103 protein-coding genes and 1 tRNA gene (1 of these 104 running past the window's edge) are annotated in these 114,380 nt (G+C 64.1%); 67 read left to right on the forward strand and 37 right to left on the reverse strand.

Features of this window, described 5'->3' with window-relative positions:
- The first annotated feature begins 386 nt into the window (after positions 1-386).
- From LB568_RS23440 to LB568_RS23450, 3 genes are all read left to right on the forward strand, one after another.
- Complete coding sequence (locus LB568_RS23440; RefSeq protein ID WP_224731347.1) at positions 387-1,256, forward strand: carbohydrate ABC transporter permease; 870 nt, start codon at positions 387-389, stop codon at positions 1,254-1,256.
- Positions 1,253-2,077, forward strand: a complete 825-nt coding sequence (locus LB568_RS23445) for a carbohydrate ABC transporter permease (protein ID WP_224731348.1) — start codon at positions 1,253-1,255, stop codon at positions 2,075-2,077. Before LB568_RS23440 ends, LB568_RS23445 begins: the two co-directional genes overlap by 4 nt.
- Positions 2,078-2,160: 83 nt before the next feature.
- Positions 2,161-3,636 carry a M81 family metallopeptidase gene (locus tag LB568_RS23450; RefSeq protein ID WP_224731349.1) on the forward strand — a complete coding sequence of 492 codons (1,476 nt, stop codon included), beginning with the start codon at positions 2,161-2,163 and terminating at the stop codon, positions 3,634-3,636.
- A gap of 198 nt (positions 3,637-3,834) precedes the next feature.
- Here the strand turns inward: LB568_RS23450 and LB568_RS23455 are convergent, their stop codons facing one another.
- From LB568_RS23455 to LB568_RS23480, 6 genes are all read right to left on the reverse strand, one after another.
- Entirely contained in the window at positions 3,835-5,889 is a 2,055-nt protein-coding gene (locus LB568_RS23455) for a M3 family metallopeptidase (protein WP_013892376.1), read from the reverse strand.
- Positions 5,890-5,993: 104 nt separating this feature from the next.
- Complete coding sequence (locus LB568_RS23460; protein WP_013892377.1) at positions 5,994-6,428, reverse strand: hypothetical protein; 435 nt, start codon at positions 6,426-6,428, stop codon at positions 5,994-5,996.
- Positions 6,425-7,069, reverse strand: a complete 645-nt coding sequence (locus LB568_RS23465) for a carbonic anhydrase (RefSeq protein WP_013892378.1) — start codon at positions 7,067-7,069, stop codon at positions 6,425-6,427. Before LB568_RS23465 ends, LB568_RS23460 begins: the two co-directional genes overlap by 4 nt.
- A gap of 146 nt (positions 7,070-7,215) precedes the next feature.
- Entirely contained in the window at positions 7,216-7,986 is a 771-nt protein-coding gene (locus LB568_RS23470; RefSeq protein WP_224731350.1) for a DUF429 domain-containing protein, read from the reverse strand.
- The gene (gene pdxY, locus LB568_RS23475; protein WP_224731351.1) at positions 7,983-8,867 is read right to left on the reverse strand and encodes a pyridoxal kinase PdxY; all 885 of its coding nucleotides are present in this window, start codon (positions 8,865-8,867) and stop codon (positions 7,983-7,985) included. Before pdxY ends, LB568_RS23470 begins: the two co-directional genes overlap by 4 nt.
- A 14-nt stretch (positions 8,868-8,881) precedes the next feature.
- Entirely contained in the window at positions 8,882-9,133 is a 252-nt protein-coding gene (locus LB568_RS23480; protein WP_013892381.1) for a hypothetical protein, read from the reverse strand.
- Between the two features lie 198 nt (positions 9,134-9,331).
- Here LB568_RS23480 and LB568_RS23485 point away from each other — a divergent pair, with 198 nt between their 5' ends.
- The 6 genes from LB568_RS23485 to ppa all read left to right on the forward strand — a co-directional run bounded on the left by LB568_RS23485 (position 9,332) and on the right by ppa (position 13,944).
- The gene (locus LB568_RS23485; RefSeq protein ID WP_013892382.1) at positions 9,332-9,970 is read left to right on the forward strand and encodes a LemA family protein; all 639 of its coding nucleotides are present in this window, start codon (positions 9,332-9,334) and stop codon (positions 9,968-9,970) included.
- Between the two features lie 169 nt (positions 9,971-10,139).
- The gene (locus LB568_RS23490) at positions 10,140-10,991 is read left to right on the forward strand and encodes a TPM domain-containing protein (protein WP_263497179.1); all 852 of its coding nucleotides are present in this window, start codon (positions 10,140-10,142) and stop codon (positions 10,989-10,991) included.
- 4 nt (positions 10,992-10,995) lie between these two features.
- A complete protein-coding gene (locus tag LB568_RS23495) occupies positions 10,996-11,892 on the forward strand; it encodes a TPM domain-containing protein (protein WP_224731353.1) in 897 nt (298 codons plus the stop codon).
- 4 nt (positions 11,893-11,896) lie between these two features.
- Positions 11,897-12,535, forward strand: coding sequence for a TPM domain-containing protein (locus LB568_RS23500; RefSeq protein WP_224731354.1), 639 nt, complete (start codon positions 11,897-11,899; stop codon positions 12,533-12,535).
- Between the two features lie 166 nt (positions 12,536-12,701).
- The gene (locus tag LB568_RS23505; RefSeq protein ID WP_013892386.1) at positions 12,702-13,208 is read left to right on the forward strand and encodes a GNAT family N-acetyltransferase; all 507 of its coding nucleotides are present in this window, start codon (positions 12,702-12,704) and stop codon (positions 13,206-13,208) included.
- Between the two features lie 202 nt (positions 13,209-13,410).
- On the forward strand, positions 13,411-13,944 hold the full coding sequence (gene ppa, locus LB568_RS23510) for an inorganic diphosphatase (RefSeq protein WP_013892387.1): 534 nt from the start codon (positions 13,411-13,413) through the stop codon (positions 13,942-13,944).
- Between the two features lie 9 nt (positions 13,945-13,953).
- Here ppa and LB568_RS23515 read toward each other — a convergent pair whose 3' ends face one another.
- A complete protein-coding gene (locus LB568_RS23515; RefSeq protein WP_224731355.1) occupies positions 13,954-14,547 on the reverse strand; it encodes a hypothetical protein in 594 nt (197 codons plus the stop codon).
- A gap of 44 nt (positions 14,548-14,591) precedes the next feature.
- Positions 14,592-15,209 carry a TetR/AcrR family transcriptional regulator gene (locus tag LB568_RS23520; RefSeq protein WP_224731356.1) on the reverse strand — a complete coding sequence of 206 codons (618 nt, stop codon included), beginning with the start codon at positions 15,207-15,209 and terminating at the stop codon, positions 14,592-14,594.
- A 74-nt stretch (positions 15,210-15,283) separates the two neighbouring features.
- On the opposite strand from LB568_RS23520, the gene LB568_RS23525 reads away from it, so the two are divergent.
- Both LB568_RS23525 and LB568_RS23530 read left to right on the forward strand, forming a co-directional pair.
- A complete protein-coding gene (locus tag LB568_RS23525) occupies positions 15,284-16,567 on the forward strand; it encodes an MFS transporter (RefSeq protein WP_224731357.1) in 1,284 nt (427 codons plus the stop codon).
- A gap of 175 nt (positions 16,568-16,742) precedes the next feature.
- Positions 16,743-18,317 carry an alkaline phosphatase D family protein gene (locus LB568_RS23530; protein WP_041164538.1) on the forward strand — a complete coding sequence of 525 codons (1,575 nt, stop codon included), beginning with the start codon at positions 16,743-16,745 and terminating at the stop codon, positions 18,315-18,317.
- Positions 18,318-18,331: 14 nt separating this feature from the next.
- Here the strand turns inward: LB568_RS23530 and LB568_RS23535 are convergent, their stop codons facing one another.
- Positions 18,332-18,613, reverse strand: a complete 282-nt coding sequence (locus LB568_RS23535; protein ID WP_224731358.1) for a hypothetical protein — start codon at positions 18,611-18,613, stop codon at positions 18,332-18,334.
- Between the two features lie 196 nt (positions 18,614-18,809).
- On the opposite strand from LB568_RS23535, the gene typA reads away from it, so the two are divergent.
- Positions 18,810-20,639, forward strand: coding sequence for a translational GTPase TypA (typA, locus tag LB568_RS23540; protein ID WP_023766014.1), 1,830 nt, complete (start codon positions 18,810-18,812; stop codon positions 20,637-20,639).
- Between the two features lie 57 nt (positions 20,640-20,696).
- On the opposite strand, the gene LB568_RS23545 is transcribed toward typA, so the two are convergent.
- Positions 20,697-21,323: a DUF1062 domain-containing protein gene (locus LB568_RS23545; protein ID WP_224731359.1), complete on the reverse strand. Its 627-nt coding sequence runs from the start codon at positions 21,321-21,323 to the stop codon at positions 20,697-20,699.
- Between the two features lie 429 nt (positions 21,324-21,752).
- On the opposite strand from LB568_RS23545, the gene LB568_RS23550 reads away from it, so the two are divergent.
- A complete protein-coding gene (locus LB568_RS23550) occupies positions 21,753-22,367 on the forward strand; it encodes a LysE family translocator (RefSeq protein WP_140573001.1) in 615 nt (204 codons plus the stop codon).
- Positions 22,368-22,376: 9 nt separating this feature from the next.
- On the opposite strand, the gene LB568_RS23555 is transcribed toward LB568_RS23550, so the two are convergent.
- Together LB568_RS23555 and LB568_RS23560 are read right to left on the reverse strand one after the other, a co-directional pair.
- Complete coding sequence (locus tag LB568_RS23555; RefSeq protein WP_013892397.1) at positions 22,377-22,703, reverse strand: hypothetical protein; 327 nt, start codon at positions 22,701-22,703, stop codon at positions 22,377-22,379.
- 136 nt (positions 22,704-22,839) lie between these two features.
- Positions 22,840-23,403 (reverse strand): peroxidase-related enzyme, encoded by a 564-nt coding sequence (locus tag LB568_RS23560; RefSeq protein WP_013892398.1) that lies wholly within the window; start codon positions 23,401-23,403, stop codon positions 22,840-22,842.
- Positions 23,404-23,540: 137 nt separating this feature from the next.
- On the opposite strand from LB568_RS23560, the gene LB568_RS23565 reads away from it, so the two are divergent.
- On the forward strand, positions 23,541-28,331 hold the full coding sequence (locus LB568_RS23565; protein ID WP_224731360.1) for an NAD-glutamate dehydrogenase: 4,791 nt from the start codon (positions 23,541-23,543) through the stop codon (positions 28,329-28,331).
- A 400-nt stretch (positions 28,332-28,731) separates the two neighbouring features.
- Positions 28,732-30,108 (forward strand): MFS transporter, encoded by a 1,377-nt coding sequence (locus LB568_RS23570; protein ID WP_224731361.1) that lies wholly within the window; start codon positions 28,732-28,734, stop codon positions 30,106-30,108.
- A gap of 165 nt (positions 30,109-30,273) precedes the next feature.
- Here the strand turns inward: LB568_RS23570 and purH are convergent, their stop codons facing one another.
- A complete protein-coding gene (gene purH / locus LB568_RS23575) occupies positions 30,274-31,890 on the reverse strand; it encodes a bifunctional phosphoribosylaminoimidazolecarboxamide formyltransferase/IMP cyclohydrolase (RefSeq protein ID WP_224731362.1) in 1,617 nt (538 codons plus the stop codon).
- 150 nt (positions 31,891-32,040) lie between these two features.
- Here purH and LB568_RS23580 point away from each other — a divergent pair, with 150 nt between their 5' ends.
- Positions 32,041-32,349: a putative quinol monooxygenase gene (locus tag LB568_RS23580; RefSeq protein ID WP_224731363.1), complete on the forward strand. Its 309-nt coding sequence runs from the start codon at positions 32,041-32,043 to the stop codon at positions 32,347-32,349.
- Positions 32,350-32,374: 25 nt separating this feature from the next.
- Here LB568_RS23580 and LB568_RS23585 read toward each other — a convergent pair whose 3' ends face one another.
- Positions 32,375-34,099 (reverse strand): heparinase II/III family protein, encoded by a 1,725-nt coding sequence (locus tag LB568_RS23585; protein WP_224731364.1) that lies wholly within the window; start codon positions 34,097-34,099, stop codon positions 32,375-32,377.
- A 311-nt stretch (positions 34,100-34,410) separates the two neighbouring features.
- Here LB568_RS23585 and LB568_RS23590 point away from each other — a divergent pair, with 311 nt between their 5' ends.
- Complete coding sequence (locus tag LB568_RS23590) at positions 34,411-35,343, forward strand: phytanoyl-CoA dioxygenase family protein (RefSeq protein ID WP_224731365.1); 933 nt, start codon at positions 34,411-34,413, stop codon at positions 35,341-35,343.
- A gap of 188 nt (positions 35,344-35,531) precedes the next feature.
- On the opposite strand, the gene LB568_RS23595 is transcribed toward LB568_RS23590, so the two are convergent.
- Both LB568_RS23595 and htpX read right to left on the reverse strand, forming a co-directional pair.
- Positions 35,532-36,959, reverse strand: coding sequence for an RsmB/NOP family class I SAM-dependent RNA methyltransferase (locus LB568_RS23595; RefSeq protein WP_224731366.1), 1,428 nt, complete (start codon positions 36,957-36,959; stop codon positions 35,532-35,534).
- The gene (gene htpX, locus LB568_RS23600; protein WP_013892406.1) at positions 36,917-37,936 is read right to left on the reverse strand and encodes a zinc metalloprotease HtpX; all 1,020 of its coding nucleotides are present in this window, start codon (positions 37,934-37,936) and stop codon (positions 36,917-36,919) included. The genes LB568_RS23595 and htpX overlap by 43 nt, the downstream gene beginning before the upstream one ends.
- A gap of 102 nt (positions 37,937-38,038) precedes the next feature.
- On the opposite strand from htpX, the gene LB568_RS23605 reads away from it, so the two are divergent.
- On the forward strand, positions 38,039-38,260 hold the full coding sequence (locus tag LB568_RS23605) for a DUF1674 domain-containing protein (RefSeq protein WP_023777560.1): 222 nt from the start codon (positions 38,039-38,041) through the stop codon (positions 38,258-38,260).
- A gap of 82 nt (positions 38,261-38,342) precedes the next feature.
- On the opposite strand, the gene LB568_RS23610 is transcribed toward LB568_RS23605, so the two are convergent.
- A complete protein-coding gene (locus LB568_RS23610; RefSeq protein WP_224731367.1) occupies positions 38,343-39,008 on the reverse strand; it encodes an HAD-IA family hydrolase in 666 nt (221 codons plus the stop codon).
- A 170-nt stretch (positions 39,009-39,178) separates the two neighbouring features.
- On the opposite strand from LB568_RS23610, the gene LB568_RS23615 reads away from it, so the two are divergent.
- The 3 genes from LB568_RS23615 to LB568_RS23625 all read left to right on the forward strand — a co-directional run bounded on the left by LB568_RS23615 (position 39,179) and on the right by LB568_RS23625 (position 43,465).
- A complete protein-coding gene (locus LB568_RS23615) occupies positions 39,179-40,048 on the forward strand; it encodes a transglutaminase-like domain-containing protein (RefSeq protein WP_140573009.1) in 870 nt (289 codons plus the stop codon).
- A 308-nt stretch (positions 40,049-40,356) separates the two neighbouring features.
- Positions 40,357-41,835 (forward strand): TadE/TadG family type IV pilus assembly protein, encoded by a 1,479-nt coding sequence (locus tag LB568_RS23620; protein ID WP_224731368.1) that lies wholly within the window; start codon positions 40,357-40,359, stop codon positions 41,833-41,835.
- A 361-nt stretch (positions 41,836-42,196) separates the two neighbouring features.
- Positions 42,197-43,465, forward strand: coding sequence for an SAM-dependent methyltransferase (locus tag LB568_RS23625; protein WP_224731369.1), 1,269 nt, complete (start codon positions 42,197-42,199; stop codon positions 43,463-43,465).
- Here the strand turns inward: LB568_RS23625 and LB568_RS23630 are convergent, their stop codons facing one another.
- On the reverse strand, positions 43,466-44,212 hold the full coding sequence (locus tag LB568_RS23630) for an MOSC domain-containing protein (protein ID WP_224731370.1): 747 nt from the start codon (positions 44,210-44,212) through the stop codon (positions 43,466-43,468).
- Positions 44,212-46,167 carry an acetate--CoA ligase gene (acs, locus tag LB568_RS23635; protein WP_224731371.1) on the reverse strand — a complete coding sequence of 652 codons (1,956 nt, stop codon included), beginning with the start codon at positions 46,165-46,167 and terminating at the stop codon, positions 44,212-44,214. Before acs ends, LB568_RS23630 begins: the two co-directional genes overlap by 1 nt.
- Before the next feature lie 314 nt (positions 46,168-46,481).
- Here acs and LB568_RS23640 point away from each other — a divergent pair, with 314 nt between their 5' ends.
- Positions 46,482-46,754, forward strand: coding sequence for an usg protein (locus LB568_RS23640; protein WP_224731372.1), 273 nt, complete (start codon positions 46,482-46,484; stop codon positions 46,752-46,754).
- A 50-nt stretch (positions 46,755-46,804) separates the two neighbouring features.
- Here LB568_RS23640 and LB568_RS23645 read toward each other — a convergent pair whose 3' ends face one another.
- The 3 genes from LB568_RS23645 to LB568_RS23655 form a co-directional block, all read right to left on the reverse strand.
- The gene (locus tag LB568_RS23645; RefSeq protein ID WP_318013298.1) at positions 46,805-47,317 is read right to left on the reverse strand and encodes an SUKH-3 domain-containing protein; all 513 of its coding nucleotides are present in this window, start codon (positions 47,315-47,317) and stop codon (positions 46,805-46,807) included.
- 106 nt (positions 47,318-47,423) lie between these two features.
- Positions 47,424-48,458 (reverse strand): aldo/keto reductase, encoded by a 1,035-nt coding sequence (locus LB568_RS23650; RefSeq protein ID WP_224731373.1) that lies wholly within the window; start codon positions 48,456-48,458, stop codon positions 47,424-47,426.
- Positions 48,459-48,500: 42 nt separating this feature from the next.
- Positions 48,501-49,682, reverse strand: a complete 1,182-nt coding sequence (locus tag LB568_RS23655) for an MFS transporter (protein WP_224731374.1) — start codon at positions 49,680-49,682, stop codon at positions 48,501-48,503.
- Between the two features lie 125 nt (positions 49,683-49,807).
- On the opposite strand from LB568_RS23655, the gene LB568_RS23660 reads away from it, so the two are divergent.
- Positions 49,808-50,710, forward strand: coding sequence for a LysR family transcriptional regulator (locus LB568_RS23660; RefSeq protein WP_224731375.1), 903 nt, complete (start codon positions 49,808-49,810; stop codon positions 50,708-50,710).
- Positions 50,711-50,760: 50 nt separating this feature from the next.
- Here the strand turns inward: LB568_RS23660 and LB568_RS23665 are convergent, their stop codons facing one another.
- The 4 genes from LB568_RS23665 to LB568_RS23680 all read right to left on the reverse strand — a co-directional run bounded on the left by LB568_RS23665 (position 50,761) and on the right by LB568_RS23680 (position 53,354).
- Complete coding sequence (locus tag LB568_RS23665; RefSeq protein WP_224731376.1) at positions 50,761-51,810, reverse strand: aldo/keto reductase; 1,050 nt, start codon at positions 51,808-51,810, stop codon at positions 50,761-50,763.
- A 147-nt stretch (positions 51,811-51,957) separates the two neighbouring features.
- Positions 51,958-52,359 (reverse strand): type II toxin-antitoxin system VapC family toxin, encoded by a 402-nt coding sequence (locus tag LB568_RS23670; protein WP_224731377.1) that lies wholly within the window; start codon positions 52,357-52,359, stop codon positions 51,958-51,960.
- Positions 52,359-52,613 carry a type II toxin-antitoxin system Phd/YefM family antitoxin gene (locus LB568_RS23675; protein ID WP_224731378.1) on the reverse strand — a complete coding sequence of 85 codons (255 nt, stop codon included), beginning with the start codon at positions 52,611-52,613 and terminating at the stop codon, positions 52,359-52,361. Before LB568_RS23675 ends, LB568_RS23670 begins: the two co-directional genes overlap by 1 nt.
- A gap of 78 nt (positions 52,614-52,691) precedes the next feature.
- Positions 52,692-53,354 (reverse strand): YggS family pyridoxal phosphate-dependent enzyme, encoded by a 663-nt coding sequence (locus LB568_RS23680; RefSeq protein ID WP_224731379.1) that lies wholly within the window; start codon positions 53,352-53,354, stop codon positions 52,692-52,694.
- 156 nt (positions 53,355-53,510) lie between these two features.
- On the opposite strand from LB568_RS23680, the gene leuS reads away from it, so the two are divergent.
- The 3 genes from leuS to LB568_RS23695 all read left to right on the forward strand — a co-directional run bounded on the left by leuS (position 53,511) and on the right by LB568_RS23695 (position 59,508).
- Positions 53,511-56,135 (forward strand): leucine--tRNA ligase, encoded by a 2,625-nt coding sequence (gene leuS / locus LB568_RS23685; protein ID WP_224731380.1) that lies wholly within the window; start codon positions 53,511-53,513, stop codon positions 56,133-56,135.
- Complete coding sequence (lptE, locus tag LB568_RS23690) at positions 56,122-56,715, forward strand: LPS assembly lipoprotein LptE (protein WP_224731381.1); 594 nt, start codon at positions 56,122-56,124, stop codon at positions 56,713-56,715. The genes leuS and lptE overlap by 14 nt, the downstream gene beginning before the upstream one ends.
- Before the next feature lie 222 nt (positions 56,716-56,937).
- Complete coding sequence (locus LB568_RS23695; protein WP_224731382.1) at positions 56,938-59,508, forward strand: DNA translocase FtsK; 2,571 nt, start codon at positions 56,938-56,940, stop codon at positions 59,506-59,508.
- A 69-nt stretch (positions 59,509-59,577) separates the two neighbouring features.
- Here the strand turns inward: LB568_RS23695 and fsa are convergent, their stop codons facing one another.
- Positions 59,578-60,234, reverse strand: coding sequence for a fructose-6-phosphate aldolase (fsa, locus tag LB568_RS23700; protein WP_023766039.1), 657 nt, complete (start codon positions 60,232-60,234; stop codon positions 59,578-59,580).
- A gap of 90 nt (positions 60,235-60,324) precedes the next feature.
- Between fsa and LB568_RS23705 the strand changes: the two genes are divergently transcribed.
- The 9 genes from LB568_RS23705 (at position 60,325) to LB568_RS23745 (ending at position 70,082) form a co-directional block, all read left to right on the forward strand.
- Positions 60,325-62,508 (forward strand): primosomal protein N', encoded by a 2,184-nt coding sequence (locus tag LB568_RS23705; protein ID WP_224731383.1) that lies wholly within the window; start codon positions 60,325-60,327, stop codon positions 62,506-62,508.
- A 49-nt stretch (positions 62,509-62,557) separates the two neighbouring features.
- Complete coding sequence (locus LB568_RS23710; protein WP_224731384.1) at positions 62,558-63,253, forward strand: aspartate/glutamate racemase family protein; 696 nt, start codon at positions 62,558-62,560, stop codon at positions 63,251-63,253.
- Positions 63,254-63,349: 96 nt separating this feature from the next.
- Complete coding sequence (locus LB568_RS23715) at positions 63,350-63,745, forward strand: DUF4345 family protein (RefSeq protein WP_013892428.1); 396 nt, start codon at positions 63,350-63,352, stop codon at positions 63,743-63,745.
- Between the two features lie 246 nt (positions 63,746-63,991).
- Positions 63,992-64,552: a F0F1 ATP synthase subunit delta gene (locus LB568_RS23720; protein ID WP_224686977.1), complete on the forward strand. Its 561-nt coding sequence runs from the start codon at positions 63,992-63,994 to the stop codon at positions 64,550-64,552.
- Positions 64,552-66,081, forward strand: a complete 1,530-nt coding sequence (atpA, locus tag LB568_RS23725; protein WP_224731385.1) for a F0F1 ATP synthase subunit alpha — start codon at positions 64,552-64,554, stop codon at positions 66,079-66,081. The genes LB568_RS23720 and atpA overlap by 1 nt, the downstream gene beginning before the upstream one ends.
- 32 nt (positions 66,082-66,113) lie before the next feature.
- On the forward strand, positions 66,114-66,998 hold the full coding sequence (locus LB568_RS23730) for a F0F1 ATP synthase subunit gamma (protein ID WP_013892431.1): 885 nt from the start codon (positions 66,114-66,116) through the stop codon (positions 66,996-66,998).
- A gap of 70 nt (positions 66,999-67,068) precedes the next feature.
- Positions 67,069-68,643, forward strand: coding sequence for a F0F1 ATP synthase subunit beta (gene atpD, locus LB568_RS23735; protein ID WP_224731386.1), 1,575 nt, complete (start codon positions 67,069-67,071; stop codon positions 68,641-68,643).
- Between the two features lie 103 nt (positions 68,644-68,746).
- Positions 68,747-69,154 (forward strand): F0F1 ATP synthase subunit epsilon, encoded by a 408-nt coding sequence (locus tag LB568_RS23740; RefSeq protein WP_013892433.1) that lies wholly within the window; start codon positions 68,747-68,749, stop codon positions 69,152-69,154.
- Between the two features lie 61 nt (positions 69,155-69,215).
- Positions 69,216-70,082: a hypothetical protein gene (locus tag LB568_RS23745; RefSeq protein WP_224731387.1), complete on the forward strand. Its 867-nt coding sequence runs from the start codon at positions 69,216-69,218 to the stop codon at positions 70,080-70,082.
- Between the two features lie 51 nt (positions 70,083-70,133).
- Here LB568_RS23745 and LB568_RS23750 read toward each other — a convergent pair whose 3' ends face one another.
- Positions 70,134-71,663, reverse strand: a complete 1,530-nt coding sequence (locus LB568_RS23750; RefSeq protein WP_224731388.1) for a mannitol dehydrogenase family protein — start codon at positions 71,661-71,663, stop codon at positions 70,134-70,136.
- A 95-nt stretch (positions 71,664-71,758) separates the two neighbouring features.
- Here LB568_RS23750 and uxaC point away from each other — a divergent pair, with 95 nt between their 5' ends.
- Genes uxaC through LB568_RS23790 form a run of 8 tightly spaced genes read left to right on the forward strand, consistent with a single transcriptional unit; the run spans position 71,759 to position 78,911 of the window.
- Positions 71,759-73,219 carry a glucuronate isomerase gene (gene uxaC / locus LB568_RS23755; RefSeq protein WP_263497188.1) on the forward strand — a complete coding sequence of 487 codons (1,461 nt, stop codon included), beginning with the start codon at positions 71,759-71,761 and terminating at the stop codon, positions 73,217-73,219.
- Between the two features lie 32 nt (positions 73,220-73,251).
- Positions 73,252-74,229: a TRAP transporter substrate-binding protein gene (locus LB568_RS23760; protein WP_224731389.1), complete on the forward strand. Its 978-nt coding sequence runs from the start codon at positions 73,252-73,254 to the stop codon at positions 74,227-74,229.
- Positions 74,229-74,816, forward strand: coding sequence for a TRAP transporter small permease (locus LB568_RS23765; RefSeq protein ID WP_224731390.1), 588 nt, complete (start codon positions 74,229-74,231; stop codon positions 74,814-74,816). Before LB568_RS23760 ends, LB568_RS23765 begins: the two co-directional genes overlap by 1 nt.
- Entirely contained in the window at positions 74,817-76,097 is a 1,281-nt protein-coding gene (locus tag LB568_RS23770) for a TRAP transporter large permease (protein ID WP_013892438.1), read from the forward strand.
- A 57-nt stretch (positions 76,098-76,154) separates the two neighbouring features.
- Entirely contained in the window at positions 76,155-76,925 is a 771-nt protein-coding gene (locus tag LB568_RS23775; protein WP_013892439.1) for a FadR/GntR family transcriptional regulator, read from the forward strand.
- Positions 76,926-76,948: 23 nt separating this feature from the next.
- Positions 76,949-77,800, forward strand: a complete 852-nt coding sequence (gene kduI, locus LB568_RS23780) for a 5-dehydro-4-deoxy-D-glucuronate isomerase (protein ID WP_224731391.1) — start codon at positions 76,949-76,951, stop codon at positions 77,798-77,800.
- Positions 77,797-78,561: a 2-dehydro-3-deoxy-D-gluconate 5-dehydrogenase KduD gene (gene kduD / locus LB568_RS23785; RefSeq protein ID WP_224731392.1), complete on the forward strand. Its 765-nt coding sequence runs from the start codon at positions 77,797-77,799 to the stop codon at positions 78,559-78,561. The genes kduI and kduD overlap by 4 nt, the downstream gene beginning before the upstream one ends.
- 14 nt (positions 78,562-78,575) lie before the next feature.
- Positions 78,576-78,911 carry a cupin domain-containing protein gene (locus LB568_RS23790; protein ID WP_013892442.1) on the forward strand — a complete coding sequence of 112 codons (336 nt, stop codon included), beginning with the start codon at positions 78,576-78,578 and terminating at the stop codon, positions 78,909-78,911.
- A 127-nt stretch (positions 78,912-79,038) separates the two neighbouring features.
- Here LB568_RS23790 and LB568_RS23795 read toward each other — a convergent pair whose 3' ends face one another.
- Positions 79,039-79,491, reverse strand: coding sequence for a cupin domain-containing protein (locus LB568_RS23795; RefSeq protein ID WP_224731393.1), 453 nt, complete (start codon positions 79,489-79,491; stop codon positions 79,039-79,041).
- Positions 79,492-79,630: 139 nt separating this feature from the next.
- Here LB568_RS23795 and LB568_RS23800 point away from each other — a divergent pair, with 139 nt between their 5' ends.
- Complete coding sequence (locus LB568_RS23800) at positions 79,631-80,665, forward strand: AraC family transcriptional regulator (RefSeq protein WP_263497190.1); 1,035 nt, start codon at positions 79,631-79,633, stop codon at positions 80,663-80,665.
- A gap of 272 nt (positions 80,666-80,937) precedes the next feature.
- Here LB568_RS23800 and LB568_RS23810 read toward each other — a convergent pair whose 3' ends face one another.
- Together LB568_RS23810 and LB568_RS23815 are read right to left on the reverse strand one after the other, a co-directional pair.
- Positions 80,938-82,359 carry a coniferyl aldehyde dehydrogenase gene (locus tag LB568_RS23810; RefSeq protein WP_013892445.1) on the reverse strand — a complete coding sequence of 474 codons (1,422 nt, stop codon included), beginning with the start codon at positions 82,357-82,359 and terminating at the stop codon, positions 80,938-80,940.
- Between the two features lie 169 nt (positions 82,360-82,528).
- Complete coding sequence (locus LB568_RS23815; protein WP_224731394.1) at positions 82,529-83,440, reverse strand: LysR family transcriptional regulator; 912 nt, start codon at positions 83,438-83,440, stop codon at positions 82,529-82,531.
- A 100-nt stretch (positions 83,441-83,540) separates the two neighbouring features.
- Between LB568_RS23815 and LB568_RS23820 the strand changes: the two genes are divergently transcribed.
- Together LB568_RS23820 and recQ are read left to right on the forward strand one after the other, a co-directional pair.
- On the forward strand, positions 83,541-84,278 hold the full coding sequence (locus tag LB568_RS23820) for an SDR family NAD(P)-dependent oxidoreductase (protein ID WP_013892447.1): 738 nt from the start codon (positions 83,541-83,543) through the stop codon (positions 84,276-84,278).
- A gap of 192 nt (positions 84,279-84,470) precedes the next feature.
- Entirely contained in the window at positions 84,471-86,306 is a 1,836-nt protein-coding gene (recQ, locus tag LB568_RS23825) for a DNA helicase RecQ (RefSeq protein WP_224731395.1), read from the forward strand.
- Between the two features lie 30 nt (positions 86,307-86,336).
- On the opposite strand, the gene LB568_RS23830 is transcribed toward recQ, so the two are convergent.
- Positions 86,337-87,107, reverse strand: a complete 771-nt coding sequence (locus LB568_RS23830; protein ID WP_013892449.1) for an SDR family oxidoreductase — start codon at positions 87,105-87,107, stop codon at positions 86,337-86,339.
- Positions 87,108-87,925: 818 nt separating this feature from the next.
- On the opposite strand from LB568_RS23830, the gene LB568_RS33715 reads away from it, so the two are divergent.
- Both LB568_RS33715 and LB568_RS23840 read left to right on the forward strand, forming a co-directional pair.
- Positions 87,926-90,517, forward strand: coding sequence for an autotransporter domain-containing protein (locus LB568_RS33715; RefSeq protein ID WP_224731396.1), 2,592 nt, complete (start codon positions 87,926-87,928; stop codon positions 90,515-90,517).
- Between the two features lie 167 nt (positions 90,518-90,684).
- The gene (locus LB568_RS23840; RefSeq protein WP_224731397.1) at positions 90,685-91,344 is read left to right on the forward strand and encodes a LysE family translocator; all 660 of its coding nucleotides are present in this window, start codon (positions 90,685-90,687) and stop codon (positions 91,342-91,344) included.
- Between the two features lie 120 nt (positions 91,345-91,464).
- Here LB568_RS23840 and LB568_RS23845 read toward each other — a convergent pair whose 3' ends face one another.
- On the reverse strand, positions 91,465-92,358 hold the full coding sequence (locus LB568_RS23845) for a LysR family transcriptional regulator (protein WP_224731398.1): 894 nt from the start codon (positions 92,356-92,358) through the stop codon (positions 91,465-91,467).
- 153 nt (positions 92,359-92,511) lie between these two features.
- On the opposite strand from LB568_RS23845, the gene LB568_RS23850 reads away from it, so the two are divergent.
- The gene (locus LB568_RS23850; protein ID WP_224731399.1) at positions 92,512-93,156 is read left to right on the forward strand and encodes a hydrolase; all 645 of its coding nucleotides are present in this window, start codon (positions 92,512-92,514) and stop codon (positions 93,154-93,156) included.
- A gap of 170 nt (positions 93,157-93,326) precedes the next feature.
- On the opposite strand, the gene LB568_RS23855 is transcribed toward LB568_RS23850, so the two are convergent.
- Positions 93,327-93,416, reverse strand: a tRNA-Ser gene (locus tag LB568_RS23855).
- A 334-nt stretch (positions 93,417-93,750) separates the two neighbouring features.
- Here LB568_RS23855 and LB568_RS23860 point away from each other — a divergent pair.
- The 3 genes from LB568_RS23860 (at position 93,751) to LB568_RS23870 (ending at position 95,519) form a co-directional block, all read left to right on the forward strand.
- Positions 93,751-94,443: a 50S ribosomal protein L21 gene (locus LB568_RS23860; RefSeq protein WP_224731400.1), complete on the forward strand. Its 693-nt coding sequence runs from the start codon at positions 93,751-93,753 to the stop codon at positions 94,441-94,443.
- A 98-nt stretch (positions 94,444-94,541) separates the two neighbouring features.
- Positions 94,542-94,811, forward strand: a complete 270-nt coding sequence (gene rpmA / locus LB568_RS23865) for a 50S ribosomal protein L27 (RefSeq protein WP_013892455.1) — start codon at positions 94,542-94,544, stop codon at positions 94,809-94,811.
- A 120-nt stretch (positions 94,812-94,931) separates the two neighbouring features.
- Positions 94,932-95,519 carry a GNAT family N-acetyltransferase gene (locus LB568_RS23870; protein WP_013892456.1) on the forward strand — a complete coding sequence of 196 codons (588 nt, stop codon included), beginning with the start codon at positions 94,932-94,934 and terminating at the stop codon, positions 95,517-95,519.
- 181 nt (positions 95,520-95,700) lie between these two features.
- Here the strand turns inward: LB568_RS23870 and LB568_RS23875 are convergent, their stop codons facing one another.
- On the reverse strand, positions 95,701-96,564 hold the full coding sequence (locus tag LB568_RS23875; RefSeq protein ID WP_224731401.1) for an endonuclease/exonuclease/phosphatase family protein: 864 nt from the start codon (positions 96,562-96,564) through the stop codon (positions 95,701-95,703).
- A gap of 128 nt (positions 96,565-96,692) precedes the next feature.
- Between LB568_RS23875 and obgE the strand changes: the two genes are divergently transcribed.
- The 5 genes from obgE to LB568_RS23900 all read left to right on the forward strand — a co-directional run bounded on the left by obgE (position 96,693) and on the right by LB568_RS23900 (position 102,358).
- Positions 96,693-97,724, forward strand: a complete 1,032-nt coding sequence (obgE, locus tag LB568_RS23880; protein ID WP_224731402.1) for a GTPase ObgE — start codon at positions 96,693-96,695, stop codon at positions 97,722-97,724.
- A gap of 3 nt (positions 97,725-97,727) precedes the next feature.
- Complete coding sequence (gene proB, locus LB568_RS23885; protein ID WP_140573031.1) at positions 97,728-98,864, forward strand: glutamate 5-kinase; 1,137 nt, start codon at positions 97,728-97,730, stop codon at positions 98,862-98,864.
- A 3-nt stretch (positions 98,865-98,867) separates the two neighbouring features.
- Positions 98,868-100,154, forward strand: a complete 1,287-nt coding sequence (locus tag LB568_RS23890) for a glutamate-5-semialdehyde dehydrogenase (RefSeq protein ID WP_224731403.1) — start codon at positions 98,868-98,870, stop codon at positions 100,152-100,154.
- Between the two features lie 205 nt (positions 100,155-100,359).
- Positions 100,360-100,992, forward strand: coding sequence for a nicotinate-nucleotide adenylyltransferase (locus LB568_RS23895; RefSeq protein WP_224731404.1), 633 nt, complete (start codon positions 100,360-100,362; stop codon positions 100,990-100,992).
- 67 nt (positions 100,993-101,059) lie between these two features.
- Positions 101,060-102,358 carry an MFS transporter gene (locus LB568_RS23900; protein ID WP_013892462.1) on the forward strand — a complete coding sequence of 433 codons (1,299 nt, stop codon included), beginning with the start codon at positions 101,060-101,062 and terminating at the stop codon, positions 102,356-102,358.
- Here the strand turns inward: LB568_RS23900 and LB568_RS23905 are convergent, their stop codons facing one another.
- Positions 102,359-103,210, reverse strand: a complete 852-nt coding sequence (locus tag LB568_RS23905) for a mechanosensitive ion channel family protein (protein WP_224731405.1) — start codon at positions 103,208-103,210, stop codon at positions 102,359-102,361.
- Between the two features lie 241 nt (positions 103,211-103,451).
- Between LB568_RS23905 and rsfS the strand changes: the two genes are divergently transcribed.
- The 10 genes from rsfS to LB568_RS23955 all read left to right on the forward strand — a co-directional run bounded on the left by rsfS (position 103,452) and on the right by LB568_RS23955 (position 113,033).
- On the forward strand, positions 103,452-103,829 hold the full coding sequence (gene rsfS, locus LB568_RS23910) for a ribosome silencing factor (protein WP_023777607.1): 378 nt from the start codon (positions 103,452-103,454) through the stop codon (positions 103,827-103,829).
- 70 nt (positions 103,830-103,899) lie between these two features.
- The gene (gene rlmH / locus LB568_RS23915; RefSeq protein ID WP_140573037.1) at positions 103,900-104,382 is read left to right on the forward strand and encodes a 23S rRNA (pseudouridine(1915)-N(3))-methyltransferase RlmH; all 483 of its coding nucleotides are present in this window, start codon (positions 103,900-103,902) and stop codon (positions 104,380-104,382) included.
- Between the two features lie 166 nt (positions 104,383-104,548).
- Positions 104,549-105,937, forward strand: a complete 1,389-nt coding sequence (locus LB568_RS23920) for a murein hydrolase activator EnvC family protein (RefSeq protein WP_013892466.1) — start codon at positions 104,549-104,551, stop codon at positions 105,935-105,937.
- 1 nt (position 105,938) lies between these two features.
- Positions 105,939-107,270: a S41 family peptidase gene (locus LB568_RS23925; RefSeq protein ID WP_023777611.1), complete on the forward strand. Its 1,332-nt coding sequence runs from the start codon at positions 105,939-105,941 to the stop codon at positions 107,268-107,270.
- Positions 107,271-107,447: 177 nt separating this feature from the next.
- Entirely contained in the window at positions 107,448-108,629 is a 1,182-nt protein-coding gene (locus LB568_RS23930) for a divergent polysaccharide deacetylase family protein (RefSeq protein WP_224731406.1), read from the forward strand.
- Positions 108,630-108,679: 50 nt separating this feature from the next.
- Complete coding sequence (locus LB568_RS23935) at positions 108,680-109,195, forward strand: RNA pyrophosphohydrolase (RefSeq protein WP_224731407.1); 516 nt, start codon at positions 108,680-108,682, stop codon at positions 109,193-109,195.
- A gap of 76 nt (positions 109,196-109,271) precedes the next feature.
- A complete protein-coding gene (gene alr / locus LB568_RS23940; protein WP_224731408.1) occupies positions 109,272-110,411 on the forward strand; it encodes an alanine racemase in 1,140 nt (379 codons plus the stop codon).
- 270 nt (positions 110,412-110,681) lie between these two features.
- Positions 110,682-111,104 (forward strand): nucleoside diphosphate kinase regulator, encoded by a 423-nt coding sequence (rnk, locus tag LB568_RS23945; RefSeq protein ID WP_224731409.1) that lies wholly within the window; start codon positions 110,682-110,684, stop codon positions 111,102-111,104.
- Between the two features lie 14 nt (positions 111,105-111,118).
- Positions 111,119-111,661 carry a nucleoside-diphosphate kinase gene (locus LB568_RS23950; protein ID WP_224731410.1) on the forward strand — a complete coding sequence of 181 codons (543 nt, stop codon included), beginning with the start codon at positions 111,119-111,121 and terminating at the stop codon, positions 111,659-111,661.
- Positions 111,662-111,713: 52 nt separating this feature from the next.
- Positions 111,714-113,033, forward strand: a complete 1,320-nt coding sequence (locus LB568_RS23955; protein ID WP_224731411.1) for a D-amino acid dehydrogenase — start codon at positions 111,714-111,716, stop codon at positions 113,031-113,033.
- Between the two features lie 11 nt (positions 113,034-113,044).
- On the opposite strand, the gene LB568_RS23960 is transcribed toward LB568_RS23955, so the two are convergent.
- Positions 113,045-114,380: the 3' portion of a phospholipase D-like domain-containing protein gene (locus tag LB568_RS23960; RefSeq protein ID WP_224731412.1), read on the reverse strand. It continues 827 nt past the right edge of the window; only the last 1,336 of its 2,163 coding nucleotides appear in the window; its start codon lies beyond the right edge, outside the window; the stop codon is at positions 113,045-113,047.

Consider the following 114,380-nt stretch of genomic DNA (forward strand, 5'->3'; position numbering starts at 1 on the left):
TCCTTTCCTCTCCCTCCGGAGGGGGGAGAGGTGGCTCGGCGAAGCCGAGACGGAGTGGGGGAACCACCTGGCAACCGCCGCGAACGGATATAGGAAGAGCACCAGGCGCAAGCCTCGCATCGTCTTGCGCCCAAGGGTCGCCCCCCCCCCCCCGCCCCCCCCCCCCCCCCCCCCCGCCCGCCCCCCCCCACCTCTCCCCCGGTCGACGGGGGAGAGGAAGAGCCCTTCCGCAACTGCCGCGGGGGACGGGCAGGCAGATGAGGGCGACGCTTACGGTTGTAAGCAATCCTGAAGCGGTGCCCTGAGAAGAACGAGGCGGGATTAAGTCAATCTGTTAAGCCAGCGCAATTCCAATCTCCACCCGCAACGCGGTACAAAGCCAGCCGATGCAAAATCGCTTCCTGCCCTATCTCCTGACCTTGCCCAGCCTGTTCCTGGCGGCGGTCGTCATCTTCTGGCCGGTCTGGGATTTGATCCAGATCTCGACGCATGACGTCAGCCGCTTTGGCCAGTTGCGCGATTTCTCGGGCCTGACCAATTTTGCCGCGCTCACGGCCGATCCCGATTTCATCGCCGCGCTCTGGCGCACGGGGCTGTGGACCGTGCTGGTGGTTGGCGGGGCGCTGTTGCTGTCGGTTCCGGTGGCGATGATCCTCAATACCGATTTCTATGGCCGCGGCATCGCCCGCGTCATCATCATGCTGCCTTGGGCGGTATCGCTGACCATGACGGCGGTCGTCTGGCGCTGGGCGCTGAGCGGTGAAAGCGGCATGCTGAATTCGGCGCTGATCGGGCTGGGCCTGATCGACCACAACATCCAGTGGCTGGCGCAGGCCGAGACCGCCTTTCCGATGCAGGTGCTGATCGGCATACTGGTGACGGTGCCGTTCACCACGACGATCTTCCTCGGCGGCCTGTCGTCGATCCCCGACGATCTCTACGAGGCGGCGGCGCTGGAAGGGGCGACACCGCTGCAGCAGTTCCGCGAGATCACCTTTCCGCTGTTGAAGCCGTTCATCAACATCGCCATCGTGCTCAACACCATCTATGTCTTCAACTCGTTCCCGATCATCTGGGTGATGACGCAGGGCGGGCCGGCCAATTCGACCGATATCCTGGTCACCCACCTCTACAAGCTCGCCTTCCGCATCGGCAAGCTGGGCGAGGCCTCCGCCGTGTCGCTGGTGATGTTCGCAATATTGCTCATCTTCACCTTGATCTATGTGCGGCTGGCGATGCGGGAGCAGCGCACATGACGAGTAAACTCAAACGCACCGTCATCGCATGGCTGCTGCTGGCGCCCTTGATCGTGGTGACGATCTTTCCCTTCGCGGTGATGTTCCTGACCGCAGTCAAGCCGCGGCAGGAGGTGCTGTCGCCGACATGGTGGCCGAGCGAGTTCCGCTGGTCGAATTTCTCCGACATGTGGGTAGCCACCGGCTTCGGCCAGGCGCTGGCCAATTCGCTCTACGTCTCGGTGATCGCCACGGTCGGCGCCATCCTGATCTCGGTGCCTGCGGCCTATGCCATGTCGCGCTTCCGCTTTGCCGGTTACGGCGCCTTCCGCCAGTTCCTGCTGATCTCGCAGATGATCTCGCCGATCGTACTGGTGCTCGGCCTGTTCCGGCTGATGGCCGCCTGGGGGCTGGTCGAATCGACGACGGCGCTGGGCTTCATCTACATGGCCTTCAACGTCGCCTTCACGGTGTGGATGCTGCAGAGCTATTTCGACACGATCCCGCGCGATCTCGAGGAGGCGGCCTGGATGGAGGGTGCCGGCCGCTGGCTGACGCTGCGCAAAGTGTTCCTGCCGCTCTGCCTGCCGGCAATCGCGGTGACCGCCATCTTCACCTTCATCAACGCCTGGAACGAGTTCGTCGTCGCGCTCACCATGCTGCGCAGCCAGGAAAGCTACACGCTGCCGATCCAGGTGTTCTCGCTGGTCGCAGGCCGCTACACGATCGAGTGGCATCACGTCATGGCCGCCACGCTGCTGGCGACGCTGCCGGTGGCGATCCTGTTCGTCTGGCTGCAGCGCTACCTCGTCCGGGGACTGGCGCTTGGAGCCGTCAAATAGCAATCCCAGCAATTCCAGGAAAAGTGTGCAGCGGTTTTCCGTCCGGAATTGCGAAAAGCAAAAAAGTCTACCCTGGAGCTTTCATGCGCATCTTCACCGCGTCGCTGGCGACGGAAACCAACACCTTTTCGCCGGTGCCGACGGACCGGGCCTCGTTCGAGATGGCCTTCTATGCCGGACCGGGCAAGCATCCGGAGACGCCGACGCTGTGCTCCTCGCCGATCGTCGCCTTGCGCCGGCGCGCGGCCGCCGAGGGACTGACCGTGATCGAAGGCACCGCCACCTGGGCCGAGCCCGGCGGCCTGGTGCAGCGGCAGACCTATGAGGCGCTGCGCGACGAGATTCTGGACCAGTTAAAGGCAGCACTGCCGGTCGATGCGGTCATCCTCGGCCTGCACGGCGCCATGGTGGCGCAAGGCTACGACGATTGTGAAGGCGATCTGCTCGAGCGCGTCCGCGCAATGGTCGGGCCGGATGTGGTGATCGCCTGCGAGTTCGATCCGCACAGCCATCTGACGCCCAAGCGCGTGGCGGCCTCCAGCATCATGGCCTATTTCCTGGAGTTCCCGCACACCGATTTCTACGAACGCGGCGAGCATGTCGTCGAGCTTGGGCTGGCCGCGGCGCGCGGCGAAATCAAGCCGGTCATCTCGACCTTCGACTGCCGCATGATCCAGGTTTTGCCGACCAGCCGCGAGCCGATGCGCTCCTTCGTCGACCGCATCAAGGCGCTGCAGGGCAAGGATGGCGTGCTGTCGGTCTCGGTCATCCACGGCTTCATGGCGGCGGATGTTCCCGAGATGGGCACGCGCATCCTGGTCGTCACCGACAATGACAAGGAAAAGGGCGATGCGCTGGCGGAACGGCTGGGGCGGGAACTCTATGCCATGCGCGAGAAGACGGCGATGACGATGCTTGATACCGCCGACGGCATCGATCGCGCCTTGGCCGTGCGGGCCGAAAGACAGGACAGGCCGGTGGTCATCGCCGATATCTGGGACAATCCCGGTGGCGGCGTTGCCGGCGATGGTACCGTCGTGCTGCGCACCATGCTGGAACGCGGCTTGAAGAACGTTGGCGTGGCGACGATCTGGGACCCGATCGCGGTGACCTTCTGCCAGGCTGCCGGCGAGGGTGCCGTCATCGACCTGCGCTTCGGCGGCAAGGCCGGGCCCTTGGCGGGCGAGCCGATCGACGCGCGCGTCAAGGTGCTGAAGGCGGTTCCGGAGGGATGGCAGAGTTTCGGCCCAAGCCGGGTGACGCTCGGACCGGCCGCACTGGTCCGCATCGAAGGCACCGAGGTCGACATCATCCTCAATACCAACCGCACGCAGACCTTCGAGCCGGACATTTTTTCCAACATCGGTGTCGATCCGATGAGCAAGGACGTGCTGTTGATCAAGTCGACCAACCATTTCTACGCCGGCTTCGAGCCGATCGCCGCCGAGATCATCTATGTCTCGGCGCCGAGTTCGTATCCCAGCAATCCGGCGGTGACCGATTACAGGAAGCTGACGCGGCCGGTGTGGCCAAGGGTGGCGGATCCTTGGAAGGCATAGGGTTCTTCCTTCTCCCCTTGAGGGAGAAGGTGGCCTCGCGAAGCGAGGTCGGATGAGGGGTGTTCCAGCTTGGCGTCATCGCTTGTCCGGCCATGAGGGTGGACCGATCATCGACGCCTCACTCCGCTGGAACACCCCTCATCCGTCTCGGCGCTGCGCGCCGATCCACCTTCTCCCGCAGGGGGAGAAGGGAAGACGCTACACCAGCCCGCGCTTCACCATCATCGCTTCGGGCGACGGCATCTTGCCGCGGAACGCGGTGTAAAGCTCTTCCGGGTCCTTCGAGCCGCCGGCGGCGTAGATGTTCTTCCGCAGCCGCTCGGCGAGCGCCGGGTTGAAGGGATCGCCGGTCTCCTCGAAGGCGGCAAATGCATCGGCGTCGAGCACCTCGGACCACATGTAGGAATAGTAGCCAGCCGAATAGCCGTCGCCCGAAAAGACGTGGCCGAAATGCGGGGTGCGGTGGCGCATCGCTATGGTGTCCGGCATGTCGAGCTTCTCCAACGTTTCGGCTTCGAAACGAAGCGGCTCCGCCGGGGCATCGGGCCGGGCGTGGTAGGCCATGTCCATCAAGGCCGAGGCGGTGAATTCGACGGTGGCGAAGCCGGCGCCGAAGGTGCGCGCGGCCAGCATCTTGTCGAGCAGCGCCTTCGGCATCGGCTTGCCGGTCTTGACATGCAGCGCGTGCTTTTCCAGCACCGCCGGCACCGTCAGCCAATGCTCGTAAAGCTGCGAGGGCAGTTCGACGAAATCGCGGCTGACCGAGGTACCGGCGACCGAAGGCCACGTGACGTCAGTCAGCATGCCGTGCAGCGCATGGCCGAATTCATGGAACAGCGTCTTCGCCTCGTCGACCGACAGCAATGCCGCCTCGCCCGCCGGCGGCTTGGCGAAGTTCATGATGTTGTAGATCACCGGCTTCGAGCCGTGGCCGAGCCGGTAGCCGGACTTCAGCGCGCTCATCCAGGCGCCGGAACGCTTCGAAGGCCGCGCGAAATAGTCGGCAAGGAACAGGCCGCGCTCGCTGCCGTCGGCATTCTTCACCACGAAGATACGCGCGTCGGGATGCCAGGCGGCAATGCCCTTCTTCTCCTCGAAAGTGATGCCGAACAGTCTTGTCGCCACGTCGAAGCAGGCGTCGATGATGCGGTCAAGCTGCAGATAAGGCTTCAGTTCCGCCTCGTCGAAAGCGAACTTTTCGGCGCGCAGCTTCTCTTGGTAGAAGCGCCAGTCCCAGGCGGCGAATTTCTCGTTGCTGCCGGCCTCCGCCGCCAGCCGCTGCAATTCGGTCTGGTCGGCGGCGGCCTTTTCCAGCGCCTTCTTCCAGACAGGGTCGAGCAGCGCGTGCACCGCCTTCGGCGTCTTGGCCATGGTGTCGTCGAGCTTCAGCGCGGCGAAGGAGGCGTAGCCGAGCAGCCCGGCCTTTTCGGAACGCAGCTTCAGCATGTCGCGCACCACGGATGTGTTGTCGGTGGCGCCGCCATTCTGACCACGCATGGTGAAGGCGCGGAAGGCGATCTCACGCAGGTCGCGGCGTTCCGAGAAGGTCGTGAACGGCTCATAGATCGAGCGCGACAGGGTGACGGCGTAGCGGCCCTTCTGGCCGCGCATCTCGGCGGCTTCCGCCATGGCGCTCTTCAGGAAATCCGGCAGGCCGGCAAGGTCGGCCTCGTCGAGGAACAGCGCCCAGTCACGCTCGTCGGCCAGCACGTTCTGGCCGAAAGTCGTGCCGAGCGAGGACAGTTCCTCGCTGATCGCCGCCAGCCGCTTCTTACCCTCGGCGTCGAGCTTGGCGCCGGAGCGGACGAAGCCTTTCCAGGTCTTTTCCAGGACCCGCAGGGTTTCGGCGTCGAGCTTGAGGCTCTCGCGGCGCTGGTAGAGGTCGTCGATGCGGGCAAACAGCCTCTCGTTCATCGAGATCGCCGAGAAGTGCCTGGACATCTTCGGCGAGATGTCGCGCTCCAGTGCCTGGATCGCCTCGTTGGTGTGAGCGCCGGCCCGGCACCAGAAGATCGACGAGACGTGATCGAGCGCCTCGCCGCCGAGTTCCAGCGCGGCAAGCGTGTTCTCGATGGTCGGCGCCTCCTTATTGCCGGCGATCGCTTCGATCTCCGCCTCATGCGCCTTCAGCGCGGCGTCGAAGACCGGGGAAAAATCGCCGTCGCCGATATGGGCAAAATCGGGCAGGCCGAGCGGCCCTTGCCACGCGGTCAGCGGATGGGCGGCGAGATCGACGGTTTTCGTGGAGGGCATGAATGGTCTTTCGCTGGTGGTGGCAAGTGGGGGGTGGCAAGGACGGCTCGGTGTCACCGATGTAGGGCGTGGCGTTCGGGCCCGCAATATGGCAGTCGGCCGCCTCAGAACCCGTCGCAGTTTTCGGCGATCGCCGCTTGTGAGCTGGCGGTGATGCGGTTGTCGGTGACCGCGAAAGTCTCATGCATCAGCATGTCGTTGCCGGGGAAGTCGTAGCAGGCGATGACCGTGGTGACGCCGGCCTCGCTCTTCTCTATCCGGTGGCGGATCGCAGCACCCGCGACCGCGCCCCTCCATTCGTCGATCGAGGCGATGAATTCCTGCTTGTTCTGGACGATGCCGAGGTCGTCGAGCTTGATGCGGACGTCATCGGCCAGCAGGTCGGAGAGTTCGGTGCGGTCGGCGACCAGCAGCGCCGAATACCAGCGGCTGATGATGGCGCGGTCATCGGCGCGGGCGGCCACGATGGCGACCAGCAGCGCGGCGGTAGTGAAAACGACCGACCGGACGTTCACCACTTGCCGCGCCTTGCCGTTCATTCCAGCACCGGCCGCTCGAAATCGCCGGTCTCCTTGTTCATCACCCAGAGTTCGCCGGTCGAAATGTCGAACCAGGCGCCATGCAGCGACAGCCGCCCCTTGCCCTCCAGGATCGACACGCAAGGAAAGGTCCTGAGATTGGCGATGGAATAGCGGACCGAGATGCGCTCGAGTGCCGTCTGACGCTCGGTCGCCGTCATGAAGGTGCTGGAGGAGACGGTCTCGGCGGCGGGCGCGATCAAGCTCATCCACTTGCCGATGAAGTCGCCGGGCGACAGCGGCGCCGAGTTGGGATCGAGCGCGGCGCGGATGCCGCCGCAGCGGCCATGGCCCATGACCACGATGTTTTTGACCTTGAGGCTCTGGACCGCGAATTCGAGCGCGGCCGAAGTCGAATGGAACTCGCCGTCCGGCTCGTAGGGCGGCACCAGATTGCCGACATTGCGCAGCACGAAGAGTTCACCCGGGCCGGCATCGAAGATCGCTTCGGGCGCAGCGCGCGAATCGCAGCAGGCAACGATCATGGTCTCCGGCGCCTGCCCCTCGCGGGCGAGTTCGCGATAGCGCCCGCTCTCGGTGAGGTAGCGGCCGTTCATGAAATTGCGATACCCGGCGAGGAGGTGGTCGGGAAGATGAGGCATGGGCGGCTAAGGCCTTTCCGGGTTGGAGGCGGCAGCTCGTTGCGGTCGAGAAAGGCTCTAACGGTAAAAGCCCGTCGCGAGCAATGCAGAATTATGGAGGCTGACCATAAATGCCATGCGTCAAAGCGGGGCGTCAGCCGATACTGTCACGCCCAGATGGCGACCGGTATGCCAAAACCGTCAACGAGCGGCGGACTGGGAAACGGCCTGGCCTTACCGTTGGCGATGCGGCCGGCGATCAGCATCATCGCGGCGGCATCGAGGAAATCGTCGGCGGCCGCGCCGCGCGGCGGCGCCTGGTCGAGAAAGGCCATGTCATAGCCGTGCCGGCACAGCAACGCCTTGCGTTCGGCCATGCCGGCGGGATTGATGCTACCCTTGATCTTCTTCGGCAGCCGCATCGCCTGGTCGTCGTTCAGGCGGCAGAAGGCGACTTCCGGATGCGATTCGAAGACGCGGCCGCGCAGATCGGGCCGCGCGATCAGCAAGGCGTCGATCTCGCGGATCTTGGAGAAGATGCCAAAGGCCTGAATCGAAACGCCGCGCGGCGGATCGGATGTGGTCCTGGCCACCTCGCTTGCCCTGATATGCGCGGCGTACCAGGCTTCGATCGTGGTGAATTCGCTGGTGTCCGCATAAAGCGCCGATCGGGACGGGATCGAAAAGACGCTGGACTGGCGTGGCCCGAGCAGCGGCCGCACCAGCGCCTCCGGTCCACGCCCGCTTTTGCTGGAAAATTCGGGCAGGCCGATCGGCATGTCGACGGCGACAACGGCGTTGTCGGGATTGGCCGCGAGCAGCGCCGCGAAGCTGGCGAAGACCTCGAGGGAAGGCACCGCGCCCGGCGCGCACCGCACGGCGATCCAGCCGGCCTTGCAGCCGTCTACGCCGACCAGAACGCCCTCGGTCGAGATCACGCCCGGCGGTCCCGCCCCGGATGCATGAGGTGGCGCAGCTGCACCATGGCCATCGGGTGGGACAGGCTCTGCGCGTCGGTTTCGAGCTGCAGCTCGTCGCCGCCGCGTTTTGCGGTGCGCGCGAGTATCTCGTAGACCGCCGCCGTGGTCGACTGCAGAGCCTTGATCGCCGGTTGGCCGGAGAGGATGCGGGCGAGGTAGACAGCCGCCGTCAGGTCGCCCAGCCCGTTCGGCGGCTTGTCGATCAGGCGGTGCTCGGCGAGCAGCGCCTGGCTGCCGTCGAGCAGAAGATTGCCGGTGCTACCGGTCATCATCGACGGCGCCGAGGTGACCAGCATGGTCGACGGCCCGGCATGGAGTGCGGCCGAGATCACCGATTTGAGGTCCGGAAGCGGCGCGCCGGCCATCCATTCCAGCTCGTAGCGGTTGGGGGTGGCGACGTCGGCGATCGGCATCAGCCGGTCGCGCATGGCGGCCGCGGTTGGTTCCGGCACATAGAGGCCGCCCGAATCGCCCATCACCGGATCGCAGATATAGACCGCGTCAGGCGTCCTGGCCTTGACGGCAGCGACCAACGAGGCGACGGCCTCGGCCTGGCCCGCCTCGCCGAGATAGCCCGACAGCACGGCGCCAACCTCGCCCAGCCATGGCGCGCGCTCGAGGTCGGCCATCAGCGCCTTGAACTGGTCGAGCGGCGGCACGATGCGTGTCGCCCGCCCGTGGCCGGGATGCCAGGGCAGGATGACAGTCGGCACCGCCCAGACCGGGAACCCCAGCGTCTCCAAGGCAAAGACGGCGGCGCGGTTGCCGACCGAACCACGGGCGACATGGCTCGAAATGACGATGACCGCGCGCGGCGCGTCGGGTTTTTCGGCGCTCATTGTTTTTTTGATTCCTAGCTGCCCCGGATGAGGAAAAGCACGAGCCAGACCATCAGGCCCAGCGCCAGAAGCAGGCCGAGTATCCTGCCAATGCGCGTACCCCAGACCTCGACCGGGTCCGCGCGGTCGGCGTCGGCGGCGGCGACGTGGTCGCGCACGCCTTTCGCGGTCCGCGCAACCAGCGAGGTGCCGGACGGATCGGTCTCCTGCGCGACGCGCTCGAGGATACGGCGCGATTCGTTGTCGCTGTCCTGTCGTCCGGCCATGATGGTGTCCTGCCTTCCGCCGACCTTATCGTGATCGCCTTGCCAATTACAGCGTCTTGTCAATTACAGGATATTGCCAGTTATTACAGGGTCTTGCGGCCGATGGTAACGTGCCGATAGCCCGTTCCCGCCGAGGCCGTTTTCTTGCGCGCCGATTGTGGTAATGCTTCGCATGCAACTTCTGTCGAGGGACCGATCATGCTTGCCCAGCGCCTTGCCTCACCATCCATGTTCCGCACGCTTCCCGCCTTCCTGATGATGGCTTTCGTGCTGCCGCTGCTTGCCGGCTGCGGTTACAACACCATCCCGACGGCCGAGGAAAACGCCAGGGCGGCTTGGAGCGAGGTGCTGAACCAGTACCAGCGCCGCGCCGACCTCATCCCCAACCTGGTCGAGACGGTCAAGGGCTACGCCTCGCATGAGAAGGACACGCTCGACGCAGTGGTCGAGGCGCGCGCCAAGGCGACGCAGATCACGGTGACGCCGGAAACGCTCAAGGATCCCGAAGCGCTCAAGAAGTTCCAGGATGCCCAGGCCGGGCTGACCAGCGCCCTGTCGCGGCTGATCGCGGTATCGGAAGCCTATCCGGACCTCAAGGCCAACCAGAACTTCCTGGCGCTGCAGGCGCAGCTCGAAGGCACCGAAAACCGCATCGCGGTGTCGCGGCGCGACTACATCCAGGCGGTCAGAGACTACAATCTGACGCTGAAGACCTTCCCGTCGGTGCTGTGGGCGACCTTCTGGTTCCGCGGCAACGAGCCGTTCGCCAATTTCACCGTCGATGAAGACAAGATGCAGGTGCCGAAGGTGGATTTCGGCACGAAGCAGGGTGGGTGAACGATCAATTAATCGGGTCTGGTCCTTGTTGACCTTGAGTTCCGTCACACCCCCCTCTGTCCTGCCGGACATCTCCCCCGCAAGGGGGGAGATCGGCTGGCACTTCGACTTTCGCCAATCTTCGGCGTTTGAAGGTTCGCGCCAACAGCGAAGCTGCCAATCTCCCCCCTTGCGGGGGAGATGGCCGGCAGGCCAGAGGGGGGTGCGAAGAAACGCCAACCTCAATTTTCTTGCCCTAGTTTTCTTCCTTCTCTTGGTCCTTCCGCTAACCGCCTTCGCCGCCGATCTCCCCGCTCTGACCGGCCGAGTGGTCGACAATGCCGGCATCATCGATGCCGCGACCAAGGCGGCGCTGACGCAGAAGCTCGCCGACTTCGAGACCAAGGGCTCCGACCAGATCGTCGTCGCCACGATCCCGAGCCTCGACGGCGAGGAGATCGAACCCTATGCCAACCGGCTGTTCCGTTTCTGGAAGCTCGGCCAGGCAAAGGAAAACAATGGCGTGCTTTTGCTGGTCGCGCCGAACGACCGCAAGATGCGCATCGAGGTCGGCTACGGGCTGGAAGGCACGCTGACCGACCTGCACACCAAGCTGATCATCGAAAACGACATGGTGCCGGCCTTCCGTGCCGGCGACTTCTCCGGCGGTATCAGCAAGGCCGTCGACGACATGGTCATGGTGCTGGAAGGCAATCCGGAGGAGCTGGAAGCGCGGGGAAAACGCAACCAGCAGGCGCCGTTCAATTCCGACGACCTGTTCTTCGCCATTTTCATCAGCATCTGGGCAATCATCTTCTTCGGCAGCATAGCGGCCTCGATCCTGCCGCCGATCTTCGGCCAGAAGCTCGGACCCGGACGCTATCGCTGGCTCGGCATGACCTTCGAGCCCGGCCGGCGATCCTCGAGCGGCGGCTGGTCCTCGGGTAGTTCCGGCGGTGGCTGGTCTTCGGGTGGCGGTGGCGGCGGCTTTTCCGGCGGCGGCGGTTCGTCCGGCGGCGGCGGCTCATCCGGCAGTTGGTGAGCCCATGCCAAGGCTCGCCCTCGCTCTTTCGATATCCGGTCATTTCGCCAAGGGGTTGCGCCTCGCCCTGATGTCCATGGTGGCGCTGCTGTTTGCCTTGGTCAGCGCCTTCGCCGCCGAATTGCCAGCCCTGACCGGGCGGGTGGTCGACAGTGCCGGCATCATCGATGCCGGCACAAAAGCGGCGCTGACCCAGAAGCTCGCCGACTTCGAGACCAAGGGCTCCGACCAGATCGTCGTCGCCACGATCCCCAGCCTCGGCGGCGAGGAGATCGAACCCTATGCCAACCGGCTGTTCCGCTTCTGGAAGCTCGGCCAGGCAAAGGAAAACAACGGCGTGCTTCTGCTGGTCGCGCCGAACGACCGCAAGATGCGCATCGAGGTCGGCTACGGGCTGGAAGGCACGCTAACCGACCTGCACACCAAGCTGATCATCGAAAACGACATGGTGCCGGCCTTCCGCGCCGGCGACTTCTCCGGCGGCATAGCCAAGGCCGTCGACGACATGGTCATGGTGCTCGAAGGCAATCCGGAGGAACTGGAAGCGCGGGGAAAACGCAATCCCGCCGACAGCGGCACATCCATCGACCCGATTGCCGCGGTGTTCCTGATCCTATGGGCGACGATGTTCTTCGGTGGCCTGGCGATGGCATTCCTGCCGCCGATGTTCGGCACAAAACTGTCGCCGGGCGTGTATAGATGGCTGGGCATGACGTTTCGTTATGGCCGGGGCCCGAGCGGATCCTCAGGCACCAGCGGCTGGACAACGGGCTCGTCGGGTGGCGGCTGGTCGTCGGGAAGCTCCGGCGGCGGCTGGTCCTCGGGATCGAGCAGCGGCGGCGGCGGATTTTCGGGCGGTGGTGGCTCGTCCGGTGGTGGCGGTTCTTCAGGAAGCTGGTGAGACAATGGCAGCACGACCGATCAGCCCGCAGGATCATGAGCGCATCGCCGATGCGATCCGCGCCGCGGAAACCAGGACCGACGGCGAGATCTACTGTGTCGTGGCGCATGCCAGCGACGGCTATTTCGCCCCCGCCGCCTTGATGGCGACGCTGTGCATGCTGGTCGTCAGCCTCGCCGTCGCCTATGGGCTGGAGGCCTGGTGGCTCACCATCCGCCTGCCGCATTTCGTCCTCGCCCAGCTTTTGGCGCTGGCCTGCGTGCTGGCCCTGTTGTGGGCGCTGCCCGGCTTGCGCATCCACATGGTGCCACGGCGGCTGCGCTATCAGGCGGCACACGCCAATGCGATCAAGCAGTTCCTCGCCCGCAACGTCCACCGCACCACGGCGCGCACCGGCGTGCTGGTCTTCGTGTCGATCGCCGAGCGCTATGCCGAGGTGGTCGCGGATTCGGGCATCGACGCCAAGGTCGGCCAGCATGTCTGGGACAGCGTCGTGCGCGACTTGACCGCGCATGCCGGCAACGACCGGCTTGCCGACGGTTTCGTCAAGGCGATCGAGCAGGTGGGCGCGGTGCTGGCCGAGCATTTCCCGGTCACGTCAGGCGACACCAACGAGCTTGACGACCATTTGGTCGAAATCTAAGCGTCTGCCGTCGAGATTGCTTTGCCGACCCGGGCCTTGCCGATCCGGCCTGTTTCCGGACGGGTTTTGCGCAACGTCACCTATGCCATGATCGTCTGTGAGAAAGCGGTTGGCGGGCTGCCCGGACTCTTGCAATCGGCCGGTGCGGGTTTATGGTTAACAAATCATGAATACGCTGACGATCGACATCCGGAAGGCAGAGCCGCGCGACGCCGGCGCTATCGCCGAAGTGCATCTGGAAGCCTGGCGCGGCGCCTATTCCGGCATCATTCCGCACCGCACGCTGACATCGATGATCAACCGCCGTGGCGCCGACTGGTGGGCGAATGCGATTCGCCGTGCCGCCACCGTCCTGGTGGTCGAGATCGGCGGCACGATCGCCGGCTACGCGACGATCGGCAAGAACCGGGCCCGGGAACTCAAGCAGCAAGGCGAGATCTACGAACTCTACCTGCGCCCGGAATATCAAGGCATCGGCCTCGGCAGGCGGCTGTTTTCGGCCGCCAAGGCGCGCCTTGCCGACCATGGCCTGAAAGGTATGGTGGTGTGGGCGCTGGAAGACAACCAGAGCGCGCTCGCCTTCTATGCCGGCGCCGGCGGCCGCGACATCGCCGAGGGCGTCGAGATCTTCGAGCAGAAAGCGCTGAAGAAGGTCGCTTTCGTCTGGGAATGACCGCCGAGGGCTGATCGCGGAGAGCGAAGCAGGCTCACGGGATGTATCCAACGCGAAATCACGACGCTGAAACATCTTGTTCCGATGATTGAACGTGTCGGGTGCCATCGCGTCTCGCCCGACGTCGGTCAGCACCATTCGCCGCATTGCGCCATTCTGCGCCGCCCGCTATCTCCTCCCCATCGAGAGAGGGACAAAAGCCATGCGCATCGAAGCCATAGCCAGCGGAAAGAACCCGCCTGAGGACGTCAACGTCATTATCGAGGTGCCGATCGGCGGCGAGCCGATCAAGTACGAGATGGACAAGGAGGCCGGCACCTTGTTCGTCGACCGCTTCCTGCACACCTCGATGCGCTATCCCGGCAATTACGGCTTCGTGCCGCACACGCTGTCGGGCGATGGCGATCCGATCGACGTGCTGGTCTGCAACACGCGCGCGCTGGTGCCGGGCTGCGTCATCAATGTCAGGCCGATCGGCGTGCTGATCATGGAAGACAATGCCGGTCAGGACGAAAAGATCATCGCCGTGCCGTCGCCCAAGCTGACGCTGCGCTACGAGAACGTCACCGAGTATACGCAGTTGCCCGACATCACCCGCCAGCAGGTGCAGCACTTCTTCGAGCACTATAAGGATCTCGAGCCCGGCAAATGGGTCAAGATCGAAGGCTGGCACGATTCCAAATACGCCAAGAAGATGATCATGGACGCGATCGAACGCGCCAAGGCGAGCAAGTAGCGCTTCGGATCAGTTGTCGACCCGGCCGAAGGCCGGCACGTTGCCGATGACGGTGTGCCGGTCCTTGCCGCAGGCGAAGGTTCGCGCCTTCTCGTCGGCGAGTTTACGCGCCTGGTCGTTGGCTTGCGAGTTGCCGGTGGCCAGTACGAGGCCGACGGTGCAGCCGACGCGGGCGTCCATCTGGCCGACCTTGGCGACGAGCAACACTTCGGTCGACTTGTTCTCATCCTCGCCATTGCTGATCGTGCGGCGGTGAATGACCGCGAAAGGTACGGCCTTGTCGCCATTGGTCTCGACGCGCCATTCGATCTTGGCCCCGGACGAATTGAAGGCGGAAAAACTCTCCCAGGCGGATGTCATGTCGCCGCTGGGCGGAAAACCATAAAACAGCGATTCGCGGGCATCGTCATAGGCGATCAGCACGGGGTAGCCGCGGTAGCCCGAACAGGCGAGGTCGGCCCAGTCGCCGTCGCCTTGTTCGGCCTGAGCGTAGGTCACGCAGTCCTTCTTCCAGTCGAGATCGGTATAGGCGCTCGATATGTCACCGGCATGGGCTGTCTGACAGAGGCCGGCGAGGGCAAGCGGGATCAGCAGGTTGCGCATGACGGATATCTCCGTTGGAGCTCGCCACAACGTATCGCCAATCGCTATTTCTTCAAGCTTGCCTCGATCAGCAGGTCGGCATTGCGGGCGACCGACTGCGCCGGTCCACCGAGCCCGAACAACTGGCCGCTGATATAGGCACCCTCGAGCAGCAGCAGCAGTCCGTCGCCCAGCGTGTCGGCATCGCCGGCGCCCATCGCGGCAGCCATGGCGCGCAACCGGCGGCGCAGTTCCTGCTTGTTGTCTTCGCTCACCATTCGCGCCGGATGGCCGTGCTCGGGGTATTCGACCGCTGCGTTGGTCATGCCGCAGCCGCGGTAATCGGGTCTTTGCGTGCGCTTTCCGACGCGGGTCAGGAAAGCCTTGATCTGCGCGCGCGGATCGCCGGGATGGGCGTCGACAGCCTCATCGAAGCGCTCCCAGAATTCGAGGTCGTATTGCCGCAGGTACGAGGCGGCCAACTCGTCCTTGGAGGGGAAGCTGCGATAGAGGCTGGGCTTGGTGACGCCGGCACGCTTGACGATCTCGTCGACGCCGATCGCCCTTATGCCGCGCCGGTAGAACAGGTCATAAGCGACGTCGAGGATCTTCTTGGCGGCCTTCGGCGGGGCCGATGCATGACCATCGCTGATGGTCAGTTCAATATTTTTGTCGGTTGGCATCATGGGACTCGATTGACAGTGTTACCGATCGGTACGTATACATGTTCCCACCCTGCAACGTACCGGTCAGTAACATGATAGCTCAATCCCGCCCATTTGGCCAGCACTACGCCTTCGTCGTGGTCGGCATCATCTTCCTCTGCCTGCTGATCGCCGCCGGCCTGCGTTCGGCTCCCGCCGTCATGATGCTGCCGCTCGAAAACAGCTTCGGCTGGCGGCGCGACGTCATCTCGCTGGCCGCCGGTGTCGGCATCCTGCTCTATGGCCTGACTGGTCCGTTCGCCGCCGCGCTGATGGAGCGGATCGGACTGCGCCGCACGCTGATCGCCTCGCTGGTGATCATGTCGGGGTCGACCGCGCTCAGCCTTTTGATGACCAAGCCCTGGCACCTCTTCATCACCTGGGGCGTGTTCTCCGGCATCGGCTCAGGCGCCGTAGCCAGCGTGCTCGGCGCCACCATCGTCAACCGCTGGTTCAAGACCAATCGCGGACTGGTCATGGGCTTGATGTCGGCCTCCAGCGCCACCGGCCTCCTGGTGTTCCTGCCGCTGCTTGCCTCGCTTGCGCAAACGGGCGGCTGGAAGCCGGTCGCCATCGCGGTCGCGGTCGCCACGGCCTGCCTGCTGCCGCTGGTCTGGTTGCTGGTGCCGGAGCGTCCGGCCTCGATCGGCATGGTGCGTTATGGCGCCGAGGCCGATGACGTGCCGCCGACATCGCCGGCATCGCAAGGCAATTTCCTGGCGCACACGCTCAACACGCTGCGCCGCGCCGCCGGCACGCGGGTGTTCTGGTATCTGTTCGCCACCTTCTTCGTCTGTGGCTTCACCACCAACGGGCTGGTCGGCACGCATTTGATCGCGTTCTGCGGCGACATGGGCATCGGTGAGGTGCAGGCGGCCGGCCTGCTGTCGATGATGGGCATTTTCGACCTGATCGGCACGACGCTGTCCGGCTGGCTTACCGACCGTTTCGACCCGCGCAAGCTGCTTGGCGTCTATTATGCCATCCGTGGCCTGTCGCTGATCTACCTGCCTTATTCCGGCTTCTCGGCGACCAGCCTGATCATCTTCGCGGTGCTCTATGGCCTCGACTGGATCGCCACCGTGCCACCGACGCTCAGGCTCGCCAACGAGGCGTTCGGCGACCGCAGCGGACCGATCGTGTTCGGCTGGATCGTCGCCGGCCACCAGGTGGGAGCTGCCACGGCGGCCGCCTTCGGCGGCACCATGCGCGAACTGCAGGGCAATTACGAACTGGCCTTCCTGATCGCCGGAATGACGGCCATCGCCGCCGCCTGCATCTCGCTGCTGATCAATACCAGCCGGCCGGCCTTCGATCCCGAACCGCAAGCGGCATAGGCGCGGCCCTCCCTTCTCCCCTTTTGGGCCCGTTGCCTTATTGATCTCTGGGCGTGAGAGGAGACGGAAAGGGCAGCCCTGTTCATTGTTATCAAACGTTCATGATTTCGAGATGCGCCTGAAACATTGAGGCTGGAGCTTGGTGGCAACGTTCAACGCCATCCAGGAGACAGCCATGAACAAGCTCTCGATGACTCGCCGCGCTTTTGTCACCTCCGCCAGCGCCGCTGGTCTGGTCGGCGTTTCCAGCCTGGCGCTGCCCTATTATTCTCGCGCCAACCAGCGCCCGGCCTTCACCCATGGCGTCCAGTCGGGGGATGTCGACGCCACCAGCGGCATGGTGTGGACGCGCACGGATCGCCCGTCGCGTGTCATGTTCGAAGTGTCGTCGACCGAGAATTTCGCCAACGCGATCCGGCTGGCGCCGCTCGATACGTCGCCGGCCAGCGATTATACGGTCAGACGCCTGCTCACCGATCTCGCTTCCGATCAGGACATCTTCTACCGCATGACGGCAGCCGACCTCGCTGACATCAACGCCGTCTCCGAGCCGATCGTCGGCCGCTTCCGCACCGCGCCGGCCTCGAAGCGCGACATCAAGTTCGCTTGGTCGGGCGACACCGCCGGCCAGGGCTGGGGCATCGACGAGACCGGCATGAAGACCTACGCCACGATCGGCAAGCATACGCCCGATTTCTTCCTGCATTCGGGCGACACCATCTATGCCGACGGCGCGATGAAGGACGAGGTCGACCTGCCCGGCGGCGGCAAGTGGAAGAACGTCGTGCTAGTCGATGGCAAGCGCAAGGTCGCCGAGACGCTGGACGAATACCGCGACCAGTGGAAATACAACATGATGGACAGACACGTCCTGGGTCTCAGCGCCATCTGCCCGACCTTTTATCAGTGGGACGACCACGAGGTGCTGAACAACTGGTCGGATTCGAAAAATCTGAGCGCCGACGATCGCTACACGGAAAAATCCATCCATGTGCTGGCGGCCCGCGCGGCCCGAGCCTTCCATGAGATGACGACGATCCGTTACGAGCCGTCGGAGCCCGGCCGCGTCTACCGCAAGATAGCCTACGGGCCGCTGCTCGACGTGTTCTTCCTCGACATGCGCTCCTATCGCGGCCCCAACGGTCCGGACATGCAGGATGAGATGACACCGCAATCGCGCATGCTGGGCGAACAGCAGACGAAATGGCTGAAGCGGGAGCTAGCCAACTCCAAGGCGACATGGAAGATCATCGCCGCAGACATGCCGCTCGGCCTCGTCGTCTGGGACGATGGCGTCAAAAAGGCAGGCGCGGAGGCTGTCAGCAATGGTGACAACGGTCTGCCAAAGGGACGCGAGCTGGAGATCGCCGACCTGCTGCGCTACATCAAGAATGCCGGCATCAGCAACACCGTCTGGCTCACCGCCGACGTGCACTACACAGCCGCGCATTACTACAATCCCGAGAAGGCGCAGTTCCAGGACTTCAGTCCATTCTGGGAATTCGTCTCCGGCCCCATCCATGCCGGAACCTTCGGCCCGAACGATTTCGACATGACCTTCGGTCCGGAGCTGAAGTTCATCAAGGCGCCGACAGCCGAGCAGGGGCAGAACCTGCCGCCGTCAGCCGGCCTGCAATTCTTTGGCCTTGTCGACATTTCCGGTGCCACCGAGCAGATGACCGTGCGGCTGATGGATCGCGACGACAACGAACTCTACAAGATCACGCTCGACCCGGTACGGTCGGCGTAAAGACCTGACGGTCGTCAGTCCGGGTAGCAGACCATTGGAATGTTCGGCCAGACGGCGCTGTCGCAGTTGGCTGCGTCCTGGCGCTGCTTGAAGGCGGCGCTGACTGGGCCGGTCACCATCGGATCGACGCCGTCGGGGGCGTCGGCGAAAGCCTGCTGGGCCGAAGGCGCATCGATCGGCAGGGCCGGCCGTGCTTCCTTCAGCGTGGCGGCCGACTGCGCGGCGTTGGCCGCCAGCAGAACGGCAAAGGCCGCGGAGGCGATAAGCGGCCAAAATCGGTTGAGTTTATCGGTCATGACGTTCGAACTGCCCGGGCCCTGAATGGTTCCCGCCTTGGTTAACAAAATCATTTCACACGCAGATGCTTAAGATTTGATGAGTATTTGGTGTTGCGCTTCCCCTTTCGCAACTGCGAAAAACCCTGTATGAGCCGCGCAACCGAAAGAGGCAGCGCCTTTGGCCTGCTGCCTGCAACGCTTCCGAGATCAGAACATGAAACTCCGTAATATCGCGATCATCGCGCACGTCGACCATGGAAAGACCACCCTGGTCGACCAGCTTTTGAAGCAGTCCGGCTCGTTCCGCGACAACCAGCGCGTCGCCGAACGCGCCATGGATTCCAACGACCTCGAAAAGGAACGCGGCATCACCATCCTGGCCAAGGCGACTTCGGTCGACTGGAAGGATACGCGCATCAACATCGTCGACACGCCCGGACACGCCGATTTCGGCGGTGAGGTCGAGCGCATCCTGTCGATGGTGGATTCGGCCATCGTGCTGGTCGACGCCGCCGAGGGCCCGATGCCGCAGACCAAGTTCGTGGTCGGCAAGGCGCTGAAGGTCGGCTTGAAGCCGATCGTCGTCATCAACAAGATCGACCGGCCGGACGCCCGCCATGTCGAGGTCGTCAACGAGGTGTTCGATCTGTTCGCGGCCCTCGACGCCACCGACGAGCAGCTCGACTTCCCGATCCTCTATGGTTCGGGCCGCGACGGCTGGGTCTCGGAAAATCCGGAAGGCCCCAAGGACCAGCAGCTTGCGCCGCTGTTCGATCTCGTGATCAAACATGTGCCGGCGCCGACCGTTCATCCCGGACCGTTCCGCATGATCGGCACCATCCTGGAAGCCAATCCCTTCCTTGGCCGCATCATCACCGGCCGCATCGAGAGCGGCACGCTGAAGTCGAACCAGGCGGTCAAAGTGCTGCACAATGACGGCACGCAGATCGAGACCGGCCGCATCTCCAAGATCCTTGCCTTCCGTGGCCTCGAGCGCCAGCCGATCGAAGAAGCGCAGGCGGGCGACATCGTCGCCATCGCCGGCCTGTCCAAGGGCACCGTCGCCGACACGTTCTGCGACCTGGCGGTGACCGAGGCGCTGCATGCGCAGCCGATCGATCCGCCGACCGTGACCATGTCCTTCCTGGTCAACGACAGCCCGCTCGCCGGCACCGAAGGCGACAAGGTGACCAGCCGCGTCATCCGCGACCGCCTGCTGCGCGAGGCCGAAGGCAATGTCGCGCTGAAGATCGAGGAATCGCCCGACAAGGATTCGTTCTTCGTCTCCGGCCGCGGCGAATTGCAGCTCGCCGTGCTGATCGAGACGATGCGCCGCGAAGGCTTTGAAATCGCCGTGTCGCGCCCGCGCGTCGTCATGCAGAAGGGCGAGAACGGCGAATTGCTGGAGCCGGTCGAGGAAGTCGTCATCGACGTCGACGAGGAACATGCCGGCGTCGTCGTGCAGAAGATGTCGGAGCGCAAGGCCGAGATGGTCGAGCTGCGCCCGTCCGGCGGCAACCGCCAGCGCATCGTCTTCCACGCGCCGACGCGCGGTCTGATCGGCTACCAGTCGGAACTTTTGACCGACACGCGCGGCACCGCCGTGATGAACCGTCTGTTCCATGCCTATGAGCCCTACAAGGGCGAACTGCCGGGCCGCACCAACGGCGTGCTGATCTCCAACGAGCAGGGCGAGTCCGTGGCCTACGCGATGTGGAACCTCGAAGACCGCGGCCCGATGGTCATCGATCCGGGCGTCAAGGTCTATCAGGGCATGATCATCGGTATCCACTCCAGGGACAACGACCTCGAAGTCAACGTTCTGAAGGGCAAGAAGCTGACCAACATCCGCGCCGCCGGCAAGGACGAGGCGGTCAAGCTCACCCCGCCGATCCGCATGACGCTGGAACGCGCGCTGGCCTGGATCCAGGATGACGAGCTGGTCGAAGTGACGCCGAAGACCATTCGTCTGCGCAAGCTCTATCTCGACCCGAACGAGCGCAAGCGCTTCGAGAAGTCGGCTAAGGCGGTCGGCGCGGCGTAATCTTCTGATTCCTTGTATAAAAGGGGCGGAGCACCAGGTGCTCCGCCCCTTTTTCATTCAACCGCCGGCTGCCGAGATGATGGCTTCGCGGTCGGGTTCACCTGCCAGATCGACCAGCACGATCGTCCCCTCGTGAGCCGCTCTGCGCAGGGCTTTGGCCCCGTCCGGCCTTACGGCCAGCAATCGCCTTTCTTCCAGGGTCTGAAGCCGCGACCGCGAGATACCGAGTTCGTTGGCAAGCAAGCGGTCGAGGCGGAGCGATATCGGCATTTCCAGCCCAAGCCTGAGTTCCAGCGCTGTCGCGCTTTCGCTTGTCTCCCCAACCAGATGCCTTTGCACGGCGACATCGGGAAACTCCTCGACACGTCCTACCTGATTGCGCAGAGCGGAGACGTTGAAGGCATGGCGCCGGACCAGCCCCGGATCATTGCTTTCGAGCGCCTGCAGCAGTGCCGGGTCGATGTCGCGGCGGTTGCAGCGTTCGAAAATTCCGAAGTTCCAGGAATTTTCGCAAACGACGCAGCGATAGATCAGCCATGCGTCGATGCGCTTGCCGTTGGCGTTGACGCGGAATTTTTCGCTGCAGCGATACGCCTTCACGCCGCCGCAGCGATTGCAGTTGACCAGGGGTCGAGGAGCGATTGCGGGCGCGATCGCCCAGTGGATACGCACAGTGCCGGACATGCCGATAAGCCCTTCCCGTCGGGAAGTTCATCAGGTCGGCAATCTCGAGATGCCCATGCGGGCGCGGCGTGGCGGTAGGCTGCGGAGATTGTGAAGTCAGGTGTCGGCGGCGGAAAGCGCGCGGCAGCGGTTCAGCAGTGCCAAACCGGTCTCGAACCGCCGCCAGAGGAACACATGAAAATGAAAACAGGCATCGCGAATGCGGCGCCATGCAGGTGTGTCGGGGGAGTTGACGAGACCGGCGGTTACGTAGGCAAAGTGAAGCTCAGAAATTGTTTCGCGGCGGTTCTTCTAGCCGCGGGACGCGGAAACGGCAAGGGATCGCGAGCATGGAGGCCCGGGCTGCCGACCAAAGTGACTACCTTGTCTTTGCCAATGCTGCTGTTGCTGGCTAGTGTGGCAGTCAAACCTCAATCCGAGATCCCTGCCATGCATCTCACCTCGCTGCTCATTTTCGCCGCTGCCCTGTTTGTCGCTGCCGGTTCACCGGGCCCCTCGATCGCGGCTCTGGTCGCGCGGGTCATCTCGAAGGGCTTTCGCGACGTGTTCCCGTTCCTGCTCGCCATGTGGATCGGCGAGGGCATCTGGCTGTCGCTGGCGGTGTTCGGGCTGGCCGTGGTGGCGCAGACCTTTCACTTCGCCTTTGTCGTGGTGAAATGGGTCGGCGTAGCCTATCTCGCCTACCTCGCCTGGAAGATGTGGACCGCACCTGTTGACGCCAGGGAAGGCGAGATGCCGCGCGAGGATTCTCCGGTGAAACTGTTCTTCGCCGGCATGGCGGTGACGCTCGGCAACCCCAAGATCATGATGTTCTACCTGGCGCTGCTGCCGACCATCATCGACCTGGCCTCGGTCAGCATCGTCGGCTGGGTCGAGCTGACGGCGACCATGGCCGTGGTGCTCATCGCCATCGATCTCGCCTGGGTGCTCGCCGCCTCGCAGGCGCGCAAGCTGCTGAAGAGCAAGCGCGCCATGAAGATCGCCAACCGCGTCAGCGCCACGACGATGGCCGGTGCTGCCGCGGCCATCGCGGCGCGGTCCTGAACCGGCGCGTCAACCCATCATATTGAGGATCGGCGCGATCTCGACGTTGCAGTTCGGCTCCATCAGGATCGGACAATCCTTGGCCTTGCTGGTGGCGTCGTCGATGTCTTTCGCCTCGATGATCGAATAGCCGCCGGTCGGGTTGCTGCCGCCATTGTTCTCGACCTTGCCGCCGGGCAGGACGGTTTTCGACATGCCAACCGGATTGCCACGATCGACCACAGCCGAGCCAAGTTTTCCGAACCAGCCCGTCCAGCTGTCCGTCAACGCCTTTAGATCGGCCTCGGTCGCCGGCATCTTGCCGGAACCGTGATAGACGTAGAGAAACTTCGCCATGTTCTCCTCCCTTCATCCGCGGCATCGAACCGGCATGCGGTCACGCCGCGCGCCGATCATCGGACCAAACGGGCAAACAATCAACGAAGATGAGGGATAGCTGATATAAGGCGGGCAGGATTCCGGCCGCCGCGCCTCACCTTGCCATGGCGTGGTATTCGTCGTTCGGCCGCATGTCGATCGCCGCCGCCACGCGGTTCGACATGTTGAAGAAGGCAGCGGTCGAGGCGATGTCCCAGATGTCGCGGTCGGTGAAGCCGGCCTGACGCAGCGCGGCCCGATCGGCCTCGACGATCTTGGCCGGCTCTTCGGTCAGCTTGACGGCGAATTCGAGCATTGCGGTCTGCTTGGGCGAAAGATCGGCGGCGCGGAAATTCATCACCATCATCTCGCCGAGCGCCGGGTCGCCGGACAACTGGCGCACCGCCGCGCCGTGCGCGGTCAGACAGTAGTAGCAGTGGTTGATGGAGGAGACGGCGACCGCGATCATCTCGCGCTCCAGCTTCGACAGGCCAGACTCGCCCAGCATCAGATCGTTGTACATGTCGGTGAAGGCGCGCAGTTTCTTGTCGTCGAAAGCGTAGGCCTTGAGCACGTTGGGAACGAGGCCGAGCTTCTCCTCGCATTTGGCGAAATAGGCTCTTGTCGGCTCGCTCAACTCTTCGGGAGCCAGATCAAGCGCCGAAATTTTGCCGTTCATTGGTCATCTCTCCACCCTGGATGATGGCTTGCCGCCGAATTCCGACAATTCTTGGCAAGCCGTCAAACCTTTGTCGCCAAACAGCGGTCATCTGCTACCATAGTCTCAAAAGCATGCGACGGGAGGCAAGAAGCATCATGGCCAGCGTGAAAACCGCAGCTAAGTCGAAGAAGAAGCCAACAGCGGCGGCGAAAACGGAGGAAAGGCCAGCCAGGCTTGCCGATTATTTGCTCGCCCGAGCGCCGGCCGAAGACATCGCGGCCTATGAAGTGGCCGACCTCGAACGCGCCGCCGACCTCGCCGGTCAGGCGGTCGCCGGGCACAAGAAGGGTGAGTGCGTCGTCGCCGTCGAAGCCGATTCGGGTGTGTTCCGCGACGGCCGGCCGGTCACGGTGATCACCGTCGTCAACGACAACATGCCGTTCCTGTTCGATTCCATCCTCGGCGAGGTCACAGAAACCGCCGGCGAGCCGAGCCTGGTCACCCACCCGGTCATCACCGTTCGCCACGGCAAGGGCGGAGTGGAAGAGATCCTCGGCGATGGCAATTTCGCCAAGGACGACGGCAGCCACGATCGGCTGAGCGTCATCCACGTTCATATTCCGCGGCTGACGGCGGAGGCTGCGAACGGCTTGACCGAGCGGCTGCGCAAGATGCTCGGCCAGGTCCACGCCGCCGTCAACGACTGGAGGCCGATGCTGGCCCGGCTCGACCAGGCGATCTCGGAATTCCGCTATTCGGCTGTGCCGCTCGACAAGAAGAGCGTCGCCGAGGCGATAGCTTTCCTGGAGTGGCTGCGCGACGACAATTTCACCTTCCTCGGCATGCGCGAATTCAAATACACCGGCGGCGAGGAAAGCGGCACGCTGGAGCGCGCCGACAAGGCCGGCCTCGGCATCCTGACGGATCCCGACGTGCTGGTGCTCAGGCGCGGCACCGAAGCGGTGACGACGACACCGGAAATCCGCGCCTTCCTGCACGGGCCGGAGCCGCTGATCGTTACCAAGGCCAATGCCAAGTCGCTGGTGCACCGCCGCATCTATCTCGATTACATCGGCATCAAGACCTACACCGCCAAGGGTGCGTTGGCGGGCGAACTGCGCATCGTCGGCCTGTTCACCTCGACCGCCTACACGCGCTCGGTGATGAAGATCCCCTATCTCAGGTCCAAGGCCGAAACCATCATCGCAAAGTCCGGCTTCGACCGCCACGATCATTCCGGCAAGGCACTGATCAACGTGCTGGAGAGCTATCCGCGCGACGAACTGTTCCAGGTGCCGGTGCCGATCCTGAGAAAACACGCCGCGGCCATTCTCGGCCTGGTCGAGCGGCCACGGGTGCGGGCGCTGGTGCGTGCCGACCAGTTCGACCGCTTCGTCTCGATCCTCGTCTTCGTGCCGCGCGACCGCTACGACAGTGTCGTGCGCGAGAAGATCGGCGCCTATCTGAAAACCGTTTTCGAGGGCCGGCTGTCGGCCTATTACCCGGCCTTTCCCGAAGGCGGGCTGGCGCGCGTCCATTTCATCATCGGCCGTTCCGGCGGCAAGACGCCGAAAGTCGACCAGGCGACGATCGAGGCGGCGATCCGAGACATCGTGCGCACCTGGGAGGATGCCCTTTCCGACGCGGCGGATGCCCATGGCGGCGACCAGGCGCTGAAGGCGATCGCCGCGAGGCTGCCGGAGAGCTATCGCGATTCGTTCAGCGCGGCGGAGGCATTGGTCGATGCCGGGCGCATCGCCAAGATCGGCGCCGACAATCCGATCGCCATCGACTACTACCGCCATGCCGAGCAGAAGCCGCATCAGGCGGCGCTGAAGATTTTTCACCATGCCAGCCCGGTGGCGCTGTCGCGTCGGGTTCCGCTGCTGGAAAACATCGGCTTTCGCGTCATCAGCGAGCGCACCTTCGAGGTTGGTGACGTGCAGTCCGGCCGGGTCTTCATCCACGACATGGAGTTGGAGAACAGCTATGGCAAGCCGATCGACCTCGGCGATGGCGGCGCGCTGTTCGAGGACGCGTTCCTGTCGGTCTGGCGCGGCGATGTCGACAATGACGGCTATAACTGCCTTGCCCAGACCGCCGGCCTGTGGTCCGGCGAAATCACCATCCTGCGCGCCTATGGCCGCTATCTGCAGCAGGTCGGCATTCCACAAAGCCAGGACTTCATCGCCGCGGCACTGAACCGCTATCCCGACATCGCGCGCGGCCTGCATGCGCTGTTCATCGCCCGGCTTGGCCCGACCGCCGATGGCGAAGGCGTGGTGGCAGCCAAGCATCTCAAGGCCAAGATCAAGGATGCGCTCGAAGATGTGCCCAACATCGATGACGACACCATCATCCGCCGCTACCTCAATCTGATCGAGGCCTCGCTGCGCACCAATCATTTCGTTGCCGATACGAAGGAGAAAGGCCAGTCGCTGGCGATCAAGCTCGACTCGCAAGCGGTGGAAGGGCTGCCGGCGCCACGGCCGTGGCGGGAGATCTTCGTCTACGGTTCCGAGGTCGAGGGCCTGCATCTGCGCTTCGGCCCGGTGGCGCGCGGCGGCCTGCGCTGGTCTGACCGCGCCCAGGACTACCGCACCGAGGTGCTCGGCTTGGTCAAGGCGCAACAGGTCAAGAACGCGGTCATCGTGCCGGTCGGCGCCAAGGGCGGCTTCTATCCGAAAAAGCTGCCGATGAGCGCCGGGCGCGACGCGATCTTCGAGGCCGGCACATCGGCCTACAAGAATTTCGTCTCCAGCCTTTTGTCGATCACCGACAATATCGGGCTGGACGGCGTCATTCCACCGGCCGGCGTCGTCAGGCGCGATCAGGACGATCCGTACTTCGTCGTCGCCGCCGACAAGGGCACGGCGACCTTCTCCGACACCGCCAACGCGATCTCCGAGAAGCACGGCTTCTGGCTCGATGACGCCTTCGCCAGCGGCGGCTCGGCCGGCTACGACCACAAGAAGATGGGCATCACCGCCAAAGGCGCCTGGGAAGCGGTCAAGCGGCATTTCCGCGAGATCAACCGCGACATCCAGACGTCGCCCTTCACGGTTGTCGGTGTCGGCGACATGTCCGGCGACGTGTTCGGCAACGGCATGCTGCTATCGCCGAAGACAAGGCTGATCGCCGCCTTCGACCATCGCGACATCTTGATCGATCCGGACCCGGACATGGCGGCCTCGATGGCCGAGCGCGAGCGCATGTTCGCTCTCGCTCGCTCATCCTGGCAGGACTACGACAAGAGCAAGCTTTCGGAAGGCGGCATCATCGTCTCGCGCAACCAGAAGTCGATCACCTTGCCGGCGGCATCGGCGGCGGCGATCGGCTTGGCCAAGACGACCGCCACGCCGGTCGAGATCATGACCGCTATCCTCAAGGCGCCGGTCGATCTGTTGTGGTTCGGCGGCATCGGCACCTATCTGCGGGCATCGACTGAAACCAACGCCGAGGTCGGCGACCGTGCCAACGATGCCGTCCGCATCACGGCACTTGACGTTCGCGCCAAGGTGATCGGCGAGGGCGCCAATCTCGGTGTCACGCAGCGGGCGCGCATCGAGTTCGGCATGAATGGCGGCCGCTGCAATTCCGACGCCATCGACAATTCGGGCGGCGTCAACTGTTCCGACGTCGAGGTCAACATCAAGATCGCGTTGGCGTCGGCCATGCGCAAAGGATCGCTGACGCGCCCGGCGCGCAACAAGCTGCTGGCCGAGATGACCGGCGAGGTCGGCTCGCTGGTGCTGTCGAACAACTACCAGCAGACGCTGGCGCTTTCGATCGCGCGCAAGCGCGGGCTCGCCGACATCGCGCATCAGGCCCGGTTCATGACCGCGCTCGAGGCCCGCGGCCTGCTCGACCGTGCCGTCGAGACGCTGCCGTCGCCGGCAGCACTTGCCGAGCGCGAGGCACGCGGCGAGCCGCTGACCCGGGCAGAGCTCGGCGTGCTGCTCGCCTACGCCAAGATCGTGCTGTTTTCCGACATCGTCGCCAGCGACGTGCCTGATGATGCGCATTTCGACCGCGACCTGATGGGCTATTTCCCGGACCGGATGAGCAAGAAATACGCCGCCGAGATCCATGGCCATAGGCTGCGCCGCGAGATCATTGCCCGTGTCGTCGCCAACGACCTCGTCAATCGCGGCGGCCCGTCCTTCGTCAACCGGCTGCAGGAAGCCACAGGCCGCACCGCCGCCGACGTGGTGTGCACCTTCGCGGTGGTGCGCGACGGCTTTGCGCTGCCGGCGCTCTATCGCGAGATCGACGCACTCGACAGCCAGATCGACGGCCAGGTGCAGCTCGATCTCTACCAGATGGTCAGCCGGCTGATCTATGTGACCAGCGGCTGGTATCTGAAGAACGATGCCGGCACGGCGCCGCTCGGTCAGCGCATCGCCGAGCTGCAGGAAGCGCGCAAGGCGCTGGAGCCGAAACTCGTTTCGCTGCTGCCGGCCTTTTCACGCGAGCGGATCGAGGAGAAGCGGCACGGGCTGTTCAAGGCCGGCGCGCCGGAACGGCTGGCCGGGCAGTTGGCGCTGAGCGAGGTGGCGGAATTGATCCCCGACATCGCCCTGACGGCGCGCACCGCCGGTGCCGACATCGTCGCCGCGGCCAAGGCTTTCTTCGCCGTCAGCGACGCTTTCCGCATCCCGCGCGTCGAGGACGCCGCGCGCTCGATCACGCCTTCGGACTATTATGACCAACTCGCACTGTCCCGTGCCACCGACACGATCGGCGCGTCGCGACGCGGCATCGCGGTGGCCGCGCTCACCGGCCATGCCGATACGGCGGATCCGGTGGCGGCCTGGCTGGAAGCCGGCGGCGAGCGGGTGGCACGCATCCGCGAGCGGCTGCAGGCGCTGACCGAAGGCGGCGACATCACCGTGTCGCGGCTGTCGGTGGCATCGGGACTGATGAGCGATCTGACGGGGATGTGAGGTCGATAGCGTGCATAGCAGCTTGGCGCATGCATTGTTATGCCGCGCTGGTCGACCCCCACTCCGTCTCGGCTTCGCCGAGCCACCTCTCCCCCGATCGACGGGGCAGAGGAAAGGCGCCAAGCTCTTTGCCGTCAACGCGCGTCCAGCAACGCTCCTTTCCTTTCCCTCCGGAGGGGGAAAGGTGGCGCTGCGAAGCAGCGACGGATTGGGGGAACCACGTGGCAATCAAGCCTCGGCCGATCAGTCACGCTAATCACACAAGATGTGCGCATAGCGTAGCTTTCGCGGGGGTACGGAACCCAGGAGCAATGAACGGCAGCTGGACGCTTGTCATTTGCGCGGTCATGAAAAACATGCAGACATGGCGCCCGACACGGGCGCGGCCGGGGGAATCATCATGGCGGTAGAAACAGTGCAGCGTGCATCCGGACGCGGCATCTGGGGATGGATGTTCTTCGACTGGGCGGCGCAGCCGTTCTTCACGGTCGTCACCACCTTCATCTTCGGTCCCTATTTCGTTTCGCGCATGGCTGGCGATCCCAATACCGGCCAAGCCGTCTGGGGCTACGGCATCGCCGCCGCCGGGCTGGTCATCGCGGTGCTGTCGCCGATCCTCGGCTCGATCGCCGACCAGACTGGGCCGCGCAAGCCGTGGATCGCCTTCTTCGCCGCGATCAAGATCACCAGCCTTATCCTGCTGTGGTTCGCGGCGCCCGGCTCGAACCTGTTCCTGGTCGTGGCGCTGTTCTCGCTGGCTTCCGTGGCTGCCGAGTTCTCCACCGTGTTCAACGATTCCATGATGCCGCGGCTGGTGCCGAAGAGCGAGATCGGCCGCATCTCCAACGTCGCCTGGGGCCTCGGCTATCTCGGCGGCATGATCGCGCTGATCTTCGTCGTCACCTGCCTGGCCGGTTCGCCGGAGACCGGCAAGACGATCATCGGCATCGACCCGCTGTTCGGGCTCGACCCGAAGCTCGGCGAAGACGCCAGGGCCACCGGGCCGCTATCGGCCGGCTGGTATTTCCTGTTCATCCTGCCGATGTTCTTCTTCACGCCGGACGCCATCAAGGGCATCCCGATCGGGCCCGCGGTGCGCGAAGGCCTGTCGGAGCTGAAATCGACCCTGGCCGAGGTGCGCAAGCGCGGCGGCATCTTCCGCTTCCTCGTCGCCCGCATGATCTACCAGGACGGCGTCAACGCCCTGCTGGCGCTCGGCGGCACGTTCGCGGCAGGCATGTTCCACTGGTCGATCACCGAGATCGGCATGTTCGGCATCATCCTCAACGTGGTCGCCATCTTCGGCTGCTGGGTCGCCGCACGGCTGGACACCGCGCTCGGCTCAAAGGCCGTGGTGATGATTGCGCTGGTCATGCTGTCGGTCGCCACCATCGGCGTCGTCTCGACCGGCCCGGGCTTCACGCTGCTCGGCCTGATCCAGCTGCCGACCACCGATTCCGGCGGGCTGTTCGGCACGGCGGCGGAGAAGGCCTACATCCTGTACGGCCTGCTCATCGGACTGGCTTTCGGTCCTGTGCAGGCGTCGTCACGTTCCTACATGGCGCGCAGCGTCACGGCCGCCGAATCCGGCCGCTATTTCGGCATCTACGCGCTGGCCGGCCGCGCGACCAGTTTCCTGGCGCCGTTCCTGGTGGCGACGATCACCGCGGTGAGCGACTCGGCCCGGCTCGGCATGGCGGTGATCATCCTGTTCCTGGCTATAGGCATGGCGATCCTGCTCAGGACGCCTTATCCGGCGGATCGGCCGGTGGAATAGCGCCTCTTCCTTCTCCCCTTGCGGGAGAAGGTGGCCGAGCGAAGCGAGGTCGGATGAGGGGTGCTCCAGCTTGGCAACAGCGGCACTCCGTCACGCACCCCTCAACCGTCTCGGCGCTGCGCGCCGATCCACCTTCTCCCGCAAGGGGAGAAGGAAAAAGGTGCTTCAGTGCCTGAAATGCCTGACGCCCGTAAACACCATGGCGATGCCATGCTTATCGGCGGCGGCGATGACGTCGTCGTCGCGCATCGAGCCGCCGGGCTGGATCACCGCTGTGGCGCCGGCCTCGATGGCTGACAGCAAACCGTCGGCGAAGGGGAAGAAGGCGTCGGAGGCGACGACCGAGCCCTTGGTCAGTGGCTCCGCCATGCCGGCCGCTTCCGCCGCGTCGAGTGCCTTGCGGGCGGCGATGCGCGAGGAATCGACGCGGCTCATCTGGCCGGCGCCGATGCCGACGGTGGCGCCGTCCTTGGCGTAGACGATGGCATTCGACTTGACGTGCTTGGCTACGCGGAAGGCGAATTTGAGGTCGGCCATTTCGGCCGGGGTCGGCGCGCGCTTCGTCACCACCTTCAGCTCGAGCTCGTCGACCACGGCATTGTCGCGGCCCTGGACCAGCATGCCGCCGGCGACGGACTTGACCGTCGTGCCAGGCGAGCGCGGGTCGGGCAGGCCGCCGGTGACCAGCAGGCGCAGGTTTTTTTTGGCCGCGACGATCGCCGCCGCCTCGTCGGTCGCGCCGGGCGCGATGATCACCTCGGTGAAGGTCTTCACGATCTCCTCGGCCGCCTCGGCGTCGAGAGTGCGGTTGACGGCGACGATGCCGCCGAAGGCCGAGACCGGGTCGCAGGCCAGCGCCTTGGCGTAGGCGGCTTTCAGCGAGGTGCCCTCGGCCACGCCGCACGGATTGGCATGCTTGATGATCGCCACGGCGGCGGAGTGGCCGGGGTCGAATTCGCCAGCCAGTTCGAAGGCGGCGTCGGTGTCGTTGATGTTGTTGTAGGACAGCTGCTTGCCCTGCAACTGGCGCGCCGTGGCGACGCCCGGCCGTTTGTCGCCCGAGAGATAGAAGCCGGCGCCCTGGTGCGGGTTTTCGCCATAGCGCATCACCTCGGCCAGTCTGCCGCCGAAGGCGCGCCAGGCCGGATGCTCGATGTCGAGCGCTTCCGCGAACCAGCCGGAGATCGCCGCGTCGTAGCTGGCGGTGCGGGCGAAGGCCTTGGCGGCCAGCTTCTTGCGGAAATCCAGCGACAGCGAGCCGATGTTCATCTCCAGCGCATTCAGCACCGAGGCATAGTCTCCGGGATCGGTGACGATGGCGACGTAGGCATGGTTCTTCGCCGAGGCGCGGATCATCGCCGGGCCGCCGATGTCGATGTTCTCGACGATCGCGGCATAATCGGCGCCGGAGCGGCGCACTTCCTCGAACGGATAGAGATTGGAGACGACGAGATCGATCGGCTCGATGCCATATTTATGCATCGCCGCCGAATGTTCGGGGTCGTCGCGCACGCCAAGCAGCGCGCCATGCACGGATGGATGCAGCGTCTTGACGCGGCCATCCATGATCTCGGGAAAGCCGGTGAGCTCGGAAACGTCGCGCACCGTCATGCCGGCCTCGGCGATTGCCTTGGCGGTGCCGCCGGTCGAGACCAGTTCGACGCCGGCCGCGGCCAATGCCCTGGCGAAGTCGATCAGGCCGGTCTTGTCGAAAACGGAGAGCAGGGCACGGCGGACGGGAACGAGGTCCGGTGCGGGAATGTTCTTGGCGGCGACGGCCATGGGCTGGCGGCCTTTCACGGCTGGTGTGATGGATGCCCGCGCCGTAGCATATGAGGCCCGGAAATCAAGCGCCGCGCGTCATTCGACGGCTTCATATGCAATTTGGCGGCATCCAGTATAAGCTCATCTGCTCGCGATGGAGGAAAACCTATGGCATTCGTGCGTATTGGCCAGTTCAGGGCGTTGCCGGACACGACGGAGCAGTTGCGGGCCGTCTACGAGGCCGAGGCGATCCCCGCCATCCGCGCCGCCGACGGCAATATCAGCGCCGTGCTGCTGCAGCAGCACCAGGCGCGCGACACGTTCATGGCAATCACCGTTTGGAGCACGGCCGAGGATGCCGAGCGCTATGACCGAAGCGGCGAGGCGGCGGCGATGGTCGACAAGATCCGCTTCGCCTTCGCCGGCCGGCCATCGCTCAGCACCTATCAGGCCTTCGGTATCCCGCAGCAGGCTTGAGCGAGCCGACTGGTTTGGCGGCGGTTCAGTTGTTTTCCGGGTAGCCGGCGATGCTGGTGCGCGTCAGCTGCCAATGGACTTCGGACACGTCCGACGCCTTGAAGGCAAGCACGATCTGGCGGTTGCGGCGCGGGCCGCCAAGGCCGGCGAAATAGATCGATTCCTCGACCTCCGGCACCACTTCGGCCGAGGTGAACACCCAGGTGTCGGCCTGGTCGGCGGTCAGCACCAGGCGGTCATGCTCGTCCTGCAAAAGGTTGATGTCTGGATGGACATGGAAGCGCACGGTGACGAAGTCGCGGCCATTGTTGCGGATCGCGGCATTGCCGGGCCGCTGGAACCGGTCCCTGCCGGCGAGCACATTGCCGTTCGAGGACAGCTTCAGGTCGCGCTCATGCAGGAAGCCGAAGCGCTGGAGATAGCCGTCATGACGGGCGATGAAGCCGTGAACGCCCTTCTGGTCGGTGCGCTTGCACTGGACATGCTGCGGGCCGCCGATCAAGGGCGAACCCAGCTGGTCGTTGACCCGCAGCGAATGGGTGAACCGCGCCGACGAGGTGTCGTTGATGGTGGCGGTCGAGTGCGCGGCGGTGGCGCGGGCCAGCGGCCGGAACTCGGCAGCGCCATAGGTGTCGATGCCGGCGTTGACGATGTAATGCTGGCGGCCCGACGACAGCTCGAAGGCAAGACAGCCGGCGTGGGCCGCGTTGGATACGTCGACCGGCGGCGGCAGGCCGGTATCGGCTATGACGGTGGTACCGCCCATCGACAGCCGCTCATAGCCCGAATGCGGCGCGTGCAGCAGCGGAGCTCCGGCGGTGTCGTCGTGGCGCAGGATGGTGGCGATGCGGTCGTGGATCGTGGCGCCCATGCCGTTGAAGCGGGCCAGGCTGCCGTCCTGGTGGCGGAAGAAGCGCAGCGCCGGCAGCATGCGGTCGATGGCGCCGATCAGCGCTTGCGGCGGCGCCTCCGCCTGGTTGGCGTAGGTCTGTCGCAGCGGCAAAAGGTCGGCGAGGATTTCCAGCACCGTCATCGGATTGCGTGAGATATGGCCGCCGTCGGCGAGGATCTGGCGGTTGAGTTCCTCGGCCAGCTTGCGGGTGGCGCCGCGCAGCGCCGAAGCCGGTGCCGGCAGGGAAAGCGCCGCGAAGGCCAGCGCGATGCGGGCCCGCAGCCGGTCCTTGCCGTCAGGCATTTCGCGGGCCATCGACCTCAGGTAGCGGATCTGGACGGCCAGCGATTTCAGGAAGGCGCGATAGAACGGAAACTCCGCGCCTTGCAGCACCACGGAAGAATGCTGCAGCCAGGCGATGATGCGCTTGGCCGTGATGCCAGGCTCCCAGGCGATGCCGGAAATATGGCTGCCATGCATGGTGATCCAGTCGGAAACCAGAGCGCGGGCATTGGCGGCGGCAAGCTCGGTGCCGGCTGCACGCATATGGCGAAGCCAGCGAAAGCCATGCAGCGTCTTTTGCCAGCCGTGATTTGGAACATTGATCTGGAAGGGTGACTTGCCGCCAGTCTCGACCAGATGCCCCGACAAGGGATAGCGGCCGTAATAGATCTCGAGCGCGATCTGCGGGTCGGCGAGGCGCAAGTCCGGCGGCGCGATCAGCACGCGTTCGGGCGTGCGCCCGGAATAGCGCCAGCGATAGACTGGCCCGGCGCGCAAGCGCCGGCGCGTCTTGCGCCAGAACTCCTTCGCGACAAGCGTCCAAAGACGCGTCGTGTTGCTGGCAACCAGTGCCAAAAGCCCTCCTGAACGTCCTCTACCCCGGTGCAAGTTTATATGATTCAAGAACTTATGCGAAGGCCGATTTCGCCTGATCGAGCCACTTCACGCGGCCGTGGCCGGGTCGTCCCTAAAAAAGTCACGTCTTTTCCGGGTCATACACCCGGTTCATGCCGCGACTTGTGTCCTCTTGTGGCGGTGGCGATTGGCACAAGGCATAGTGCCGGCTGGTCATGAGCGAAAGGGTCCGGGTCGGTTTTCCACCCATGGGAAGAGTTGAGATACCAAGCTATTGTTCTGCCAAGGTCGAAGCCATCCAGGTGATTGAAATGTCGATATCAGCCGGCGAACAGGCATTGCGGGGGGCCCCGCCGGTTGCCTTGACAGCCAACGGCAAGGTGCTGTCAATGATGCCGAACAGGCTGGGCTATCTTTCCCCGACGGACCCTTCCGTCGGCGTCGAGGCCATTCGCCGCCTTTTTGGAACGCAAGGCTATGTCTGGCTGAAAGGGCTCTTGCCGCGCAGTGAGGTGATCGAGTTTCGCGGCTGGGTGCTTTCCCATCTTGCCGATAGCGGACTTTTGAAGCCGGCGACCAACCCTTCGCTCGGTATCGCTTCCGACGGTGCCATCGATCACCAACTCGCCAATCGCCGCTTGATGTCGGTGGTCCGTTCGACAGCCTATGAGGGCTTTTGCGCGCAGCCGCGCCTATCGCGCCTGATGGACACTTTCACGGGCGGGTTATCCTACCTGCACAAGCGAAAGATCATGCGCTTCACCTTGCCCGGCACCGCCACCGCGACGCCCGCGCACTACGACCTCGTCTATCTGCGCGGCGGCACAAGCCGCGTGGTGACGGCCTGGATACCGATCGGCGATGCCTCGATCGACATGGGAGGTCTCATCTACCTGGAGGGATCGCATGCCATCGGCGCTACCCTTGAGGCACAATTCGCCAAGGAAAATGCCGATCTCGGTCCCGAGGAACGCATCAGCGCCTACAACCGCAATATGACAGAGGGTGGCTGGGTGTCGAAGGACCTGCCTCACATGGCGGAACGGTTCGATACAAGGTGGCTGATGGCGGATTTCGAGGCGGGCGACATCGTCCTTCACTCGCCCTACATGATCCATGCCTCCACGACCAACCAGAGCAAAAAAGGGCTGATCCGGCTGTCGACCGATATCCGTTACCAGAATGTCGACGACGAAATCGATGCTCGTTGGAGCAACCACTGGAGTCTGGACGACATGCTTTAGGGTGTGTTGATATTCAGGTGAGACCGGCCTGCAAATGGCAGCTTCCTGCGCTTCCGGTGCTCACGTACGAAAAGTACGCTCCGCTCCGGTTCTCGGAAGCCACCATTTTCGACTCGGTCTGACCTGAATCTCAGCACACCCTAAATTAGGCGATATTCAGGGTGATGCCGGCCTGACCTGAACGCGCCCTAAACTGCCCGGCGCATGCGCGCGGCGAAGAAGCCGTCCAGACCCGAGCGCTCCGGCGCTCCGAGATCGAGATCAGCGGGCGTGGTGCGCAAAGTGCCTTGCGCCGTCAAGAACGAATCGATGCCGGCAATCTCGCCCTGATGCAGGGGATCGTCGGCGACTGTCGGCGTCGCCTTGAGGAACGCGCGATGGAGGTTCTCGCCTTCGATCGGGTCGAGCGAACAATTGGAAAAGACGATCCGTCCGCCCGGCCTGACCAGGGTGACGGCGCGGGCCAGCAGTCTGCCTTGCAGGTCGGCGAGTTTTTCGACATCGGCCGCCGTCTTGGTCCAGGGCACGTCGGGATGCCGGCGCACCGTGCCGGTCGACGAGCAGGGCGCATCGAGGAGCACGGCGTCGAACAGCTCCGCCGGCTCGTATTTAATGAGGTCGGCCTGGACGATGTCCGCGGCAAGGCCGAGGCGGTCGAGATTCTGCGCCAGCCGGGCCAGCCGGTTCTTCGAGGTGTCGACAGCGGTGACCCTGGCTCCGGCCAGGATCAACTGCGCGGTCTTGCCGCCGGGCGCCGCGCAGAGATCGGCGACGCGCAGCCCCCTGACATCGCCGAACAGCCGGGCGGGAAAGCTGGCCGCCGCATCCTGCACCCACCAGGCGCCCTCCGCGAAGCCGGGCAGTTCGACAACGGGGCCGGCAAGATTTTCCACTCGAACCGTTCCGGTCGGCAGCACGATGCCGCCGAGCTTTTCGGCCCACAGCTCGGGATCGGCCTTGACCGTGAAGTCGACCGGCGCCTCGTGCCGGTGGGCGGCGAGAATTTGCTTCGTCTTGTCGGCGCCATAGGCGGCCTTCAGCCGGTCGGAGAACCATTTTGGCGCTTCGTCGGTAGCGGCAAGGGCGGCGGGCAATTCCGTTTCCTTGGCGCGCGCCAGGGTGCGCAGCACGCCGTTGACCAGGCCGGAGAAGCGCTGCGTACGCGGGTCGGATTTGGCGTGGGTCACCGCCAGGTCGACAGCGGCGCTGTCGGGAATATCGAGGAACAGGATCTGCGCGGCCGCCACATGCAGGATGTGGGACAAAGCGGTGGCGTTGGGCGGCAGCGGCTTTTCCAGGCGCCGCGCCAGCAATCCCGTAATGGTCATGCGATAGCGCAGCGCGGTGACCAGGATGGCGCGCACCAGGCCACGGTCGCGCGGATCGAGCGCCTTGTATTGCGGATGGCCGTTCTCGTGGTCGGTCAGGCCGTCGAGCGGCGTCCTGGCATCGATGACGGCGGCAAGCAGCCGCGCAGCCGCCTTGCGGGCAGCGAGACCGGCGACGAATTCGCCGCCGTCCTTGTGTTCCTGCTCGCCTGAAACCGTGCGTCGAGGTCCTCTGTCCGCCACGCTCACGACCACCGGCCCTTGGGCCCGGTCGGGTTGCGACCCCATGGATTGGAGTTCGGCTTGGCGGGTTCGGCGGACTGTTCCGGTGCGGCCGGCTTGCCCCACGGTCCGGCCGATTGCGGTTCGTCGGCCTGCGGCGGCGCCGGCGCCCTGCGTTCCGCCGTCCGGGGGGCACTGTCGCCCATCCGCCGCGCCATTTCCTGCAGGGCAGCGATGCGGTTCTCGGTGGCCGGGTGGGTGGAGAACAGACTGTCCATGCGCTCGCCGTGTAGGGGATTGATGATGAAGAGATGCGCCATTGCCGGATTGCGCTCGGCATCGGGGTTGGGAATGCGTTCGGCGCCACGGGCGATCTTGTCAAGCGCCGATGCCAGCCACAGCGGGTGTCCACAGATTTCGGCGCCGCGCCGGTCGGCCTCGTATTCGCGGGTGCGGCTGACCGCCATCTGCACGATCATCGCGGCGAAGGGCGCCACAATCATCGCCGCCAGCACGCCGACAAAGCCGAACGGGTTGTTGTCGCGGTTGCCGCCGAGGAAGAAGGCGAAGTTGCCGAGCATCGAGATGGCGCCGGCAAAGGTGGCGACGATGGTCATGGTCAGCGTGTCGCGATGCTGGACGTGGGCGAGTTCGTGCGCCATGACGGCTGCGACTTCCTCATGGGTCAGCCGCTGCAGCAAGCCGGTGGAGGCGGCGACCGCGGCGTTCTGCGGATTGCGGCCGGTGGCGAAGGCGTTCGGCTGGGGACTGTCGATCAGATAGGTCTTGGGCATCGGCAGGCCGGCCTGCTGGGCCAGCGCCTGGACGATGGCGTAATATTCCGGCGCGTTCTTCTCGTCGACCTCGACGGCATGGTTCATCGACAGCACCATCTTGTCGGCGTTCCAGTAGCTGAACAAATTGGTGCCGGCGGCGATCACCAGCGCGATCATCATGCCGCCCGACCCGCCGATCAGGAAGCCGACGCCCATGAACAGCGCCGTCATCGCGGCAAGAAGCATGGCGGTGCGAATGGTGTTCATCGGCTGCTCCTGTCCAGATCGCGAAAGGGGGTCGATAGTCCTGAGCTCATCGCTATATGATGGGAAACGCCTGTCCCCGTTTCAATCCGCTGGAAATATCGCATGAACGACGAACCCAGTAAAACGCCGGCCGAAACCGATGGCGACACGCCGCCAAAAGAGCTGACGCCAGCCGCCCGCCGTGCCCTCGCGGAAGCCGAGGCACGGCGCGCCGAATATCGCGAGAAGGAGGCTGCCCTGCCGAAGGAAATCGGCGGCCGTGGCGGCAAGGAACCCGGCCGCTACGGCGACTGGGAAGTCAAAGGCCTGACCAGCGATTTTTAGGGTATGTTGAGATTCAGGTGAGACCGGCCACTATTTTCGACTCGGTCTGACCTGAATCCCGACACACCCGATAGCGCCACCTCTAGGCGGCGATGCGTTGGGCCTCAAGCGCCAGCCAGCCACGCTCGTCGACGGTGATGCCGACGGCGTCGTAGCCTGCGATGGCGGCATGCTGCGTCGACATGGGGTGCTGATGCGTGGCGCTGATCACCATGACCGACGCTTGTGCGGCCTCGGCCGCCCTGATGCCGGCCGGGGCATCCTCGAACACCAGGCAGTCGCGCGCGTCGACGCCGAGCCGTCTTGCGCCGAGCTGGAAGCAATCGGGCGCCGGCTTGCCTCGGGAAACGTCCTCCGCCGCCACGAGAACGGCGGGGACCGGAATGCCGGCAACCTTCATGCGTGCAAGCGCCAACGAGCGTGGCGCTGAGGTCACGATCGCCCAGCTCTCGGGGGGCAGCGCCTCGAGAAACGTCACGGCGCCGGCGATCGGCATAATGCCGTCCAGATCGTCGGCCTCGGCTTTCAGCAACAGGTCGGCCTCATGCGCCGGATCGACGCCTGGGAGGGCAAGGCCGGTGATGGTCTCTATCGCCCGCACACCGTGGATCGTCGGCAGGAAGGCGGCGACGTCGAGGCAATGGCGGCGTGCCCAATCGCTCCACACCCGCTCCGCCGAGGCGATGGAGTTGATGAGCGTGCCGTCCATATCGAAGAGGAAGGCGGCGAATTTTCTGCCTGCAAACATGATTTTCCTTGAAGTCCGGGGGAGCGTGTCGAGGGAGGGCGCAACCGTAACGTCAAGGCGCCGACATGGGAAGGCGCGAGGGTGTCTTTTCGGACGGGCCAGGGAACCACGGCTCCCCTCTGGCGTTTCAACGACACTGCTTTCCATGACCGTTGAAGGGGGGACCTGCGATGCTGATCCGGCTCGGCTATGAAATCGCCATTGAATGCGCCGAGGCCACTCCGGTGATTTCGCTGCTCGAGATCCACAAGGACAGGCAGGCCGACATCAAGCGGCAGACGCGCGTCCTGACATCGCCATCCGTGCCGACCAGGCTCTACCATGACATGCACGGCAATGCCTGCCGCCGCTTCACCGCGCCTGCCGGAGGCTTTCGCATCCTCTACGACGCGGTGGTCGCGGACAGCGGAGAGCCGGATGAGGTCAACACGCTGGCCAGGGAACTGCCGGTGGCCGAATTGCCCGACGAGGTGCTCGTTTATCTCCTCGGCAGCCGCTATTGCGAGACCGATCATCTCAGCAATCTCGCCTGGCAGCTGTTCGGTCATCTTCCATCCGGCTGGGCGCGGGTGCAGGCGATCGTCGACTATGTCCACAATCGCCTGTCGTTCGGCTACGGCTATGCGCGTTCGACCCGCACGGCGGCACAAGCGCATGAGGAACGGGTGGGCGTCTGCCGCGACTTCGCGCATCTGGCGATCACGCTCTGCCGCTGCATGAACATCCCGGCGCGTTATGTGAACGGCTATCTCGGCGACATCGGCGTGCCGATCGATCCGGCGCCGATGGATTTCTCGGCCTGGATGGAAGTGTTCCTGGACGGCAAATGGTACACGTTCGACCCGCGCCATAACCGGCCCAGGACCGGCCGCGTCGTCATCGCGCGCGGCCGCGACGCCATCGACGTGCCGCTGCTGCACAGCTTCGGCCCGCACCGGCTCAGCCTGTTCAAAGTATGGACCTATGAACAGGAAGGCAGGCTGTTCAATCCGCCCTACCACGGCATCGACAAGACGGTCAGCGCACGGATGCTGGCCTAGTCCCTCACCATTTCGGTTTTGCAGCTGGGGACAACTGGTCCGCTTCGGCACACAAGCGCTGTGCCGCAACAGGACGTCGCCGGATGTGCCGCGATCCCTGGGCCCAACATGGTAAGCGCCTCGTAAATGAAATCGCGGTGGCGGTTTTGCATTTACCGGTCATTCACCCTGACGCATACCAAAGTTCAACAAAAACAATGCGGTAGTTGCGAGCCGCTCGCTCTCGGAGCGTCACGGCGTCATCCGGCTGGAATCCTGCATTGCCTTTTGCGCGGCGACGAGGCCGAGGCAAGCGGAGGCTGTTGGAGATGCGGAATTACGGGGGTCTTGTTCACGCGGTCGGCGGGTTCGCCAGAGATCGCGGTGGAAATTTCGCGGTCCTGTTCGGCTTTGCTGCCTCGGTCTTGGCGCTGGCCGCCGGCTTTTCTGTCAACATCTCGCAGCTCTACAATGCCAAATCGAGCCTGCAAGGCGTGGTTGACGCCGCTGTAACATCGACGGCACGCGACCTGACCACCGGGGTCATCAAGGAGGCCGATGCCGACAATTCGGTGAAGGCCTTTCTCGTGGCCAACAGCGCGGCGGGCATCCTGCAGCCGGACCAGGTGGTGCTCGACAAGCTGATCGTCGACAAGACGGCTAAAACCGTGCAAGCAAATGTGCATGTCGATGTCGCCCTCTATTTTCCGCTGTTCGGCATCGGCGACATGCAGCGCGTCGCCGCTTCCACCACCGCGCTCTATTCGGACAAGACGGTCGAGGTGGCTATGATGCTCGACATCACAGGATCGATGGCCAAGCGGGGCAACGTCGACAAGATCGGCGATCTGAGAGCAGCCGCGAGAAACGCCGTTCAGACCATGCTCCAGAATCAGGATCCCAAGAGGCCCCGTATCCGCGTCGCGATTGTGCCTTACGCGTCTGGCGTGAACGCCGGCAAGCTAGCGGAAAACGTCTATGCCGAGACGCAAGGGAGCTCGGAGCTGCCACCTGTCGCAGGCAGTTCGCTTCTTGTCGCCAAGACGGGCAAAGCCTTGCTGCCGTCCTTCAGCGACTACATCTCCATTGTTGGCGCGGCGATGCCACATCCGGATAATTGCACCACAGAGCGCAAGAACAAGAATGGCGATGCGGATCTGAGCGCCGACGGCCCGGACACGGTTCGCACGGACAGGAACGGCAAGAAATATTATGCCCTGGTCAACCGGGACGATCATCTCGATGGCGGGGGAATGAACAGGTGCCCTGATGCGGAAGTGATCCCGCTGACCGCGGATTCCGACGCATTGCTCGATTCGATCGACGATTTCCGGGCCGCTGGTTATACGGCCGGCGCGATCGCCATTCAGTGGACCTATTATATGCTGTCGCCGCAATGGCGCACCGCGATCAAGAATGCCGGTCTCGGCAACGGCGCATCGGATGCCGATGCGAAGAAGATTGCCAAGGTTGCTATCCTGATGACCGATGGCCAGTTCAATACCGCCTTCGCCGGGGCTGGGGGGAGCTACAACGGCCAGGGCGACCTTGCGCGCGGCAACGCCGAAGCGCTGTGCGGCAACATGAAAAATGACGGCATTGAGATTTTCACCATCGGCTTCGATCTGAACGACAAGGACATGTCGGCAACCGAGCGGGACCAGGCAAAGGCGGTGCTGAAGGGCTGTTCGTCGAAAGACGCCTCCGCCGCCGAGAGACATTACTTCGAGGCGTCTACCGGAGCAGAATTGGACGCCGCCTTTCAAGAAATCATCCGCAACACCGAAAAGGTCGCACTGACCCAGTAATCCGCCCAAAAAGGAAAAGGCCGCCGCTTCTGAGAAGCCGGCGGCCTTCCGTGTTTCCGTCCATGGCGCGGCCTGTGGCGGCGACCCAAGGGGTCACCCACCGCGCATCTCGCGCCTTAACGGGAAGACTGCTTCCCGAAAGTGCAATCCTGCGAGGCCACGTTCTGGAAAACGAAATCACTCGACATCGGATCACCTCCTTTCGATTTGTTGAACACATGGACATGATGGGGTGCGTTGCAGCAAATGACAAGGTGCCTCGCTGAAAAAGGCACCTGCCGGAACCGCGGAGCATTTCAGGGCGCTTGCGATCCCCGCGTCAAATAGACAAGATCGCGTCATCGAGCCGCAGGGAGGGAGCATGGACGCTACCGAGAAAGCCGCGCGCGTCGTTCGAACGGTGATCGAAACGCTGAAGCCCGGTTTTGCCGTCAGGCTGTGGACCGGCGAGCGGATCGGCCCCGCAGGCGGGCCGGTGCTCACCGTCAACGACCAGGACATCGTCTGGCAGGTTGTGAGGCGACCGTCTTTGTCGACGCTGATCGAGATGTGGATTTCCAAGACCATAGACATCGAAGACGGGACGCTGTTCGATTTCTACGCCCTGCCGTCGCAAGGCAAGCTGCGGACCAAGCTCAAGTCGCTGCCGAAGCTGGCGATCCTGCGCGACCTGCCTTCCGTGCTTTTGTCACGCAAGCAGATGAGCGCGCGGACCGATCTGTCCGGGCGCAATCCCTATGTCAGCGGTTCGAGCCAGGAAGCGATCCAGCATCACTACGACATTTCGAATGCCTTCTACCGGCTCTTCCTCGACGAGCGCATGGTCTACAGCTGCGGTTACTTCAAGGATTTCGCCAACGGCATCGACCAGGCGCAGGCCGACAAACTCGACCACATCTGCCGCAAGCTCCGGCTGAAACCGGGCGAAAGGCTGCTCGACATCGGCTGTGGCTGGGGCGCCATGCTGATCCATGCCGCGAAGAATTACGGCGTCGTCGGCCACGGCGTCTCGCTGTCGCAGGCCCAGACCGATCTTGCCCGCGAGCGCATCCGCGCCGAGGGTCTGGAGGACCGCATCACCATCGAGATCAAATCCTATGCCGAGCTCACCGGCTCTTTCGACAAGATATCGTCGATCGGCATGTTCGAGCATCTGGGTATCGCCAACCACGCCGCCTACTTTTCCACCGTCCACCGGCTGCTGAAGCCGGGCGGCATCTATCTGCATCACGCCATCACCAGGCGCAGCAAGGGCGACATGAAGAAGACCCTGCGCAAGGGACCGGAATACAAGGCATTGCTCAAATACATTTTCCCCGGCGGTGAACTCGACACGATCGGCATGACAACCGGCAATCTGGAGGCGCACGGTTTTCTCGTCTACGATGTCGAGAATTTGCGCGAGCATTATGCCCGCACCTGCAGGCTGTGGGCCGAGCGGCTGCAGGCTCGCTTCGACGAGGCGGTTGCCGAGGTCGGCGAGGCCAAGGCGCGGCTGTGGCTGCTTTATCTGACTGGCTGTTCGATCACCTTCGAGCGCGCCTCGGCGCAGATCTTCCAGACCGTCGTCACCAAGCGCGCACGCGGCCCGAGCGGCCTGCCGCCGACGCGGGCCGATCTTTATCGTTGACTACACGAACCGCATCTCGTCGCCGAGCTTGATGCTAGCTGGCTTGTCGACCGTGCAATAGACGCCGAGATTATGCGCGTTGTGGCGGACCAGGTTGCGCAGGATGCCGGGGTCGTTGTCGAAGCCGTCCTGGGCGATGATGGTGAAGCCGCAGCGGCGGCATGGTTCGGAGATGGTCAGCAGGAGATCGCCGATCGCCAGCTTGCGGCCGATCCATTCCGTCTCCGGAAACGAACCTTCGATCGCCGCCATGTCGACGACGATATTGGGGCGGAAGCGGCGCGGGTCGGCGGCGCCTTCCGGATGCAGCGTCTTCAGGCGCGCCAGCGAAGCCGTGGTCAGAAGATGGATCGGCGCCTTGCGGTAGCGCTCCGCCGTCAATGGGCCGGAATAGCCCGGCGCATTCTCCTGGCGGAACGGCCGGATCGAGGCTTCGAAGCCGAGATAGGCCGATACCGCGCGGTCGCTCTCGACGCCGGGAGCAGACAGCCATTCGCCGCCGGGGACGGCGACCTCAAGCTGGCGAGCGAGGTTCAACCGGGTGCGGATCAACGGCACCTTGTGCCACTTCTCGGCGCGGTCCGGCCGGGCGATCTCGTTGTCGGATGCATCGACCAGGCCGAACATGCGGTCGCCCTCGATGCTTTCGAGTGCAACGGAGATCGCCTCCAGGCGTTCGCCGGCGAGCGAGCTCGCTGGATAGCGCCAGAGTTCGCTGACAGTGCCGAGCAAGGCCGCGTCCCGCATCAGCCCTTCTTGTTCTGCCGGTTGGCAACCAGATCGTCGACCACGGCTGGATCGGCGAGTGTCGAGGTATCGCCAAGGGCGGCAAAATCGTCCTCGGCGATCTTGCGCAGGATGCGGCGCATGATCTTGCCGGAACGCGTCTTGGGCAGGCCCGGCGCGAACTGGATCTTGTCGGGCGAGGCGATGGCGCCGATCTCCTTGCGGACATGGGCGACGAGTTCCTTGCGCAGGTCTTCGGTCGGTTCGGCACCCTTCATCAAGGTGACGTAGCTGTAGATGCCCTGGCCCTTGATGTCGTGCGGGTAGCCGACGACAGCGGCCTCGGAGACCTTCTCATGGCTGACCAGCGCCGATTCGACTTCGGCCGTGCCCATGCGATGGCCGGAGACGTTGATGACATCGTCGACGCGGCCGGTGATCCAGTAGTAGCCGTCGGCGTCGCGGCGGCAGCCGTCACCGGTGAAGTACTTGCCCTTGTAGGCGGAAAAATAGGTCTGCACGAAACGATCGTGATCGCCATAGACGGTGCGCATCTGGCCCGGCCAGGAATCGGTGATGCAGAGATTGCCGTCGGCCGCCCCTTCCAGCACCTTGCCTTCGCCGTCGACCAACTGCGGTTTGATGCCGAAGAAGGGGCGCGTCGCCGAACCCGCCTTGAGATCGGTGGCGCCGGGCAGCGGCGTGATCAGGATGCCGCCGGTCTCGGTCTGCCACCAGGTGTCGACGATCGGCACTTTGCCGTTGCCGACGACGTTGAAATACCACTCCCAGGCTTCCGGGTTGATCGGCTCGCCGACCGATCCCAGCACGCGCAGCGACTTGCGCGAGGTCTTCTTCACAGGGTCGTTGCCGGCGCCCATCAGCGCGCGCAATGCGGTCGGCGCGGTGTAGAAGATGTTGACCTTGTGCTTGTCGATGACTTCCCAGAAGCGCGACTGCGACGGATAATTCGGCACGCCCTCGAACATCAGCGTGGTGGCGCCGTTGGCGAGCGGGCCATAGACGATGTAGCTGTGGCCGGTCACCCAGCCGACATCGGCGGTGCACCAGTAGATGTCGCCGTCATGATAGTCGAAGACATATTGGTGCGTCATCGAGACATAGACGAGATAGCCGGCGGTGGTGTGCAGCACACCCTTCGGCTTGCCGGTCGAGCCCGAGGTGTAGAGGATGAACAGCGGATCCTCGGCCTTCATCTTCTCCGGCTTGCACTCGGCCTTCACCGTCGCGATTTCGTCGTGGTACCAGACGTCGCGGCCCGGAGCCCAGCCGATCTTGCCGCCGGTGCGGCGCACGACCACCACTTTTTCGACTTTGGTGCCGGCCTTGGCTGCGATCTCGATCGCCTTGTCGGTGTTCTCCTTCAGCGGGATCGGCTTGCCGCCGCGCAGGCCCTCGTCGGCGGTGATGACGAAAGTCGACTTGCAGTCGTCGATACGGCCTGCCAGCGCGTCCGGCGAAAAGCCGCCGAAGACGATCGAATGGATGGCGCCGATACGCGTGCAGGCCAGCATCGCATAGGCGGCCTCCGGGATCATCGGCATGTAGATGGTGACGCGGTCGCCCTTCTTGACGCCGTGCTTCTTCATCACATTGGCGAGCCGGCAGACATGCTCGTAAAGCTCGTTGTAGGTGATCTTCTTGTCGTCGTAGGGGTTGTCGCCTTCCCAGATGATGGCGGTCTGGTTGCCGCGCTTCTTGAGATGGCGATCGATGCAATTGTAGGAAACGTTGGTCAGCCCGTCCTCGAACCACTTGATCGAGACCTTGCCGTCGAAGGAGGTGTTCTTGACCTTGCTGTAGGGCTTGAACCAGTCGATGCGCTTGCCGTGCTTGCCCCAGAACTTGTCCGGGTTCTTGATGCTGTCGGCATACCATTTCAGGTAGGTATCATTGTCGATCAGCGCATTCTTCTTCCACGCCGGCTGGACGCGATGGACATGAACCTCGGACATTCCTGACTTTCCTCCCGAACCAATCGCCGGCTTGAAATGCCGGCGGGATCGCGGTGACACGACCGCGAATTCGGCGGCATTATTACCAGTTCCGCCGTTACGGCAATATTAGACGTTGGATTCGCGCGGCGGGATGCCGCAGGCGGGCTTTGGAGAGCTGTCAGCACTCGGTCGAGCGCGCTGCTAACTGCATGTTTTCGCGTGCTAAAGCCGGTTTCGATGAAGAAAAAATCAATAGACGGTTAATCAACGGCGCGCACAATCAGCCTTGGGAGGACAGGAGAATCAACAAGGGACCGCCCAGGGGGACCGCAATGCGCGATCATGCCGAAATGGACCTGATGCTCAAAGGCTATGGCCTGACCACGGCCAAGATTCTGTACCACTTTCCCGATCACCCGCATCTGCTGCAGAGCTTTATCTGGCAGGACTACGACATCGCGCCGAAGTTTCCGGTGCTGATCAAATTCATCGAGTTCTGGAAAGCCAAGCTCGACGGGCCGCTGCACTCGATCAGCTACACGCACCAGAAACTGATCGGGCCGAACGAGTGGCGCAAGGTGGATGGCGAGTTCGTGCTGCACTAGGGCCGAAACTCAATCAGCCGGCCGAGAGAAAGGCGCGATCGGAGGTCGCTCTATCCCGTCATCAGCTTCTCGATGCTCAGGATTTGAGGGTCTCCACGCAGAAGTACCTCGCCATACCATGACACTTTGTCATGTGAAGGCAGAAGAAGGGGTGACGCCTTCAGGCCTAGCAGGGCGCGCTCCATTGCTTCGCCAAAGTTGCGGCCCATAAAGCCTATGCCCGGCATCTCCGGGGACACAACAAACACCCGGCCCTCGCCATCGACATACAGGCTTTCGTGACTGTTGTGAGCGCTGGCAAAGCAAGCCAGCTCTGTTTGAAGCAGGGCTCCAATTTCGGAAATTTCTTCGTAGCCTTCGTCTGGAGGCCACCAAAAGCTGACATCGCTCCGGGCGCATTCTATCCCGGGACCGAGCTCGCCGACCTTGAGGCCATGGAACTCGCTAAGAATGGCAGCCACCGGATGACTTGCCGGGACCGTTGGAGGCAAGTGCACCCTGCGCCCGGGAAACCATCCGGCTGCGGCAAAGATCGGCAAAACAGCAGGCGGCAGAGTCATCATTGTGCAATTATGAGCGGTGGTTATAACGTCCGCAACGGGTAAGCAGCGGACGTTCGTCGTGGACAAATAGCCTGTTGTCTCGTCGTCAGTCTCCCGGCGACCTTTTTTACACCGCCGGCGGGTTGAGCCGGGCGAATCCTTCCTGGCGGCGATAGGGGAAATACGGATAGGGCGCGGTGACTTCGCTGGCGGCGTCGAGCTTTTTCATCTGCTCCGGTGTCAGCGTCCAGCCGACGGCGCCGAGGTTCTGGCGCAATTGCTCTTCGTTGCGGGCGCCGATGATGACCGATGACACGGTCGGGCGCTGCAGCAGCCAGTTGATGGCGATCTGCGGCACGGTCTTGCCGGTTTCCTGCGCCACTGCGTCTAGCGCGTCCATCACCCGATAGAGATGCTCGTCCTCGACCGGCGGACCGAAGCTCGCGGTGTCGTGCAGCCGGCTCGTTTCCGGCAGAGGCTGGCCACGGCGGATCTTGCCGGTCAGGCGGCCCCAGCCAAGCGGGCTCCACACCAGCGCGCCGACGCCCTGGTCGAGGCCGAGCGGCATCAGCTCCCATTCATAGTCGCGCCCGAGAAGCGAATAGTAGACCTGGTGCGCGACATAACGCGGGTAGCCATGCTTGTCCGCTTCCCCCAGCGACTTCATCACTTGCCAGCCGGAGAAGTTGGAGACCCCGACATAACGCAGCTTGCCGGCGCCCACGAGCGCGTCCAGCGTCGACAAAACCTCGTCGATCGGCGTGCCGGCATCGAAGGCATGCAACTGCAACAGGTCGATGTAGTCGGTGCCGAGACGTTTGAGCGCGACATCCACTGCCTTGATCAGCCGAGAACGCGACGAGCCGTAGTCGGCCGGTCCCTCGCCCATCGGCAGCGAGGTCTTGGTCGAGATCAGCACGGCGTCGCGGCGGCCTTTTATGGCTTCGCCGAGCACCTCCTCCGAGGCGCCGTTCGAATAGACGTCGGCGGTGTCGAACAGATTGACGCCGGCCTCGAGGCAGATGTCGACCAGCCGCCGCGCTTCCCTGGCGTCGCTGTTGCCCCAGGCACCGAACAGCGGGCCGGAGCCGCCAAAGGTTCCCGCGCCGAATGAAAGTGCGGGCACTTTCAGGCCCGATGCGCCGAGAGGTCGATAGTCCATTTTTCTGCTCCTGATGATATCGAAAACGGATTGCGGACGAACTTACGAGTTGGCGCAGACAGGCGTGCCGAGCGAGGCGCTGCGGTCGAGGCGCAGCGCCAGCCCGGCGACGCCAAGGGCCGCGACCGGCAGCAGGGCGGCGACCCAGGTGAGCGCGCCAAGGCCGAGGCCGTGGGCGATGACCGCGCCGCCAAGCCATGCACCGCCGGCATTGCCGAGATTGAAGGCGGCGATGTTGAAGGACGAGGCGAGGCTCTGGCCGGCGCCTTGGGCCTTTTCCAGCACCCACATTTGCAGCGGCGCCACGGTGGCAAAGGCGGCGGCACCGAGCAGGCCGACATAGATCACGGCCATCACCTGGCTGTGGATGGCGAAGCTCATGGTTGCCAGCACCAAAGCGAGCACGACGAGGCTGCCGAGCACGGACGGCACCAGCCAGCGGTCGGCGACCTTGCCGCCGGCGAGATTGCCGGCGATGAGACCGCCGCCGAAGACGAGCAGGATCGGCGATACCGCCGCTTCCTTGAAGCCCGAGAGCTCGGTCAACAGCGGCGCGATGTAGGTGAAGACGGCGAAGACGCCGGCATAGCCAAGCACGGTGGTGGCGAGGCCGAGCAGGACGGGCGTGCGGCGCAGCACGGCGAGATCGGTGCGCAGGTCGCTCTTCTCGGGCGCCGCCTGGCTGCGCGGCACCAGGGCCAGGATGACGGCGAAGGCGGCGAGGCCGACCGCAGTCACCGCCCAGAAGGTCGCGCGCCAGCCGAAGGCCTGGCCGAGCCAGGTGCCGAAGGGCACGCCGAGGATGTTGGCGATGGTCAGGCCGGTGAACATCAAGGCGATCGCCGAAGCCTTCCTGTTGGGTGCGACAAGGCCGGTGGCGACCACCGAGCCGACGCCGAAGAAAGTGCCGTGGGCAAAGGCGGTGATGACGCGGGCGCCCATCAGCGTCCAGTAGTCGGGCGCCAGCGCACAGGCGAGATTGCCAAGCGTGAAGATCGCCATCAGCGCCAGAAGCACTGTCTTGCGCGGCCAGTTGCCGGTGGCGATGGTCAGCAGCGGGGCGCCGATGACGACGCCCAGCGCATAGCCCGAAATGAGCTGGCCGGCGGCGGAGATCGAGACGCCAAGGTCTTTGCTGACATCGAGCAGCAGACCCATGATGACGAATTCGGTGACGCCGATGCCGAAGGCACCGGCGGCGAGGGCGTAGAGAGCAAGAGGCATGGTGGTTCCCACTTCGGCGATGACGAGCGCCCTGTCCAAACCCGCGCCCGACCCGGAAGATCGTGTTGCCGTGCATTGTGAACCAGACTTGCTCCAGGCATACTTTCTGTGAAATAGATTCACAGATGGCCAGACCTGACATCAACCGCTCCGGCGAGATCGAAGTCTTCGTGCGCGTCGTCGAGGCGGGCAGCTTTTCGGCGGCGGCGCGCGCCTTGCGCATGACGCCATCGGCGGTCAGCAAGCTGATCGCCCGGCTGGAGGCCAGGCTCGGCGCCCGACTGGTCAGCCGCTCGACGCGCAAGCTGCAACTGACGCCGGAAGGCAGCGCGTTCTACGAGAGCGGGCTGCGCATCCTGGCCGACATGGCGGCGGCCGAGCGCGAGGCGGCGGCGGGTGCGGCGCCGCGCGGGCGGCTGCGGGTCAACACATACGTACCCTTCGGCGTGCACCGGCTGGTCCCGCTCCTGCCGCGCTTCCTCGAACGCTACCCCGAAATATCGGTCGACCTGGTGCTGACCGACAGCGTCATCGATTTGATGGCGGAGCGTGCCGATGTCGCGATCCGGGCCGGGCAGCTCGGCGAGTCACGGCTGGTGGCGCGCAAGCTAGGCCAAAGCCCGATGGTGGTGGTTGCCGCCCCGTCCTATCTTGGCGCGCTTGGGACGCCGCGCCTGCCTGCCGAACTCGATCGTCACAATCGGCTTGCCTTCGGCTTCGCCCGGTACAGCGACGGCTGGCCGTTCGCGGACGATACGTCCTTCACGGTTCCGGTCAGCGGCAATGCGATGGTCAGCGATGGCGAAGCGATGCGGCTGATGACGATTGCGGGTGCGGGCATTGCCCGGCTGGCGCGCTGGCATGTCGAGCCCGATATTGCCGCCGGCCGGCTAATGCCGCTGCTGGAAGACTTCAACCCTGGCGATGTCGAACCGACACATGCCGTCTATGTCGGCCACGGCAAGCATCTGCCGGCCAGAGTGCGGGCTTTTCTCGATTTTCTGGTCGAGACCGTGCGGATGGCCTGAAGTGATACCCGGGAGCCGTCCGACTCCCGGGATAGCCTTCGTCGGCCGCGTTATGCTTTGGGCGTGAACGGCGCCGGCCGGCGGCCGGCCGCCTGGCGTTCGACCATCCAGCCGGGATATTCCGCCGGCAGCGCGCTGACCTCGTCGAGACGGGCGAGATCGTCGGTGTCGAGCTTCACTTCAGTCGCGGCAAGGTTCTGTTCTAGCTGCTCCATGCGGCTGGCGCCGATGATGACGCTCATCACGAAAGGCTTGGCCAGGACATAGCCGAGCGCCACTGTGGCAACGCTGACATCATGTTTCCTGGCAACTTCGCGCATGACGGCGACGGCCGCCCAGGCGCGGTCCTCGTTGACCGGCGGGAAGTTGAAGGACGCACGGTGGCCCTCGCCATTGCCGGGCGCGCCGGGGCCGTATTTGCCGGACAGCAGGCCACCGGCCATCGGCGACCACACCATCAGGCCGAGCTTCTCCTCGTTGATCAGCGGCACGATCTCGCGTTCGAGTTCGCGGCCGGCGATCGAGTAATAGGACTGGATGGTCTCGAAACGGGCAAAACCCTTGCGGTCGGCAATGCCGAGCGCCTTGGCGATGCGCCATGCTTGCCAGTTGGAGACGCCGACATAACGGACCTTGCCGCTGGCAACCAGATCATCGAGTGCCCGCAGTGTCTCATCGATCGGCGTCACCGCGTCGGTGCCGTGCAGCTGATAGAGATCGATGTGGTCGAGCTGCAGCCGTTCGAGGCTGGCATCGACCGAATCCATGATGTGGCCGCGCGAGGAGCCACGCTGGTTCGGGCCGTCGCCCATGGCGCCATGCACCTTGGTGGCGATGACGACGTCCGAACGTTTGACGCCGAGGTCCCTAAGCGACTGGCCGAGCAGGCGCTCGGATTGACCGAAGGAGTAGACATCGGCCGTGTCGAAGAAATTGACGCCGGCGGCGATCGAGCGGCCGACGATCTCGTTGACGCCCTTCTGGTCGAGGCTGGCGATCAGGCCCCATTGGGCGTTTTCGCCGGCGGCGCCGAAGGTCATGGTGCCGAGGCACAGTTCGGAGACAAACATCCCCGTATTTCCAAGCTGATTGTAACGCATGGCAAAGGCTCCAGGAGAATTGTGACGACACTAATCAAATAGGAACGGTACGTTTCGTTTCCACTGTTGGCGTAACGACCGCTTGAGATTGGCCCAATGCGCGTGAGCGTAGGTAGATGGAACGCCTCGAAAAGCAGACGAACGAGCTTAGACGTCCCAGGGATTAAGCACCGTCACGCCTGTATCATCAAAATCGGCGGCGTTGCGCGTCACCAGAATGAGATCATGGACAAGCGCGGTCGCCGCGATAAGCGTGTCCGCGCTGCCTCTTGTGCGGCCGGCCGTGATACGGCCCCAAGCCAACGCGACATCTTCCGTGACGGCAAGAATACGGTCGGTATTGTCCCGCCGAAGCTCCCGCAGCCACAGATCGAGGCGTGTTGCCTTCTCGGAGTCGACCTTGCGCAGCTTGATGATCCCACGCTCGATCTCTCCAAGCGTAATGACGCTGAGATTGACTGATGTCGGATCCACCGATGCCAGCCATTCAGTCGGCCTGGGCAACCGCCTCTGCACATCCGAAACGATGTTCGTGTCGAGCAGATACATCAGAGATCGACATCCCGGATCATCGTCTTCGGGCGACGGTTGACCTCTTCGGCGAAACCATCATCCCAAACGGGGCCGGTCAAAAGGTACTCCGCCAGCGACTTTTTCTTTCCAGCCAGACGGTCGTAGTCCTCGGCGGAGAGCACCACTGCGGCACGCTCGCCGCGCAACGTCACCGTCTGCGGTCCCTCGCTTCGCGCACGCTGAACCACCTTGGAAAAATTGTTCTTCGCGTCCTGAAGGTGCCAGTTCATGAAATGCTCCTAGCTAGCTTGGCTAGATATAGCATTTGCATGGTGAGGCAGCAAGGAATGTGCTGGTGCCGTGCGGGACTAACGACTGCCGAAGATCGCTGAACCGACCCGGACGCTGGTGGCGCCGAAAGCGATCGCCGTCTCGTAGTCGCCGGACATGCCCATCGAGAGTTTGGCGACGCCGGCTTCCTTGCCGAGCTTTTCCAGCAAAGCGAAGTGCGGGCCGGGGTTCTCGTCGGCCGGCGGGATGCACATCAGGCCTTCGATGGCTAGGCCGTGGACGTCGCGGCAGCGGGCGACGAAGGCGACCGCCTCGCGCGGCTCGATGCCGGCCTTCTGCGGTTCCGAGCCGGTGTTGACCTGGACGTAGAGCTTTGGCGCGCGGCCTTGCCGGGCGATCTCCCTGGCGAGTTCGGCGGCGATCTTTTCACGGTCGACCGTCTCGATGACATCGAACAGCGCGACGGCCTCCCTGGCCTTGTTCGACTGCAGCGGGCCGATCAGGTGCAGCTCGATGTCCGGGAAAGCGCCTTTCAGCGCCGGCCACTTGCCTTGCGCCTCCTGCACGCGATTCTCACCGAAGACGCGCTGGCCGGCCTCGATGACCGGGCTGATGTCGGCGGCCTCGAAGGTCTTGGAGACGGCGACCAGCGTCACCGCACCGGCTTCGCGGCTAGCCTCGCTCTCGGTCGCGGCAATCTTCGCCTTGACCGCAAAAAAACGCTGAACGGCGTCGCCCATCTGCAAATCCTGCTGTTTTGGCCCGCGTTTTTGACCGACGCGATGCCCATATGGTTGACGGGTTTGCCAAACCATGGTGAACACCCGGACCACATTCCCTGAACTGCCGAGCTTGTCGCCCGCAGTCCGTGCATGCTTTTAAGTGAAAAACGTCCCATGGCAACCGAACGATACAATCCGCGCGCATCAGAACCCAAATGGCAGAAGGCCTGGGCTGCCAAGAAGCTTTTCGAAGCGCACAATGACGATCCGCGCCCGAAATACTACGTGCTGGAGATGTTCCCCTATCCGTCTGGGCGCATCCATATCGGCCACACCCGCAACTACACGATGGGCGACGTAGTGGCGCGTTACAAGCGGGCCAAGGGCTTCAACGTGCTGCATCCGATGGGCTGGGACGCCTTCGGCATGCCGGCCGAGAACGCGGCAATGCAGAACAAGGTCCATCCCAAGGAATGGACCTACCAGAACATCGCCACCATGCGCGAGCAGCTCAAGGTCATGGGCCTGTCGCTGGACTGGGCGCGCGAATTCGCCACCTGCGACGTCGACTATTATCACCGCCAGCAGATGCTGTTCCTCGACTTTGTCGAGAAGGGCCTGGTGACGCGCAAATCCTCCAAGGTCAACTGGGATCCGGAGGACATGACCGTGCTCGCCAACGAGCAGGTCATCGACGGGCGCGGCTGGCGCTCGGGCGCGCTGGTCGAACAGCGTGAGCTGACGCAATGGTTCTTCAAGATCACCGACTTCGCCCAGGACCTGCTGGATTCGCTGGACGGGCTCGACGAGTGGCCCGAGAAAGTGAAGCTGATGCAGCAGAACTGGATCGGCCGCTCGGAAGGCCTGCTGATCCGCTGGCCTTTGGCCTCCGACATTGCCGGCGAACACGAGCTGGAAGTCTACACGACGCGGCCCGACACCATCTTCGGCGCTTCCTTCATGGCCATCGCCGCCGATCATCCGCTGGCCAAAAAGGCGGCCGAGACCAATCCGGCACTGGCGAAGTTCATCGACGAGGTCCGCCATATGGGCACGTCGGTGGCGGCGCTGGAGACGGCCGAGAAAAAGGGTTTCGACACCGGCATCCGCGTCGTCCACCCGTTCGACGACAGCTGGACGCTGCCTGTCTACGTGGCCAATTTCGTGCTGATGGAATACGGCACCGGCGCCATCTTCGGCTGCCCGGCGCATGACCAGCGCGACCTCGACTTCGCCAACAAATATGGCCTGCCGGTGGTGCCGGTGGTGATGCCGGAAGGCGAGAATCAGGCGACCTTCCAGATCGTCGACGTGGCCTATGGCGACGATGGCGCGATGATCAATTCGCGCTTCCTCGACGGCATGAAGCCGGGCCAGGCCTTCGACGAGGTGGCGAAGCTCCTGGAGCAGAAGACGATCGGCAACCGGCCAATGGCCGAACGCAAGGTGAATTTCCGCCTGCGCGACTGGGGCATTTCGCGCCAGCGCTACTGGGGCTGCCCGATCCCGATGATCCATTGCGAGGATTGCGGCGTGGTGCCGGTGCCGAAGGCGGACCTGCCGGTCAAGCTGCCCGACGACGTCGATTTCGACCGGCCGGGCAATCCGCTCGATCGTCATCCAACCTGGCGGCATGTGAAGTGCCCGCGATGCGGCAAGGACGCGCGGCGCGAAACCGACACGATGGACACGTTCGTCGATTCGTCGTGGTATTTCGCTCGCTTCACCGCGCCCTGGGCCCACGAGCCGACCGATCCCAAGGCGGCGAACGAATGGCTGCCGGTCGACCAGTATATCGGCGGCATCGAGCACGCGATCCTGCACCTGCTCTATTCGCGTTTCTTCACCCGCGCCATGCGCGAGGCCGGCCATGTCGATCTGGCCGAGCCGTTCAAGGGTCTGTTCACGCAAGGCATGGTGGTGCACGAAACCTATCGCGTCGGGTCGGCATCGAACGGCCGCTGGCTGGCGCCGACCGAGGTGCGGCTGGAGGAAGCCGACGGCAAGCGCCGCGCCATCGAGATCGCCACCGGCGAGGACGCGACGATCGGCCCGCTCGAGAAGATGTCGAAGTCGAAGAAGAACACGGTCAGTCCGGAGGACATCACCGACGGCTACGGCGCCGATACGGCGCGCTGGTTCATGCTGTCGGATTCACCGCCCGAGCGCGATGTCGAATGGACCGACGATGGCGCCGCCGGCGCGCATCGCTTCATGCAGCGCATCTGGCGGCTGGTATCGACGGCAGCCGAAACGCTGGCAGGCGTCAAGCCGGCGGCGGCCGACAATGGTGAGGCCGGAGCGGTTTCCAAGGCCGCGCACAAGATCCTCAAGGCGGTCGGCGAGGACATCGAGAAGCTCGCCTTCAACCGCGCCATTGCCCGCATCTATGAACTGGCCAATGTGCTGACCGCGCCGCTCAACGACGTGGCGGAAGGCAAGGCCGATCCGGCGATGCAAGGCGCCTGTCGCCAGGCGGTGGAGATCCTGGTGCACCTGATCGCGCCTGTGATGCCGCATTTGTCCGAGGAGTGCTGGGAGGCGCTGGGCGGCACCGATCTGGTTGCCGAACGGCCGTGGCCGGTCTTCGATCCGGCGCTGGTCGTCGACAATGAGGTCACCTATCCGGTGCAGGTCAACGGCAAGAAACGTGGGGATTTGACAATTGCCCGCGACGCGGACCAAGGTGCGGTCGAAAAAGCTGTGCTCGCTCTCGACTTCGTGCAGAAAGCGCTCGAAGGTAAGGCCCCGCGCAAGGTGATCATCGTGCCGCAGAGGATCGTCAATGTCGTTGCCTGACCTTGAGTTGCCTAACCCCGAAAAGACAGAGCTGAGCCGCCTGCTGCGGCGCATCGCGCTTGCCGGCCTTGTCGGCTCGCTCGCACTGGTCTCGGCCTGCCAGGTGCGGCCGCTCTATTCGAACGCGCCGCTGTCCACGGGCTCGACCGCAAATGCCGAGCTGGCGTCGATTGCCGTCAAGCCGGTCAACACACGCTATGCCCAGCAGGTGCGCAACAATCTGATCTTCGGATTTGGGCGCGGCGCCGGCGAACCGGCCTCGCCGCTTTATTCGCTTGGTCTCAGCGTGACCGAAGCCGTCGATTCGGCCGCGCTGGTGCAGGTCCAGACCGATCAGGACGAGCCGACCGCCGGTTCGGTGACGCTGACCGCCAGCTATACGCTGACCGATGCGAAAACCGGCGCCGTCATCACGGTCGGCAAGCGGGCGATCACCTCGTCCTTCGACAGGCCGCGGCAGGAATTTGCCTCGTATCGGGCGCAGATCGACGCTGAAAACCGCGCCGCGCGCGAGCTGGCCGAAGCCCTGCAATTGTCCATCGCCCAGGATCTGGTCCGGCACGGCAAGACGGCTGGCTAACGCCGTTTTTCGTTTCACGCAAAAGCCGAGCCAAGGACGGGCAAAACGCGCCGGCCTCCGGGCCGCCAGCGGCATGTGAATTTTGATCTTCGACGCGCCTCGCGTCGGCCAGGGTCCGGTTTTATTTTCAGCTTTTCCATCGCCCCGGCGCTGCCGACGGGAAGCAACTGTTAACCACTCGCTCCCTATTGCTCAGCAGACGTTTCAGAGTGAGTCTTGAGCATGGAATCCAGGCGTTTTCTCCGGGTCAATTCATTGAAGGCAGCTTCGCCCGATGACCCCGGGGTAAAGCGTTTCAACACCATGAGCGACAAGGCGGACGGCCGGCAGCTCGGTGCGGCCGGAGCCGGTGATTTCGTCGATCTTGGCGGCAACGAAAGCCCAGCCTGGCAAGACTATTTCTTCCTGGCGCCCAATGTGCGGTTTACCCGCACGCCGGACTATGAAGCCAAGACGCGCCATCCGCAGCGCGACCAGATTGCCGCCGAGCAAAGCGAACCGCCGGTCCCACCGGCGCAGCAAGCAAGCGCACGGCCCGCCGCGGCCCCGCCATCCCATGCAGCCACGTCTTCACCATTGCTGAAGAGCCGGAACCCCGTCTTGGACGCCGTCCGCTCGACTGCCGGCAACAGGGGCGCGGTGCTGCAGAGGCCGGCGGGTTCGGCCCCGACATCCGTTACGCCAAGGCATGCTGGCGAACCGGCACGGACCGCTGCGCCTGCGGGGTCAAGGATCGTCGCAACATCACGCGCATCCGCGCCGACCCAGGGGACGGCGGCGCCGGTCAAAACCACTGGCCGCGAAAGAGTGCGTTGGCCCTATCTGTCGGATCACGCCTTTTTCGAGGTCATGGCGCCCTACATGGTCGAGGCTCCGTCGCCGGTGCCGCAAGCCGTCCCGGCGCCGCGCCCGGCCGGGCCGGTCGTCGCCAAACCGGCCGACAGCCACGCCGCGCCCACGGCGGATCCCACCTCGCTGTTCCGCGTCATCGAATGCCTTCCGGGCCTGCAAGCTCCGCCCGCCTCGCCGGACGTCCGTCCGGCCAATTCGAACGAGGCCGAGATCCAGCCGGTGGCGAGCGGCGCGCCGCGACAGGCCCGGACGGCGGCCGCAACTTCCGCCGTCGCGCGCAATGCCGTTCCGGTCCAGGTCGCGCAAAGCCTGGAGGAGACCGTGCAGGCTCCGGCCGGGCGCGCCTCTTCGCCGCTGCCCAAGGTCGGCAAGATCGTGCCGTCCACGACCGGCGAGGCATACGAACTTCCCTCCGAAGAGTTGCTGCAGCAGCCGCCGGAAGGGCAGGGCTTCTACATGTCGCAGGAGCGGCTCGAGCAGAATGCCGATCTCCTGGAAAGCGTGCTGGAGGATTTCGGCGTGCGCGGCGAGATCATCCACGTTCGCCCTGGTCCGGTCGTGACACTCTATGAGTTCGAGCCGGCGCCGGGCGTCAAATCGTCTCGCGTCATCGGTCTCGCCGACGATATCGCCCGTTCCATGTCGGCGATTTCGGCGCGCGTCGCCGTGGTGCCCGGCCGCAACGTCATCGGCATCGAGCTTCCGAACGAGACCCGCGAGACCGTCTATTTCCGCGAGCTGATCGAATCGCAGGGTTTTCGCAAGACCAGCTGCAAGCTGGCGCTTTGCCTCGGCAAGACGATAGGCGGCGAGCCCGTCATCGCCGAATTGGCGAAGATGCCGCATCTGCTCGTTGCCGGCACCACCGGCTCCGGCAAGTCGGTCGCCATCAACACCATGATCCTGTCGCTGCTCTACCGGCTGAAGCCGGAAGAATGCCGGCTGATCATGGTCGATCCCAAGATGCTCGAACTCTCCGTTTATGACGGCATCCCGCATCTTCTGACCCCCGTCGTCACGGACCCCAAGAAGGCCGTCACCGCGCTCAAATGGGCGGTGCGCGAGATGGAGGACCGCTATCGCAAGATGGCGCGGCTCGGCGTGCGCAACATCGACGGCTACAACGAGCGCGCCGCCCAGGCCCGCGACAAGGGTGAGGCGGTCGTCATGACCGTTCAGGCCGGCTTCGAAAAGGGCACCGGCGAGCCGCTCTTCGAGCAGCAGGAAATCGACCTCGCGCCGATGCCCTATATCGTCGTCATCGTCGACGAGATGGCCGACCTGATGATGGTCGCCGGCAAGGAGATCGAAGGCGCGATCCAGCGCCTGGCACAGATGGCGCGCGCGGCCGGCATCCATCTGATCATGGCGACGCAACGCCCCTCGGTCGATGTCATCACCGGCACGATCAAGGCCAACTTCCCGACCCGGATTTCCTTCCAGGTCACGTCCAAGATCGACAGCCGCACCATCCTGGGCGAGCAGGGCGCCGAGCAGCTGCTTGGCCAGGGCGACATGCTGCACATGATGGGCGGCGGGCGCATTTCGCGCGTGCACGGCCCCTTTGTCTCCGACGCGGAGGTCGAGCATGTCGTGGCGCATCTGAAGGCGCAGGGCCGCCCCGAATATCTGGAAACCGTGACGGCCGACGAGGATGAAGAGGAAGACGAAGGCGACCAGGGAGCCGTCTTCGACAAGGGATCCGTTGCGGCCGAGGACGGCGATTCCAGTTATGACGAGGCGGTCAAGGTGGTGTTGCGCGACAAGAAATGTTCGACGTCCTACATCCAGCGCCGCCTCGGCATCGGCTACAACCGCGCCGCCTCACTGGTCGAGCGCATGGAGAAGGAAGGGCTGGTCGGCGCACCCAACCATGTCGGCAAGCGCGAGATCATCATGGGTCGGCGCCCGCCGGCAACCGCCGCCGACGACGCTGACTGATCGGGAGGTCTACGAAGGTCAATAAAAAAGGCCGGTTGCCCGGCCTTTTGGTATCGGATATCGGATCGCTCAGCCGATCTTCTGGCCGGTCTTGGCCCAGTCGGCGAGGAAGGCGGCGAGGCCTTTGTCGGTCAGCGGATGGTTGACCAGCGCCTTCAGCGTGGCCGGCGGCGCGGTGACGACATCGGCCCCAATCAGGGCCGCCTGCTTGACGTGGTTCACCGTGCGCACCGAAGCGGTCAGGATCTCGGTCTGGAAATCGTAATTGTCGTAGATCTGACGGATCTCCTGGATCACCTCCATGCCGTCCGAGCCGGTGTCGTCGATGCGGCCGACGAAGGGCGAGATGAAGGAAGCGCCGGCCTTGGCGGCGAGCAGCGCCTGGTTGGCCGAGAAGCACAGCGTGACATTGACCATGCGGTTCATTTCGGTGCGGATCGTCTTGCAGGCCTTCAGCCCATCGAGCGTCAACGGCACCTTGATGGTGACATTCGGCGCGATTTTGGCCAGCACCTCGGCCTCGGCCATCATGTTCTTGTACTCGGTGGCCACGACTTCGGCCGAAACAGGGCCTTCGACGATGTCGCAGATCTGCTTGGTGACCTCGGAGATCTTGCCGCCCGATTTCAGGATCAGCGAGGGGTTGGTGGTGACGCCATCGAGCAGCCCCAGATCGATCAGCTCACGGATTTCCTTGATGTCGGCGGTGTCGGCAAAAAATTTCATGGCGGTCTCCTGAAGATTTCGGCGTGCTGGGGAAGGCACGTTCAGCGTTGCCCTTTGATCTAGACCAAAGTCGGGGCAAGGTCACGCCTCATGATCGAAGATTCGCCCTTTGTCGCAGCCGCGCCGGTGCTGGTGCCGATGCCTGCAGAACGCCCCTACACCTATGCCGTGCCCGCAGGCATGCACGTCGTGCCGGGCTCGATCGTGCGCGTGCCGCTCGGGCCGCGCCAGGTCGCCGGCATCGTCTGGGATGGCGTGGTCGAGAATATCGACGCGAAAAAGCTGCGTCCCATCGAGCAGGTCTTCGACTGCCCGCCGATCGACCGTTCGATGCGCCGCTTTGTCGACTGGGTGGCGCAGTACACGCTGTCGGCGCCGGGCATGGTGGCGCGCATGCTGCTCCGGGCGCCGGAAGCCTTCGACCCGGAACCGTGGATCGAGGGGCTGCAGCGCACGCTTCTCGCGCCCGACCGGATGACGAGCGCCAGGGAGCGGGTGCTGGAGGTGGCCGAAGGCGGCCTTGCCTGGACGCGCTCCGGCCTCGCCCATGCCGCCGGCGTGTCGTCGACGGTGATCGAGGGACTGAAGGCGCAAGGCGTGTTCGAGACGGTGATGATCCCACCGCGGCCGGTGGTGGCCGCGCCTGATTCCCTGTATGCCGTACCGGAGCTGATGCCGGACCAGAATGACGCGGCATCGATGCTGCGCGCCAATGTCGCGGCCGGCACCTTCAACGTCGCGCTGCTCGACGGTGTCACCGGGTCGGGCAAGACCGAGGTTTATTTCGAGGCGGTGGCGGCCGCCCTCGACCAGGGCAAGCAGGTGCTGATCCTGCTGCCGGAAATCGCGCTGACCCACGCTTTCCTCGAACGCTTCCAGCAGCGCTTCGGCGCCAAGCCCGGCGAATGGCATTCCGACCTGCCGCCAAGGATGCGCGAAAAGGTCTGGCGGCAAGTGGCTGAGGGCACTGTGCGCGTCGTCGCCGGCGCGCGCTCGGCGCTGTTCCTGCCGTTCAAGGAGCTCGGCCTGATCGTTGTCGACGAAGAGCACGACCCCGCCTACAAGCAGGAAGACCGCGTTTTCTATAACGCCCGCGACATGGCGGTCGTGCGCGGCCACATCGGGGGTTTCCCAGTCATGCTGGCGTCGGCGACGCCATCGGTCGAGAGCCGAGTCAATGCGAGCCAAGGCAAATACAACAGAGCCATTCTCTCGGCTCGTTTCGCCGAGGCGGCGCTGCCGCAGCTGAAGTCGATCGACATGCGGCGCGCGCCGCCGGCGCGTGGCGGCTTCCTGTCGCCGGTGCTGCTCGACCATATGCGCCAGACGCTGGAGAGGAGGGAACAATCGCTCTTGTTCCTCAACCGGCGCGGCTATGCGCCGCTGACGCTGTGCCGGGTCTGCGGCCATCGCTTCGGCTGCCCGGTCTGCTCGGCCTGGCTGGTCGAGCATCGCTTTCGCGGCCAGCTGGTCTGCCACCATTGCGGGCACAATGAGCGCCGCCCGGAAGCCTGCCCGGAATGCGGCACGCTCGATCACCTGGTCGCCTGCGGGCCGGGCGTCGAGCGCATCGCCGAGGAGGTGGTCGCGCATTTCCCCGACGCGCGCACCATTGTTTTGTCATCGGACCTGATGGGCGGCGTGCGGCGTCTGCGGCTGGAACTGGAGGCGATCGCCGATGGCGAGGCCGACATCGTCATCGGCACGCAGCTTGTCGCCAAAGGCCACAATTTTCCCAATATGACGCTGGTCGGCGTCGTCGACGCCGATCTCGGCCTTGCCAATGGCGATCCGCGTGCCGCCGAGCGCACCTTCCAGCTGCTCAGCCAAGTGACCGGCCGCGCCGGCCGCACCGGCAAGAAGAGCCTTGGCCTGTTGCAGACCTTTCAGCCCGACCATCCGGTGATGCGGGCGATCGTTTCCGGCGACGCCGAGGCGTTTTACGAGCGCGAGATCGCCGAGCGTGAGCGCGCGGCGCTGCCGCCCTTCGGCCGGCTCGCCGGCGTCATCGTCAGCGCAGTGACGCGGGCCGAGGCCGAGGGCCATGCACGCGGCCTGCGCCGCGCCGCGCCCGAGTCCTCCGATCTGTTTGTGCTCGGGCCAGCCGAGGCGCCGCTGTCCCTGCTTGGCGGCCGCCACCGTTTCCGCTTGCTGATCCAGGGCGAGCGGCGTGCCGACATGCAAGGTTTTATCAGGGCCATGCTGGCCAACGGGCCGAAGCAGCGCGGCTCGGTGCGGGTGCAGGTCGATATCGACCCGCAGAGTTTTTTGTAAGGTCGCGCTTTCAGCGGTAGGCTGTCCCCAGCGAAAAATGGAAGATCACATGAAAACCCTTGGCCTGCTCGGCGGCATGAGCTGGGAATCGACCGCCATCTACTATCGCTTGCTCAACGAGATCGTGCGCGAGCGTCTTGGCGGGCTGCATTCGGCGAAACTGCTGCTGTGGTCGTTCGACTTCGCCGAGATCGCCGAGCGCCAGCATCACGGCGACTGGGAGGGCGCCGGCGTGCTTCTCGTCGAGGCGGCGCGCAAGCTGGAGGCAGGCGGCGCTGAAGGGCTGCTCCTGTGCACCAACACCATGCACAAACTGGCCGGCCAGGTGCAGGCCTCGGTGTCGATCCCGCTGATCCACATCGCCGACGCCACGGCGGTCGCGATCAAACGCGCGGGGATGCAGCGCCCGGCGCTGCTGGCGACGCGCTTCACCATGGAGCAGGATTTCTACAAGGGCCGGCTCGCCGACAAATACGGCTTGCAACCGATAGTGCCCGATGCGGCCGGGCGCGACATGATCCATCGCGTCATCTATGACGAGCTCTGCCAGGGTATCGTCACAGATGCCTCGAAGGCGGCCTATATCGCAGAGACCGAGCGCCTGCGCCGCGAAGAGGCCGCCGACAGCCTGATCATGGGCTGCACCGAGATCACCATGCTGATCGGGCAGCAGGATTTCGACATTCCGGTCTTCGACACGACGCGCATCCACGCCGAGGCGGCGGTCGAGTTCGCGCTCGATTGATGCGCTTTTTCTAAAGTTCAGGGAGCCATCTGGCGTGGCGTTTTTCCTCCGCTAGAATGCGCCACGATTTCAAAACAGGCATTTCGAGGGGACAAGATGGATTTTGCGCTTCCATGGCCGACGAGCCAGGGCGAATGGCTGGCCTGGTCGAGCGCCGTCGTCACCGTGCTGCTCGGCCTTCTGTTTTTCCTGGCGCCGGGCGTGGCCTTCCGTGTCCTGCGCCTGCAGGTCAAACCGGAGAAGGCAGCGGCGATCGCCGAGGGACGCGGCAGGATGTCGGGCTTCTATCTCGGCGTCGGCCTGTGCTGCATCCTGCTGGCGCAGCCGCTGGTTTACATGGCGCTCGGCTTCTCCTGGCTGTTCACCGCCTTCGGCCGCCTGCTGTCGATGATGTCGGATGGCGCCAACACGCCTTTCAATTGGGTTTCCATTGTGGTGGAATTGGCCTTGGCCGCATTGCCGCTCGCCTTTGCCTTCGGCTTTGTGCCCTGAATCCTTAGCTATTCCGGGGCGCGAGGCGGGACTCTTTCGCCAGATGCGACAATAGTGCCTGAAAACCATGCGGAACGACGCATTGCGGTCTTAAAATGCCTGTGCTAGACGGCAATCGACTTTCGGCCGGGGATAGCGGAAGCCGCGCCTCCGTGCTTGGAAAAATGCAGTAAGGTCAAAGATTTAGCCAGAGTTTTTGCTCGCGCCAACAATCTGCGGCCTGTCAGACAAGAGAAAAGACGGTCCGTGGCTCAATCGTCATCGCCAATCTCAGGTGTCGCAGAACGCTACGCGGGTTCGCTGTTCGAACTCGCGCTGCAGGCAAATTCCGTGGCCAAGGTCGAAGCCGACCTCAACAGTTTCGAGGCGATGCTCGCGGGCAGCGCCGACCTGACCCGGCTGATCAACAGCCCGGTGTTCTCCAGCGAGGACCAGGCCAAGGCTATCGCGGCAATCGCCGACAAGGCCGGGATTACCGGCCTCACCGGCAATTTCCTGCGCGTCGTGGCCCGCAACCGGCGCCTGTTCGCGGTACCCGGCATGATTAGGGCATTCCGCCAGATCGCCGCCGAACATCGTGGCGAGACCGCCGCCGAAGTGACGTCGGCTCATGAGCTGACCGCGGCCCAGCAGACCGAACTCAAGGCGGCGCTGAAGAGCGTTGCCGGCAAGGATGTGGCCATTTCCGTCACCGTCGATCCGTCGCTGCTCGGCGGGCTGGTGGTCAAGATGGGCTCGCGCCAGATCGACACGTCGCTCAAAACCAAACTCAATTCGCTCAAGCTTGCACTGAAAGAGGTCGGCTGATGGACATCCGCGCCGCGGAAATTTCCGCAATTCTGAAAGACCAGATCAAGAATTTCGGCAAGGAGGCCGAGGTCTCCGAAGTTGGACAGGTGCTGTCCGTCGGTGACGGTATCGCCCGCGTCTATGGCCTCGACAATGTCCAGGCCGGTGAAATGGTCGAATTCCCCGGCGGCATCCGCGGCATGGCGCTCAACCTCGAAGCCGACAATGTCGGCGTCGTCATCTTCGGCGCCGACCGTGACATCAAGGAAGGCGATACCGTCAAGCGCACCGGCGCCATCGTCGACGTTCCGGTGGGTCCCGGTCTGCTCGGCCGCGTCGTCGACGCGCTCGGCAACCCGATCGACGGCAAGGGTCCGATCAAGGCGGTCGAGCGCAAGCGCGTCGACGTCAAGGCGCCCGGCATCATCCCGCGCAAGTCGGTGCATGAGCCGATGTCGACCGGCCTCAAGGCCATCGATGCGCTGATCCCTGTCGGCCGCGGCCAGCGCGAGCTGGTCATCGGCGACCGTCAGACCGGCAAGACCGCCATCATCCTCGACACGATGCTCAACCAGAAGTCGGTGCACGACAACGGCCCCGAGAAGGAAAAGCTCTACTGCGTCTACGTCGCCGTCGGCCAGAAGCGCTCGACCGTCGCGCAGTTCGTCAAGGTGCTGGAAGAGCGCGGCGCGCTCGAATACTCGATCATCGTCGCCGCCACCGCGTCCGATCCGGCGCCGATGCAGTTCCTGGCGCCGTTCGCCGGCTGCACCATGGGCGAATATTTCCGCGACAACGGCATGCATGCGCTGATCAGCTACGACGATCTGTCGAAGCAGGCCGTCGCCTATCGCCAGATGTCGCTGCTGCTGCGCCGCCCGCCGGGCCGCGAAGCCTATCCGGGCGACGTCTTCTACCTGCACTCGCGCCTGCTCGAGCGCGCCGCGAAGCTCAACGACGATCTGGGCAATGGCTCGCTGACGGCGTTGCCGGTCATCGAAACGCAGGCCAACGACGTGTCGGCCTACATCCCGACCAATGTGATCTCGATCACCGACGGCCAGATCTTCCTCGAAACCAACCTGTTCTTCCAGGGCATCCGCCCGGCCGTCAATGTCGGCCTGTCGGTGTCGCGCGTCGGTTCGTCGGCGCAGATCAAGGCGATGAAGCAGGTTGCCGGCTCGATCAAGGGCGAGCTCGCGCAGTACCGCGAAATGGCGGCCTTCGCGCAGTTCGGTTCCGATCTCGACGCCGCCACGCAGCGCATGCTCAACCGCGGATCGCGCCTGACCGAACTCCTGAAGCAGCCGCAGTTCTCGCCGCTGAAGACGGAAGAGCAGGTCGCGGTGATCTTCGCCGGCGTCAACGGCTATCTCGACAAGCTGCCGGTCAACCAGGTCGGCAAGTTCGAGCACGGCCTGCTCAGCCACATGCGTGCGGCGGGCAAGGACGTTCTCGACGCCATCCGCAAGGAAAAGGCGCTGTCGGACGATCTGCGCGCCAAGCTGAAGGCCGAGATCGACGCTTTCGCCAAGACCTTCGCCTGAGCGAAGCGACAAGACGGGATCAGGTTTGAAGCATGCCTTCATTAAAAGACCTTCGTAACCGTATCGCCTCGGTCAAGGCGACGCAGAAGATCACCAAGGCGATGCAGATGGTCGCCGCGGCGAAGCTGCGCCGTGCGCAAGAGGCTGCGGAAGCGGCGCGCCCCTATTCGGAGCGCATGGGTTCCGTGCTGGCCAACATCACCCAGGCGATCGGCGGCGGCGGCGATGCCCCCGCGCTGATGACCGGTACCGGCAAGGACGACGTGCATCTGCTCGTCGTCTGCACCGCTGAGCGCGGCCTGTGCGGCGGCTTCAACTCGCAGATCGCCCGTCATGCCCGCGACCATATCCGCAGGCTTTTGGCCGACGGCAAGCAGGTCAAGATCATCTGCGTCGGCAAGAAGGGTTTCGATATCCTGCGCCGCGACTATGCCTCGATGATCCTCGAGCGCATCGATCTGCGCGAGGTCAAGACGCTCGGCTTCGTCAATGCCGACGCGATCGCCAAGAAGGTCATCCACCTCTTCGACGAGGGCGGCTTCGATATCTGCACGCTGTTCTATTCGCAGTTCAAGTCGGTGATCAGCCAGATCCCGACGGCGCAGCAGATCATTCCCGCAGGCGTCGCTTCGGCTCCGGCCGAGGCAAATGATGGCGGCAATGCCGTCTATGAATATGAGCCGGAGCCGGGCGAAATCCTTTCCGACCTCATCCCGCGCAACATTTCCGTGCAGGTTTTCCGGGCGCTGCTCGAAAACGCGGCCGGCGAGATGGGTGCCAAGATGAGCGCCATGGACAATGCGACTCGCAACGCCGGCGACATGATCAACAAGCTGTCGATCACCTACAACCGTCAGCGGCAGGCGCAGATCACCAAGGAACTGATCGAAATCATTTCGGGCGCCGAGGCGCTCTAGGCGCGGTCCGGGGCCATTTGGCCCGCGACCGGACCGCGTGAGAAACAAAGGACGAAAAAGGGTAAAGACGATGGCGAAAGCAGCGACCCCCCAGAAGGCAACACCCAAGACGGCAGCCGCGAAGGCCGCAGCCCCCGCGAAGGCTGCAAAGGCTCCGGCGGCAGCCGCGAAGGCGGCTCCGGCCAAGGCCGCTTCGGCCAAGACACCGGCAGTGGCGACCAAGGCAACCGGCGTTGTCGGCCAGGTCCGCCAGGTCATCGGCGCTGTCGTCGACGTTCAGTTCGGCGAACATTTGCCGGCGATCCTGAACGCGCTCGAGACCACCAATGTCGGCAACCGCCTGGTGCTCGAAGTTGCCCAGCATCTCGGTGAAAACACCGTGCGCTGCATCGCGATGGACTCCACCGAAGGCCTGGTGCGTGGCCAGGAAGTGCGCGACACCGGCGCTCCGATCACCGTTCCGGTCGGCCCGGGCATGCTTGGCCGCATCATCAACGTCATCGGCGAGCCGGTCGACGAAGCGGGCCCTGTCGACGCGATCGAGATGCGCTCCATCCACCAGCCGGCTCCGACCTATGTCGAGCAGTCGACGGAAGCCCAGATCCTGATCACCGGCATCAAGGTGCTCGACCTGCTCGCGCCCTACGCCAAGGGCGGCAAGATCGGCCTGTTCGGCGGCGCCGGCGTCGGCAAGACCGTGCTGATCCAGGAACTGATCAACAATATCGCCAAGGCGCATGGCGGCTATTCGGTGTTCGCCGGCGTCGGCGAGCGCACCCGCGAGGGCAACGATCTCTATCACGAGTTCATCGAATCCGGCGTCAACAAGAAGGGCGGCGGCGAAGGCTCCAAGGCGGCCCTGGTCTATGGCCAGATGAACGAGCCGCCGGGCGCGCGCGCCCGCGTCGGCCTGACCGGCCTGACGGTCGCCGAATATTTCCGCGACCAGGGCCAGGACGTGCTGTTCTTCGTCGACAACATCTTCCGCTTCACGCAGGCGGGTTCAGAAGTGTCGGCTCTGCTCGGCCGCATTCCGTCGGCGGTGGGCTATCAGCCGACGCTCGCCACCGACATGGGCGCGCTGCAGGAACGCATCACCACCACCACCAAGGGCTCGATCACCTCGGTGCAGGCCATCTACGTGCCCGCCGACGACTTGACCGACCCGGCGCCGGCGACCTCGTTCGCCCACCTTGACGCGACGACGACGCTGAACCGCGCCATCGCCGAGAAGGGCATCTACCCGGCGGTCGATCCGCTGGATTCGACCTCGCGCATGCTCGACCCGATGGTTGTCGGCGAAGAGCATTACGGTGTCGCCCGCCAGGTGCAGTCGATCCTCCAGCGCTACAAGTCGCTGCAGGACATCATCGCCATCCTGGGCATGGACGAGTTGTCGGAAGAGGACAAGCAGACGGTGGCCCGCGCCCGCAAGATCGAGCGCTTCCTGTCGCAGCCGTTCTTCGTCGCCGAAGTGTTCACCGGCGCGCCGGGCAAGCTGGTCGACCTCGCCGACACCATCAAGGGCTTCAAGGGCCTTTGCAACGGCGACTACGATCACCTTCCGGAAGCCGCCTTCTACATGGTCGGCGGCATCGAGGAAGCGGTCGAGAAGGCACAGCGCCTCGCGGCTGAAGCGGCGTAAGAAGAAGCGAATAGCGAATAGGGAGTAGCGAATAGAGGCAAGGTGAGCCGAGCGAGTTTCTTCACTACTCGCTACTCACTATTCGCTATTCGCTAAATTGATCATGGCTGAAGCTTTCAAGTTCGAACTGGTCTCGCCGGAGCGCCTGCTGGTTTCCGCCGAGGTCGAATCGGTCGTCATTCCGGGCGCCGAAGGCGAGATGACCGTGATGGCGCATCACGCGCCGGTCATGACCACGATCCAGCCCGGTGTCGTCACGGTGAAGAACGCCTCTGGCAGCGAAGAGCGCTATGTCGTGTTCGGCGGCTTTGCCGACATCGTTCCGGCCGGCTGCACGCTGCTGGCGGAATCGGCCGTCGCGGTGAAGGATGTCGATCGTGCCGATCTCGCGCGCCGCATCCAGGAAGCCAAGGAAGATGCCGCAGACGCCAAGGACGACCAGGCGCGCAGCAAGGCCGAACAGTTTCTCAGCCAGCTCACCACGCTGGAAGGCGCCATCCTGCCGGCCTAGTGACCCTGAAGGGCGCCAGGGGCTAACTACCCTGTCGTGCGTGTAGGCGTTTCAAATATTATTGAGATTTGTTATCCTCGGGAAAGAAATTCCGGGGGATATTTTTGTGCTTGGTTTAGACCTTAAAACCTGGCTTGGGTTTGCCTTTGTTGGCGCCTTAGTATCGACCGTTGGGTCGATTCTCGGCATCGTGATAAAGGAGTACTTTATTTCCAGATCTTTCGAGCTTTGGAAGCAAGATCGAGCTCTTGAGCAGATTTACCAAAAGTACAGGGATCCCCTAAAGCTTTCTGCAAGGGAACTGGGGCACCGTCTGATCGAAATTTGTGACACTTACCCCACAGTATTTTTGTCGCAACAAGTTTTCGATTCGCGGCCTGCTAAGCAAGAAAGAAACTGCGATCAGGATCCATACTACCAGCGTTACAAGTTTGTCAGTACCATGTACCGCCTATGTGCCTTTTTGGGATGGCTAGAGCTATATCGCCAAGAGCTCACATTCTACCAAGCCTCTCGGAATCGACACACCGCGAAAGTGGAGAAATCTTTGTCGGCCATAAGATCCGATCTCGCAGACGGTCATATTAACACGGCTAGCGATTGGGATGACTGGCGAGACACGCTTATCTTTCGTGAAGAATTACGCGCAATTGGGGAATCGATGATTGAGAGTAGAGGTTCGGGCAGGTCGATCATCGGGTATGGGCGCTTTGTCGATCTATTAAATAGCGATAGCGCGAACCCGACCAGGTCATGGTCACAGGTTGTTCTTAATTTTTTGCTGGATTTGGAAGTTGGAGGTAAGGATTTCAGGAGAATCCGACTCTGCCGTATTCTCTGCCACCTTGTCGATTTCATCGGGCTTATTGACAAGCGTGATCTTGATGAGCGGCTGGAGGATGCACGTAAGAAATGGAGCGCTGCCTGAGGTTCCCAGTAGGCACTTCTGGTCAGAAACCATTGCCAGTCGGTATCATGGTCATTCGCTTCCTATACCGAGGGCGGCGAAGGCCAGGGTCGGACCATCCCGTCGCAGGTGGACGAGATGCACGGCCACCAGTTCAATCAGCGTCTGGCGCTCGGGGTGATCCCCAGCGAAGCCGGCCAAGTCGAACACCGCCGTCACGGTTTCATTCGCCGGCAGTTGCTGGCTCAAAAGGGCCATCAGCGGCCCGTCGAGCGGATCGGTGAAATGGCCCTCCGGCAAGGTATTACCCCGCGCCGCGCAGGCGGCGATCCAGGCAGCCACCACAAGCGTGAGATGCACAAATTCAGTGCCGGCTTCCATGCACTCCACGGCCGAAGCAACAATACGCTGCGGCAGTTTCTGGCTGCCATCATTGGCGATTTGCGCCGTGCGGTGGGCGAGCGCGGTGTTTGAAAAACGCTCGGCGAGCTCCGCTGTATAGGTCTTGGTGTCGAGCCCGGCATCCTCGGGGAGGGTCGGAATGGCTTCGGCCCATAGCGCGTCGACGAACTGCCTTATCGCCGGATCGGCAAAGGCGCGGTCGACGGTGGCGTGGCCGCTGAGCAGGCCGAGATAGGCGATGGCCGAATGCGCGCCGTTGAGCAGCCTGAGCTTCATGTCCTCGTACGGGGCGACATCCCCGACCATGGTGACGCCGAACTTTTCCCAGGACGGCCGGCCCGCCGGAAAATTGTCTTCGATCACCCATTGGCGGAAGGGCTCGGTCATGACCGGCCAGGCGTCCTCGACGCCGAGCTCGCCGGCAATCCGTGCCCGGTCGGCATCTGTGGTCGCCGGTACGATGCGATCGACCATGCTGGAGGGGAACGCGACCTCCGTGGCGATGTAGCCTGCAAGTCCGGTGCCGCTGGTTGCGCCCGGGCCGGCATCGCGCAACTTGGCGAATTCGATCAGCAAGCGGTGCAACGTGGCGCCATTGGCGGGTAGGTTGTCACAGCACAGCACGGTAAAGGGCGGTGTGCCGGCGGCCCGCCGCCGGGCGAGCGCCTCGGTCAGAAAACCATGCGCCGTCCTGGGTCTTTGCGGATTTGCCAGATCGTGGACGATGTCGGGATGGGCGGCGTCCAGTCCGCCACCCGCTGCCCTCAGATACGCCTTTTCCGTGATGGTCAGCGTGACGATCCGGGTGCGCGGATCGGACAGTGCCGCCAGCACAGCACCGGGGTCTTCCGGCGCCACCAGCATCGAGCCGATCGAGCCGATGACACGGAGCTCCTCCTCGCCGCTGCTGCGGATCGCCAGCGTGTAGAGCCCGTCCTGCGGCGCCAGCGCGTCGCGCGTATCGGGGCTGCGCAAGGAAACGCCGACAATGCCCCAGTCCATTTCTCCGGCCGTCAGGCAGTCATCGACATAGGCTGCCTGGTGGGCGCGATGGAAAGCGCCGACACCGAGATGCACGATGCCCGGGGTGATGCGGCTGCGGTCATAAGAGGGGGGCGCGACCGAGGCCGGCAGCGCTTGTAGCGTTGTGGCGGAGAGGCGTTTGTTCGTCGTGGCGCGGCTTGTCTGGTCGGATGGCATGGATGGCCTCGGCATGGGGTCGGCGAGCGGCGTAACACCCGATCTCTTGCCACACAATGGCTTCAAAAGTCATCATACAACAATCCAATTTTTGTATGTTGACATTATTTCCTGCCGCTCCTACCGATAGCGCCTTCGGGAGGATCATCGTGGCACTGACCAATGCGGATTTGCTGTTTCCAGCCGAGGCGCATCCGCGCTCGATCGCCCGCGATCTCTATGCCGGGATCAAGGATCTGCCGCTGGTCAGCCCGCACGGCCACACCGATCCGCGCTGGTATGCGCTGAACGAGCCGTTCCCAGATCCGGCGCAACTGCTCATCGTGCCCGACCACTACATCTTCCGCATGTTGTGCAGCCAGGGCGTGCGGCTGGAGGACCTCGGCGTGCCGACCCTTGACGGCGGGCCGGTGGAGACCGACGGGAGGACGATCTGGCGCCGCTTTGCCGAGCACTATCATCTGTTTCGCGGCACGCCGACCCGGCTGTGGTTCGACCATGTGCTGGCGGATCTGTTCGGTATCGAAGAGCCATTGAGTGCCGAGACGGCCGACCGCCACTACGACACGATCGCGACTGTGCTGCAGTGGGAGAATTTTCGCCCGCGCGCTTTGTTCGAGCGCTTCAACATCGAGGTCATCGCGACGACCGAAGGCGCGCTCGACGATCTCAAATGGCACCAGATGATCCGCGACAGCGGCTGGGAAGGCCGTGTCGTCACCGCCTACCGGCCGGATGCGGTCGTCGATCCCGATTTCGAGGGGTTCTCGGCCAATCTCGACCGGCTCGGCGAAATCACCGGCTGCGATACCGGCACGTGGGCCGGCTATCTCGACGCGCATCGCCAGCGGCGTGCCTTCTTCAAAAGCTTTGGCGCGACCTCGTCCGATCATGGCCATCCGACGGCCGATACCGCCAATCTTTCCGACGCCGCGGCGCAGGAGCTGTTCAGCCGCATCCGCCGCGGCTCGGACGACGAGCGCGAGCGAAAACTGTTCCGTGCCCAGATGCTGACCGAGATGGCCAAGATGAGCCGGGACGACGGGCTGGTGATGCAGATCCATCCCGGCTCCTGGCGCAACCATTCGCCCGATATCTTTCGGAAGTTCGGGCGCGACAAGGGCTTCGATATCCCGACCCGGACCGACTATGTGACGTCGCTGAAGCCGCTGCTCGACTGCGTCGGGCTTGCGCGCGATCTCACTGTCATCCTCTTCACGCTCGACGAGACCAGCTACGCGCGTGAACTGGCGCCGCTGGCCGGCGTCTATCCGGCGCTGAAGCTCGGGCCGGCCTGGTGGTTCCACGACAGCCCGGAAGGCATGCGCCGCTTCCGCGAGATGACGACGGAGACAGCCGGCTTCTACAACACCGTCGGCTTCAACGACGACACCCGTGCCTTTCCATCTATACCCGCCCGCCACGATTTGGCGCGTCGGGTCGACTGCGCGTTCCTGGCACGCCTCGTCGCCGAGCACCGACTGCGCGAGGACGAGGCGCATGAACTGGCCAAGGAGCTTACCTACACGCTTGCCAAGAAGGCGTACCGGCTCTGAGCCGGGCGCCTTGATTTTAAAGGGAGGAAGTCATGTTGCATTTTTCGAAATTAACAGCGGTCACATTCGCCTTCGGCTCGCTGCTGATCGGCATCGCCAACGCCGAGACCGTGCTGCGCTCGGCCGACACACACCCCGATGGCTATCCGACCGTCGAGGCGGTGAAATACATGGGCGAGCTGATCAAGCAGCGCACCGACGGCCGCTATTCGGTCGAGGTCTATCATTCGGCGCAGCTCGGCGAGGAGAAGGACACGATCGAGCAGACGCAGACCGGCGTCATCGACCTCAACCGCGTCTCGATGGGACCGTTCAACGGCATCGTGCCGGAGACGGCGGTGCCGTCGCTGCCTTACATCTTCCGTTCGGTCGACCACATGCGCCATGTCATGGACGGGCCGATCGGCGACGAGATCCTCAAGGCGTTCGAGGCGCATGACCTCGTCGGCCTGGCCTTCTACGATTCCGGCGCGCGTTCCTTCTACAACACCAAGAAGGACATCGCCTCGATGGCCGACATGAAGGGCATGAAGTTCCGCGTCATCCAGTCGGACGTGTTCGTCGACATGGTCAATGCGCTGGGCGCCAACGCCACGCCGATGGCTTATGGCGAGGTCTATTCGGCCTTGCAGACAGGCGTCATCGACGGCGCCGAGAACAACTGGCCGAGCTTCGAATCCGCCAAGCACTACGAGGTCGCCAAGCACTACACGATGGACCAGCACCAGATCGTCCCGGAAGTGCTGGTCATGGCCAAGGCAAGTTGGGACAAGCTGTCGCCGGAGGATCAGGCGATCGTGCGCCAGGCGGCCAAGGACAGCGTCGTCAAGATGCGCGAGTTGTGGGACGCGCAGGAAAAGAAGTCGCGTGACATCGTCGAAGCAGCCGGCGTCAAGGTCAGCGAGATCGACAAGCAGCCGCTGATCGACGCGATGAAGCCGGTCTATGACAAGTACCTGTCGACGCCGGCGCTGAAGGACCTCGCCACCCGCATCCAGGCGACGAAATAATGGAAGCCGGCGGACCGGGCGGGGCGCGGACTTCCGCGCCGCCGTCGAGCGAGGGTGGCTTGAAGGCGTTCTGGCTGGGCACCGAACGGCTGTTGGCACAGCTGTCGAGGCTCGCACTGTGGGTCAGTGGCGCCGGACTGACCTTGATGACGGTGATCATCTTCTGGCAGGTCTTCTCGCGCTATATCCTGAACAGTTCGCCAAGCTGGACCGAATCCTCAGCGGTGCTGTTGATGGGCTGGTTCATCTTCCTCGGTGCCGCTGTCGGCGTTCGCGAGCGCACGCATCTAGGCTTCGACGTGCTGCTCTATTTCCTGCCACCTTCGGCCAAGGCGGTGCTGCGCAGCATTTCGGACGTCGTCGTGCTCGCATTCGGCTTCGGCATGATCGTCTATGGCGTCCAGCTCGCCAGGCTGACCTGGAACACGGTGATGCCGTCGCTCGATCTCCCGGGTGGCGTCAGCTTCCTGCCGGTCGTCCTGGGCGGCGCACTTGTCTGCCTGTTCTCGCTGGAGCGGCTGGCCGGGCGCTTTGCCGGCCTGCCCGTCGATGCCGACCAATACGCCACAGGCGAGGAGGATCTCTAGATGGCCCTGACGGTCCTGTTCGGCACCTTCGTCTTCCTGCTCGTCATTGGCACGCCGATCGCGTTCTGCCTCGGTGTCGCCAGCTTCGCCACCGTACTGGTGCTGGGCCTGCCGCCGCTGGTGGTGTTCCAGCGCCTCAACTCCGGTGTCAGCGTGTTTTCGCTGATGGCGATCCCGTTCTTCATCTTCGCCGGCGACCTGATGGTGCGTGGCGGCATCGCCGCCAGGCTCGTGGCGCTGGCCGGTTCGCTGGTCGGTCATTTGCGCGGCGGCCTGGGCCAGGTCAACATCGCGGCGTCGACCATGTTCGGCGGCATTTCCGGCTCGGCGGTGGCCGATGCATCGGCGGTCGGCGGGCTGATGATCCCGCAGATGAAGGCGCGCGGCTACGGCATCGATTATGCCGTCAACATCACCTCGGTCGGCGCCATCATCGCGCTGCTGATTCCGCCCTCGCACAACATGATCATCTATTCTATTTCAGCCGGGGGCCGTATCTCGATCGCCGACCTGTTCACCGCGGGCGTCATACCTGGCCTGCTGCTGGCGCTGTCGCTGATGGTCACCGCCTATTGGGTCGCCAGCCGCCGCGGCTACCCGACCGAGCCGTTCGCCGGCTTCGGCCGGGCCCTGCAATTGCTCGTGACCGCCATCCCCGGCCTCGTCCTGATCGGCATCATCTTCGGCGGCGTCCGCTCCGGCATCTTCACCGCCACCGAAAGTTCCTGCATCGCCATCGTCTACGCCTTCCTGGTGACGCTCATCATCTACCGTTCGATGAGCTGGAACGACTTCGTCGCCGCCACCAGCGCCGCGGTGCGCACCACGGCGATGGTGCTGATGATCATCGGCTGCGCCGCGGCCTTCGGCTGGCTGCTCGCCTATCTCAGGGTACCGGCGGCGCTGGTCGCCTTCCTGCAGTCGGTGTCCGACAACAAGCTGGTCATCCTGCTGCTGATCAATGTGGTACTCCTGATCCTCGGCACGTTCATGGACATGTCGCCGCTGATCATCATCACCACGCCGATCTTCCTGCCGGTTGTCATGGCCTATGGCGTCGACCCCGTGCATTTCGGCGTCATCCTGATCCTCAATCTGGGCATTGGCCTGTGCACGCCACCGGTCGGCGCGGTGCTGTTCGTCAGTTGCGCCATCGGCCGCATTCCGATCTGGACGGCGATGCGCTCGATCTGGCCCTTCTACGGGGCGGCCTTCGCCGTGTTGATGCTGGTCACCTACATTCCGGAAATCTCATTGTGGCTGCCGAGTCTTTTCCACTAGGGGCCTTTTCCACTAAGGGCCTTTTCCACCAACGGGTCTGTTCCATTAGGAGGTCACGTGTCCGATACCGTCGCCGACCTCAGGGTCGAGAGAAAACCAAAACTGTCGGAGACCGTCATCGCGGCGATCCGCAGGCAGTTGCAGGCGGGGGAAATCCTGCCCGGCCACAAATTGCCGACCGAAGGGCAACTGACCGAGACCTTCGGCGTCAGCCGCACGGTCATCCGCGAGGCCCTGGCCAAGCTTGCCGCCGACGGCCTTGTCGAGCCGCGCCAGGGCGCCGGCGTCTTCGTCACCGAGCACATCTCGACGATGTTCGGGGCGCTGGCCGCCGACATGGGAGCCAAGGATTCCATCGCCCTCAACGTACTCGAAGTGCGCCTGGCGATCGAGATCGAATCGGCTGGGCTCGCCGCCATCCGCCGCAACGCCGCACAGGAAGCGGCGATCCAGGAGGCCTTCTTCGAGTTCGAGCGGCTGCTGCTCGCCAGCGAGCCGACCGGGCCGGCCGACCTTGCCTTCCACCGCGCCATCGCCAGCGCCACCAACAATCCGTTCTATGTCGAGATGCTCGACGTGCTCGGCCGGCGCGCCATTCCGTGCGACGTGACCTCGCCCTGGTCGACCGAACTGGCGCAGTCCGACTCTTACCAACGCGGGCTGCAGCGTGAGCATCTGGTTATCCTGAACGCGATCACCTCAGGCGACGCCGAAGCCGCGCGCGAGGCGATGCGCAAGCACCTCACCGCCAGTCAGCAGCGCTACCGCGAGCGCCTGCACGCCAGGCAGGCTTTTTATGCCGATACGGTCAGGGCCGCCGGCGAATAACCCCATTGCAAGTCAGGACATCCATGAGCCAGAGCCATACCGACTTCACCTCGCGTTTCGCCATTGATCCGGCCGCCGCCGCGACGATGGGAACCGATGAATTGCGCCACAATTTCCATATTGAAGACCTGTTCCGGCCTGGCCGGGTCTGCCTGACCTACACCCATTACGACCGCATGATCGTCGGCGGCGCCATGCCGGTGATGGCGCCGCTGCCGCTGGATGCGATCAAGCCGACCGGGACCAGGGATTTTCTCGACCGCCGCGAGCTGATCGTCGTCAACATCGGCGGCGCAGGCAGCGTGAAAGCAGGCGGCCAATCTTTCGAATTGCAGACGCGCGACATGCTTTATCTCGGCATGGGCAGTAGCGATGTGTCGTTCGCCTCCGCCGAAAAGGACACGCCGGCGAAATTCTATCTGCTCAGCGCGCCGGCGCACCAGGCCCATCCCAGCCGGCTGATCCGGCTCGGCGACGCCAAGCGCCTCGACCTCGGCAGCAAGGAGGCCTGCAACGAACGCTCGATTTTCCAGTTCATTCATGCCGACGGAACAAAGACTTGCCAGCTCGTCGTCGGCATGACGCAGCTTGCGCCGGGCTCCATCTGGAACACCATGCCGTGCCATGTGCACGACCGGCGCATGGAGGCCTATCTCTATTTCGATCTGCCGGAAACGGCTCGGGTCTTCCACTTCATGGGCGAACCGGACGAGACACGCCACATCGTCATGCGCAACGAGGAGGCGGTGCTGTCGCCCGGCTGGTCGATCCACTCGGGCGCCGGCACCTCGAACTACGCCTTCATCTGGGCGATGGCCGGCGACAATGTCGACTATACCGATGTCGACCCGGTGGCGATGGACGATTTGCGGTGAGCGATCTTTCCGCCTTCAGCCTGGCCGGCAAGCGTATCCTGGTCACCGGTGCCAACACAGGCATCGGTCAGGGCATCGCCATTTCGATTGCGCGTGCCGGCGGTGCGGTGGTCGGCGTCGGCCGCTCGTCAATGGATGATACGGCAGGCAGGATCGCCGCCCTGGGCGGACAATTCGAGGCGGTGAAGGCGGATCTTGCCGACACGGCGGATGCCGGCCCGATGCTGGATCGGGTCTGGGAAGAAAACGGGCCGCTCGACGGGCTGGTCAACAATGCCGGCATCATCCGGCGCGCCGATGCCGTCGATCTCAGCGAGAGCGATTGGGACGACGTCATGGACGTCAATTTGAAGACAGCCTTCCTGCTTTGCCAGTCCTTCGCCCGGCGCGTCCTTGCCGGCGGACGCCGGGGCAGGATCGTCAACATCGCCTCGGTGCTGAGTTTCCAGGGCGGCATCCGCGTCGCGTCCTACACGGCCTCTAAACATGGCGTGCTCGGCATCACCCGGCTGCTTGCCTGCGAGTGGGCATCGAAGGGTATCAACGTCAACGCCATCGCGCCGGGCTATATCGAGACCAACAACACGCAAGCGCTGCGCGCCGATGCGGACCGCAGTGCCGCCATACTGGGTCGCATCCCGGCTGGCCGCTGGGGCGAACCGGGAGACATTGGCGACGCCGCCGTCTTCCTGCTGGCGCCGGCGTCGAGCTACATGCATGGCGCGGTGGTGCCGGTGGATGGCGGCTGGCTGGCGCGATAGCCAAGGAGACAACGATGACCAAGAAGATTTTCGCCCATGCCGGCGAGGGCGTCTGGACGCCGACGCCGGATGGCAACAGGCGGCGCGTTCTGCTCCATACCGACGAGCTGATGCTGGTCGAGTTCGGCTTCGACAAAGGCGGCATCGGCGCCCTGCATTCGCACCCGCATGTCCAGGCAAGCTATGTCGCCGAGGGTCGTTTCGAGGTGACGATCGATGGCCGTACCGAGATCGTCGAGACTGGCGGCAGCTTCATCGTGCCATCCGGTCTGGTGCACGGCGTCAAGGCACTGGAAGCAGGGCGGCTGGTCGACAGCTTCACGCCCCACAGGGCCGATTTCCTCGCCTGATCGAGCCGAAATCAATACGTGCCAAAGGCGCCCGCGCCGCTTTGCTCCAGCACATCTCGCAAAGGAAAAGCCCGCACCCCTCCGGAGAGGCGCGGGCCTGCCATCGATGGAGGTGGCCAGTGAATCGTCACTTCTTACTCGGATCTTCCGCCGGGTTGACGTAGGTGATCGCGAAGGGCCCCTCGCCATGAACCTGGACAATCGTATCGCTCGTCGTCCAAGCGAAGTGGTTCATTCCAGCCGGGGCAACGCCGAAACCGCCAGCCGTCAGTTCGATGCCCTTCGCCTCATCGAGCTTGTCGCCCATTCCGATATGAAAATTGCCGGAAATCACCGTCACATATTCCGAGGTAGGGTGGTTGTGCGCAGGAATTTTGTAGCCTGCGGGCATCTTCAGCCGCAGCACATAGATGCCGTCCTTTGACGGATCGCCGGCAACAACCGCGAACTGTGCGCCAGCTGGAAGGACGGCAGGAGCAGGACCCCATTTGATGCCGTCGGCATTCATTGGCATATCATCAGCAAGCAGGGGCGCTGTTCCAGCCAGCAGAAGTGCAAGTGTGCAGGCTAATTTCAACATCCTGGTGTCTCCATTGGTTTGCAGAAAAGTCTTTTTTTGCCAAGCTGGAGGTTGATAAGATCGCGCATCGGGTGACGCGGGATTAATCTGTCGAGCTGCAGCGTTCTGGAGGTGTAGCCGCCAGACTTCAGGTTCAGCAATGACTGCAACATCGGATTTACATACAGGGACGCCGGACCATGGACCGGATCTGCTGTCGGAAATGCTGAAAGCCGTAAGGCTGACCGGCTCCGTCTTTCTGAACGCCTGCTTCAGCGCGCCGTTCGGCGTCGTGGCCCCGAAATACTATGACCCGGTCAGCCCCATGGCCTGCCTGCGCCACATAAGCATTTTCCATTTCATCGTAGCGGGCAACTGCACTTTCGAGGCCGCAAATGGCGAGCGGCGAGAAGTCACTGCTGGCGATCTGCTGTTCCTGCCATTCGCTGGCCATCACAGGTTTTGGAAGGGTGAGCCGCTGGTGATGGCTGCGGCCGGAGAAATTGTGCAGCCCGGTCGGATCGAAGGAATGTGGACCGTCAACTACGGCGGCGGCGGTGACGAATTGCGCATGATCTGCGGCTTTCTCGAGTCTTCGGAATTCCTGTTCGCGCCGGTGTTCCGCACACTTCCGGCGCTCATCGTAGAGAAGATGTCGGAGAACAAGATAGGCGCCCTGATCGCTTCGACGGTGCGGGAAATCGATTTGCATGTCGAGGCGGCGGCGCCGGGCTCACAGGCGATGCTTGGAAGGCTCATGGAGCTTCTGTTCGTCGAACTGCTGAGGCGCCATGTTGCCCGGCTTCCACCTGGCTCAAAGGGTTGGTTCGCCGCGCTGAACGATCCAATTGTCGGAAGGACGTTGCAGCTTCTCCACGCCGATCCAGCGCGCCATTGGACCGTCGGTCAGATTGCCGACAAGGTTGGCTCATCGCGCACGATCGTCGCGGAGCGGTTCAACGCGCTGCTCGGCCGCCCGCCGATCGAATACCTGACGGGTTGGAGGATTCAACTGGCTGGCGAGCGCCTGCGTTTCGGCCATGAAAGTCTCGCAAGTATCGCTGCCGGCGTGGGGTATCAATCCGAGGCCGCATTCAGTCGCGCCTTCAAACGCGTCACCGGGATCACACCAGGAAAATGGCGAGAACGGACCGGCCGCCGTGCGGGTTTTGCCTTAGAATCCGCTTCGCCTTAGGCCGCTTCGAGGCGACCATCGATGGCAGGACGGAAATCCTCGAGACCGCCAGCGGCATCATCGTTGCGTCCGATCCGGTGCACGGTGTCAAAGCACTGGAAGCGGGCCGGCTTGGCGACGGTTTTCAAAAATGAAAACCCGCGCCCCAAGGAGCGCGGGTTTGTTGCCTGGGCGCTTGTGGCGCCGCGGTACTCAAAACGTTCACCGCAGGATTGGAAACCTGCCGAATGATGGTGAATATAAACTTAATGCGCCGAGATCGCGGCGTTTGATCAGGTGATCCGCTGAAGCAGGCCGAAAAGCCGTTCGAACGTCTTGCCATAGGGCGGGCGCAGCAGGGCGCCTGCGCTCAGGCGCGACTGCAGGAAGACCGGCTTCTCCTTGCTGAAGGTGCGGAAACCCCATTGCCCGTGATAAGCGCCCATGCCGCTGGCGCCGACACCGCCGAAGGGCTGGTTCTCCTGCACCAGATGCAGCATGCAGTCGTTGATGGTCACACCGCCGGCGACGGTTTCGCGCAGGATGCGCCGGCGGTTGCCGCTGTCGCGCCCGAACCAATAGAGCGCCAACGGGCGGTCGGCCCGGTTCACATGGTCGATCGCCTCGTCGATGGTGGCGTATTCGACGATCGGCAGCACCGGCCCGAAGATCTCCTCGCGCATCAGCCGCAGGTTCGGGCTGGCATTGCCGACCAGTGTCGGCAGGAGCTTGCGGCTGGTGGTGCCGAGATCTTCGCCGGCCGGGTTGATTTCCGTGACATCGGCGCCGGCATCGCGGGCCTCGGCGATCATGTCGCGCAGGCGCTGGTAGTGCCGGTCGCTGATGATGGCGGTGTAGTCGGGATTTTCGCGCATGGAGGGGTAGAGCCGCGCGATCGCCGTTGCGAGCTTGGCGGCGACCGTGCTTGCCTGTCCCCTGGGCACCAGCAGGTAGTCCGGCGCGATGCAGGTCTGTCCGGCATTCAAAAGCTTGCCGTAGGCGATGCTGGACACCGCCGCGTCGAGATCGCAGGACGGATCGAAGATCGCCGGCGACTTGCCGCCGAGTTCGAGCGTGACCGGGGTCAGATTGGCGGCCGCCGCGATCGCGACCTGGCGGCCGACCGCGGTCGAGCCGGTGAACAGCAGATGATCGAAAGGCATCGACACGAATGCCTTGCCCATCTCGGCATCGCCAGTGATGACGCTGAGCTCATCCGGGGCGAAATGCTCGCCGGCGAGTTTGGCGAGCAGCTCCGAGAAAGCGGGTGTCAGTTCCGACGGCTTGACGAGCACGCGGTTGCCGGCGGCAAGGGCTGCCGTCACTGGCGCGACGGCAAGTTGAAAAGGATAATTCCAGGGCGAGACGATGCCGACGACACCAAGCGGCTGCGCGACGAGGCGGTTCTTGCCCGGCAGGAACGGCAAGGTGGTGGCGACACGGCGCTCCCGCATCCAGCCTCTCAAATGGGACAGGGCGTGGCGAATGCCGGCACGCACGACAAACAGTTCGGCAAGGCGCGTCTCATGCGTCGAGCGGCCGCCAAAGTCGGTGTCGATCGCCGCGCAGATGTCGGCTTCATGCCGCTCGGTCAGCACCAGCAGGCGGTTCAGGCGGTCCTTGCGGACGTCGATGTCGGGAAAAGGCTGCTTCTCGAAGGCCCCGCGCTGGAGATGGAACCGCTCGCCGAGGATGTCCTGTCTCACCTGCAGCATCGTGCCCTCCCTGGCTTTTGCCGGCCAAGCTTACATCCGAGCGCGCAGGAATCCAGCGGGATGCAGGTGTCGCTGGGGAAGGCGCGTCCTCTGCCGGCGCGTCTCGAAGTGGGCAGGCTGCGACGGATGCGCTGATGCTTTCGGCCGGCCAGGAATGTGACCGACGGATTTATCGCAAAGATAGTACCCGAAGCACCGTTTGGATAAATGCCTCCAGCGCAGGAAGATTGTGGCCCTTGCGTCGTGTCAGGGCGACTTCGTAGGCAATAGGCGAGCCGTGGCCGACCAAGTCCCGAAACACCACGCCCTCGCGGCCTGTCTCGGCAAACAGGCTCGGCACAAGCGCGACCCCAAGCCCGGCCGCCACCAGACCGACAATGGTTTCCATTTGAACCGCACGCTGGACAATCCGTGGCGTGAAGCCGGCTTGAGCGCAAGCCCGCAGGATTGTCGAATGAAGGCCTGGGCCTTCCGCGGCTGGAAAGAGAACCCAGCCTTCGTCAGCGAGCGCGGCCAAGGTGAGCGGAGTGTGCAGTGCATTGGCCAGAGGGTGGCGGGCTGGAATGGCCGCGACCAGCCGGCTCCTGACTATCGTCTGTGTCAAGATACGTGGCTCGGCCCCGGATGGGAGTGGAAGAGCAACGATCCCGAGATCCATGCGGTCTTCCAGAAGTGCCGCGATCTGCCGAGCCGAAGGGGCTTCCTCGAGTTCCAGCACAACTCCCGGCTGACTTTCCCGGAATTCGGCAATCAGGGTCGGCAGCAATTGCCTCACAGCGCTAGCGACAAAACCGATGCGCAGCGAACCAATCTCCCCAGTGCCAGCACGTCGCGTGAGCGCGACGGCGCGTTCGGCCTGGTCGATCGTTCTTTGCGCCTCTTCGCGCAGCACTTCTCCTGCCGCCGTCAGACTGTTGATCCGGTTGGTGCGCTCGAACAGGCGAACGCCCAGTTCCGCCTCCATTTGCCGGATCGTGGCGGTGAGCGGCGGCTGAGCCATGTTCAGATGCTCAGCCGCTCGCCGGAAACTCATGGTTTCGGCGACGGCGAGGAATTGCTGGAATTGGCGCAAGCTCAGCATGCGATATCTTTATCATATCGTCGAGGCACATAAACAGTATTCGACATATCGCACTCCCACGACCATCTCGAAGACATCGGTCAATTCATGGGAGCTCGATATGTCAAAGGACAACAGGGTGGCGGTCATTACCGGCGGAGCCAGCGGCATTGGATTCGGCATAGCGCAAGCGATGCAGCAGGCGGGTTACGCGGTCGTTCTTGTCGGCCGTGACGAGAACCGCCTTGCCGAAGCCACGAGAAAACTCGGTTCGCAAGCCGCGTGGCGACGAGCGGATGTTGGGAATCGTCGTGAGGTTCAGGAGGCGTTGACCCAGCTGAACAAGGTGGACGTCCTCGTAAACGCCGCCGGCTTCACGCGAAGCGTCAGCCTCTCGACTCCGATCGAGGAGGCTGAGGCCGATTGGGATGCCCTCGTTGACGCCAATCTGAAAGGTAGTTTTCTGATGGCGCACGTCGCGGCACCATTGCTTGCAAGTCCGGGAGGCCGCGTCATCAACATCGGTTCGATAGGTGCGCAGACCGGCGGCAGCCGGCCAGGCAGCTTGGCCTATGCGGCCGCGAAATCCGGCCTGCATGGCCTGACCTATGCGCTGGCCCGCGAATTGGCTCCGCGCGCCATCACGGCAAACGCCGTCGCGCCGGGGTTCATCGCTGATACCGGATTCACCGGAGGCTGGCCGCGAGATCGCATCGCCGCGATCGTCGCCGAGACGCCAATGGCGCGGCCAGGGACACCGGCCGATATCGCCGGCGCGGTGCTCTGGTTGGCATCGGAGGCCGGCTCATTCGTCACCGGTGCGGTTATACCGGTCAATGGCGGGTGGCGAATAGGTTGAGCCGACGGCGGCATGTCGGCCGGGGCCGCTGCGCAGCCCGGATTCGAACCAACGAAAGGCGAAGAGCAACCTGTTCCGGTTGTGCTCCGAGGATAGCTGCGCTACTCCAAAGTGGAACTCGGAGAGTCTCTTGACCGGTTTTTACATCCTCTCCAATCCCCGAAAAATCGCTCGCCGCCCGGTGTCCGCCTGATGCCGGCACAGGCAGCGAGCATGCGGGCGGAGGATCCCAAGCGGCGCGTCCTGAAGGACGTGTTCGGCTTCGACGATTTCCGACCCGGCCAGGCCGCTGTCATGGACGCGCTGCTCGGCGGGCGCCATGTGCTGGCCGTGATGCCGACAGGGGCGGGCAAGTCGCTCTGCTACCAAGTGCCGGCGCTGGTCCTGGGCGGGCTCACCATCGTCGTTTCGCCGCTGGTGGCGCTGATGCAGGATCAGGTCGCCGCCTTGCGGCTGGCAGGCGTCGCCGCCGACACGATCAATTCCTCGCTCGACCGCGAGGCCAATGTCGCGGCCTGGCGCCGCGTGGCTTCTGGCCAGACGCGGCTGCTTTACCTGGCGCCGGAGCGGCTGATGACCGAGCGCATGCTCGAGGCGCTCGCCAGGCTCGACGTCAGCCTGATCGCGATCGACGAGGCGCATTGCATTTCGCAATGGGGCCCGGCGTTCCGGCGCGAATATGAGGATTTGTCGCGGCTGCGCGGCATTTTTGCGAAAGTGCCGATCATCGCCGTGACGGCGACCGCGGATGAGAGCACGCGCACCGACATCGCCGTCCGGCTGTTCGCCGAGCGTGTCGAAACGCTGGTGCTGGGTTTCGACCGGCCCAACATCAAGCTCGCCATCGCGGCCAAGCAGGACAGCAAGCGCCAGCTGCTCAACTTCATCGAGCGTCATCCCGGCCGCAGCGGCATCGTCTATTGCCTGTCGCGCAAGAAGACGGAGGAGATGGCAGCTTTCCTGGAGAAGAATGGCGTCACCGCGCTCGCCTATCATGCCGGCATGACCAAGGACGCGCGTGAAGCGAACCAAAACGCCTTCATGACGCTCTCGGGCGTCGTCATGGTGGCGACCATCGCCTTCGGCATGGGCATCGACAAGCCCGATGTCGCCTATGTCTTCCACACCGATATGCCGGGCAGCCTCGAAGCCTATTATCAGGAGATCGGCCGCGCCGGCCGCGACGGGCGGGAGGCCGAGGCGCATATGTTGTTCGGCCTTGGCGACATCCGCATGCGCCGGCTGTTCATCGACGACGAGGATGCGTCGCCCGAGCACAAGAGGCGCTCGCATCGCCGGCTCGACACGCTGATCGGCTATTGCGAGACGGCGCAATGCCGCCGCCAGGTGCTGCTCGGCTATTTCGGCGAGGAAGCCCAGCCTTGCGGCAATTGCGACAATTGCCTCGACCAGGTGCCGCGCGCCGATGGCGCCGCCGAGGCGCGCATCATCCTGGCCGCGGTCTCGCAGAGCGGCGAACGCTTCGGCGCCGCCCACGTCATCGACATCCTGACCGGCCATGAAACCGAGAAGGTGCTGGCCAGGGGTCATGAGAGGCTCGCCAGCTTCGGCAGCGGCGTGGCGCACAAGAAGGATTTCTGGATGTCGCTGATCCGCCAGCTTGTCGCTGGCGGGTTCCTGGAACCGGACCCGAGCGGCCATGGCGGCCTCGCCATCGCCGATAAGGGGCATGCGCTCGGTCGGGGCGAGGTGGCGTTCCACTACCGCGTCGAGGTGCGCGGCCGAGCCTTGCGCAAGATGCGAGCGGCCGAGGGTTCGAGAGCCGAAGGCGTCGATGCCTCGTTGCTTGCCACGCTCAAATCCGTGCGGCTGCGATTGGCGAAAGAGCGCCAGGTGCCGGCCTATGTGGTGTTTTCCGATCGCACGCTGATCGACATGGCCGAGCGCTGCCCGCGCGATCTCGACGCCTTCGCCGAAGTGAATGGCGTGGGCGCGGCGAAGCTCAAGGAGTTCGGCCAGGCTTTTCTCGCGGCAATCGCGGCGCACCAGTCCGATGGGTCGGCCTGAACGCCCCACCAAATCCTTTGCCGGCAGTCGTCACATCTGTATCGACATGCCGCCATCGACGGTCAGCACATGCCCGTTGACGAAAGACGCGGCGTCGCTGGCGAGGAAAAGTGCGGCACCGGCAATTTCCCGCGGCTGCCCCCAGCGCTGCAGCGGAACCCGCTGGCGGGCGAAGGCAACCAAATCGGGGTCTGCCGCCATCGCGGCATTGGTCTCGGTGGCGAACATGCCTGGCGCGATGGCGTTGCTGGTCACGCCGTGGGCGCCATATTCGACAGCCATGCTGCGCATCAGCCCGGTCAGTCCTTGCTTGGCCGCGGGATAGATGGCGTCGCCGGGCCGCGCCATCTCGCCGACGATCGAGGTCACCGCGATCAGCCGGCCGTGGCCCTGGGCTTTCATGATCCGCGCCGCATCGCGCGACAGCGAGATCGCCGATAAAAGATCCGTCCTGATCAGGTCGAGGATGTCATCGTCGTTGAAAGCGGCCAGCGGCCGCCTGTCGCGGGCGCCGACATTGTTGACGAGGATATCGAGGCGGCCGTGGGCCTTGCGGATATCGGCGATCGCGGAACACCCGGCCTCGATGTCGGCGATGTCGAAGGTGACGGCCTGGGCGCTGCCGCCACTCTCGGCAATGGCGGCGACGGCGGCATCGAGCGTTGCGGCTGTGCGTCCCGTGACAACGACATGGGCTCCGGCTTCGGCAAAGGCGAGCGCGATCTCGAAACCAAGCCCGCGCCCGCCGCCGGTGATCAGCGCCACGCGCCCCTTCAGGGAAAATCTGTCGAAAATGCTCAAGCGGGCCTCTACGCGCACAGGACGGCAGTACCGATCCCATGCGGCAATCGGCGGCTCAGCCTACTGTTCCATCGAAGCCGATGAAAATAAACTTAATGCGCGGTCGCGTGCGTGCTGCGCCACGCTCAAGGCGTTGTTCTCCGATCGGACCCTGATCGACATGGCTGAGCGCCGCCCGCCCAGCTCGACGCCTTCGCCGAAGTGAAAGGCGTCGGGCGGCGAAGCCTAGGACCTTCGGCCAGGTTTTTCGGGACGCGATCGCCGTGCACGAATCCGATGTCTGACGACGCTGTTTTTTCTGATTGTGCCGCTTTTTTATGCACGACTTGCAAAGTCTGCCCGGTTACTTCCCTGATGCTGTTGCCAGGAAGCAACAAGCCAGTATGAAAAGCCGGCGCCACGAACGCCGCTCTTGCTCTCCTTCGCAATCGGGCTTTCTACTGCAGGTGGCACACGGATTCTCGTTCAAAGCCTTCATAAATCATGATGAGACACGCCTTGGGTCGTTGCAGTCGGCGCACCTTGCCGATGTTGTTGCGCCGATAGGGCGCGCGACGGTCTTTTCGTGAGGGCAAGGCATGTCTGGCGTGACAATTCCGGGCGCGGCTCGTCGGTGCACCGATCGTCGAATTTCGCTTGGGGAAGCAATAGTGTTGGGAATACTGGGGAGGGGTTGCCGCGCGTTTCAATCTGCAACGGCGCTCGGCGGCACCAGGCTGGCCGCGCCAGTCGGGCTGGCTCTTTCGTTGGCGCTGGTTGCGCCCGCATTTGCGGACGGCGGCAGGGGAGGCGGCACTGGCGGCGGCGGGACAACGGGCGTGTCCGGTGGTGCGGATAGCGCGACCGGTGCCGGCGGCGACGGTAGCACCGGCATTAACGACGCAGGCATCGCCTCCGGCGGCGGCGGCGGCGGCGCCGGGGTGACGGGCGGAAGCGGCGGGGATGGATTTAGTAGCCCGGCCGCCGGCGGCGCGGGCGGCACCACCGCAGGCGCCAATGGCGGCGATGGCAGCAACGCCAGCAGCGGCGGAACGGGTGGTGGCGGCGGCGGCGGCGGTGCCCATGGCGCGGTCGTTTCGACCTCGGGAGCGCTTTCCAGCGTCGGCGGAAACGGCGGAAACGGTGGAAATGGACCGCCAGGCCCCGGTGGATCCGGCCCCGTTGGCGGTGGCGGCGGCGGTGGCGGCGGCGGCTACGGAGCGGTGGTCACCGGGAGCGGCCTGTCGCTGACCAACAGCGGGACCGTGGCAGGCGGCAAGGGTGGCAATGGCGGTGACGGTGGCTCCGGCGGCGGCAGCCCTGGCGACGGCGGCAGCGGTGGGATCGGGCTCGATCTCACCGGCACATCCAACTCCCTGGTGAACACCGGCACGATCACAGGCGGCGCGGGCGGGACAAGCGGCGTCGTCCGCAATGCGAATAACTGGTCTCACAACGGCGCGGCAGGCTTGGGCGGCGTCGGTATCCGTGGCGCCGGTCTGACCATCGTCAACAGCGGCACGATCTCGGGTGGGCTCTCGGGCGATGGAGTGACGCGCGCCAATGCCATCAGCTTCACCGGCGGGATCAACACCCTGGAACTGCAGGCAGGCACCGACATCCTCGGCAGCGTGGTTGCGTTCAGTGCTGCCGACACCCTACGGCTCGGGGGGGCTGCCAACAGCAGCTTTGACGTGTCGCAGATCGGCGCCAGTGCGCAGTATCAGGGTTTTGGCATATTTCAGAAGACTGGCAGCAGCACCTGGACGCTGACCGGGACCAACACTGCCGCGCAGTCCTGGACCATTGATGCAGGTATCTTGTCGGTGAACGGCACGATCACCAGTGCCACCATGACCGTGAACGCTGGCGGCGCGCTGGGGGGCACCGGCACGGTTGGCAACACAACGATCGCGGGCGGCGTTCTGGCGCCGGGCAACTCGATCGGCACCATCACCGTCGCGGGGGACCTCGTGTTCGGCGCCGGCTCTACATACAGCGTCGAGGTTTCGCCAGTCACGGCCGACCGCACCAACGTTACCGGTACCGCCGACCTCTCGGGCGGCACGGTGGAAGTAACTTATCTGCCGGGCACCTTCGTGGCCAAGAGCTATACCATCCTGCATGCCGACGGGGGGCTGGGGAGCACTGCATTCGCAGGCTTCGACGCTCCTACACTGCCGGGCCTTACAAGCAGCCTCGTCTATGACTATACGGCGAACAACGTTTATCTGCAGACGACCGCCGAGGCGATCATTGGCGCCGGCCTTAACGAGAACCAGAAGAGCGTCGACACGGCGCTCATCGACTATTTCAATCAGAACGGCGCATTGCCCGGCGCGTTTGCCGGGCTTGACGCGAACGGGTTATCCCAGCTCTCCGGCGAGGTGACGGCCGGTGCCGTAAATGCCGGCATCGACAGCGCCGACCAGTTCATCAACGCGCTCGATGCCCAGGCAATTCAGGGCGAGGCGGGCCCGTCCCGCGGCGGTGCGCCGACAGCCTATGCCGGCGACGAGGCGGCCGGCGGCAAGGAGCAGTTCGCGGCGCTCGGCATGAAGGCCAGCCACAATGCAGATCTGGTGGGGTCTGTCTTCGCCAGCCGCTGGCAGGCATGGGGCGCCGTCTATGGCGGTGCGCAGAAGATCGGCGGCGATGCCATCGTCGGTTCGCACGACACGAATGCGGACATTTTTGGCGTCGCCGGCGGCATCGTCAGGAACTGGGGCGACAGCCGTCTCGGCGTCGCGATCGGCGGCGGTTCGTCCAGCTTCTCGCTGTCGGATGATCTCGGCTCCGGCCGTGCCGACACCTTCAATGTCGGCGTTTTCGGCCGGCAGGGTTTTGGCGATGCCTATATCGCCGGCGTGCTGGCGTACGGGGTCAACGACACCAACACCAGCCGGACTGTGCCGGGCGACACGCTGGAGGCTTCCTTCAACGCGCAGACTTGGTCGGGACGCGTCGAGGGCGGCTATCGCTTCGCCACGCCGGTCGCGGTGCTGACGCCCTACGCCGCATTCCAGGCGACAGCCTATCGCCTGCCGGGTTATGCCGAGACCAGCGTCGGTTCCGGCGATTTCGCGCTCGGCTACGGATCCCAGACGACCACGGCGACGCGTTTCGAACTGGGCCTCAACCTCGACAAGGACATCGCGCTGCAGGACGGAGCAAAGCTGACGCTGTCAGGCCGCGCCGCCTGGGCAATCAACGGCAGCACAGGCCGCACGGTGACGGCAACGTTCCAGAACCTGCCCGGCGCGACCTTCACCATCGACGGAGCCGAGCCGGACACCAACGCCGCCCTCGTCAATGCGAGCGCGACGTACACATCGGGCTCCGGCCTGTTTGCTTCGCTCGGCTTTCAGGGCGAGTTCTCGGGCAATGTCCAGAGCTATGCCGGCAAGGCAAAGATCGGGATCAGCTGGTAAGCGATCGGGATCAGCTGGTAAGCGATCGGGATCAGCTGGCCGTGGCCAGCAGGATGAGCAAAGTGACGAGATGTCGGGGACCGGGTTGGTTCGGCTGACGCCCAAAGGGCGGCCGGTCTTCGACGCCAGGCAAACGGCGACTATGTGAAATCGGTTACGGAAGACCGGTGCCGGGCACTTTACACAGCCGCATGCAGAACATGCCGCTCGTGACGGTCGCCTTCGTATCAGTGCTCGGCATGGCGGTTCCAGGGCCGGATGTCGTGCTGGCCATCACCAACGGCTCACGCTACGGCGTCTGGAACGCCTTCATCGCCATGGCCGGCGTGGTGCTTTCCGACTTCGTCCTCATCTGCATGGTTGGGCTCGGCTTCGGCGCGCTTCTGCTGGCCTCGGAACTCTATCTCTCCGCGCTCAGGATGGTTGGCGCCGGCTATTTGCTTTTCGTCGCGGTCCGCACGCTCCGCATCTCCACCGCGTCCCGACCTGCAATCGATCCCGCCATTCTCCAAAAGACCCAGTCGACCAAGGCCCTCATTCTGCGTTGCTTCGTGGTGGCGGTCACGAACCCCGAGGCTTGGCTGTTTTTCCCCGCCATCCTGCCACCCTTTGTCGACACCAATGAGCCGATTGCGATGCAATATGCCGTTCTGGCCATCATCATCGCAGTGGCGGATGTATTGGTACTGATGCTCTACGCGACCCTTGGCTCACGGGCGGTCAAGCTCCTGGCCGGCCCCAACGCCGTGTGGATCGATCGATCCTATGGTCTTGCCTTGCTCGTTCTTTCGAGCGTTCTCATCCTGCAGGCCTTGGGCCATCTTTGAGGTGGATCCGAGGCGACCCGATGGAATGGCGGGCCGAGGAACGCGGGCGTGGTCGGGCTCGGCACGTCGCTATAGAACGACCGTCGAACACAGGTTCTTGACGAGACTTAAAACTCGTCCCTAGCTGTCGAGACCCCAAAGATCCGGGTTCCGTTTGAAATACTCAGTCAGCATTTCGGTGAGCACCCGCACTTTCCGCGTGGGATGCTGACCCGGCGGGCGGACGACATACGCGGCCCCCGGCGGTACCGGATAACGCATCATGATCGGGACCAGCGCGCCCGAGGCGACATAGTCATATGTGATGCAATCGGGGAGCCAGGCGATGCCGAGACCTGCCGCCGCCGCCGCAGCAAGCGCCATGGCGCTGTCGGCCTTGAACCTGCCCTGCGGCTGAGCCGTGACAATCCTGCCGCCATCCATGAACTGCCAACCTTCCGTTCCCTGCATCAGGGCATGATGGGCGATGAGTTCATCCGGGGTCTCAGGTGATCGGTGTAGTTCGATATAATCCGGGCTTGCGACAAGCTTTCCATGGATCGGCCCGACGCGTTTCGCGATCAGGTTGGAGTCCTGAAGATAGGCGCTGCGGATCGCACAATCGAAACCCTCCGCGATGAGATCGACGAAGCGATCGCTGTAGGAGGTATGGATGTGAAGTCTTGGATGCAGGCGCGCCATTTCCGCAAGCACGGGGGCGAAGTGAGTCGCCCCGAAAGTAAGCGGCATTGCGACCCTCAAACGGCCGCGCAGCTCGCCGCTGGGGAGGATCGTTTCCCTGGCGGTGTCGATCTCGGCGCTGGCCCGGGCCGCATGGTCCCTGAACGTGATTCCCGCTTCCGTGAGTGCCGCGCCGCGGGTTGTTCGCGCAAGGAGCTGGACGCCAAGCTCGGCTTCGATCCTGAAGAGCCGCCGGCTGACGATTGACTTGGAGACGCCGAGCCGGCGCGCAGCGGCCGACACGCCCCCTGCATCGGCCACTGCGACGAATGTCTGCAGGTCTTCGATGTCCATCCAGCGTTCCTCATTTCGCGACACAGCTTGCCTGAATGTGACACTACCGCATCACCAAGAGGAACAGCAAATTGCGTCCAGGCAACGTCGCCCGCCGGCGCATGTCTCCCGTGAACCTATTGCCGTCCATGGCGGCAGAGAAAGGAAGTCTTGATGACCCCTCGTAACGGCCTCGATTCGCTTCTTCGTCCTGAAGATTCGGTCCTCGTTCTGATCGATCACCAACCTTATCAGCTCGCAAACCTGAACAGCCACGATCCGCACATGGTGGTGAACAACACGACCGCGCTGGCGAAGCTGGCAAAAGCCTTCAATGTTCCGACCATCCTCACCAGCGTGATCGCGGCGCGCGGTGGACTTCTCTTCAAGCAGATCACCGACGTATTTCCGGGCCAGGAAGTCATCGATCGCACCTGGGTGAACACCTGGCAGGACGAGAATGTGGTGAACGTCGTCAAGGCGACCGGCCGCAAGCAGCTGATCATCGCCGGCCTGTGGACCGAGGTCTGCGTCGCAATGCCTGTGATCCAGGCAGCCGGCGAAGGCTGGGACGTGACCGTGATCACCGACGCGTCGGGCGGGATTTCGAAGGAGTCTCACGAGGTTGCCATCCAGCGAATGATCGCGGCCGGCGCGAACGTGATGACCGTGATGGCGCTCGCTGGCGAATGGCAACGCGATTGGGCGCGCACCGAGCATGTCGAGGAGCTGACCGAGATTCTCATCCAGCACTTCGGCGGCAGCGGCATCGCGTATCTTTGGGAGCAGCAGCTTCTCAACACGCCAGTAGCCGGCTGATCCGGCCTGCATGGCGGTGAGGGTCGGAATCGATCCGTTTGCCGGCCCTCGCCACCCTCACCTCGAGGGAAGCCTTCTGCCGAAACAAATCCGCTCATGTGCGGCGATTGCGTGTGATCCAACCCGCTTCTAAGCGATTGATTTTCTTAGAAAAATTTCGTCTGGGCCGTTGGCGGAGAGGGAGGGATTCGAACCCCCGATGGGCTTGCACCCATGCCGCATTTCGAGTGCGGTGCATTCGACCACTCTGCCACCTCTCCGCGGTCATGGTCGGCCGTTGCCGGCGCGGCGCACTAGATAACGGCTGAACGGGCAGGTTACAAGGCCAAATCCGCGGGGAAATTCAGCTTGCCGTCCGGGTCCGGCCGGGATCGAGACCGTCCCGTCCCCGGCAGGCGATCGCGGCCGGTACCCAGGGCCAGGGAAACAGCCCGTTTGCCTTGACTCGCGCTCAACCTTCGGTTAGGGACAGCGCGCAATCGGCGTGGAGGGTTCTTCCGCGCCGCTTGTTTTTTGAACCCGCAGACTGACAAAAAGACGGCCGAACCGCCAGAGGCGGTTCATCAAGGCCGACCGAACAGCGAAAGGCAAAAAATGTTCGCAGTCATCAAAACGGGCGGCAAGCAGTATCGCGTCGCCGCCAACGATCTCCTGAAGATCGAAAAAGTCGAAGCCAATGTCGGCGATATCGTCGAGATCGGCCACGTGCTCGCGCATGGCGAGGGCGAAAACGTCACGTTCGGCGCGCCGTTCGTCGATGGCGCTCTGGTCACGGCGGAAGTCGTCGAGCAGGGCAAGAACCGCACGGTCATCGCTTTCAAGAAGCGCCGCCGTCAGAATTCGCGCCGCAAGATCGGCCATCGCCAGCTTTTGACCACCGTGCGGATCTCCGAGATCCTGCTGGGTGGCGCAAAGCCGACGAAGACGGCCGCGGTGAAGGCGCCGAAGAAGGAAGCCAAGGCCGAACTGGCCTCCGAGGCAAAGGCCGAGGCCGCGCCGAGGGAAGCCAAGGCCAAGAAGGAAGCTGCTCCGAAGGACGAGGCGAAGGCCGAGACGGCCGCCGCGCCGCTGTTCAAGGCGCCGAAGGGCGAGCCGGACGATTTGACCGTGATCAAGGGCATCGGCCCGGTCGCCGCCAAGGATCTCGCCGAGCAGGGCATCATCACCTTCGCGCAGCTCGCCAAGCTGACCGAAAAGGATGTCGCCAAGATCGACGAGCACATGCCGTTCAGCGCCGACCAGATCAAGGACTGGCGCGAACAGGCCAAGGAACTGGCGAAGAAGTAATTTTTCCGGCGACTGGGTCGCCGGATCGGACTTGAAACGGAACGCGAACGCGTTCATAAGGCCTTTTAGGCGCCTTGCGGCGCAACGGAGTTAGTTAGATGGCACACAAGAAAGCTGGCGGCTCGTCGCGCAACGGTCGCGACTCGCATTCCAAGCGTCTGGGCGTGAAGAAGTTCGGCGGCGAAGCCGTCATCCCGGGCAACATCATCATTCGTCAACGCGGCACGACCTGGCATCCCGGCGTCAATGTCGGCATGGGCACGGACCATACCCTTTTCGCGCTCGAATCCGGCGCCGTGATGTTCAACAAGAAAGCCAACGGCCGAACCTACGTATCGGTCAATCCGATTACCAAAGCCGCGGAGTAGCCGGTTCCGCACTAGAACACCGGCGCCCATCTCGGGAACCGGTGTCTGGCAAAACCAGGAAAAGGATCAGGGGAGATGGGTTTCCATCTCCCCTTTTTCTTGTGCCTGGAGGACTTTCAAATGGTTGCCGAAGCGGAAGACACCGAAGACGAAAGTTACGCGATAGACTGCCCGGTGCTGGTCACCGAGCGGCTGGTGATGCGGGCGCCCTGCGAAAACGATGTCGCGCAACTGGTGGAGCTCGCCGACAACCGCCATGTCGCCGAAATGCTGGCGCGCATGCCGCACCCCTATGGCGAGGCCGAGGCACGCGCCTTCCTCGCCATGACCAAGTCGCGCCGCGCCGGCATCGTCTATGCGCTGACGCTGGCCGGCACCGACACCTTCGTCGGCTGCGCGGGCTTGAACACCACCGATCGCGGGCTGGAGCTCGGCTACTGGATCGGCGAGCCCTATTGGAAGAAGGGCTATGCGACCGAAGCGGCCCACGCGCTGGTCGATCTCGCCTTCCAGAAGACCTCGATCCAGGTGCTGCATGCCTCGACCCGGGTCATCAATCCGGCCTCGCGCCGGGTGATCCACAAGTGCGGTTTCCAGTATGCCGGCCAGGGCATGCTGAATTCGATCGTCGCCGGCCAGGTGCCGGTCGAGCGCTATCGGCTGGATCGCAAGACCTGGATCAGCCTGCGGAACTGGGTGCATTTCTAGATGGGGCGATATTCAGGTGAGGCCGGCCTGCAAACGATGGTTTTCTGCGCTTCCGGTGCTCACGGACTTCATGTCCGCTCCGCTCCGGTTCTCGGAAACCATCGTTTTCGACTCGGCCTGACCTGAATCTCGCCCCATCTCGGCGCGTGCCGCAAACCAAAGGTTTTGAACGAAGCCTAAGTCAGCCCAGTTCGGCCCAGACGGGCAAATGGTCCGAGCCGACCGCTTGGCGGTCGACCCACAGGCGCTTCAGGAATCGGGCAAGCGAGGCGCTGGTGAAGATATAGTCGATGCGCTTGTGGCGGCTGGCATCCTCGGGCCGTTTGGGATCGACCCAGGTGGCGAGATCGGCCACATCGAGGCGCACAGCGGCATCGACGGCAAAGTCGGCGGTCAACGGCATGCCGAATTCATGGTCCGGGCGGCCGGCGAGTTCGACATATTCGGGCGAGCCGGCCAGCATGTTGAAATCGCCCATGCCGACAAAGGCTTCCGGATGCGGCAATTCCGGCAGGCCGATCTCGGCGACGCCGGACAATGCTCCGCCTTCGAGCGCGTAATTCAACAGGCGCTGGCGCAGGAACTGGATCTGGCTGGCGCGTTCGACCGGACTGCGGTGATCGAGATGGATGGAATAGAAGCGGATGAAACCGAGCGGCGTCTCTATCAGCGCTTCCAGCGCGCCGCGTTGGAAGTTCATCATCTCGAAGCTGCGGCTGCGCGGCAGAAGCAGGTTGCGCGACAAATGAATGGGCGTCTTCGACAGCACCATGTTGCCAAGCTGGAAGGTCGTGGTGATGGCGCGCTCATCCTCGATACGCGAACCGATATTGGCCTCGAAATTGCTGCCATAGACGGCAAAGTAGTCGGGCAGCGCCTCGCCGATCTCGGCGACCATGTCACGGCCGCCGTTCCTCGGATTGTTGCGGGTGACCTCCTGCAGCGCGATGACGTCGGCGTCGCGCACGGCCTCGGCGATGCGCCCGACATCGTACTGCCCGTCGAGACCGACGCCGTACTGGATGTTGTAGGTTACAAGCTTCATTCCGCCATCTCCGGCCAACCCCATGCGGCCATTGTCACAAAACGGCCTCGCCCTTGGCCGCGCCTTGGTTTAGAGCAAGGCCTAAGGTTTAGAGCAATGCCGCAAGGCCAATAAAGAAACTGCGATCCATGAAATTTCTCGATCAAGCCAAGGTCTATGTCCGCTCCGGTGACGGGGGCGCCGGTTCGGTGTCGTTCCGGCGCGAAAAATTCATCGAGTTCGGCGGGCCGGACGGCGGCGATGGCGGGCGTGGCGGCGATGTCTGGCTGGAAGCGGTGGACGGGCTGAACACGCTGATCGACTATCGCTACCAGCAGCATTTCAAGGCCAAGACCGGTGTCCATGGCATGGGCCGCAACATGACGGGGGCCAAGGGCGCCGACGTCACGCTCAAGGTGCCGGCCGGAACGCAGGTGTTCGAGGAGGACAACGAGACGCTGATCTGCGACCTGACCGTCGTCGGCCAGCGCTTCCTGCTCGCCAAGGGCGGCAATGGCGGCTTCGGCAACCAGCATTTCAAGACCTCGACCAACCAGGCACCGCGCCGCGCCAATCCCGGCCTGCCGGGCGAAGAGCTCAACATCTGGCTGCGGCTGAAGCTGATCGCCGATGCTGGCCTTGTCGGGCTGCCCAATGCCGGCAAGTCGACATTTCTGGCCGCCGTCACCGCGGCCAAGCCGAAGATCGCCGACTATCCGTTCACGACGCTGCATCCCGGCCTCGGCGTCGCCCGCATCGACGCGCGCGAATTCGTCATCGCCGATATTCCCGGTCTCATCGAAGGCGCGCATGAAGGCGTCGGCATCGGCGACCGCTTCCTCGGCCATGTCGAGCGCACGCGCGTGCTGCTGCACCTGGTCTCGGCGCAGGAAGAAAATCCGGGCAAAGCCTACAAGACCGTGCGCGCCGAGCTCGATGCCTATGGCCATGGCCTGATCGAGAAGGCCGAGATCCTGGCCCTTTCGCAGGTCGATACGCTGGACGCCGATCAGCGCAAGAAGAAGGTCGCTTCGCTGAAGCGCGCCGCCGGGCGCGCGCCGATGCTGTTGTCCGCCGTCACCGGCGAAGGTGTCGAGGCGGTGCAGCGCGCCCTGATGACGGTGATTGCCGAGGCTCGCGCGCAAGCTCTTCCCGTGGTCGAGACGCGCTGGGAAAAGTAAGGCATGCAGTCGCTCAGGAAATACCGGCGCATCACCGTCAAGATCGGCTCGGCGTTGCTCGTCGATCGCGCGGCGGGCCTGAAGCGCGACTGGCTGGCCTCGCTTGCCGACGATATCGCGGTGCTGGCCAATGGCGGCGCCGAAATCCTCGTCGTGTCGTCCGGCGCCATCGCGCTTGGCCGCACCATCCTCGGCCTCGGCAAGCGTGCGCTGAAGCTCGAGGAAAGCCAGGCCGCGGCCGCCGTCGGACAGATCGCGCTCGCCGGCGCCTGGTCGGATGCGCTCGGCAAGGGCGCCCTGAAGTCCGGCCAGATTCTCTTGACCCTTGGCGACACAGAGGAACGCCGCCGCTATCTCAACGCCAGGGCGACGATCTCGACATTGCTCAAGATGAAGGCGGTGCCGGTCATCAACGAGAACGACACGGTCGCCACCTCCGAAATCCGCTATGGCGACAATGACCGGCTGGCCGCGCGCGTCGCCACGATGATGGGCGCCGACCTCCTCGTGCTGCTCTCCGACATTGACGGGCTCTACACCGCGCCGCCGGCGCGCGACCCGCAAGCCAAGTTCATCCCCGTGGTCGACCGCATCACATCCGATATCGAAGCCATGGCGGGAGCCGCCGCTTCCGAACTGTCGCGCGGCGGCATGCGCACGAAGCTCGATGCCGGCAAGATCGCCACGGCCGCCGGCACGGCGATGATCATCACATCGGGGACGCGGCTGTCGCCGCTGATGGCGATCGAGCGCGGCGAACGCGCCACCTTCTTCCGGCCGAGCGCCAATCCGGTCAAGGGCTACAAGACCTGGATCGCCGGCCAGCTCGAGCCGGCCGGCCGGCTGACGGTCGATGCCGGCGCCATCGGCGCGCTGCTGTCCGGCAAATCGTTGCTGCCGGCCGGCGTCAAGCTGGTCAGCGGCAATTTCTCGCGGGGCGACACGGTGGCGATCCTGTCGCCAGAGGGCCGCGAGATCGCGCGCGGACTGGTTGCCTACGATGCCGCCGATGCCGTAAGGATCGCTGGCCTGAAGACAGCCGAGATCGAAACCATTCTCGGCTACGAAGCGCGTTCGGCGATGATCCACCGCGACGATTTGGTGGTCAATCACGCCGGAGACGACACAAGCGGAGGATGAGCCATGCTGAAACTGCATGAAAAATCCGGGGACGACACCGTGGCGCTGATGGCCGATATCGGCCGCCGTGCCCGCGCTGCCGCCCGGCCGCTGGCCATCGCCACCACCGCCGCCAAGAATGCCGCCCTCCTCGCAATGGCCAAGGCGATCGTCGCCCGCGAGCAGGAGATTCTCGACGCCAACGCCATCGATGTCTCGAATGGCCATGAGTCCGGGCTATCCGCTTCCTTCATGGACCGGCTGAAGCTCGATCCGGTGCGTATCCATGCCATGGCCGAAGGGATTCGCGAGATCGCGGAACTCAAGGATCCCGTCGGCGACGTCATCGCCGCCTGGGAGCGGCCGAACGGCCTGCAGATCGAGCGCGTGCGTACGCCGCTCGGCGTCGTCGGCGTCATCTATGAGAGCCGCCCGAACGTGACGGCGGATGCCGGCGCGCTCTGCCTCAAGGCCGGCAATCCGGTGATCCTGCGCGGCGGCTCGGATTCGCTCAATTCGTCTTCCGCCATCCACGCCTGCCTTGTCGAAGGCCTGAAGGCGGCCGGCCTGCCGGAAGATGCCATCCAGTTGGTGCCGACCACCGACCGCGCCGCTGTCGGCGAGATGCTGAAGGGGCTTGGCGGCACGCTCGACGTTATCATCCCGCGCGGCGGCAAAAGCCTTGTCGGGCGGGTGCAGAGCGAGGCACGCGTGCCGGTCTTTGCCCATCTCGAAGGCATCTGCCACCTCTACATCGACCGCTCGGCCGATCTCGACATGGCCGTCAGGATCGCCGTCAACGCCAAGATGCGGCGCACCGGCGTCTGCGGCGCCGCCGAAACGCTGCTGGTCGACCGCGCGGTGGCGTCCACGCATCTGGTGCCGATCCTGGACGCGCTGCGCGCCGCCGGCTGCGAGATCCATGCCGATGCCGAAGTGCTGAAGCTGTTTTTCGACGCCAAGCCGGCTGATGATGCCGACTGGGTGACCGAATATCTGGACGCCATCATCGCGGTGAAGCTGGTCGACGGCGTCAGCGGTGCGATCGACCATATCGAGACCTTCTCCTCGCATCACACGGAGGCGATTGTCGCCGAGGATGCACCAGCGGTGGAGCGGTTCTTCAATGAGATCGATTCGGCGATCCTGCTGCACAATGCCTCGACCCAGTTCGCCGATGGCGGCGAGTTCGGAATGGGCGCCGAGATCGGCATCGCCACCGGCAAGATGCATGCGCGCGGACCGGTCGGCGTCGAACAGCTGACATCGTTCAAATACCGCGTGCGCGGGTCGGGACAGGTGAGGCCTTGACGATTTTTGTCGTTAGAGCGTGAAGCGTTGCGCCCAGGCACCCCCCTCTGTCCTGCCGGACATCTCCCCCGCAAGGGGGGAGATTGGCTGGCATTTCGGATTTCGCCAATCTTCAGCGCTGCAAGATTTACCTCTTCGCCGAAATTGCTGATCTCCCCCCTTGCGGAGGAGATGCCCGGCAGGGCAGAGGGGGGTGCCTAGCGCGATGCTATCTCCTTCCCCACCCCCAGCACCCTCTGCCTACCTCAAAATGCCGCATGCCGAAAAGGGACTGGCCGTCGGTCTGTTCGGCGGTTCGTTCAATCCGCCGCATGCCGGCCATGCGCTGGTCGCCGAGATCGCGCTGAGGCGCCTGGCGCTCGACCAGTTGTGGTGGATGGTGACGCCGGGCAATCCGCTGAAGAACACGCGCGAACTGGCGCCGCTGACCGAGCGGCTGCAATCGTCGGAGCGGATCGCCAAGAACCCGAAGATCAAAGTCACCGCCTTCGAGGCGGCGCATCATGTGCGCTACACCGCCGACACGCTGGCGCTGGTCAAGGCGCGCAATCCCGGCGTCGATTTCGTCTGGATCATGGGCGCCGACAGTTTGCGCGACTTCCATCACTGGCAGCGCTGGCGCGAGATCGTGCTGACCTTCCCGATCGCGGTCATCGACCGACCGGGGGCGACGCTGTCGTTCCTGTCGTCGGTCGTGGCCAAGACCTTCGACTATGCCCGCGTCGACGAGGGCGATGCGCCGCGGCTTGCGCGCATGAAAGCGCCGGCCTGGACCTTCATCCACGGCCCGCGCTCGTCGCTGTCGTCGAGCGCGATCCGCCGGATGGCAAAGGGATAGGGTCTCGCACCGCCGATGTCGCTTTTGCGGGGGCTTTTCGCCGCGAAGTGGGCGATCTTGTCTGAACATGGCCACTCTCGCGAAGCACCAGACCACCATTGATCCGGAGCAGGGCAGCGCGCCGACGCCGCTGATCGCGATCGCCAGCGTCATCGTTTCGATGGCGCTGATCGCCATAGGCAACGGGCTGATGTTCGCTTACATACCGGTGCGGCTCGGTGCCGAAGGTTTCGACCCGACCTGGGCCGGGTTGATCGTCACCGGCCTGTCGGCCGGCGGTCTCGCCGGCTGCATCCTGACCGGGCCGCTGGTGCGCAGGGTCGGTCATGCCCGTGCCTTCATGGTGCTGTCGGCGCTGATTGCGCTGTCCAATGCCGCCATCGGCGCCGGACCGCATCCGCTGCCGTGGATCGGGGCACGCGCCCTCTACGGCTTTGCCATTTGCGGCCTGTTCATCGTTGCGCAGAGCTGGCTCAACGACGCCATCGGCAACGCCATACGCGGCCGGGTGATGGCCTTCTTCTACGTCGCCTATGTCGCCGGGCTCGGTGTCGGCTATGCGGCGCTGGCTTTCATCGACATCAAAGCCGCGGATGCGCCCTTGATCGGCATCGCCTTCACCGCCCTGTCGATCCTGCCCGTCGGCATGACGCGGCTGGCGCAGCCGCCGGCGCCGCAGGCAGCCTCGGTGGCGCTGCGCCGGGCGTGGCGGATTTCACCGGTCGGCGTTGCCGGCATGCTGGCGGTCGGCGGCCTGTCGATGTCGATTTCCGGCTTCGCGCCGATCCATGCCACAGCCAAGGGCTACAGCCAGGCCGATGTGGCGCTTTTGCTTTCGGTGATGCCGCTTGGCACGCTGATCCTGCAGCTTCCGCTCGGCTGGATCTCCGACCGCACCGATCGCCGCTATGTGCTGATCGGCGCGTCGGCGCTGGCTGCGGCGGCGGGCATGCTTGCGCTTGGTTTCGACGGCGGTGCGCTGGCGGCGCTGCTGGTGATCTATGTCTTGTGGGACGGCGCCTCGGAATCGATCTATTCGCTGGCCAGCGCGCACGCCGCCGACCGTGCCGGCAAGGACGACATGGTGGCATTGTCCAGCTCGCTCCTGTTTGCGTGGTCGCTGTCGGGCTTCATCGTGCCGGGCATCGTCACGGCGTTGTCGGCCGTCTTCGGGACGCAGGCCTTCATCTATGTGGCAATCGTCATCGCCTGCGCCTTCTGCCTGTTCGTGCTGCTGCGCGTGTTCACGACGCGGCCTGTGCCGGCCACCGAGACCGGCAGCTTCGCGCCGATGACGGCGCAGGCGCCGCTGCCGGTCGAACTTGCCTATGCGCCGGACGAACAGGGCTGGCCTCGAAGCAATTGATTATTGCCGGCGGGCTTCCGGCGCCGGTGCTTCCGGTGCCGGCAGCGGGATCGATATGCCTTCCTGGTCGAACTCCTGCTTGGCGCGCTTGGTGAGATCGGCCTGGGTGGCGAAGAAATCCGCTGACGATGTCCAGTAGCGCAAGGTGATGGAGACGGTGCTGTCGCCCAGTGCCGCAACGAAGGCGATCGGTGCCGGCTGGCGCTTCACGCGACGCTCAGCGGCAGCGATCGCCAGCAATGCCTTCTGGGCCCGATCGATATCGTTCCACGAGCCGATGCTGAGCGTGATGTCGGCACGCCGGACGCCGTTGCGGGTGAAATTGCGCACCGGCTGGTTCCACAGCGTCGAATTGGGCGCCAGGATGTAGACGCCATCGGCGGTTCTGAGCTTCGTGGCGAACAGCCCGATTTCCTCGATCGAACCGGCGATGGAGCCAACCTCGACGGATTCGCCGATGCGGAACGGCCGCAGCGCCAGCAGCATGATGCCGGCGGCGATGTTCTGCAGCGTGCCTTGCAGCGCCAGGCCTATGGCCAAGCCAATGGCGCCGAGCGCGGCGATGATCGACGCCGTCTGCACGCCGAACTGGCCGAGCACCATGATGACGACGAGGACCAGAATGGCGTAGCGCACGATCTTGGAAAGGAAATGCCGCAGCGTCTGGTCAAAGCCGTGAATATGCCCGAGGCCGGCAAAAATCGAGCGCTCGGCGAGGCCGGCGATGATGTAGCCGACCACCAGAAGGATGACCGCGCCGATGGCGGAGAACGAATAGGAGACGATCAGCGTACTCAGCTGCGCCAGGCCGGCCTGGACGGTGAGAAGGGTGTCTTGCGGGTCGATCGGCATGGCGGGATTCCGGTTGGTCGGTCAGCCGATAACCGCGGCTGGACGCCTGGGTTCCGATCTTTTTGCCTGCCGCACGGAACAACCGAGCGCCCAGCGAGTTCGCGTGAGTTGGGGTTCCGTCTTGAAACTGCAACGGAACTCTGCCTATCTAAGTGGTGTCACCCGCTTTTGGGGTGATTTGGTTGTTCTTGCTGCGAAAGGAAATACACTGAGAACAGCACTGCGGAAGAAGGCCGATATCGTGCCTTCGCCGGCCAGGATCAGCGTAGACGACGCCGTGTCCCGTGCCATCAAGACAGTCCTTGCCAGTCTGGAAGACTCCAAGGCCGAAAATATTGTCTCAATCGACATTCAGGGAAAATCGAGCCTCGGCGACTACATGGTCGTCGCGTCGGGCCGATCGCACCGTCATGTCTCGGCTGTCGCCGATCATCTCCTCAAGGCGCTCAAGGATGCCGGGCTCGGCACGGCGCGCGTCGAGGGGTTGTCCGGCGCCGACTGGGTCCTGATCGATTCGGGCGATATCATCGTCCATGTCTTCCGTCCCGAAGTCCGCGAATTCTACAATCTCGAAAAGATGTGGCAGGCGCCGGATCTCGAGGAAGAGACCCTTCACTAAGCTGCCCTGTGTCGTCGCCCAGAACCGGATTTCCTTTGGGTGAGATGCATTGGCGGCTTATAGAGGCGGGATGAAGATTTCAGTTCATGCCGTGGGCCGAATGAAAGCCGGCCCCGAGCGGGAGTTGGCCGAGCGCTATTTCGAGCGCTTCGCCAAGAACGGCCCTGCCGTGGGGCTCGAATTCGCCGGCGTCACCGAGATCGCCGAGGGCCGTGCGCAGGGCGCCACCGAGCGCCAGCGCGACGAAGCTTCCAGGCTGCAGGCGCAGCTGCAGCCCGGCACGGCGCTGATCCTGCTCGACGAGCGCGGCAAGAGCCTTTCCTCGCAGGATTTCGCCAATCGCATCGGCCAGTTGCGCGATGGCGGGCGCAAGGCGCTGGTGCTCGCCATAGGCGGCGCCGACGGCCACGACGCGTCGCTGCGTGAGCAGGCCGAACTGGTGGTCTCGTTCGGCGCGCTCACCTGGCCGCATCAGCTGGTGCGGGTGATGCTGGGGGAACAGCTCTACCGGGTGGCGACGATCCTGTCGGGCCACCCCTATCACAGATCCTGAAAGCCGCCGCTCCGCACCGAATTCCGCCCCAATGCCGCGCAAGATCGCAGTCGGAACCGCTTCCCTTGTGCATGTCGTTGTTCCAAAAGCACCGCGCAACTTTGGGCGACACGCGTTAACATGGTTGATGGTTCGTTAACGAAGCCGCAGATAGAGTCGATCGCGAATGTCTGAAGGCTGGAAATCGACACTGAGTTTATCGACAAGGGGCTCGTCGACAGGGGGTTCTTGGCGCGTGCGCTGCGGCATCGCGGCGGCGGCGATCCTTCTGTCGCTCCACGCGGCGCGGGCCGAGAACACGCTCGACATGGCTCCCGATCCGGACCAGAGCCGCGCCGAATACGAACAGGTTTCCAAGGAAATAACGCTGTCGTCGGAACGGCTGGCCAAGCTTGCCGCCGACATCGCCGCGGTCAAGAAGGACCACGCCTCGATCACGGCCGCGTTGATCCAGTCGGCGATGACCGAACAGAAGCTCGGCCAGGACATCGAGGATATCGGCGCCAAGCTGGAGGGGCTGAAGAGCCAGCAGCAGAAGATCCGCGCCTCGCTCATGGCACGACGCGACGTGCTGGCCGAAGTGCTGGGTGCCTTGCAGCGCATGGGGCTGAATCCGCCGCCAGCGATCCTGGTCAAGCCGGAGGACGCGCTGTCGTCGGTGCGCAGCGCCATCCTGCTCGGCGCCGTGGTGCCGGAATTGCGTCAGCAGACCGATGCCCTGCTGGCCGACCTCAAGGAACAAACCCGGGTGACGGCCTCGATCGAGGCCGAACGGGCGCGGCTGACGGAGGCGGTCGGCGAGCAGGCGGCGGAAAAGAAGCGGCTGGGCATGCTGCTGGAGGCCAAGCAGAAGCTCGAGGCCGACACGCAGGCGCAGATGGCCGCCGAGCAGCAGAAATCCGAGGCGCTCGCCGCCAAGGCCAGCAGCCTGAAGGACCTGATCGCGTCGCTCGAAGCGCAGGCCGAGAAGACCCGCAAGGCCGCGGATGCCGCAAAGGCAGCCAGTGCCGACCAGACTGGTAACGATAAGACGGGTGACGACAAGCCGGGTGACGACAAGACCGCGTCCCTGGCGGCTCTGCCCCTTCCCGAAGGCAACCGGCTCACCGCGACGGCTCCTTTTTCGGCGCTGCAAGGGCAGATCGCGCTGCCGGTAACAGGCCGAATCAAACGCCGGTTCGGCGCCGATGACGGTAGCGGCGCCTTGATGCTTGGCGACATGCTTGCGACACAATCGGGAGCCATCGTCACCGCTCCGGCGGATGGGAATGTGCTTTATGCGGGGCCGTTTCGCTCCTACGGTCAACTCTTGATCCTCAATGCCGGCGACGGTTATCATGTCGTTCTGGCGGGGATGAGCAGAATCAGCGTCGTGACTGGCCAGTCGGTGCTCGCAGGAGAGCCGGTCGGCGCGATGGGAGAAGCCCGGGTGGCGAGTACCTCGGTTTCGAAGAATGGAAATGCCACGCCGGAACTCTATGTCGAGTTCCGTAAGGATGGAAAACCCGTCGATCCGGCCCCATGGTGGGCGGACCGTTTTTCTGGAAGGACGTGAAATGATGCGGAAACTGTCGCTTCTGTTTGCCGGTGCGCTGATGGGCGCGTCCGCCATGAGCCTTGTTTATGGCGCTCCTGGCTCGTCGGCGAACGCTGCGGGGTCGGAGACCTACAAGCAACTCGCGATCTTCGGCGACATCTTCGAGCGCGTGCGGGCACAATATGTCACGCCGCCCGACGACAAGTCGCTGGTCGAGAACGCCATCAACGGCATGCTTTCCTCGCTCGACCCGCATTCCTCCTACATGAACGCCGAACAGGCGCAGGACATGCGCGTGCAGACCAAGGGCGAGTTCGGCGGCCTCGGCATCGAGGTCACCATGGAGAACGACCTGGTCAAGGTGATCACGCCGATCGACGACACCCCGGCCGCCAAGGCTGGCGTGCTGGCCGGCGATTATATCGCCAAGATCGATGGCGAAGAGGTTCGTGGCCTGACCCTCAACGACGCGGTCGACAAGATGCGCGGCCTGGTCAACACGCCGATCAAGCTCACCATCCTGCGCCAGGGCGCCGACAAGCCGATCGAGCTTACGGTGGTGCGCGACATCATCAAGGTCAAGGCGGTCAAGTTCCGGGTCGAGAACGACATCGGCTACATGAAGATCACCTCCTTCACCGAAAAGACCTATGACGACCTCGAGAATGCGATCGACACCATCAAGAAGCAGGTGCCGGACGACAAGCTCAAGGGCTATGTGCTCGACCTGCGCCTCAATCCGGGCGGCCTGCTCGACCAGGCGGTGAGCGTGTCCGATGCCTTCCTCAAGCGCGGCGAGATCGTCTCGACGCGCGGACGCGATCCGAAGGACGTCACGCGCTTCGACGCCAAGCCGAAGCAGACCGACGACATCAACGGCAAGCCGATGATCGTGCTCGTCAATGGCGGCTCGGCCAGCGCTTCCGAAATCGTCGCCGGCGCGCTGCAGGATCTGCGCCGCGTCACGGTGGTCGGCACACAGTCCTTCGGCAAGGGTTCGGTGCAGACCATCATTCCGCTCGGCGAGAATGGCGCGCTCAGGCTGACGACGGCGCTTTATTACACGCCGTCGGGCAAGTCGATCCAGGGCAAGGGCATCACGCCCGACATCAAGGTCGACCAGCCGTTGCCGCCGGAACTGCAGGGCAGGGACCTGACGCGCGGCGAATCCGATCTCAAGGGCCACATCAAGGGCGCCGACGAGAGCAAGACCGGTTCGGGCTCGGCCGCCTATGTGCCGCCGGATCCGAAGGACGATCTGCAGCTCATCTATGCCGAGCAGCTGCTGCGCGGCCAGAAGACCGATCCGGCCTTCCCGCCCAATCCGGAAAAGGCCGTGCTCAACCAGTAGTGGTTTGGCCGGCCAGGTCTGGCCGCCTGAACCAAGCAATGCGATGCTGCCGGGACCCTTGGGTTCCGGCAGTTTGATTCGAGCAGATGCGGCGCCAAGGGGTGCGCCAGGATTGATGAATTCGCGCAGGTCTTCTCGAAGTGCTCCCTTCGGAACCATGCGCACCGGGGACAGGACTTGGCTGATATCGGCAAGGACATCGAACGCCCGCTTGGACAGACCGTCCGGGTGCCGCGCGCCGCCGGCAAGATCAGCGCGGGCGTGGTCGCCTCAGCCATTGTCGTGCTGGCCGTGGTCGGCGTCTCCGGCGCGATCGCGCTCAGGGAAAAGCCGTTTCGCAAACCGCAGGAGGTTGCCGTCTCGACGCCGAAGGTGACGGCGGCTGCCGAACCCGCCGCCGCGCCTCCAGCCTTGGCGCCGGCCGCCGTCCCGAAGGCGCAGACGCCAGCCAAGACGGGCGGCCCGCAGATCATCCATGTCCAGACGGAAGAGGGCGATGGCCCGCCCAAGGCGGGGATCGTCATTCGCGATCCGTCGAGCATCGGGCAGAACCTGAAGATCGCGCATCTTCCCGACAAGGCGCTGATCGAAGCCAGCGAGACCGGGCCCTTGCCGATGCGCGCCGCCGATGGAAGGCGGCCATTCGACGTCTATGCGCGGCCCTGGTCCGGCGCGCGCGGGGCTCGCGTGGCGATCGTCATCGGCGGGCTCGCGGTTTCGCAGACCGGCACCCAGGCGGCGATCGCCAAGCTGCCGCCGGAGGTGACGCTGGGCTTTGCCCCGCAGGGCAACAGCATCGGCCGCTGGATGCAGGCCGCCAGGCAGGGCGGCCACGAGATCGTCATGCAGGTGCCGCTCGAACCGTTCGACTATCCCGGCGTCAATCCGGGCCGCAACACGCTGACAGTGGCGGCAAGTGCCGACGAGAACCTGAAAAGCCTGCACTGGGCGCTGTCGCGGACCACGAACTATACCGGCGTCATGAACTATATGGGCGCCCGTTTCTCGGCCGACGCGACGGCGATGGGACCGTTCATGGCCGAGCTCGGCAAGCGCGGCCTCGCCTATATCGACGACGGCTCGTCGGCGCGCAGCCTCGCACCGGACCTGGCGCTGAAGGACGGCGTGCCCTTCATCGCCGGCGATATGGCGATCGATGCGGTGCAGGATCGCGGCGAAATCCTGAAGAAGCTCGACAGCCTGGAAGCGACAGCGCGGGCCAAGGGCTTTGCCGTCGGCATCGGCTCGGCTTTCGACCTGACGGTCGACACGGTGTCGTCCTGGGTGGCCGAAGCCAAGAAGCGCGGCATCGAGATCGTGCCGATTTCAGCGGTGGCCATCGATCCGCAAAAAGGCTGACGATCCGCTGACCGCAACAAACCCACTGGAACGACCGGAGAGAGCGTCAGATGGCCAAAAAGATCGACCGCGAAACGCTGCCTTATCGCCCCTGTGTCGGGCTGATGATCCTCAACGCCGAGGGCCTGGTCTGGGTCGGGCACCGCATTGCCGAACCCGACAGCGAATTTGCCGGCACCACGCAGCTCTGGCAGATGCCGCAAGGCGGCATCGACAAGGGCGAGGAGCCGCTGCAGGCTGCCGAGCGGGAGCTCTATGAGGAGACCGGTATGCGCAGCGTCTCGCTCATTGCCGAGGCGCCGGACTGGATCAACTATGATCTGCCGGACCATCTCGTCGGCATTGCCTTCAAGGGGCGGTATCGCGGCCAGGCGCAGAAATGGTTCGCCTTCCGCTTTCATGGCGAGACAAGCGAGGTCCAGATCAATCCGCCGCCGGGCGGCCACACCGCCGAATTCGACAAATGGGCATGGCGGCCGATGCAGGACTTGCCCGACCTGATCGTGCCGTTCAAGCGCCATGTCTATGAGGATGTGGTGGCGGCGTTCCGGCACCTGGTGGCATAGAATGACGGGAGGCAGCGCGGTTGCCGCGCGGGTCCTGCGGTCCTATTGATGTTTGTCCGCCACGAGAAGGGTCGCCATGAACGACGCCTCCAGAAGGTCGTTGCCCGGGGATACCGCTGGCGTAAGCGAAGCGGCGGCGGGAGCCATTCTCACCATCGATCTCGGCGCGATCCGTGAAAACTACCGGCGGCTGAAAGCGCAACTGGGCGACGTGCGTTGCGCCGGCGTGGTCAAGGCAGACGGCTATGGTCTCGGTGCGACGCAGGTGGCATCGGCGCTGATGAAGGATGGCTGCGACACTTTCTTCGTCGCGCTGCTGGCCGAAGGCGTCAGCCTGCGCAAGGCGATCGGCGCCGGGCCGGATATCTACGTGCTGAACGGGCTGCCGCCGGGCTCGGAGCCGGAAGCCGTCGCCGCCGGCCTGTGCGCGGTCATCAACAGTGGTGCGCAGTTGAAGGCCTGGCGCGCGGCGGCGCAGGGCGTTGGCCGCCGGCTGCCTGCAGCCATCCAGGTCGACAGCGGCATGTCGCGGCTTGGCATGGCGCCAGCCGAAGTCGAAGCGGTGGTAAAGGATACCGGCGCGTTCGAGGGCATCGACATCAGATACGTGATGAGCCATCTGGCCTGCGCCGACGAGCCGCGCCATCCGGCCAACGAGCAGCAGCGGCTGGCGTTTGAGCGGCTGCGTGCCCTGTTGCCGGCAGCGTCCGCCTCGCTCGCCAATTCCTCCGGCATTTTCCTTGGGCCGCGCTACCACTACGATCTGGCCCGGCCGGGGGCGGCGCTCTACGGCATCAACCCGACGCCTGACGCGACCAATCCTATGCTGCCCGTGGTGGGGCTGCAGGCCAAGGTTGCGCAGACGCGCGGCATCGAAAAAGGCACCGGCGTCGGCTATGGCCACACCTATCACGCCGAAGGTCCGCGCAGCCTGGCGACGATCTCGTTCGGCTATGCCGATGGCTGGCTGCGCCGCTCGGCCTCGGCGGCCTGGTTCGAAGGGGTGCGTCTGCCCTTCCTCGGGCGTGTGTCCATGGATTCTATCATTCTCGACATTTCCGCCCTGCCGCCCGGCAAATTGCGCGAGGGCGACCTGGTCGAACTGCTGGGTCCCGCACAGAGCGTCGACGATGCGGCCGGCCATGCCGGCACCATCGGATATGAAATCCTGGCCAGCCTCGGCACGCGCTTTCACCGCCGATACGTTGGCGGTTGAGCGGTTTGGCCGCGCTTGACAAGCGGTCGCCCGTCGGCAAGGTTCGGGGCATGAGCAACCTCGCTTATATCAGAACCTTGTTCAGGGTCTGCCCGATCGCGGGATCGTAGCCCCGGCGCGGCCGCCTTCCGGCGTCCGTCCGTACCGGGGCATCCATACATCCACCATCGTCATCAAGTCGTTCAGCTCTTCGCGGCTGCCGACTAGTCATCATGCCGCCATCAGCGGCAGGCGCGCATCCATTCGATGCGCCGATCCATGAGGTTTGCCATGCAACATGCAACAGAATCGCGTCCGAGCGGCCAGATACTGATCAGTGAGATCGACCATGACAGGCTGACCTGCCTGGCGAGAGCCTTGCTCGACCGCACCCCCGAGGTGGCCGAAGAGCTGCTCTCGGAAATGGACCGGGCCGTCATCACGGACACGGCGGCGATGCCGGCCGACGTGGTGCGGATGGGTTCGACAGTGGCGGTCCGCGGCGAAGGCGGGGACATACAGTGCATCACGCTGGTCTATCCCGGTGAAGCCGATATTGCCGAAAACCGGATTTCGGTGCTGACGCCGATGGGAACGGCACTCATCGGTGCCGCCATTGGGCAGGTTGTGTGCTGGAGCAGTCGTGACGGTCGGGAGTTGTCGGTGACCATCGAAGCCGTCGATACATCGACCTCCGGCCCGCAGCGTCTCTGATCGTGGAGGCTGTGATGACGACCACGAATTGCTGCCTGACGAGAAAGGACTTCGCTGTCCTCGAAGTCATGCTGGAGCGCCGGCGGGCGTTTGCCGATCCGATCGTGCATATGCTTGAACGCAAGCTTTCGAGTTCCGACGTCGTTCCCGTCGATTCGATCGATCCCGATATCGTGACACTGAACAGCAGAGCGGTGTTTTGCATCGATGCCGGTCCGGCCGAGACGCGCACGCTGGTGCAGGATGAGGTGCACGGCCCGGTCGGATCGAGCCTGTCGGTGGCAACGCGGCGCGGGCTCTGCGTACTAGGCATGGCGCGGGGCCAGACGGCGTCGATCGAGTACCCTGACGGCAGGCGGGAGTCGATCCGGATCAAAGCGGTGCTCTACCAGCCGGAGGCTGCCCGGCGCGCGCTCGGGCAGAAACACCAGGCTGATCAGCGGCGACCGCACGGGCTCACGCTCGTCTACAGCGCCGAAGCCTGCATCCGGCCCCTTGGCGAGACGGCTGGAATGCTGCAGACAGAAGATGACGACCCCGGTCCGTCGGCGGCGTGAATGGGCCACAGCGCATGGTCTTGAAAATCGGGATCGATTTTCACCAGGGATCATGCGCAAGTCGGCGGTGTTGTGTCTATCGGCGTCCCGACCGACGCCGCGCAAGGAGTGGACGATGAAAATCATGGTGCTGGGCGGTGGCGTCATCGGGGTGACCACGGCGTATTACCTCGCCGAGGCTGGCCACGAGGTGACGGTGGTCGATCGCCAGAAAGGCCCGGCGCTGGAAACCAGCTTCGCCAATGCCGGCGAGATCTCGCCCGGCTATGCCTCGCCCTGGGCCGGGCCCGGCATTCCGCTCAAGGCGATCAAATGGCTGCTGATGAAGCATGGTCCGCTGGTGGTGCGGCCGGCCTTCGACCCGCATATGTGGACCTGGCTGGTCAAGATGCTGCGCAACTGCACGGCCGAGCGCTACGCGATCAACAAGTCGCGCATGGTGCCGCTGGCCGAGTACAGCCGCGACACGCTGAAGGCGCTGCGCGAAGCGACCGGCATCAGCTATGACGAGCGGACCCAGGGCACGCTGCAGCTGTTCCGCACGCAAAAGCAGCTCGACGGCACGTCAGGCGATGTCGAGGTGCTGAAGAAATACGGCGTGCCCTACGAAATCCTAGACCAGGACGGCTGCATCGCGGCCGAGCCGGGCTTGGCCAGCGTGCGCGAGAAGTTCGTCGGCGGCCTCAGACTGCCGCATGACGAGACCGGTGACTGCAAGATGTTCACCGACAAATTGGCCGAGCTCTGCGTGGCGCGCGGCGTGACGTTCGAATACGACATGACGATCTGGCGGGTCCTCCGCAGCCGCAACCGCGTTGCCAATCTCAGCACCAGCAAGGGTTTCAAGGCGGCCGACGCCTATGTCATGGCGATGGGCAGCTATTCGGCGGGGTTCATGCGCCGGATGAAGCGGCCGATCCCGGTCTATCCCGTCAAAGGCTATTCGATCACCGTGCCGATCAAGGATGCCGCGCTGGCGCCGGTGTCGACCGTCATGGACGAGACCTACAAGGTGGCGATCACGCGGCTCGGCGATCGCATCCGCGTCGGCGGCACGGCCGAGATTTCCGGCTTCGACCTGAGGCTGCACGAATCGCGGCGGCGCACGCTCGAACACTCGGTCGGCGATCTCTTTCCTGGCGCCGGCGCCATGCGCGAGGCGACGTTCTGGTGCGGGCTGCGGCCAATGACGCCGGACGGGCCGCCGCTGATCGGCCGCACCGAGCTGTCCAACCTTTATCTCAACACCGGCCACGGCACGCTCGGCTGGACCATGGCCTGCGGTTCGGCCAAGGTGCTGGCCGACATCATCTCGAGCCGGGTGCCTGATATCGATGTCCGCGCCCTGGCGCAGGAGCGCTATCTCAAATAGCGGCCGCCAATTCAGAACGCCTGCCTGACCCAGACGTCGTCGAACAGCAGCCGGTAGGCCCACGGGATCGTCACATTGGCGGCGACCGGGTTGGAATGGGCGAGGTAATCGTCATAGACCGGCTTCATTCTGGCGTAGAAGGCGGGGTCGAGCACCACCATGCCGTTCTCCGAGTCATGGAAGAAGCTGCGGTTGTTGAGGTTGACCGAGGAGATGGCCACCAGCCTCTCGTCGATCATCATGATCTTGGAGTGCAGCACCACATCGGGCGCCTTGAATTCGCGGATGTTGATGCGGTCGCCATATTCTTCGACGAACAGCTTGTTGAGCGCGGTGAGGAACTTGCCGCCGATATCGCCCTTGAGATCGATGCGGCCGACAATATCGATCTTGACCCCGCGCGCCAGCGCCCGGTCGAAGGCTCGCGCGAGGCTCGGCGTCAGGTTGAGGTAGGGATTGACGATCTGGATATGATGGCTGGCGGCATCGACCAGTTCGACGAAATAATCCTCCAGCGCATGGCTGTCCTCATAGGGCACCGAAATGAAATGCCGGGCATTGCCCGACGGGCGGCCACCATTGGAACGGACCGGGATGGAGAAGGGGCGCGCCAGGTTGGTGTCGGCGTCGCGCAACCATATCGTCGACAGATGCGCGGCGAGCGTGTCGACAATGGTGGGGTCGGCGAACTCGATGTCGAAGTCGCTCCAGTTCGAGTAATAGTTCAGCGAAAAGCCGTCTGTCTTGCCGTATTGCTCGAGGTCCGGATAGCGCGACAGATCGATCGGCTGGTGGAACAGGAAACCGTCATGAATGTTGCGGCCGCCGATGATGACGCGCGAGCGCGCGGGATCGAGCGCCAGCGTCGCCAGCATCTTGACGTGATGGACCTTGTGCAATTGTGAAATCTGCTCGTCGATCGGCGCGCCATGGTCCGCCCGCCAGCGATATTCCTGCAGCTCGACATTGGGGAATTCGGCCGCCAGCCGGTGCAGCATGGCGTCGTCCTTCTCGCGTTCCAGCACATCGGTCACCATGATGCGCACCTTGGTGCCAAGCGCTGCATGGTGGCGGATCAGCCTTTCCAGGATGCGGCCGGAAAAATCCGCCTTGAACTCGAGCGACGAGAGATAGATCAGCTTCAACCTCGGTGCCCTGGAGAAATCGAGCGGCAGTTCCGGGTCACCCTTGTCGATGGCCGCGTCGGACAGCGGCGCGCCCATAAGCGCCTCGACCTTGGCGTTGAAGCCGTCGCGCGATTTGCGCAGCAGGCGCGGCTGGCCGATCGGCACGGCGCAGGTCTGCGACAGCCAGCGGCTGGCGTAGAAGACGCGCTCAAGTGCGTCT

This window comes from Mesorhizobium sp. B263B2A (assembly GCF_020165775.1).
Classification (GTDB): domain Bacteria; phylum Pseudomonadota; class Alphaproteobacteria; order Rhizobiales; family Rhizobiaceae; genus Mesorhizobium; species Mesorhizobium opportunistum.

Excerpts from the sequence above, each read along its gene's own strand:
- LB568_RS23660 (WP_224731375.1), top strand. The coding sequence starts at position 49,808 with ATGGCCAGACCTGACATCAACCGCTCCGGCGAGATCGAAGTCTTCGTG.
- rlmH (WP_140573037.1), top strand. The coding sequence starts at position 103,900 with ATGAAGATTTCAGTTCATGCCGTGGGCCGAATGAAAGCCGGCCCCGAG.
- LB568_RS23515 (WP_224731355.1), bottom strand. The coding sequence starts at position 14,547 with ATGCGCAACCTGCTGATCCCGCTTGCCCTCGCCGGCCTCTGTCAGACA.
- LB568_RS23730 (WP_013892431.1), top strand. The coding sequence starts at position 66,114 with ATGCCTTCATTAAAAGACCTTCGTAACCGTATCGCCTCGGTCAAGGCG.
- LB568_RS23450 (WP_224731349.1), top strand. The coding sequence starts at position 2,161 with ATGCGCATCTTCACCGCGTCGCTGGCGACGGAAACCAACACCTTTTCG.
- LB568_RS23790 (WP_013892442.1), top strand. The coding sequence starts at position 78,576 with ATGACCAAGAAGATTTTCGCCCATGCCGGCGAGGGCGTCTGGACGCCG.
- LB568_RS23950 (WP_224731410.1), top strand. The coding sequence starts at position 111,119 with ATGACGACCACGAATTGCTGCCTGACGAGAAAGGACTTCGCTGTCCTC.
- LB568_RS23460 (WP_013892377.1), bottom strand. The coding sequence starts at position 6,428 with ATGAACGGCAAGGCGCGGCAAGTGGTGAACGTCCGGTCGGTCGTTTTC.
- LB568_RS23795 (WP_224731393.1), bottom strand. The coding sequence starts at position 79,491 with ATGTTGAAATTAGCCTGCACACTTGCACTTCTGCTGGCTGGAACAGCG.
- atpA (WP_224731385.1), top strand. The coding sequence starts at position 64,552 with ATGGACATCCGCGCCGCGGAAATTTCCGCAATTCTGAAAGACCAGATC.
- htpX (WP_013892406.1), bottom strand. The coding sequence starts at position 37,936 with ATGAACACCATTCGCACCGCCATGCTTCTTGCCGCGATGACGGCGCTG.
- LB568_RS23640 (WP_224731372.1), top strand. The coding sequence starts at position 46,482 with ATGCGCGATCATGCCGAAATGGACCTGATGCTCAAAGGCTATGGCCTG.
- LB568_RS23895 (WP_224731404.1), top strand. The coding sequence starts at position 100,360 with ATGCTATCTCCTTCCCCACCCCCAGCACCCTCTGCCTACCTCAAAATG.
- LB568_RS23850 (WP_224731399.1), top strand. The coding sequence starts at position 92,512 with ATGACCCCTCGTAACGGCCTCGATTCGCTTCTTCGTCCTGAAGATTCG.
- LB568_RS23810 (WP_013892445.1), bottom strand. The coding sequence starts at position 82,359 with ATGCTGCAGGTGAGACAGGACATCCTCGGCGAGCGGTTCCATCTCCAG.
- LB568_RS23605 (WP_023777560.1), top strand. The coding sequence starts at position 38,039 with ATGAACGACGAACCCAGTAAAACGCCGGCCGAAACCGATGGCGACACG.
- LB568_RS23920 (WP_013892466.1), top strand. The coding sequence starts at position 104,549 with ATGTCTGAAGGCTGGAAATCGACACTGAGTTTATCGACAAGGGGCTCG.
- lptE (WP_224731381.1), top strand. The coding sequence starts at position 56,122 with ATGTCGTTGCCTGACCTTGAGTTGCCTAACCCCGAAAAGACAGAGCTG.
- LB568_RS23630 (WP_224731370.1), bottom strand. The coding sequence starts at position 44,212 with ATGCGGGACGCGGCCTTGCTCGGCACTGTCAGCGAACTCTGGCGCTAT.
- LB568_RS23740 (WP_013892433.1), top strand. The coding sequence starts at position 68,747 with ATGGCTGAAGCTTTCAAGTTCGAACTGGTCTCGCCGGAGCGCCTGCTG.
- LB568_RS23650 (WP_224731373.1), bottom strand. The coding sequence starts at position 48,458 with ATGGACTATCGACCTCTCGGCGCATCGGGCCTGAAAGTGCCCGCACTT.
- LB568_RS23465 (WP_013892378.1), bottom strand. The coding sequence starts at position 7,069 with ATGCCTCATCTTCCCGACCACCTCCTCGCCGGGTATCGCAATTTCATG.
- LB568_RS23485 (WP_013892382.1), top strand. The coding sequence starts at position 9,332 with ATGCTTGCCCAGCGCCTTGCCTCACCATCCATGTTCCGCACGCTTCCC.
- LB568_RS23680 (WP_224731379.1), bottom strand. The coding sequence starts at position 53,354 with ATGGGCGACGCCGTTCAGCGTTTTTTTGCGGTCAAGGCGAAGATTGCC.
- LB568_RS23595 (WP_224731366.1), bottom strand. The coding sequence starts at position 36,959 with ATGGGGTCGCAACCCGACCGGGCCCAAGGGCCGGTGGTCGTGAGCGTG.
- LB568_RS23845 (WP_224731398.1), bottom strand. The coding sequence starts at position 92,358 with ATGGACATCGAAGACCTGCAGACATTCGTCGCAGTGGCCGATGCAGGG.
- LB568_RS23620 (WP_224731368.1), top strand. The coding sequence starts at position 40,357 with ATGCGGAATTACGGGGGTCTTGTTCACGCGGTCGGCGGGTTCGCCAGA.
- LB568_RS23555 (WP_013892397.1), bottom strand. The coding sequence starts at position 22,703 with ATGGCGAAGTTTCTCTACGTCTATCACGGTTCCGGCAAGATGCCGGCG.
- rpmA (WP_013892455.1), top strand. The coding sequence starts at position 94,542 with ATGGCACACAAGAAAGCTGGCGGCTCGTCGCGCAACGGTCGCGACTCG.
- LB568_RS23710 (WP_224731384.1), top strand. The coding sequence starts at position 62,558 with ATGAAAACCCTTGGCCTGCTCGGCGGCATGAGCTGGGAATCGACCGCC.
- LB568_RS23535 (WP_224731358.1), bottom strand. The coding sequence starts at position 18,613 with ATGACCGATAAACTCAACCGATTTTGGCCGCTTATCGCCTCCGCGGCC.
- LB568_RS23765 (WP_224731390.1), top strand. The coding sequence starts at position 74,229 with ATGGAAGCCGGCGGACCGGGCGGGGCGCGGACTTCCGCGCCGCCGTCG.
- LB568_RS23495 (WP_224731353.1), top strand. The coding sequence starts at position 10,996 with ATGCCAAGGCTCGCCCTCGCTCTTTCGATATCCGGTCATTTCGCCAAG.
- LB568_RS23580 (WP_224731363.1), top strand. The coding sequence starts at position 32,041 with ATGGCATTCGTGCGTATTGGCCAGTTCAGGGCGTTGCCGGACACGACG.
- LB568_RS23905 (WP_224731405.1), bottom strand. The coding sequence starts at position 103,210 with ATGCCGATCGACCCGCAAGACACCCTTCTCACCGTCCAGGCCGGCCTG.
- purH (WP_224731362.1), bottom strand. The coding sequence starts at position 31,890 with ATGGCCGTCGCCGCCAAGAACATTCCCGCACCGGACCTCGTTCCCGTC.
- LB568_RS23665 (WP_224731376.1), bottom strand. The coding sequence starts at position 51,810 with ATGCGTTACAATCAGCTTGGAAATACGGGGATGTTTGTCTCCGAACTG.
- LB568_RS23455 (WP_013892376.1), bottom strand. The coding sequence starts at position 5,889 with ATGCCCTCCACGAAAACCGTCGATCTCGCCGCCCATCCGCTGACCGCG.
- LB568_RS23670 (WP_224731377.1), bottom strand. The coding sequence starts at position 52,359 with ATGTATCTGCTCGACACGAACATCGTTTCGGATGTGCAGAGGCGGTTG.
- LB568_RS23750 (WP_224731388.1), bottom strand. The coding sequence starts at position 71,663 with ATGCCATCCGACCAGACAAGCCGCGCCACGACGAACAAACGCCTCTCC.
- proB (WP_140573031.1), top strand. The coding sequence starts at position 97,728 with ATGCAGTCGCTCAGGAAATACCGGCGCATCACCGTCAAGATCGGCTCG.
- LB568_RS23625 (WP_224731369.1), top strand. The coding sequence starts at position 42,197 with ATGGACGCTACCGAGAAAGCCGCGCGCGTCGTTCGAACGGTGATCGAA.
- uxaC (WP_263497188.1), top strand. The coding sequence starts at position 71,759 with ATGTTGACATTATTTCCTGCCGCTCCTACCGATAGCGCCTTCGGGAGG.
- LB568_RS23440 (WP_224731347.1), top strand. The coding sequence starts at position 387 with ATGCAAAATCGCTTCCTGCCCTATCTCCTGACCTTGCCCAGCCTGTTC.
- LB568_RS23610 (WP_224731367.1), bottom strand. The coding sequence starts at position 39,008 with ATGTTTGCAGGCAGAAAATTCGCCGCCTTCCTCTTCGATATGGACGGC.
- kduI (WP_224731391.1), top strand. The coding sequence starts at position 76,949 with ATGAGCCAGAGCCATACCGACTTCACCTCGCGTTTCGCCATTGATCCG.
- pdxY (WP_224731351.1), bottom strand. The coding sequence starts at position 8,867 with ATGAGCGCCGAAAAACCCGACGCGCCGCGCGCGGTCATCGTCATTTCG.
- alr (WP_224731408.1), top strand. The coding sequence starts at position 109,272 with ATGAACGACGCCTCCAGAAGGTCGTTGCCCGGGGATACCGCTGGCGTA.
- LB568_RS23675 (WP_224731378.1), bottom strand. The coding sequence starts at position 52,613 with ATGAACTGGCACCTTCAGGACGCGAAGAACAATTTTTCCAAGGTGGTT.
- LB568_RS23870 (WP_013892456.1), top strand. The coding sequence starts at position 94,932 with ATGGTTGCCGAAGCGGAAGACACCGAAGACGAAAGTTACGCGATAGAC.
- obgE (WP_224731402.1), top strand. The coding sequence starts at position 96,693 with ATGAAATTTCTCGATCAAGCCAAGGTCTATGTCCGCTCCGGTGACGGG.
- LB568_RS23500 (WP_224731354.1), top strand. The coding sequence starts at position 11,897 with ATGGCAGCACGACCGATCAGCCCGCAGGATCATGAGCGCATCGCCGAT.
- LB568_RS23705 (WP_224731383.1), top strand. The coding sequence starts at position 60,325 with ATGATCGAAGATTCGCCCTTTGTCGCAGCCGCGCCGGTGCTGGTGCCG.
- LB568_RS23445 (WP_224731348.1), top strand. The coding sequence starts at position 1,253 with ATGACGAGTAAACTCAAACGCACCGTCATCGCATGGCTGCTGCTGGCG.
- LB568_RS23800 (WP_263497190.1), top strand. The coding sequence starts at position 79,631 with ATGACTGCAACATCGGATTTACATACAGGGACGCCGGACCATGGACCG.
- LB568_RS23565 (WP_224731360.1), top strand. The coding sequence starts at position 23,541 with ATGGCCAGCGTGAAAACCGCAGCTAAGTCGAAGAAGAAGCCAACAGCG.
- LB568_RS23860 (WP_224731400.1), top strand. The coding sequence starts at position 93,751 with ATGTTCGCAGTCATCAAAACGGGCGGCAAGCAGTATCGCGTCGCCGCC.
- leuS (WP_224731380.1), top strand. The coding sequence starts at position 53,511 with ATGGCAACCGAACGATACAATCCGCGCGCATCAGAACCCAAATGGCAG.
- LB568_RS23525 (WP_224731357.1), top strand. The coding sequence starts at position 15,284 with ATGATAGCTCAATCCCGCCCATTTGGCCAGCACTACGCCTTCGTCGTG.
- rnk (WP_224731409.1), top strand. The coding sequence starts at position 110,682 with ATGCAACATGCAACAGAATCGCGTCCGAGCGGCCAGATACTGATCAGT.
- LB568_RS23505 (WP_013892386.1), top strand. The coding sequence starts at position 12,702 with ATGAATACGCTGACGATCGACATCCGGAAGGCAGAGCCGCGCGACGCC.
- LB568_RS23530 (WP_041164538.1), top strand. The coding sequence starts at position 16,743 with ATGAACAAGCTCTCGATGACTCGCCGCGCTTTTGTCACCTCCGCCAGC.
- LB568_RS23875 (WP_224731401.1), bottom strand. The coding sequence starts at position 96,564 with ATGAAGCTTGTAACCTACAACATCCAGTACGGCGTCGGTCTCGACGGG.
- LB568_RS23545 (WP_224731359.1), bottom strand. The coding sequence starts at position 21,323 with ATGTCCGGCACTGTGCGTATCCACTGGGCGATCGCGCCCGCAATCGCT.
- LB568_RS23655 (WP_224731374.1), bottom strand. The coding sequence starts at position 49,682 with ATGCCTCTTGCTCTCTACGCCCTCGCCGCCGGTGCCTTCGGCATCGGC.
- LB568_RS23645 (WP_318013298.1), bottom strand. The coding sequence starts at position 47,317 with ATGATGACTCTGCCGCCTGCTGTTTTGCCGATCTTTGCCGCAGCCGGA.
- fsa (WP_023766039.1), bottom strand. The coding sequence starts at position 60,234 with ATGAAATTTTTTGCCGACACCGCCGACATCAAGGAAATCCGTGAGCTG.
- LB568_RS23550 (WP_140573001.1), top strand. The coding sequence starts at position 21,753 with ATGCATCTCACCTCGCTGCTCATTTTCGCCGCTGCCCTGTTTGTCGCT.
- LB568_RS23590 (WP_224731365.1), top strand. The coding sequence starts at position 34,411 with ATGTCGATATCAGCCGGCGAACAGGCATTGCGGGGGGCCCCGCCGGTT.
- LB568_RS23770 (WP_013892438.1), top strand. The coding sequence starts at position 74,817 with ATGGCCCTGACGGTCCTGTTCGGCACCTTCGTCTTCCTGCTCGTCATT.
- atpD (WP_224731386.1), top strand. The coding sequence starts at position 67,069 with ATGGCGAAAGCAGCGACCCCCCAGAAGGCAACACCCAAGACGGCAGCC.
- typA (WP_023766014.1), top strand. The coding sequence starts at position 18,810 with ATGAAACTCCGTAATATCGCGATCATCGCGCACGTCGACCATGGAAAG.
- LB568_RS23900 (WP_013892462.1), top strand. The coding sequence starts at position 101,060 with ATGGCCACTCTCGCGAAGCACCAGACCACCATTGATCCGGAGCAGGGC.
- LB568_RS23955 (WP_224731411.1), top strand. The coding sequence starts at position 111,714 with ATGCGCAAGTCGGCGGTGTTGTGTCTATCGGCGTCCCGACCGACGCCG.
- LB568_RS23890 (WP_224731403.1), top strand. The coding sequence starts at position 98,868 with ATGCTGAAACTGCATGAAAAATCCGGGGACGACACCGTGGCGCTGATG.
- LB568_RS23815 (WP_224731394.1), bottom strand. The coding sequence starts at position 83,440 with ATGCTGAGCTTGCGCCAATTCCAGCAATTCCTCGCCGTCGCCGAAACC.
- LB568_RS23715 (WP_013892428.1), top strand. The coding sequence starts at position 63,350 with ATGGATTTTGCGCTTCCATGGCCGACGAGCCAGGGCGAATGGCTGGCC.
- LB568_RS23570 (WP_224731361.1), top strand. The coding sequence starts at position 28,732 with ATGGCGGTAGAAACAGTGCAGCGTGCATCCGGACGCGGCATCTGGGGA.
- LB568_RS23520 (WP_224731356.1), bottom strand. The coding sequence starts at position 15,209 with ATGCCAACCGACAAAAATATTGAACTGACCATCAGCGATGGTCATGCA.
- LB568_RS23480 (WP_013892381.1), bottom strand. The coding sequence starts at position 9,133 with ATGGCCGGACGACAGGACAGCGACAACGAATCGCGCCGTATCCTCGAG.
- LB568_RS23560 (WP_013892398.1), bottom strand. The coding sequence starts at position 23,403 with ATGAACGGCAAAATTTCGGCGCTTGATCTGGCTCCCGAAGAGTTGAGC.
- LB568_RS23615 (WP_140573009.1), top strand. The coding sequence starts at position 39,179 with ATGCTGATCCGGCTCGGCTATGAAATCGCCATTGAATGCGCCGAGGCC.
- LB568_RS23760 (WP_224731389.1), top strand. The coding sequence starts at position 73,252 with ATGTTGCATTTTTCGAAATTAACAGCGGTCACATTCGCCTTCGGCTCG.
- LB568_RS23925 (WP_023777611.1), top strand. The coding sequence starts at position 105,939 with ATGATGCGGAAACTGTCGCTTCTGTTTGCCGGTGCGCTGATGGGCGCG.
- LB568_RS23820 (WP_013892447.1), top strand. The coding sequence starts at position 83,541 with ATGTCAAAGGACAACAGGGTGGCGGTCATTACCGGCGGAGCCAGCGGC.
- recQ (WP_224731395.1), top strand. The coding sequence starts at position 84,471 with ATGCCGGCACAGGCAGCGAGCATGCGGGCGGAGGATCCCAAGCGGCGC.
- LB568_RS23695 (WP_224731382.1), top strand. The coding sequence starts at position 56,938 with ATGGAATCCAGGCGTTTTCTCCGGGTCAATTCATTGAAGGCAGCTTCG.
- LB568_RS23935 (WP_224731407.1), top strand. The coding sequence starts at position 108,680 with ATGGCCAAAAAGATCGACCGCGAAACGCTGCCTTATCGCCCCTGTGTC.
- acs (WP_224731371.1), bottom strand. The coding sequence starts at position 46,167 with ATGTCCGAGGTTCATGTCCATCGCGTCCAGCCGGCGTGGAAGAAGAAT.
- ppa (WP_013892387.1), top strand. The coding sequence starts at position 13,411 with ATGCGCATCGAAGCCATAGCCAGCGGAAAGAACCCGCCTGAGGACGTC.